Source organism: Streptacidiphilus sp. MAP5-3 (assembly GCF_041262505.1).
Lineage (GTDB): Bacteria > Actinomycetota > Actinomycetes > Streptomycetales > Streptomycetaceae > Streptacidiphilus.
On record NZ_JBGCCL010000009.1, the window covers coordinates 168052 to 256887 of the forward strand.

The following is an 88836-nucleotide window of genomic DNA, read 5'->3' on the forward strand; positions in this document are numbered from 1 at the left end:
CGTGGCCGCCGACGAGGTCGCCGCCGCCATCGCCTACCTGGCGAGCCCGCTGGCCGGGTCGACCACCGGCACCTCGATCGCCGTCGACGGCGGCATGGCCGGACTGCGCCTGCGACCTGTGGAAGGCTGATCCAGGTGAACCCCCTGCAACGGCGCACCCTAGGCCGCTCGACGGTACCGGTCACCACCCTCTCCCTCGGCGCGGCTGCGCTCGGCAACCTCTTCACCGAGGTCTCCGACGAGGCGGCAGCGGAGACGGTCGACGCGGCGTGGGAGTCGGGCGTCCGCTACTTCGACACCGCACCCCACTACGGCCTCGGCCTGTCCGAACGCCGGCTGGGTGCGGCCCTGCGCAGTCGGCCACGCGACGAGTACACGCTCTCCACCAAGATCGGCCGCCTGCTCCGCCCGACCGGCGAGAACTCCAGCGAGAACTCCGGCGACGACCTCGCCAACGGCTTCGCCGTTCCGGCCACCCACCGGCGGGTCTGGGACTTCAGCGCCTACGGCGTGCGGTCCTCGATCGAGGACAGCCTGACCCGGCTGGGCCTGGACCGGATCGACATCGCCTACCTGCACGACCCGGACGACCACGCGAAGCAGGCCTTCGGCTCCGCCTACCCGGAGCTGGAGCGGCTGCGCGGCGAGGGGATCATCGGCGCGATCGGCGCCGGCATGAACCAGACGCGGATGCTGGACCGCTTCGTGCGCGAGACCGACGTCGACGTGGTGCTGCTCGCGGGACGCTACTCGCTGCTGGACCAGACCGGCTTGACGTATCTGCTCCCCGAGGCCGCCCGGCGCGGCGTCTCGGTGGTGGTGGGCGGCGTGTTCAACTCCGGCCTGCTGGCCGACCCGAGACCCGGGGCGACCTTCGACTACGCGCCCGCCGCCCAGGACCTGCTGGACCGGGCGCTGCGGATCAAGGCGCAGTGCCAGGAGTTCGGCGTGCCGCTGCGCGCGGCTGCGATCCAGTTCCCCTTCGGGCACCCGGCCGTCGCGTCCGTGCTCGTGGGCGCGCGGAGTGCGTCCGAGGCCGCCGACGCCGCCGCCATGGCGCGCCACGACATCCCGGCGGAGCTGTGGCACCGGCTGCGTGAGGCGGGCCTGCTGCCCTGGGACGCGCCGCTGCCCACCGCAGACCGGACGAAGGGGGGGAGCTGATGCGCATCGCGCTCTTCATCACCTGTTTCAACGACACGATGTTCCCGCAGACCGGCAAGGCCGTCGTCGCGGTGCTGGAGCGGCTCGGCCACACGGTCGAGTTCCCGTTCGCGCAGACCTGTTGCGGCCAGATGCACTTCAACACCGGCTACCGCCCGGAGGCGATGCCGCTGGTGCGCGGGTTCGCGCGGGCCTTCGCCGCGTACGACGCCGTGATCACCCCCTCGGCGTCCTGCGCCGGGATGGTCAGGGAGAACCACCCGGTGCTCGCCGAGCAGTACGGGGATCGCGCCCTGCGTGCGCAGGTGGCCGAAGTCGCGCCGCGGGTGTACGAGTTCGCCGAGTTCCTGGTCGACCGGCTCGGGGTGACCGACGTCGGCGCGTACTTCCCGCACCGGGTCACCTACCACCCGACCTGCCACTCGCTGCGCGGTCTGCACCTGGGCGACAAGCCGCTGCGGCTGCTGCGCGCGGTGCGCGGCATCGACCTGGTCGAGCTCCCGGCCGCCGACTCCTGCTGCGGCTTCGGCGGCACCTTCGCGCTGAAGAACGCCGAGACGTCGACCGCGATGCTCGGCGACAAGATGCGCAACGTCGTCAGTACGGGCGCGGACGTGCTCTGCGCGGCCGACAACTCCTGCCTGATGCATATCGGCGGCGGTCTCTCCCGGCTGCGGACCGGCATCGGGACGCTGCACCTCGCCGAGATCCTCGCCTCGACCGAAGGGGACGCACGGTGAGCTCCGATACCGGGACGAACGTGGTCTGGCTGGGCAGTCCCGGCTTTCCCGAAGCGGCCCACACGGCCCTGGCCGACCCGCAGTTGCGCCGCAACCTGCGCAAGGCCACCACGACGATCCGCGACAAGCGGCTCAGCGTCACCGCCGAACTCGACGACTGGGAGCAGCTGCGCGAGGCCGGCGCCGCGCTCAAGCTGCGGACGCTCCGTCATCTCGACTCCTATCTACTGCAGTTGGAGGAGTCCGTCAGCAAGGCGGGCGGCCTGGTCCACTGGGCGGCCGACGCCGCCGAGGCCAACCGGATCGTCACCGAACTCGTCCGCGCCACCGGGCAGTCGGAGGTGGTCAAGGTCAAGTCCATGGCCACGCAGGAGATCGGCCTCAACGAGGCGCTGGAAGCGGCCGGTATCCGTGCCTACGAGACCGACCTGGCCGAGCTGATCGTCCAGCTCGGCGACGACCGTCCCTCGCACATCCTGGTCCCGGCCATCCACCGCAACCGGGCCGAGATCCGGGAGATCTTCCGGCAGCAGATGGCCGAATGGGGCCGTCCCGCACCCGAGGACCTGACCGACGACCCGCGCGCCCTGGCCGAGGCGGCCCGGCTGCACCTGCGCGAGAAGTTCCTGCGCGCCAAGGTCGCCGTCTCCGGCGCGAACTTCGCCATCGCCGAGACCGGGACGGTCGGCGTGGTCGAGTCCGAGGGCAACGGCCGGATGTGCCTGACCCTGCCCGAGACGCTGATCACGGTGATGGGCATCGAGAAGGTGCTGCCCAAGTGGCAGGACCTGGAGGTGTTCCTGCAGTTGCTGCCGCGCTCCTCCACCGGCGAGCGGATGAACCCCTACACGTCCACCTGGCGGGGCGTCACCCTCGGCGACGGGCCGCAGACCTTCCACCTGGTCCTGCTCGACAACGGCCGCACCGCAACCCTGTCCGACACCGTCGGCCGCCAGGCGCTGGGCTGCATCCGCTGCTCCGCCTGCCTCAATGTCTGCCCGGTCTACGAGCGGACCGGCGGCCACGCCTACGGCTCGGTCTATCCGGGCCCGATCGGCGCGATCCTCACCCCGCAACTGGTCGGCGTCGACCACGCGGAGACGCTTCCGTTCGCCTCCACCCTCTGCGGGGCCTGTTACGAGGCGTGCCCCGTGAAGATCAACATCCCGGAAGTGCTCACCCACCTCCGCGCCGAGGTTGTCGAAGCCAAGCGCGCCAAGCGCCGCACCCCCACTGCCGAGGCCCTCGCCATGAAGGCCGCCACCGCCGTCCTGGCCAACCCCGACCGCCTCGCCGCGGCCCAGCGCGCCGCCTCGCTCGGCGGTCGCGTGCTCGGGCGCAAGGGCGTCATCGGCCCCCTGCCGGGCCCGCTGCACGGCTGGACCGACGCGCGCGACACCCCCGCACCACCCGCCGAGTCCTTCCGCGGCTGGTGGAAGCGGACCAAGAACCAGGGAGGCAACCCCGATGAGCGCCCGTGACACCGTGCTGCAGCGCATCCGCACCGCGTTGGCCGATGTCCCTGACAGCGAGGCTCCCGAGGACGTCGAGGTGGAGCGGGCCTACCGCCGCAGCCATGCCGACGGCGACCTGGTCGCCCTCTTCGCCGAGCGGGTCGCCGACTACCGCGCCCACGTCGTCCGGGCCACGGCGGCCGACGCCGCCCGGACGGTCGCGGAGCTGCTGGGTGAGCGCGACGTGACCAGCCTCGTCGTACCGCCCGGCTTCCCCGACGACCTGCTGCCACAGGGCGACTCCTGGCAGCTTCTCCGCGACGACGAGCCCCTGTCCGTCGCCGAGTTGGAGGCCGCGGACGCCGTCCTGACCACGGCGGCGGCAGGTATCGCGGTCACCGGCACGATCGTCCTGGACGCCGGTCTCGGCCAGGGCCGCCGGGTACTCACTCTGCTGCCCGACTACCACCTCTGCGTCGTCCGCGCCGACCAGATCGTCGGCGACGTCCCCGACGCGATCACCGTGCTGGACCCCGCCCGGCCGCTGACCTTCGTCTCCGGCCCATCCGCCACCAGCGACATCGAGCTCGACCGCGTCGAAGGCGTGCACGGACAGCGCACCCTGCACGTGTTGGTCATCACCGAGGAGCAAGCGTGAGAGTCGCCCTGCACACCCGCGTCCGCGCCGACCGGATCGCCGAATACGAACAGGCCCACCGGGAAGTGCCGGAGGAGCTCACCGCCGCCATCCGCGCGGCCGGGGCGACCCAGTGGACCATCTGGCGCAGCGGCACGGACCTCTTCCACCTGCTGGAGGTCGACGACTATCCGGCACTCATCGCCGAGCTGGGGAAACTGCCCGTCAACACCGCCTGGCAGGCCCGGATGGGCGAGCTGCTGGAGGTCGCCCACGACTACTCCGCAGGCGGGGCGGACGCCCCCCTCCCCGTGGTCTGGCAGCTGTGACCACGCCCGCGTCGCGGGTCATCGACGCCCACCACCACGTCTGGGACCTCACCGTCCGCGACCAGGACTGGATCACCGGACCCGAACTCGCCCCGCTGCGACGCAACTTCGACCTCGACGAGTTGCGGCCCCAGGCGCAGGCGGCCGGGGTGGACGCCACGATCGTGGTCCAGACCGTCTGCGTTCCCGAGGAGACCCCCGAGCTCCTCGCCCTGGCCGCGGGCGACCCGCTGGTCGCGGGCGTCGTCGGGTGGGTCGATCTGACCGCGCCGGACGTCGCGGACGCGCTTGCCGTGCTACGCGAAGGCCCCGGTGGCACGCACCTGGTCGGCATCCGCCACCAGGTGCAGGGGGAGCCCGATCCGGAGTGGCTGCTCCGCGCCGACGTCCGCCGCGGTCTGCTCGCGGTCTCGGCGGCGGGACTGGCCTACGACCTGGTGATCAGACCCGAGCAGCTGCCTGCCGCGACTGCGGCGGCAGCCGGGCTTCCCACGGTCACCTTCGTGCTCGACCACCTCGGCAAGCCGCCGATCGCACAGTCGGAACCGGAGCCGTGGGCCCGCCGACTGCGTGCGTTCGCCGCGCTCCCGAACACCGTCGCCAAGGTCTCCGGCCTGCCCACCGAGGCGGACTGGAACACCTGGACGACTGCCCAGCTGCGTCCTTGGACGGACACCGCACTGGATGCCTTCGGGCCGCAGCGGCTCCTGTTCGGCTCCGACTGGCCCGTGTGCGTCCTCGCCGCCGACTACGCCCGCGTGGTGCGCGCCGCCAGGGAGCTGACGGCGGCACTCTCGCCCGCAGAGTCCGCAGCCGTGTTCGGAGGCAACGCCGCACGCGTCTACCGGCTCGGCGGCTGAGGCCTGGGACGAACGGCCGATCGACCGAGGGAAACCGGCCGATCGGCCGATCGGCCGGCCGTGGCGGCCCTCCTAGGCTCTCTTGGAGAGACGCGCAACGTCGATGACGTAAGGACAGGAGGTGCTTCCATGCTCGCCCTGCAGCATCTGCGCATCCTGCAGGCCGTGGCTCACGAGGGTTCGCTCTCGGGCGCGGCGCGCCGGCTGCACTACAGCCAGCCCACCATCACCTACCATCTGGCAGGCCTGGAGCGGTACTTCCAAGTCCGACTCGTCGAACGCGGCTCCCGCGGAGCCGCCCTGACCGAGGCCGGTGTCGTGCTGCTGCCGCACGCCGAAGCCGTGCTCGAGACGCTGCGGAAGGCCGAGCGGGACGTCGCGGCCGTGGGGTCCGGCCGTCACGAGCCATAGAAGAGTTCTGTAGCACCCATTGACTGGCGTGTGCCGGGATCCGGGCTCCGACGCGCCGACGTCGCCGGGCGGGGCCCGTACGCGCAGGTGGGAGTGGGTGGCGGTCGAGTGATTCTGCTGCGTGGAAGCACTGATGTGGGATCAGCTGTGGGTCGGCCATGCAGATCAGGGGGTTGACACCCGGTATTGGTCCAGACCAAATTATGCGCACCCCACACGACCCGCTCGCCCCCAGGAGTGTGCATGTCCGTGCGCGTCACCCCCACCGGTTCCGCCCCCGCACCCAGGCCGGTCCGCAGCCGCCGAGCCACCGCGCTCACCGCGGCCGCAACCCTCGTCGCGGCCGGAGCCCTCTCGCTTGTCACCACCACCGGCGGGGCCTCGGCGGCCACCACCAACCTGCTCAGCAACCCCGGCTTCGAGACCGGCAGTCTCAGCGGCTGGACCTGCGGCAGCCTGGACGGCGTCGTCAGCTCGCCCGTGCACAGCGGCAGCTACGCGCTCAAGGTGGCGGCTTCCTCCTCCGACGACGCCCAGTGTTCGCAGACCGTGGCGGTGCAACCCGGCACCACCTACAGCCTCACCGGCTGGGTCGAGGGCGCGTACGCCTACCTCGGCGTCACCGGCTCGGGGACCACGGACACCAGCTCCTGGACGGCGTCCGCCCCCTCCTGGACCCAGCTGACCGACACCTTCACCACCGGCGCCTCGACCACCTCGGTCCAGATCTACGTGCACGGTTGGTACGGCGAGGGCACCGTCGACGCGGATGACCTCGCGCTGACGGCAGGCGTCAACTCCACCAGCAGCGCCTCAGCTTCGGCCTCACCCTCGGCGTCCGCCTCGGCCAGCGCCTCCGCGTCGGCCAGCGCCTCACCGACTGCAACCGGTACCGGATCGCCCTCCGGGAGTCTCGGTGCCTTCGCGCCGTACACCGACCTGTCGGCATGGCCGACCTTCGATCTGGCCTCCGGGGCGACCACCGAAGGCACCAAGTACTTCAACCTCGCCTTCATCACCGACGGCGGCTCCTGTACCCCCGAGTGGGGAGGCACCACCGCGATCACCGACTCGGCCACCACCGCGAACATCGCCGGTCTGCGCGCGCTGGGCGGGGACGTGCGCGTCTCCTTCGGCGGTCAGAGCGGCACGGAGCTGGCCCTCGACTGCGGCAGCGCCAGCGCGCTCGCCGCGGCCTACCAGCAGGTGATCAACCAGTACTCGCTCAAATACGTCGACTTCGACGTCGAGGGCGCGGCCATCAGCGACACGGCGTCCATCGACCGACGCAACCAGGCCATCGCCATCCTGGAGCAGAACAACCCCGGCTTGAAGGTCTCCTACACCCTGCCGGTACTCCCGACCGGTCTGACCGCCGAAGGCGTCAACGTACTGACCAGCGCGAAGAACAACGGCGCGAGCATCGCCGCGGTCAACATCATGGCTATGGACTACGGCCCCTCGTTCTCCAGCGACATGGGCCAGGACGCCGTGGACGCCGCCACCGCCACCCAGGCGCAGATCAAGTCCGTGTGGACCACGTTGACGGACGCCCAGGCCTGGTCGGAGGTCGCCGTCACGCCCATGATCGGCCTCAACGACGACACCAGCGAGACCTTCACCGTCGCCGATGCCACGACGCTGGTCGACTTCGCCGCGTCCAAGCACCTGGCCTGGCTCTCCTTCTGGTCTGCGGGGCGTGACCGGCAGTGTTCGGCGGGCGCGGTGACCTACACGGACCCGGGCTGCTCCTCGATCCTGCAGAGCCCCGGCGCGTTCGGGCAGGCCATGTCCGCCTACACGGGCTGACCGAGCTCGCGCGCACGAGGCGGTCCGGCCACGGAGGCCGGGCCGCCCGTCGCGCGTCCCGGGTCCTGGGGTCAAGGACGGGGATCAGGCAGAGGTGGATCGCCGGCGGGCGTGATATCGACCGTGCGGCCTCGATCCGTCGTGAGCCGGACGAGCGCCGCGGCGTCTTCCGGAGGCCTTGTCGAGCCCCGGCGGAAGTGCCGCGACAGAACTCCCTGCCGCCCCTCCTGGGGCGGAAGGGATCGGCTTTTCGGCCGATCCCTTCCGCCATTTCGGCCGATCCCCTCGCCCCCGGGCCCGGCCTAGGCTCGGAAGGCGGTCACACGTTCCCCGTTGTCGACGGCAAGGAGCCCCTCGTGCTCATGCTTCACCATCTGCGGATCCTTCCGGCCGTGGCGGCTGAAGGGTCCCTCTCCGCCGCTGCGCGCCGACTGCACTACTCCCAGCCGACGATCAGCTACCACCTGGCCCGGATGGAACGGTACTTCGGGGCCAGGCTGGTGGACCGTGGCGTACGTGGGGCGGAGCTCACCGAAGCCGGCTCGGTGCTGCTGCCCCACGCCGAAGCCATGCTCAGGCAACTGGCCCGGGCAGAAAGGGACGTCGCGTCGGTCACGTAGCGGGTCGGCGATCGAGCCCGGAGTCCCGTGCCGCCGGTTCCGTTCGGCGGGGCCGCCCGCGGCGGGACTGGGCTCGGAGAGCCGGTAGGCCTCCGGCACGGAACCGGTCCAGCCAGGCGCAGACCACGCGGGGGGAGATGCCCAGGGCCGCAGACACCGCATGCGGACTGCGCGTCTCGCCCAGGAGGACGATCCGAGCTCGCAGCGCCAGCCCTCGCTCGGCGGGGCGGGACAGCGTCCAGGCTTCGAGCCAGGACCGGTCCTGTGGGCTCAGTGAGTAGCTGAACGGAGGGGACTGCCGATTCTCCGATGTCGGGTGCGCACCGTGGGCGAGTGTGGACGGGTCCGCGTTCCCGGTGGCCACGGTCATGGAGGACCGGGCGAGTGAGTGCCCGTCGTCGTCGACGATGTGGCGCAGCACCGTGATCGTCCCGGGATGCGATGACGAGCGGGGGGCCTGGTCGAGGAAGCGGACGACCCGGCCTTGCCCCCGCAGCCAGCGGTAGAGATCGACGAGATCGACGCCGATCCCCAGCTCACCCGTTGTGCTGGGTTCACCCAGTCCACTGGGCCAGTGCTGCGTCCACATCATGCGGAGCGCGGACCGCAGGGTGGAGAGCTGTGGCAGCACTTCCGGCAGGTCGGGCGCGAGGTACGTCCGCGTGTTCTGCAGTATCTCTCCATGAGGGCCGTGGACGCGGTGGTCGTGTACCAGCGTCGTGACGCCTGGGGCGGCACCGAGGTCCTGGGCGGGTTCCTCAGGCAGGAGCGCTTCGCGCAGCGTCCCGCTGACGGCCGTGTCGACGACGGCCTCGGCGCGCAGCAGCCTGCCGGGGAAGTCCCTTTCGTCGGCAACCCTGTGGACTGTGCCAGGTGCGCGCTTGAGGACGAACGTGCCCAGCCGGTCACGCTGTACCCAGCCCTCGTTCTGGAGGAGTGAGACTGCGGCGCGGACGGTCTGGCGTGTGACCTGGTAGGCGCCGGCCAGGTCGCGTTCGGAGGGTAGGTCGAGTCCGGGCGCCGGATGACCAGCACGGATCTTCTCCTTGAGGTCGCGAGAGATGGTGCGGGCGGTGACCGCTGTATCGGTCGGGTACGTGAGCATGCCGAGGAGACCCCCCACAGGTCGTAGTCGAGACGCTACTTGTCGTGTCCCCTCAGTCTAGTCATTGGTCTGTACCAATCCAGTGCCACTGCTGCGGATTCACAGATTCCGGGGGCGGTCCGGACGCCCGTACCGGTGCGGGGCGTGAGTCCCCGTCGGGAGACGGCGATGCCCGGTCGACGCGGCTGCCGGATGGACGAGCTCGCGAGGGCGCCGCGGTGGACTTCACCATCCGGGTGGCCATGGAAGTTCTCTATGGGGCCGGGCATCCCTGCCTCCCTGTGTGGGGGCGGCTCCAGAGGCTCTATCAGGCCTCGGGACGAGGTTCGCCGTCCGTTCTCCGTGAGGTCAGTTCTCAGGAAACTTCCAGTGAAGTCCCAGGGAAGGGTTTGACCGGCGGGATCGGGCGAGGCCAATTTACCTGCACGGGTCAGGGGTTCGGTGCGACCCTCGCGTCCGGACGGCGCGGCTCAGGACCCTTGCGCAGCCGAACTCTCAGCCGCATGGCAGGACGGTTCCTGGCATTCGACTGATGACAGAAAGACATCTTGTGGGACAGATCAATCAGCTCGCCTACGGCTGGGTGACTCCCGTCATCGCCTACATCAGCGCCTGCTCCGGCTCCGCCATCGCGCTGCGCAGCGTGCGGTGGGCCCTGGCAAGTGACCACCGGCGCAGGCCCTACTGGTTGGCCGTCGGGTCTGTCGCCCTGGGGTCGGGCATCTGGACCATGCACTTCGTGGCCATGCTGGGATTCGCCGTGTCGGGCATGGACATCCGGTACGAGGTGTCACAGACCGTACTGAGTCTGCTGGTTGCCATCGTGATGGTCGCCGTCGGCATCTTCGTCGTCGGCTACGGTCGACGACGCGGCCTGCGCATCGTGCTCGGTGGCCTGACGACCGGGCTTGGCGTCGCCGGTATGCACTACCTCGGCATGGACGCGATCCGGATGCAGGCCCAGATGGTCTACAACAGCCAGACCGTGGGCATCTCGGTCCTCATTGCCGTCGCCGCGGCCACGGCCGCACTCTGGGCCACCGTCAATGTGCAGGGCACGGCATCGGTGGTGGGCGCAGCCCTGATCATGGGCGTGGCCGTGTGTGCCATGCATTACACAGGCATGGCCGCGGTCAGCGTGAAGATGACGGACGGCGGCGCCGCCATAGCTCCGCAGGGAGCTGCTCTCCCGGAGTTCGTCGTTCCCCTGCTCCTTGGCTTCGGGCTCCTGGTCTTCTTCACCTTCATCTCCTTCGACTACGCGCCGAGTTTCACCGCAGGGACCACTGCGCCGACTCGGCCCTCGGCCGACGGGGACCCAGCCGTCCAGGGCGACACGCTCGGCAGATCGTCGGCGGAGCCGGAGATCTGGGGAACGCCGGGTGTTCGGCCTGACCGGGACTCGGTCGCCGATGGACCCTTCACCACCCCGCCGCCCGGAGGCCGGGTCGAGGACTGGTGACAGCGGAGGCTCGGCCGCGAGCCGCCCTGCGTACGCACAGGATTGGGCTCAGACGACGGACACCCGGTCGAGGCTGTGCCTCGCATCTGGGCCCGGGCAGCGCGCCTCCTCGACCCTGACCGCGCGTCAGTGGCCCGCAGTAGGCAGTGGGGCGAGTGTCAGAGTCTGGCCTCGTCCCTGGTGGGCTCGAAGAGTTCGATCGGGTTTCCCGAGGGGTCTTCGGCGCTCGCCTGGTTGCCCCCCACGCCGTGGATGATCCCGCCGCGGAACCGCACCCCAGCACCGCGCAGCCGGGCGACGAGGTCTTCAAGGTGGTCGACTTCGAGGGCGAACCGATTCCAGCCGCCCGGCGTCGGCATGGTGCCGTCGGGCATGGCCTGCCCGCCGCCGGGGCCGGCACCCGGGGAGGAGAGCACGAGCCGCAGATCCCCAAGGGCGAGCATCGCGAAGGCCGGTGCCGGATGCATCACCTCGGTGAAGCCGAGCTCTCCGGTGTAGAAGGCGATGGCTTCGTCCACGTCGTGAACGATGTAACGGACGCTCACGGTGGCCATAAGCCCTCCGGACGCTCGAATAAGATGCGCATTTCCCGTCAAATAGGAACGTATCACCCCGGTAGCCGGTCGGCTTCCCCCGGCGCTCCGGTGACCGGTGCCGACGATGTGCGGGTCGCCCGCAGGAACATCGAGCGCTTCTCGGGCGACGCGAACCAGGCGATCGCCCACGCGGTCATGGATGTGGCGCGACGCGGGCCCTACCGGGCGGTCAGGCGATGGGTTCCCGGCGCGAGCGAGCTCACGAAGGCCTGGGCCGACTCCGCAGCCCGCCCCGATCGCGCGCCACCGGGGCTGGCGTGGCCGATGCGGTTCCAGGGGCTGATCGGTCCTGGTGCCGAGGGCGGGCAAGGCTCTGGGACGGCTCAGAATGCGGCCCGCTTCAGGCTCGGACTTCGCGCGGGATCTTGTCGTGCCGGTAGTCGAGCATCTAGCATCCTCGACCAGTGAATCGATTCGACGAATCGATTCGACGTGGAAGAGGACACCGTGGTCACCATCAAGGACGTCGCCGTCCGCGCAGGCGTCGCGCCGAGCACTGTCTCGTACGTGCTGAGCGGCTCCCGGAAGATCTCCGACGACACACGCCGGGCCGTCCAGGCAGCGATCGACGAGCTCGGCTACCACCCGCGCGCCAGCGCTCGCTCGCTGCGCAGCAGCCGCACCAATGTCCTGGCGCTCGCGCTGCCGCGCGCGCCCGGTGGCTACCACCGGGCGGTGGACGGCCGGTTCGCGATCGAGATCAGCGACGCCGCACGTGCCCTTGGCTACGGTGTCCTGCTGATGACCGACCAGGACGGCGTATCGGCCCTGCGCAGAGTCGCCGGCAGCGGGCTCGCCGACGGCGCGATCCTCATGGCGGTGGAGATGGATGATCCGCGCATCGACGTGGTGCGCGAGATCGGGTTTCCGACGGCGTTGCTGGGCAGCACGTCGGAGGGGGCCGGGCTGCCGTGGACCGACCTGGACTGGGAGGCCGCCGCAGCGCTCGCGGTCCAGGAGGCGGCCACGGCCGGCCACCGCAACATCGCCTACCTCGCCACCACTGAGGACGAGATCACGGCCCGCCGCGGCTACGCAGTGAGGGGTGTGGCAGGGGCCCGCCGGGGCTCGCGCGAAACCGGCGCCCACGTCACCGTCCATCACTCCACCGCCGACATGGCGCAACTCAACCTGCGGGTCCGCGCCCTGCTGACCGCCGCCGACGCCCCCACCGCGCTCGTGGTCCAGCACGTGTCGGTGTTGCCGCACATCCTCGCCGCCTGTGCGGCGGTCGGCCGCCGTGTCCCAGAGGACCTGTGGGTCGTCGCAGTCGGGAACCTCCCGGACGACGTCGGTGGGCACGAACTGCCCCGGATCGAACTGCCCGTCTCCGAGGTGGCCGGAGAGGTGACCCGACTGGCCGTGCAGGCGATCACCGAAGGCGCCTCCGGGGACCAGGTGCCCTACCGGTTGATTCCCCCCGTGCTGCTCCCCGGTCGCGCCACCTGACCCGGCTACCTCCGATCTCTCTTCGTCCGCCTGTTCCAGAGCCGCAACCGAACGGAGAGCTCCACCATGCATGTCCTTCATGGGCGCATACGTCTGCCCGCGCTCGCGCTCGCTCTCGCCGCCCTTCCGGCGTCACTCGGACTCAGCGGGTGCGCGAGCAGCGCCGATCCGAACACCCTGATCATCCTCAACTCCGCGACCGAGCCCCACGAAGCCGCAGACCAGCAACGGCTGTTCGACCAGTGCGCCGGGCCGCTCGGCCTGAAGGTCGTCCAGGAGAGCGTGCCGGCCGACCAGGTGCCGTCCAAGGCGCTGCGGATGGCGTCGTCGCATTCCCTCCCCGACATCCTCGACCTCGACGGCTCGGATCTGCCGACATTCGCAGCCATCGGCGGGCTGCAACCGCTCAAGCCACTGGGAGTCACCTTCTCCGACCAGTCCGCGAGCGCGCTGGCGATGGGCAGCTACCAGGGCACCCAGTACGGGATCGCCCGTGCCGTCGACTCGCTCGGCCTGATGTACAACACCGACCTGTTGGAGAAGGCGGGCATCGCTCCGCCCACGACCTGGGACGAACTGAAGCGGGACGCGAAGCTGCTCACCCACGGCCACACCTATGGCATGGCGTTCAGTGCGACGCCGAACGCGGACGGCGTCTTCCAGTTCCTCCCCTTCTTCTGGTCCGCAGGGGGCAACGAGGCCCACCTGGGCGACGGCGCAGGTGCCCCCGCACTCCAGTTGTGGAAGGACCTGGTCGACGACGGCTCGGCGTCAGGCGCTGTGGTCACCTGGAACCAACAGGACATCAACGACCAGTTCGTCGCGGGGAATGCGGCGATGATGATCAACGGGCCGTGGCAGGTGCCGGTACTCGGATCGGTCAGGACCCTCCACTGGGCCGTCGCACCGATTCCCGTGCCGAAGGCCGGTGATCCGGTCGTACCCCCGCTCGGCGGCACCGTGATGACCATCCCGCGTACGGGGGACCTCGCGAAGGAGAAGGCCGCAGCAAAGGTGCTCGACTGTCTCAACACCGCGAGGAACCAGCTGGCGTGGGGTGAGTCCGAGTACTACATCCCGACCCGCGCCGACGCCGCGGCTCAGTACGAGAAGGACAACCCGCAGCTCGCCGGATTCGTCTCGGAGATCCCGACAGCCCGCACCCGTGTCGAGCGCGTCGGAGAGAACTGGCCGACCGTCGAGACCGCCCTGGGGTCGGCTTTCCAGGACGTCATCACCGGCAAGTCCACGCCGCAGCAGGCGCTGCAACAGGCACAGGCACAAGTGAAGGCAGGGAGTTGAGGAGCCGGTCATGAGCATTGCACCGACAGTCGCCGTATCCGCACCAGCGGATGGCGCCACACGCTCACGGCCGCGCACCGGGCCGGACCGGCGCAGCGTCGTGCTGCGCTGGTGTTTCATCGCCCCAGCTGTCGCCTACATGCTGGCGTTCTTCGGATATCCGTTGGTCCGCAACGTGGTGATGAGCTTTCAGCGGTACACGCCGGCCACGTTCTTCGACGGTCACGCGCCCTTCGTCGGGTTCGCCAACTGGCGTGCGGTCTTCGACGATCCGCTGTTCACCGATTCGCTGTGGCACACGCTGGTGTTCACGGCGGGATCGCTGCTGGGCCAGTTCGCCATCGGCCTCGCGCTGGCGGTGTTCTTCTCACGGCGGTTCCCGCTGTCGGGCACCGTTCGCGCGGTGCTGCTCCTGCCGTGGTTGGTGCCGATGGTCGTCTCGGCCGTGGTCTGGCGCAAACTGCTGGACCCGGCAAGTGGGATCCTCAACTCCCTCCTGATGGACCTGCATCTGATCGGTGCTCCGCTGCCCTGGCTCAGCAGCCCGAACGCGGCGCTGGCCTCGGCGATCCTGGTCAACATCTGGATCGGTATCCCGTTCAACATGGTGATCCTCTACGGAGGGCTGCAGGAGATCCCACGTGATCTGTACGAGGCGGCGTCGCTGGACGGTGCGAGCGCCTGGCGTACGTTCCGCAGCATCACCTTGCCGATGCTGCGTCCTGTGGTCACCGTCGTCCTGGTCCTCGGATTCATGTCGACGGTCAAGATCCTCGACCTGATCCTGGCCCTGACCGACGGCGGCCCCGCCGACGCCACACAGACTCTCGGCACCGTGACCTACCAGCTCTCCTTCCTGCAGCTGAACTTCGGACAAGGGGCTGTTGTCGGCAACGTCCTCATTCTCATCAGCGCGGTGTTCGCCGTGTTCTACCTGCGGGCCGGCCGCTCCGACCTCGGAAAGGAGGGGTGAACCGACATGTCCCGTGCGCATCTCACCGGAATAGGTCGTTGGGGCAACACGCTCGTCGCACTCGTCATCCTGATCGTGCTGCTCTTCCCCTTGTACTGGATGGTCAACATCGCGCTCCAACCGGGCCCGTCGCTTGCGACCACGTCATGGCTGCCCACGTCGCTGAGCCTGGGCAACTTCCGTACGGCGCTGAGCAGTGAGGGCGGCTCGCTGCTGACCTCCCTCGTCGTCGCTCTCGGGGCGGTCGTGGTCTGCCTCTGCCTTGCGGCGCCGGCCGCCTACGGACTGGCGAAGTTCTCGCTGCGCGGTACCCGCACGATCGTCTTCGGAACGCTCATCACGCAGATGGTGCCGGGGATTGTCATCGCCAACGCCGTGTACGGCGCCTACGTCGACGTACATCTGATCAACTCCTACCTCGGGCTGATCCTCGCGGACGCCTCCCTCGGACTGCCGTTCTCGATCGTGCTGCTTCGCGCGTTCATGGTGGCGCTTCCCTCGGAGGTGGTGGAGGCGGCGCTGGTCGACGGCGCCAACCGCTTCGTCGCCTTCGTCCGCATCGTGCTCCCGATGAGCCGCAACGCGCTGATCACCGCGGGGCTGTTCACATTCCTCTTCTCCTGGTCGGACTTCATGTTCGCGCTGACGCTGAACACCACCGACGGCGTCAAGCCGATCACTGTGGGCATCTACGAGTTCGTCGGCGCACACGTCAGCGACTGGGGCGCGGTGATGGCCACAGCGGTGATGGCCGCGGTACCCGCCGCCGTGCTGCTCGTCGTCGCCCAGAAGTACGTGGCCGCCGGCGTCACCGGCGGATCTGTCAAGTAGGCAAGCACCTAAGGAACCTGATGAAGTTCACTGACGGTTACTGGCACATGCGCGAGGGCGTCACCGCCCGTTTCGCGAAGTCGGTCACCGACGTCGCCGTCGACGAGGACAGGATCACCCTGTTCGCGCCGGTTCGCGATGTCGCGCATCGAGGTGACACGCTCAACAGCCCGCTGATCGCCGTGGAATGCTGGTCCCCGGCGGAGGGCGTGATCGGCGTGCGATGCACCCATCTCGCCGGGGCGGCGCAGCGCGGCCCACGGTTCTCGGTGCGGGAAGGCGACCAGCCGTCGGGCAAGACCTCCCGCGACGGCTCCGTCCTCGAGCTCGTCAGCGGCGAACTCGCGCTTCGGGTGGACACTGCGGCGCCGTGGCGACTCGACTTCTCCGCGGCGGGACGCGCGCTCACCTCCTTCGGCGCCCGCGGCACAGGATTCGCCACCGAAGGGTCCGGGCGCCACTACATGATCGCCCAGCACAGCCTCGACATCGGAGAACTGGTCTACGGACTCGGCGAGAGGTTCACTCCGTTCGTCAAGAACGGCCAGACGGTGGAGATCTGGCAGAACGACGGAGGAACCAGCAGCGAACAGGCCTACAAGAACATCCCGTTCCACCTCACCAACCGCGGCTACGGCGTCTTCGTCAACCACCCGGGCAAAGTGAGCTACGAGGTCGGCTCCGAGACCGTGGGACAGGTGCAGTTCAGCGTCGAGGACCAGTCGCTGGAGTTCTACGTCGTCCACGGGCCGTCACCGAAGGAGACCCTCACCCGCTACACGGCACTCACCGGACGGCCCGCGCTGCCGCCCGCCTGGTCCTTCGGCCTGTGGCTCACCACGTCCTTCACCACCTCCTACGACGAGGCGACCGTGCGCGGCTTCGTCGACGGCATGGCGGAGCGCGACATCCCGCTGAGCGTCTTCCACTTCGACTGCTTCTGGATGCGCGAGTACCAGTGGTGTGACTTCGCCTGGGACGAGCGGGTCTTCCCCGACCCTGAAGGCATGCTCAGCCGCCTCAAGGAGGAGCGGGGACTGCGCGTCTGCGTCTGGATCAACCCCTACATCGCGCAGAAGTCGCCGCTGTTCGCCGAAGGCATGCGGGAGGGCTACCTGGTCAAGCGGCCGAACGGCGATGTGTGGCAGTGGGACCGGTGGCAGCCGGGCATGGGCCTGGTGGACTTCACCAACCCTGCGGCGCGCCGCTGGTACGCCGGCAAGCTGCGGACGCTGCTGCGCCAGGGCGTCGACTGCTTCAAGACCGACTTCGGTGAGCGCATCCCCACCGACGTGGCGTGGCACGACGGCTCCGACCCGGAACGGATGCACAACTACTACACGCAGCTGTACAACGAGACCGTCTTCGAGGCACTGAAGCAGGAGCGGGGCGAGGGCGAAGCCGTGCTCTTCGCGCGCTCCGCCACCGCAGGCGGCCAGCAGTTCCCCGTCCACTGGGGTGGCGACTGCGAGTCGTCCTTCGGCGCCATGGCCGAGTCGCTGCGCGGCGGACTGTCGTTGGGCTTGTCCGGCTTCGGCTTCTGGAGCCATGACATCGGCGGCTTCGAGGGGACGCCGACCCCCGCGGTGTTCAAGCGGTGGGCACAGTTCGGGCTGCTGTCCTCACACAGCAGGCTGCACGGGAGCAAGTCGTACCGAGTGCCGTGGGCGTTCGACGAAGATGGTGACGACGAGGCGGTCGCCGTCGTGCGCTCCTTCACCCGTCTCAAGCACCGTCTGATGCCGTACATGTTCCGCGCTGCACTGCAGGCGCGTGATGCGGGCACCCCGGTGCTACGGGCGATGGTGCTCGAGTTCCCCGACGACCCTGCCTGCCGGCAGCTGGACCGGCAGTACATGCTGGGCGACGATCTCCTGGTGGCGCCGGTCTTCACCGAGAACGGCGAGGTCGAGTACTACCTGCCCGAAGGCGCGTGGACGCACCTGCTCAGCGGTGAGCGGATCACCGGCCCGGGCTGGCGACGCGAGCGGCACGGCTTCGACAGCCTGCCGCTCCTGGCCAGGCCGGGCTCCGTGATCCCGTTCGGCGCCGACCAGGAACAGCCCGAGTACGACTGGGCCGACGGCGTGACGCTGCATGTGCACGCCCCGGCCGACGGCGACGTGACGGTGACGACGGTTCCAGCGCCGGACGGCTCGACGGCCGCCACGTTCCGCACCCGCTGCGAGGGCGACACGTTGACCGTCGAGACCGAGGACGCGACGAGTCCCTGGCGGGTGCTGCTCGTCGGCGCCTCGGACACCCAAGGGGCGACGGGCGCCGACGCGGTGCAGCTCACGCCTCTGGGTGTCCTGCTGCACTGCGACACGCCCAAGGCCTCCGGCGCCGGAAACTCCGTACGCGCGGTGACGGGAAGGTGGTCGTAGACGCTGGACTGCCCGGCCCGCAGCTGGTCGCAGATGTGGTGGGGTTTCTGGCGGGTCCGCAGGGTCGATGGGTGTGAGGCCAGATCTTCGACGTCACCGGCGGCACCTGTCTCGGCCCGACCGCGGGCGAGGCTGCCGGGGCCGGACACATCGCGTCAGGAACCTGCCCCTCGTCGTGGTTTCGCGTCAGGTCGCCGCTGCGGTGGATCGCAGCGCGTCCAGAACCTGGCGGTGGATGTGGCCGTTGCTGTAGACGGCCGCGCCCGACGAGATGTCGCGCTCACCGTCCAGGTCGGTGACCACCCCTCCCGCCTCCTCGACGATCGGGACGGCGGCTGCGATGTCCCAGGGGCTCGCGCTCATGTGGAAGAAGGCGTCGACTGTTCCGGCGGCCACCAGCATGGCTCCGTGGCAAGTGTCGGCCCAGTTCGACAGCGGGCCGCCGTCCGCGCTGAGTTCGATCAGGCGCCGGCCTGCCGCAGCCCGCTGTGGTGGTACCCACGCGCTGAGCGGCCAGACGGCGATCATCGCTTTGTCGAGCGTTGCGGTGGGGCTGACCATCAGTGGTTGGCGGCGCCCGTGGTCCGTGTTGGCGGATGAACTGGTCCAGGCACCGTTCGAACGGGTGGCCCACCAACGTCGCTGGAGCGCCGGTGCGGAGATCATGCCGGTGACCACCTCGCCGTTCTCTTCGACCGCGACCAGAGTGCTCCACTGGGGTCGGCCGACCGAGAAGTTGGCGGTGCCGTCGATCGGATCGACGATCCATCGCCGTGATGCGTTCCCGTGGCCGCCGAGCTCCTCGCCGATGACCAGGTCGGGGACTGTCCTGAACTTTGTGGTTGGTCTGGTGTGACCCGAGATGGCATGAGATGACCTCTCTGCCGGGAAGGATCACCCATGGGCACCACGAACGAGCAGAGCCCCCACGAGAACGAGCACCATGTGCAGACGGGGGCGGAGTTGGCACGCATCGCGACCGAGCAGAACCGGGAACTGGCCGAAGACCTGATCGAGCGGGCCCGCCGCGACGGCCTGCAGCTCGTCGGCGAGAACGGGCTGCTGACCGGGCTGGTGAAGCTGGTCCTGGAAGGCGCCCTGGAGGCCGAGATGGCCGAACACCTCGGCTACGACAAGGGCGACCCTGCCGCCGCTGGGTCGGGCAACCACCGCAACGGCACCAGCCGCAAGACCGTCCTCTCCCAGGTCGGCCCGGTCCAGATCAACATCCCCCGCGACCGGGCCGGCAACTTCAACCCGCAGATCGTCCCCAAGCACGCCCGCCGCGTCGACGGCTTCTCCGAGTCCATCATCTCCCTCTACGCCAAGGGCCTGACGACCGGTGAGATCCAGGCCCACCTCGCCGAGGTCTACGACATCGACGTCTCCCGCGACCTGGTCTCCCGCGCCACCGCGCAGGTCGCCCAGGATCTGGCCGCCTGGCGGACCCGCCCGCTCGACCGCGTGTACGCGGTCGTGCTGATCGACTGCATCTACATCAAGATCCGCGACGGCGCCGTAGCGAACAAGCCCGTCTACATCGCGGTCGGCATCAACCTCGACGGCGACCGCGACGTGCTGGGCATGTGGGTCGGCACGGGCGGCGAGGGCGCCAAGCAGTGGATGACCTGGCTGACGGAACTGCGCAATCGCGGTGTCCAGGACGTCCTGATCGCCTGCTGCGACGGGTTGAAGGGCCTACCGGACTCGATCAACGACGTCTGGCCCCAGGCCGACGTTCAACTGTGCGTCGTTCACATGGTCCGCACCAGCCTGCGCTACGCGGCCAAGCAGCACTGGGGTGCCATCGCCCGCCAGCTCAAGGAGGTCTACACGGCCAAGACTGCCGACGAGGCCGAGCAGCGGTTCGCCCGCTTCGAGGAGGAGTGGGGTGAGCGCTACCCGGCGGTGATCGACACCTGGCGCCGCAGTTGGGAGCACGTGATCGTCTTCATGCGGTTCCCTGCCCCGATCCGCCGCGTCGTCTACACCACGAACATGATCGAGTCCCTCAACGCGCGGTTCCGGCAGGCCTCACGCCGTCGCGGGCACTTCCCCGACGACGAGGCGGCCCTCAAGGTCCTCTACCTCGTGATCCAGAACCTGATCAAGAACCACGCCAACGTCACCGGCAGGACCCAGTCCTGGAAGCAGGCCATCAACTGCCTCGCCGGCTACTACGGCGAACGTGTCACCGATCGCTAGACCAGACCGAACACCAGACCACCCACAAAGGATCAGACACTCCCTCCGACAGGCACTTCTCCACGCGCAGATCCTCGATCGAGGAGACACGACGACGCCAACTCCTGTCGCAAGCCTTGGCCCTGACCAGCGAAGGACGCATCAGCCTCGGCTGCCGAGGCCTACTCGGCGGGATATGGGGGAGCGCCTCTGTGCGGCTGCCGGGCAGAGGGCGCAGGTCCCCTGCGACGGCGCTGACTGCCAGGAGCGGGAGTTGTTTCGACCAAGCGTGCCACCTCGCTGGCGCAGCCCCACGAGAGGGTGAAGCCGGCGGAGCCGTGGCCGTAGTTGTGAATCACCGCAGGCAGCAGCGGGTCACGTTCCACCCGGGGACAGGGCCGCTCGGGCAGGAGCGCGAAAGTGGCGTCCAGGACGCGCGCGCCTTGGATTTCAGGCACCAGGGCGGAGCAGCGCCGCACGGTGTCGGTGATGTGGGACGGCGGGACGACCGTGGAGACCAGCCCCGGAATTCCTGGCCCGTAGAGCAGGAGGTCCCGATCACGCTCGACGATGTGGACGGAGGGTCGTCCATCTGTCTCCTCGACCCAGCATCCGATCGCCTGTCGCGGTTTGGCGCAGCGCACCACCACAAAACGCGTCAGGCTCAGGTAGGGGTCGGTGACGAGTCGGGAGCTTCCAAAGCCGGTGCAGTTGACGACAGAGCGTGCAACGCGGGTCTCGGCCGCCAGGCTCGTCGCCAGCCCGCGCTTGAGTTTCCCGCCCATCTCGAGGAAGCGTTGTTCCAGCCGGTTCAGATAGTGCGCGGAGTCTGCGACAGGAACCTTGACCATATGGGCGCGGGCGCCACCTGCCAGTGCTGTCGAGCTGGGTGCGAACGGTCTGTCGAGCGTTGCGCTGATCCACCAGGGCACGTCCGAGGGCTCAGCGCACACCTCGTTCAGGTTCTGCAACCGCACTCCTGATGCGACTTCGGACTCCAGTCGCATCAGTCGATCGTGTGTGGCGAGGGCACGCCGCAGGTAGTTCCAGTCGGGACATCTGCGGGCAGGGCGCCACAGTGCAGCGGCATTCCATGAGGAGCTCTCATGCGAGGCTTCGGCACTCTTCAGGACCACCGGGTGCCCCCGCTCCGCCAGAGTCACGGCCACGGTCAATCCGGTCATCCCGGCGCCGAGTACGGTGACCCGGTCACTACCGCTCACACGTGCGCCCTTCTGCCGACACAGGTCAGGCCTTGCTTGAGGGGAAGCCCAGTCCGTCATAGGGGAGTTGACGTTCCGGGCGGCCGAGAGAGACGAGGAAGTGGTCTGTACCAATGTTAGGGCACGAAGAGCTGCAGGGAAAGCGCCTTCCAGGGTGCGGAGCGGTCTGGAGCAGCGGCTGGGCAGTCGTGGAGGTGGCCCCGGGCCGGCGTGGTGCCGCGTGGTCGACGTGATCCACGCCACGACAGGGCAGCACGGCAGCACCGCCGCGGCCCCGACCGGTAGGCCGGAGACGCCGCTGCGCTCGCGTGGGGGAGCTCGCTGCGCCGCACGCCGGACCTTCGACGTGTCAGCATCCTCGCCGCCGCGTGCGGCCGTCGACCGGCACGCGCTGACACGGTGCCATGGAGGTATTCGCCGAGGGATGAGGGGGCGGCTACTCAAGGGGTTGCCGCCCCTCAGCCCTCGGGTGACTGCGGCTTCTCCGGTCTGGTTCCCCGGTTCGCAGCCCGACGTGGCCGGTGCCACCTGTTACCGGTGAGCTCCGGTGCTGGAGCGCTTCCGGCGGGAGAGCGTGACCAGGCCTGCTCCGAGTGCGACGACGCCGGTGCCCACGCCGAGCAGTGCCACGGTGTCGTCACCGCCACCGGTGTGGGCGAGTGAGCCACCGGGCGAACTCGGCGTTGCGCTGCTGGTGGTGGCCGGTCGCGTGGGGGTCGGCGCGCCGGACGGCACCCCCGCCGGGCTGGATGCCGATGGGCTGGCCGAGGGGGAGGCGCTGGATGAGGAGGGCGTGGGCGACGGTGTGGTGGCGACGCATCCGGTGAACGGGAAGTCGTGGGTCTCCGCGCCGGAGGAGCTGGTCAGTGAGGCGGCTATGACCTGGCCGTTCTGGTTGCCGCTGCCGAGGTGGACGGCGGCCTCGGGAGCGAGCAGTGTCCCGGGCCAGGCGGTCCCGTCCCGCTTGACGACGGCCACCGCCTGGCTGAAGTTCCACAGCAGGCCGCCTCGGATGCCGGAGAGGGCCGTGTCCGGCTCCGTGTAGTCCTCTTCGTGCCAGGCGCCGGTCTGGGGGTCCTTCAGGAAGACGGAGCTCGTCGCGCCCGCGTTCATGTCGTAGCGGGCCCCGGAGACGTTGACCACGGTTCGGGAACCGGCCGGTACGTCGATCCTGATCTCCTGCGCTGCCTGCAGGGTGTCGGCAGTCAGCGAGAAGACGTTCGTCGCCGCGTCCTTGCCGGTGAAGGTGAGGACGCTCTCGCCACCGTCATGGGTCACGGCGGTGGAGCCGTTCGCGGGGAGCGCGGCCAGTTGGGCAGAGGCCGCGCGCAATGCCGCGAACGTCTGGTCGAAGTCGATCGGCGTCGCGGCCTGCCGTGCTGCTCCGGCCGCCTCCGAGAGACGGCCGCTGCCGTGCAACGAGCCGTACACGGCGTTGCCGCGCTCGACCTCGACATCGGCAGAGCCCAGTTCGAGGGTGCCGCCGATCACGAGCGCGGCCCCGGACGGCAGGGCTGCGATCTGACTGGACGTCAACTTTGCTCCGACGCTGAAGCTGTGGCTGAAGTCGGCGTCGCCGCCCACCGCGACAGCGCCTTCCGCGTCGGCGGTGCGCTGGGAGTCGCCGTGGACGAACTCGGTGTAACTCGCGGCCGCTCCAAGTGGGTTACCGCATTGGCCGGTACTGGGCGCGGCCTGTGCATCGGTTGACGTGGTGGCAAGGGCGAAGACGGCCAGGGCGAGCGATCCGCTTGCGATCAGCGCAGCGGACGACGAGACAGCATGGCGCATGTAAGCGATCCTTGGGGAAGGTCATAGGAGATCACTTATCCTTCCGGTCGGGCCGTGGCGGAGCAACGCCCATGTCGGACTTGCCCAGCTTCGCCGCGGAGTTCTTCTCTGGAAGGCTGCGTGAAACTTTCGGGAACATGAGCGTCGGCCGCACCGCCGAGGGGGCCGGCGCGCCGACGAGCTGCTCCCGGACCGGAGGAAGACGCCGCTCGCCGCAGGGACTACCGGGCCTCTCCTGCATGTCCTGGAGCAGCCGACGGATGGTGAACTCGGCTGCTCTGAGCACTATGTGACGTATCGTGGGCAACCCTGCGACCGCCGTAGCATCGGGGTCGCCACCTTGGCCTTCTGCCGGTCGATCACCTTGCCGCCGGACGAGCACGCCGAGTTGGTGGGGCGGTCCAGCTGATGGGACTGGAGACTCCCGATAGGTCTCGGACCATTCCAGAGCCCCTGCTGACGGTGCGTCGAGTGCTGCTGTGTGAGGGCATGCACGGAAGCATCAGCGAAACTTTCGGCGGAGCTCTTCCTTTCTCGGTGGTGACACCGGAGAGCGTCATGAAGCTTATGACTGGGGGAACACCGCGTCGATGAAGTCGTTGCGGAAGGCGGAGCGTGGATCCAGGCCCCGCATCAGGCGGTGGAAGTCATCGCGCCGCTCGTACAGGGCTCCGGCGGCCTCGGGGTGCAGCGCGAAGAGCTTGCCCCAGTGTGGACGGCCACCCAGTGGCAGCAGCTCCGCCTCGACCAGGGCGATCGCCTGATCCACCGCTTCCTCGGCGGGGCGCCAGGTGAAGTGGACCGCCATGGAGTCCCGACCGTTTGCGGGACTGAGCCACAGGTCGTCCGCCGCCACGGTGCGGATCTCGGAGGTCAGCAGCAGAGGCGCGATGCGCGGACCCAGGGCGCGCATCGCCGCGACGGCGGCGGGTGCCGCTTCGCGCGGCAGCAGGATCTCCGACTGGAGTTCCTCGCCGGCGCTTGGGGTGAAGTCCGGCCGGAAGTGCGGCAGTCGTTCGTGCCACGGGCCGGGAACGCCGAGCTGCTCGGTGCAGTGCCGTGGGGAGACGCCCGGAACCGGATGCCGGGGGCCGTCGGCGAGGCGGCCGTCCAGCCATCGGTCTCCCAGGTGAGCGGGGCCCTCGTGATCGGTTCGTCGCTTGACCCACACGTTGGCGGTGTCTCCGCTCCAGTCCGTGAAGGCGCTGACGCTGTAGGCGGCGCCGAACGCATCGTCGAACCGGTCGGCGATGCGGTCCAGCGGCACGGCGTCGTAGACCCACTGGGCCACCTCGAAGGTGGGCTCGACTGCGAGGGTGAGGCCGACGACGACGCCGAGGGCGCCCAGGCTGACAACCGTTCCTGCGAAGCGGTCGCGGTCGTCGGCGCGTCCGATGTCGAGCAGTTCCCCGTCCGAGGTGATCAGCCGCAGCGCGGTCACCGCTGAGGCGAGACCGGGCAGGCCGTTTCCCGAGCCGTGGGTACCGGTGGCGCACGATCCGGCGACCGAGATGTGGGGGAGTGACGCCAGATTGGCCAGAGCCAGTCCCTGTGCCTGCAACTCCCTGGCGAGCTCGGTGTAGCGCATGGTGCCGGTGAGGGTGACGGTGGTCAGGTCGGCGGCGACCTCCAGCCCACGCGGCAATCCGTCCAGCAGCACCAGTTCGCCCGCGGTGTCCGCGATGTGGTTGAAGGAGTGGCCGCTGCCCAGCACCTTGACCCGGTCGGAGGCGGCGACGAGATGACGGGTCTCGTCGACGGTCCGGGGTCGGTGGACCCGTGTCGCCCGGAAGGCGATGTTGCCTGCCCAGTTGTGCACGTGTGCGCCTCTCGTTCAGTGCCCGCCGTCGCAGACGGCAGGCGGGTCAGGTCAGTGCCGAGCGTCCCGGTGCCCCGGATCGATCGTCGGCCTTGCCACAGGGCGTAGGAAAGTTCGGCCGCCGCCGGTCCGGCTGGGTGCGAGTGGCCCTCGCGCGCGGAGGGCTCTGCACCTCGGCGTCAGACCGGGGCGCGGAGTCGGGTGCAGCCTCAGACGCGCGTCCGAGTTGGAGGCGGCGCGGTGCTGCTGCGCTCGACCAGGCTGGTGGCCAGGTCCACGCGCAGCGTGGACGGCTTGTTGCCGCGGGCGAGATCGATCACCATGCGCGCCGCGACCTCGGCCATCTCGGTGAGCGGCTGGCGCACGGTGGTCAGCGGCGGGCCGACCCACCGGGCGATGGGCAGGTCGTCGAAGCCGACGATGCTCAGATCCTCCGGGATGCGCAGACCCAGTTCCCGTGCCGCCTCGTAGAGTCCGAGCGCCTGGAGGTCGTTGCCGGTGAAGACGGCGGTGGGCCGGTCCCGGCGGCGCAGCAGCTCCAGACCCACCCGGTAGCCGGTCTCGTGATGGAAGTCGCCCTCATGAACGAGCGCGGGGTCGAAGGCGACGCCGGCCGTCTCCAGTGCGGCCCGGTAGCCGTCGATGCGGGCGCGGCTGCACATCATCCGACGCGGTCCGGCCACCATCCCGATACGCCGGTGGCCGAGGTCGAGGAGGTGGCGGGTGGCGGCGAGGCCGCCGTTCCAGTTGGTCGTGCCGACCGCCGGCACATCCTGGCCGGGGTCCCCGGCCGGATCCATGACCACGAACGGGATGTCACGGCTGGTCAGCTGTGCCTGCTGCGCTTTGTCGAGCCCGGACAGCACCAGGACCACGCCGGTGGGGCGGCGGGCGAGGACTCCGTCCATCCACGACTGCCCGAGGCTGAGTCGGCCGGAGGACTCCGACAGGACGACGCTGAGGCCCTCCTCGCGGACGACGTTCTCCACCCCGCGGATCACCTCCATCGCCCACGCGCTCTCCAGCTCGTGGAAGACCAGTTCCAGCAGTGGACTGGAAGGAGCGCTGTTGCTGCGTCGGCGTTGGTAGCCGTGCTGGTGCAGGAGCTCCTCCACCCGCTCCCGGGTCGCTGGTGCCACGTCCGCGCGGCCGTTCAGGACCTTCGAAACAGTCGGTGTGGACACCCCTGCCTCGCGCGCGATCTCGGCGAGTGTCGCCGCTCTGGTCACGAGCCCCTCCTGTGCTGCCCTGGTGCCTGAAGTACGCAGTCGTTGTGACGGTATGGGTCGGATGCTAGCTGGTCGGAAGCCCTGTTGGCACGCCCGAACCGAGACCTTCCAGGACCTTGACGGTAGCTGGTGTTGCGCCTAAGTTTCCCGAAGCGTTCGGCAATCTCTTCGAAACAATCGACGGAGTGGCAGGCCATGGATTCTCTTCGTGTGCGCATACGCAGCGGTGCGTCCCGGAACAGATTCGCCGCGATCGCGGCTACGACCACGCTGGTGCTCGGTCTGACTGCGGCCTGCGGGTCCAGCGGCGGGTCCACGTCGGGCTCGGCCGACTCCGGGACGATCCACGTCCTGGTCTACGGCGACTCGGGCAACACGGTCGAGCAGCAGATCGTCGACACGTTCAACAAGACCTCGAAGGTCAAGGCGGTGCTGTACACCATCCCCGGCGCCGACTACCAGTCCAAGCTCAACACGATCATCAACACCCCGCAGGCCCCCGACATCTTCTTCAACTGGGGCGGCGGCAGCATCGCTCCGTACGTCAAGGACAACCTGCTGCTTCCGCTGGACAGCATGATCGCCAAGGACCCCGGGCTGAAGGACAACTTCCTCCCCTCCGTGTTCAACACCGCGGTGGTCGACGGCAAGTCCTACGGCATCCCGATGCGCGGTACGCAGCCGGTCCTGCTCTTCGACAACAAGCAGGTCCTCGCGAGCGCAGGCCTCAGCGTCCCGCAGACCTGGAACGACCTGCTGGGCGACGTCGCGGTGCTGAAGGCCAAGGGGATCACCCCGATCGCACTGGGCGGCGGGGACCAGTGGCCCACCCAGATGTGGTTCGAGTACATCTACGACCGGGTCGCCGGTCCGGGGTTGTTCGAGCAGGCGCTCGCCGGTGACAAGGCTGCCTGGTCCAGCCCGGACAGTGTGAAGGCCCTCGGGATGGTCAAGCAGCTGGTCGACGCCGGCGCCTTCGGCAGCAACTTCGACTCGGTGAAGTTCACCGACGGCGGCTCCCCGGCGCTGCTGGCCAAGGGCAGGGCCGCTTTCGAGCTGATGGGCTCGTGGGAGTACTCCACCGAGCAGTCCAGCGACCCCGACTTCGCCAAGAACGGCCTCGGTTGGAGTGCGTTCCCGGCCATCCCCGGCGGCAAGGGCGACCCGGCCGACATCGTCGGCAACACCAACAACTTCTACTCGGTGCTGAAGAAGACTCAGCACCCCGACGCGGTCGCGGCGTTCCTGAAGCTCATGTACTCGGACGAGTTCGTCCAGGCCCAGCTGGCCATAGGCAACCTGCCGACCACCACCAACACGCCCACCTTCCTGTCCACTTCGGCCAGCCCGGGCTACTCCCAGTTCCAGTTCAACCTGGTCAAGGCGGCGCCCTCGTTCCAGCTCTCCTGGGACCAGGCCTACCCGCCGGCGGCGACCACGACGATCCACACGGCCGTCCAGGAGTTCTTCGACGGCAAGACCGACACCAACGGCTTCATCCAGGCGATGCAGTCCCTGGCCACCTCCTGAGTACCGGACCCATGAGCGCACTCTCCTCCGCAGTCGAGCTCGGCCGCCGTCGCCTCAAGGCGCGCAGGGTCGGCGTCGGGGTGACCCGCCCAGGCTTTGTCTGGGCGGCACCCGCGACCGTCTTCTTCCTGCTCTTCGCCATCCTCCCGCTGGTCCTGGTCGCCGTGCTGTCCTTCACCAGCTGGGACGGCATCACCTCGCCGCACTTCAACGGCCTGGCGAACTGGACCACCCTGTTCCACGACCCGGTGATGACCCAGAGCATCTGGCTCACCTTGCTGCTCACCGTCCTGGGAGTCGTCACCCAGACGCCCATCAGCATCCTGTTGGGTGTGTGGGCCGCCGGACCGCAGCGCAACCGGGCCGTGCTGTCCGCCATCTTCTTCGTCCCGCTGCTCCTGTCGGCCACCGCGGTCTCCGTGCTGTGGCGCGCCCTGCTCGACCCCAACTTCGGCATCCCCGGTCAGCTCCCGTGGCTCTTCGGCAACGGCAACCTGCTGGGCAGCCAGTCAGGTTCGATCGCGGTGCTGACCTTCGTCGGAATGTGGCAGTTCACGCCCCTGCACGCGCTGCTCTACCAGGGCGGCGCGCGCGCCGTACCGCAGGTCCTCTACCAGGCAGCCGCGATCGACGGTGCCGGCACGGTGCGGCAGTTCTTCCACATCACCCTGCCGCAGCTGCGCAACACCATGATCACCTCGGTGATCCTCATGGTCGTCGGCGGGTTGACCACCTTCGACACGGTGCTGATCCTCACCCAGGGCGGACCGGGCACCGACACCACGGTCAGCGCCTACTACATGTACGAACAGGGCTTCAAGAACTTCGACTTCGGCGCGGGTTCGGCCATCGCGCTGGTCCTGGTCGTCGTCGCCACCCTCATCTCCCTGGCCGTGGTCCGACTCTCCGGCTACGACAAGATGCGCAGCACGACGGAGGGGATCTCATGAGACGGAGGCCCAACTACCTCGCCGGACTGGGCTCCCTGATCTGGCTGTTCCTGGTCGGTCTGCCGCTCTACGTCCTGCTGCTCTCGACGCTGCGCACCACTTCCGACTACTCCACCCAAGGGCCGCTGAGCTTCCCCTCACAGCTGACCCTGAGCAACTACGCCAACGCCTTCTCGAACGGTTTCGGACAGGACTTCCTCAACACGGTGATCGTCACCGCCAGCGTCGTGGCGATCGTCCTGCTCGTGGTCCCGCCACTGGCCTACGCCATCGTGCGAGCCCGGGGGCGGACCATCGGCCTGGTGTTCCGGGTCTTCCTGCTCGGGCTCGCGGTGCCCGCCCAGGCGGTGATCGTGCCGATGTTCTACGTGATCAGCCAGGCCGGGCTGTACGACCACCTGATCGGTGTCATCCTGCCGACCGCCGCGTTCTCGCTCCCGGTGTGCACCCTGGTGCTGACCGGCGCCATGCGCGACATCACCCCCGACCTCTACGAGGCGATGGCGATCGACGGTGCCTCACCCGGGCGGGTCTTCCTCCAGCTGGTCCTGCCGCTCTCGAAGGCCGGACTCTCCTCCATCGTCGTCTTCTCCGCCCTGCAGGCCTGGAACGGCTTCCTCTTCCCCCTCATCCTCACCCAGTCGGACTCGACCAAAGTCATCACCCTCGGTCTGTACAACTTCCAGACCGAGCACGGCGTCGACGTCCCCGGTCTGCTCAGTGCCGTGGTGCTGTCCATGCTCCCCATCTTCGTCGTCTACCTGTTCGCCCGCCGTGCCCTGGTCCAGGGGCTGATGGGGGTCGGAGGAAAGTGACCGGCAACATGAATCCCGCACTCGGGGCCGAACTCACCACCCCCCAGTGGCGGGACGTCGCCCTCGACCCCGGAGCCAGGGCGGACGCCCTCATCGCGGCCATGACGCTGCGTGAGAAGACGGCCCAACTCGTCGGCGTCTGGGTGGGCGCCTCCGACGAGGGAGGCGAGGTCGCACCGCACCAGCACGAGTTGGAGGAGCCTCCCGACCTGGACGAGCTGCTGCCACACGGTCTGGGCCAGCTCACCCGGCCCTTCGGCACCGTCCCGGTGGACGCGGCCGTCGGCGCCCTCTCACTCGCCCGATCCCAGCAACGCATCACGGCCGCGAACCGCTTCGGCATCCCCGCGCTCGCCCACGAGGAATGCCTCGCCGGCTTCGCCGCCTGGGGCGCGACCGCCTACCCCGTTCCCCTGTCGTGGGGAGCGACCTTCAACCCCGAACTGGTGCGCACCATGGCCGCCGCGATCGGCACCGACATGCGCTCCGTCGGCATCCACCAGGGTCTCGCCCCGGTGCTCGACGTGGTACGCGACACCCGCTGGGGACGCGTGGAGGAGACCATCGGCGAGGACCCCTACCTCGTCGGCACCATCGCCACCGCCTATGTGCAGGGCCTGGAGTCCGCCGGGATCGTCGCGACACTCAAGCACTTCGCCGGCTACTCCGCCTCACGGGCCGGACGCAACCTCGCCCCGGTCACGATGGGCGCGCGCGAACGGGCCGACGTGATCCTGCCGCCCTTCGAGATGGCGATCCGCGACGGTGGCCCCCGCTCCGTCATGCACGCCTACACCGACACCGACGGCATCCCCTCCGCCGCCGACGAGGCGCTGCTGACCGGCCTGCTCCGCGACACCTGGGGCTTCGACGGAACCGTCGTCGCGGACTACTTCGGCATCGCCTTCCTCAAGATGCTGCACGGCGTTGCCGGAAGCTGGGGCGAGGCCGCGGGGCTCGCGCTCGCCAGCGGTGTGGACATCGAGCTCCCCACCATCAAGACCTTCGGGCAACCGCTGCTCGACGCCGTCCAGACCGGCGCCGTCCCCGAGGAACTGATCGACCGTGCCCTGCGCCGGATACTGATCCAGAAGGCACAGCTCGGAATGCTCGACCCCGACTGGGACCCGCTGCCCCCCGCCCTCCGCGGCACCGACCTGGACACCGCCCAGGAACTGCGCGGCACCGTCGACCTGGACCGCCCCGCCAACCGCCTGCTGGCGAAACAGCTGGCCGAGCAGGCCGTCGTGCTGCTGCGCAACGACGGCAGACTGCCGCTGGACCGCCCCCGCCGGATCGCGCTCGTCGGCCCCAACGCCGACACCCCGACCGCCGTGCTGGGCTGCTACTCCTTCCCCGTGCACGTCGGCGCGCAGCACCCCGAGGTCCCGACCGGCATCGAACTGCCCACGCTGCGGGAATCCCTGGCGGCCGAATTCCCCGACGCCGAGATCCTCTGTGCCGCGGGGGCGACGGTTGACGGCGACAGCACCGCGGGTTTCGCCGAGGCGATCGCTGCCGCCCGCCTCGCCGATGTCGTCGTGCTCGCTCTGGGAGACCGGGCCGGCCTCTTCGGACGCGGGACAAGCGGCGAGGGCTGTGACGCGGAGTCGCTCCAACTGCCGGGCGTCCAGGAGCAACTGCTGGACGCGCTGCTGGACGCGGGGACGCCCCTGGTGCTGGTCATGCTGGCGGGCCGCCCGTACGGGCTGGGGCGCGCCCAGGAGGAGGCGGCCGCGATCGTCCAGTCGTTCTTCCCCGGGGAGGCGGGCACCGAGGCGATCGCCGGCGTGCTCTCCGGACGGGTCAACCCCTCCGGACGACTGCCCGTCAGCGTGCCGCGCCACAAGGGTGTCCAGCCCTCCACCTACCTGGCCGCCCGGCTGGCGCACGACAGCGACGTCTCCAGCACCAGCACCAGCCCCGCCTACGGGTTCGGACACGGACTCAGCTACACCCGGTTCGAGTGGTCCGCCCTGGACGCCACCGTCGCGGAGGCCGGCACCGACAGCAGCTTCCGTGTCGGCTTGGAGGTCCGCAACACCGGCGAGCGCTCCGGCGCCGAAGTCGTGCAGTTCTACCTGCACGACCCCGTCGCCTCCGTGGTCCAGCCGGTGCAGCGCCTGGTCGGCTACCGACGCCTCCCGCTGGAAGCCGGAGAACGCTGCCGGGTGCTGCTGGAACTCCCCGCGGATCTCGCCTCGTTCACCGGACGCGACGGGCGACGCCTGGTCGAGCCGGGCGAGCTGGAACTGCGGATCTCCGCCAGCAGCACCGACCACCGGTTGACGGTCCCGCTCCGCCTGACCGGCCCCGTCCGGCAGGTCGACCACACCCGCCGCCTTCACCCCGTCGTCACCGTCGAACACCCCTGACGCAGCGGAAGGACCCCGTGCACACCGACCTGCCCGAGGCGGAACTGCGGCGCTACCGCAGCAGCCAGACCGCACCGGACGACTTCGACGCCTTCTGGAGGGAGACACTCGCCGAGACCCGGGCGCTCGGGGGCACGGTCGAGCTGACTCCGGTGAGCACCGGACTGAGCACGGTCGACACCTTCGACGTCACCTTCCCGGGCTTCGGCGGGGAACCGGTCAAGGCGTGGCTGCGCCTGCCCCGTACGACCACCGGCCCGCTCCCCGCCGTCGTCCAGTACGTCGGCTACGGCGGCGGCCGAGGACACGTCCTGGAGAACCTGCTCTGGGCGTCCGCCGGATACGCCCACCTGCAGATGGACACCCGCGGGCAGGGTTCGGGCTGGAGTCGGGGGGCCACCCCCGACTCCGGCCCCTGCGGGCCGCAGGTCCCGGGCGTGATGACCCGGGGCATCGGGTCGCCGCACACCTACTACTACCGGCGCCTCATCACCGACGCGGTCCGAGCTGCCGAGGCCGTCCGCGAGCTGGACTGCGTCGACCCCGGCCGGGTTGCCGTGGTCGGACAGAGCCAGGGCGGTGGCGTCGCGCTCGCCGTCGCCGCCCTGGTCCCCGACCTGGCGGCGGCAGTCGCCCACGTGCCCTTCCTGTGCGACTTCCCCCGGGCCGTTCAAGTCACTGACGCCGCACCCTTCCGCGAGATCGCGGACTACCTGTCGATCCACCGCGACCAGGAAGAGACCGTGCACCGCACGCTCTCCTACATCGACGGCGTCAACTTCGCACGCAGAGCCACGGTCCCGGCCCGCTTCTCGGCGGCCCTGATGGACGCGATCGTGCCACCCTCCACCGTCTTCGCCGCCTACCACGCCTACGCGGGCCCGAAGGACATCACCGTCTGGCGCTACAACGGGCACGAGGCGGGAGGGCCGGACGACGACCAGGGCGCCCTCGACTTCCTCGCCGAGCGGCTCGGCCCCATGGACCGCTCACGGTGCACCTGCCCGGAGTCGTGAACACCCGGTCCGACACCCTCACCACAAAGGCACGCGGTCCATAAGCTCCACGAGGCTGAGCACATCGCACAGAGGGCCTTCGTCGTCGACCGGGAGAGGCGGCCGCACATCGGCCAACCGCCTCCCGTCGGGTGGCGCATCCGGCCTGAGGTCGGCGACGTCGTCGTCGAGGGCGTCTGCCTACCAGTTGGTAAGGGTAAGAACCTTGTGAGGGTCCTGCGGAGGGGTCGAAACGGGACGTAGGCAAACCACTCCGTTCCAGGCTGCTGCCCCGGGAGTCGGGCTAGACCTCCATGTCCGGGGAGATGCTGACCAACCTCCGACATTGGTTGTTCGTCAGCCTCGATCAGGGCTAGCGTGCACGCCTGGCCAATGCCGACCGCCTTCCTTCCCAGCCCGGAGGGCAACACGGCTGTAGCCGTCATCTGCCCCCGAAGGATCGGACGTCGCGTGATATATCCCTTGCCGGGAGACAATCGAGGCGGCCGATGAGGTTCGGACGTCGGCAGTCCGCTGCAGCTCCGGCGAGTGACGCGGGGACAGATTCCGCGCCGCTTTCCGCACCGGCTGCCGCGCCGCGTCCGAACCGGGCTGAGTCCGGGTCACCAGCCGCGCCTCCACCGGCTGCGCTCGACGCCGAGGAGATCGCGCTGCTGCGGGCGAGCGTGGCGCTGGTCGGCCCGCTCGCGCCCGACCTGACGGTGTACTTCTACGCGATCCTCTTCCAACGGCATCCCGAGGTGCGCCAACTCTTCCCCGCAAGCCTGGACGTGCAGCGGGACCGGCTGCTCCGCGGGCTGCTGCGGGTCGTCGACCTGGTCGACGACCCGGAGAACCTCGTGCACTTCTGCAGCCGACTCGGGCGCGATCACCGCAAGTTCGGGGCCCTGAACGGACACTACCCCGCCGTCGGCGCCGCCCTGCTCGACTCGCTCGCCCGATTCGCCGGGGACGCCTGGACACCGCGGCTCGCCGACGTGTGGACGCGCGCCTACGGCGTCGTGTCCGACGTGATGATCCGCGCCGCCGAGGAGGACGCGGCGCTGCGGCCCGCCGTCTGGAAGGCCGACATCGTCCACCACCGCCTGCGCGGACCGGGCATCGCCGAGATCACCCTTCGGCCACACAGCCCCTACCCGTTCCGGGCGGGCCAGTACGCGAGCGTGGAGACGCCCTGGCAGCCCCGCTCCTGGCGCTACTACTCCCTCGCGAACGCCCCGCGCGAGGACGGCACGCTGACCTTCCACGTGCGCGCGGTCGAGGGCGGTCTGGTCAGCCCCCACCTCGTGTTCCGGGCACGCCCCGGCGACCAGTTGACGCTCGGTTCGGCCCAGGGCGACATGGTCCTCGACCCCCGCCACGAGGGCGACCTGCTCTGCGTGGGTGGAGGCACCGGTCTGGCCCCCATTCAGGCACTGGTCGAGCAGACCGTCCAGGACGGCGGCCGGCGGTTCGTCGACGTCTTCGTCGGAGCCCGGACCGCCGACGAACTCTACGGACTGGACGACATGCTGCGACTGGCACAGCGGAACCACTGGCTCAAGGTACGTGGCGTGCTCTCGGACCAGCAGGTGCCCGGCTGGCGCGGCTCCCTGCCCGAAGCGCTGCAGGAGTTCGGCCCCTTCTACCGCCGCGAGGTCTACCTGTCCGGTCCGGTCGACATGGTCACCAGCTCAACCCGGGTACTGCTGCGCCAGGGAGTGTCTCAGCAGAACATCCACTACGACCCGTTCGACGTCCCGGTGCTCGAAGCCGCGCTGCTGTCCGATCGGCTGCGTCCGGAGGCCGGCCGATGACGACCCGAGAAGCAGAGACCACCAGGCTGCTGACGGCCGCCGACTCCTTCATCCGGGACTTCGCCCGCGAACACCCCGGGGCCGTCGACCCCGAGGCCCGACTGCGCGAGATAGCCGCCGCGGTGGCCACCGAAGGAACCTACACGCACACCCCCGCAGAGCTCGGCTACGGCGCCCGCGTGGCCTGGCGCAACGCCGCACGCTGCATCGGTCGGCTCTACTGGAACAACCTGACGGTCCGGGACCTGCGGCACCTCACCCACCCCGACGACATAGCCCGCGAATGCTTCGAGCATCTGCGCATCGCCACCAACGACGGCCGGATCCGACCCGTCATCAGCGTCTTCGCCCCCGACGCCCCCGGCCGCCCGGCGGCCCGGATCCTCGGCGAGCAGCTGGTGCGCTATGCGGACGACCCGCGCAGCGCGGAACGCCGCGCGCTCGCGAAGGAAGCAGGCTGGAAGGGCGGTGAGGAGCCGTTCGAGATTCTGCCGCTGCTGATCCAGGCGGCGCCCGACCGTGCCCCGGAGTTCTACGAACTCCCCGAGGACGCCGTTCTCGAAGTCCCACTGACACACCCTCACCACCCCGGCTTCGCGGCGTTGGGCCTGCGCTGGTACGCCGTGCCCGCCGTCGCGGACATGACCTTGGAGATCGGCGGCGTCCACTACCCGGCCGCGCCCTTCAACGGCTGGTACATGGGCACAGAGATAGGCTCACGCAACCTCGCCGACGCCGACCGCTACGACCGACTACCGGCCGTGGCCAGGCTGTTCGGTCTCGACACCTCGAGTGAGCGCACACTGTGGCGCGACCGCGCGCTGGTGGAACTGAACCTCGCGGTGCTGCACTCGTTCGCCCAGGCAGGTGTGACGATGGCCGACCACCATACCGAATCGACGCGGTTCCTCACACACATCGACCGGGAACGCCGCCACGGTCGCGCCGTCCCCGCGGACTGGAGCTGGATCGTGCCCCCGCTCTCCGGCGGGGCCACCGCGGTCTTCCACCGCTACTACGACCCGCCCGACCCGCTGACGCGCCCGGCCTTCCTGCACCGGCCGACACCGTGGGGCCTTCTCCAGCCGGACCACTGTCCGGTTCACGGCAGCTGAGCGCCGCCGGCGCCGCTCGGGGCACCGTCGCTCGTTCGAGTGGACCCGCCCGGCGTCGGGCCTGTGTGCGGCGTGCGAGCAGTGCCGTATACCTGGTGTTGAGCCGGGTGGCAGGGGTTCTGGAGAGTCAGGAGGAGTCGGCCTGGGCGGAGGTAGGCTTCCCTGACGCGGCGTCGCCCCTCGCTCGGCGGCAGGTCCGCGACGAACGCGCCAAGCGCGCGGGGGAGGAGCAGCCGTGACCGCCTTCCAGCGCCCGGGGCAGTCCCCGGCGGTGTGGGTGCTGCAGGCGATGCCGGGCCCGCTGACCGAGGTCCTGGGCAAGCGCGGCGGGGTGCCGCACAACGTGTTCCGGCTGGTCGACCAGCAGCTCCAGTACCGGACCGCCGCCGAGCTCCGGGACCGGATCGAGCGCCGCTGGTTCAAGCTCTTCTCCAACCTCACGCAGCCCGAGCTCAAGGCGCGGGCGGACCAGATCGCATGGGACCTGGTGGCCCCGGGCGACTGCCCGGCCCCGGAATGCGAGGACGGGTGGCTGCGGGACGACTCCGGGTCCTGCCCGCACTGTCGCAAGCCGTCCAGCGTGTTCCACATGACCGGTGAGGACCACCGCGACGCCCCCTCGGCGTCCCCGAGGTACGCGGCCCAGCTGGCCGAAGCGATGCGTGACGAGCGGCGGCGCAAGTACGGGATGCCACGCGGCGAGCGCAGCCGACACAGGGTCGAGCACTTCACCGACTACACCCCGCCCCCGTACACGCTGCGGGAACCTGAGCCAGGCCTTCCGACGGAGGAGGAGGTCGAGCTGGCCGTGCGGGCGGAGCGGGCCCGCGAGGTCCAGCGCGTGGCCGAAGAGCGCGCGAAAGCCGACAAGGCCGCCCGAGCCAAGCAGGCCCGACGCAACGGAGGATCATGATGCGCGTTCAGTGCGACCAGGTGCGGGCTGTGCAGCTCGCCGACGGCTGGCACGCCGTCGAACGCGGCACCTTCCGCTTCGACTCCGTGCAGTTCGCCTCCGACGCGCCGGCGGAGAAGGACGACGCGGTCGTCGAGTGGCCGGCGGCTTTCGTGTTCGGGACACCGGACGGCGAGGCCTTCGCCGGGCCGCTGTCATCACTGCTCGCCGTCAGCTACCAGGTGCCCGACAAGCCGCGCCCGCCCGCGCACGAGGACCTCGCCCGTCGCCTGAACGGCCAGGTGCTCACCGTGGCCGGCACCTCGACCGTCCGCTTCACCCACGCCGACCACGAGTTCGACGTCTGGCTCGACGCGGGCACCTGGCGGTACGTCGAATCAGCGCAGCGCACGACCACCACCGCGGTGGACACCTACCTCCCCGAGCCGGACGTCCCCGCCCTGGTGAGCCAGATGATGGCCGACCTGAAGAGCACGTGGGGACTTGGCCGCCCGCCGGGTTCCCGTGACGGACGCGACCACGACACCTCCCCAACCACCGGACCGGTTCGACCAGTTCCATGAGCAGACCACCACCCGGCCCACCCAGATCCTGTACTCGCTCAGCGCCGAAGCCTGAGCTCACTGGCCGCGGTCCGTCAATGGCTCTTGACCGTGGGTGCGGCGGCTGGCGGCCTCGGTGACGACGTCGGCGGCGCGCAACCAGCCATCTCTGCTTCAACGGCCATCGGCGCGGGCACGAGACCGGCCTTGGACCCCGGATCCCCCGAGCGAGGGCTGGTCCGGTCCGCGTACAGGTCCGCTTCCAGCGCCGCCCGCAACTGCATCAGGTCATCGAAGTCGGCGAGCGTGCTGAACCGGCACAGCAGTTCCTGGACCATCCGCGCATCGCCGCACCGGACAGCCTGCACCAGGTACGCGATCACCTGGGACGCATTCAGCCGTGTCGAAGGGCACGGGGACAGGTCCTCCCGAAGCCGGAACCCCTCGGGCCAGGGTCGGCCCATGCCGTTTCGATCTACCACCGAAGCCGACGCTCTCCCACCGTCAAGGTGCAGTCAACTGCCGTGTCACGAGCCGGCAGGGAGCGAAGAGAGGGGCGGCTCTCTCCCACGCCGTTCCGGGGCAGCAGGCCGGTGTCGGTGCCGGCCAGCGCAATCAGTTTGGCCATGGTGGGTCTGGGGTGATGCAGCCGTAGGGATGCTCCGAGTATCGCGGCGCGGTGGCGGGCCTGCAGGAGCGCGCTCAGGCCGCTGCAGTCGCAGAAGGTGACCCGGGCGAGATCCACCTCGATGGTCCGCACGCCGCCGGCCAGGCACTGCGTCAGCGCCCGGCGCAGGAGCGGCGCGGAGTCCAGGTCGACCTCGCCGGTCAATGTGATCTCTGCCCGGCCGTGCCAGTCGTGCCGCTCAACGGTGAGCGTAGCTGTCGGTTTCCCGGCCCCGCGCTGGGGTGGCGGGCGATGGCGGACCGCCATCGATCGGGCGGTGATGCCGTTGGTGGACATCCAGGTCTCCTCGGCCGTCTCCTGTGGGACGCCGCCGGGGTCTGGGGCAGCCGGAACCATCGCCGCCGAAGCGGCCCTCTCGGTCGGTCGGGCCAGCCGATGAGAACGGCTACCGACGCTCGCGCCAAGGTATTCCACTGCGGACTGTACGGCCTTTCGCCGCGGCCCGATACCACCCCGGCCGCGCGCGCTTTGTCGATTGATCAGGCCGCTGAGCCCCCTCGGCTCCGGGTACAAGACCCTTCGGGGCGGGCGCTCCGGCGCTGCCCCGAAGCGCCCAACTCCCGTCCTTCGCAGGAGGAGCAAGTGAGCGACACCGTCCGCCGCCGAGTGCCCTGGTACGTGAGCATCCTGATAACTGTCGCGCTGATCACGGCGCTGTTCGTGGTCGCGGGCCACTTCGACTGGTTTCCCGGACTGCCCAACCCCTTCGGTGAGCGAAGCGTTGACCGCAGTGGCCCGGCGGTGCTGCAGTCCGTGCAGGACATGAGCCGTTACGACGCGGCGGCGGGCAACTTCCAAGTGGTGGTCGATCTCGACAAGGAGGCGACCTTCCTGCCCTCCGCCCTGCTCGGGAACCGCACCCTCTACGTCGCCGCCGGCACCGTCGACTCGTACGTCGACCTCGCCAAGGCGAAGGTCACGGTCTCGCCGGACCGTCTGAGCGCGACCATCACCCTGCCGCATGCGCAGCTCGCGTCGGCGGCGCTGGACGCGAAGCGCTCCTACGTCGTCGCCCAGGAACGTGGCCTGTTCGACCGCATCGGTCAGTTCTTCTCCGGCAATCCGGGCGACCAGCAGGAACTCAACCTGCTGGCGGTCGGTCACATCCAGACCGCCGCCGCGGCAAGCGGTCTGACGACCCGTGCGCAACAGAACACCACAACGATGCTCCAGGGCCTGCTGCGCTCGCTGGGCTTCACGACGGTCTCGGTCAGCTACGACTGACGGGCAAAGACCGCGTTCGTCCGCTTCGACGTCGGCACCTCCTCGAACCTGGGCGCAGAGGGCAACTGGGACCTGGCCTGGCAGCCCGGACTTCGCCCGTACGAGGAAGAGAAACGATGGGGGACGACGAGATCCACACCCCCGCGGCAGGAGGCGGGGCTGCAGCGATCACTTCGACGGCGTCAGTGCGCGTCGCCTCAAGGGTGGCCCCTGAGTTTGTCCAGCAGGCCGGGGATGCGCCGGCACAGTGCCCGCTCCTCGTCGTCGAGGGTGGCCTGCATGGCCGCCGCGATGCCGGCGGCCCGGTGCCGACGCTCGTCGCCCAGCCGGGCGAGACCCTCCCCGGTGATCTGCACCAGGACTCGGCGGCGGTCGAGGGGGTCCGTCTCGACCTGGACGAGCCCTTGATCTGTCAGCAGCCCCACCGTGCGCGCCATGGACTGGTGGCGCACACTCTCGCGGGCGGCCAGGTCGGTGATCGACAGAGCGCCGACCCGTGCCAGATGGCCCAGGACCGCCGCCTGGCCGCCCGGCATGACGTCACCGGCGCGGGCCCAGCGGACGAACTCCCCGACCGAGACTCGCAACAGCTCGGCCTCGGCTTCTGCCTGTCCGTCTTCTTCTTCCACTTGCTCAATGTACAGCACCGCTGTACGTTTTTTATACAGCGCTGCTGTACATTTCTCGCGAAGGAGACCCCTGTGCCCTACAACCCGTACGACCTCGCCGTGCCCGCACGGGCGTTCACGCTCACCAGCAGTGACTTCCCCGCAAGAGGGGAACTGCCGAGCTCGGCCTACAACACCGAGGGCGGCGCGAACGAATCACCCGCACTGGCCTGGACGGACCTCCCCGAGGGCACCCGTAGCCTCGCGGTGGCCGCCTTCGACGCGGACGCGCCCATCCCAGGGGGCCTGTGGCACTGGGCCGTCAAGGACATCCCCGCATCCCTGCCCGGCCTGCCCCGGGGCGCGGGCCGACCCGGCGGCGCCCACCCAGGAGCGCCGCTGCCCAACGACCTCGGCCAGGCCGGCTACTCGGGAGTCAACCCGCCACCCGGCACCGGCACCCACCGCCTGTACATCTGCGCCACCGCCCTCGACGTCCCGACGCTGGACGTCCCCGAGGGTGCCAGCCTCGCCATGTTCAACATCCTGATGATTCCGCACACCCTCGGCCGCGCGATCCTCACCGGAACCAGCCAGGCGCCGGACGCCTGACAACTCCTCCGGGGAGCCCTCTGTGGCCCCCTGGATGCGGCAGGAAGGCAGTCCTCCGCCCGCCGTCGGGTCGACAGTTGCGCACCGGCCGGTCTCCCGCCGAGCACGACGGACCGCCTCGCGTCCCGGAGCCCGGCAGCTCAGGTGATGGGCGCCGGGGGGCTGGTCGCACGGGGGCCACTGCGCCTGGTGCAGCGGGGCGATGGCGTGGAGCAGGTCGGCGGTGCAGGGGAGTTGCGCGTCCCGGGCGGTGCGGATCTCCCAGTCCTCGGGCGCGCGCCGGTGCGCGGTTCCGAGCAGGGTGGGGTCGGTGAGGTCGCGGAGCTTGTCGTGGCGGCGACAATTGCGTCGTTCGGGGGAAGTCGTGCGGTATCAGACCGTGTTGGACGGACTGCAGCAGGCAGTACGGGCGACTGCGGCACGGGGGAAGGTCGCCACATCCATCCCGGCCCTGGCCGGCGCGGACCCGGCATCCTTCGGCTCACCGCGCGTCGGACGGCTGCTCCTGACCCGCGAGCGAGCGGCAGGCGGCGGAGGAGGCCGGGATCTCCCGGCAGACCCTGCGCCAGGCCCATGAGCTCGTGCTGAAGCCAGGCGGTTGGCTGCGTCGGCTGCGGGTCGGCTACGGCACCGAGGGTTCGACCTGGTACCTCGCGGACGGCCCTGCAGACCTGCGGCGGGATGGTGTGTCTCGTGATCAGCCCAGTCAGTGCCCCCCGACGGGGAGTTTGGGGAGTGGACCACCCCTGGTCTCTACCGCACGCTGTCGCGCCTGGATTCCCACCGCCTGGTCCAGCGGTTCGGCTCTGGGTGGTCGCTCACGGCCCAGGCGCTGAGGGGGATCGGTAACAGCGTCCCGGAGGCTGTTACCGCCCCAGCGGTAGACCCTGAGCTCGCCGTCGTCGGGTGGGACGCCCTCGCGACCGCCTACGGCACCGCGGGTGTGGCTGCTGCCCGGCGACGCGGCGCTGAGAGGCGGACGAGCGCACGGACCGGATTCAAGTGTGACCCAGATAACTTATGTCACGGCATATATGTCGTGTAATGTATTCGATATGAACACTGCAGAGAAGAACCCGACCCTCGTCTTCATCCCCTGCTTCTCCGGCGCCCCGTGGAGCGCCGAACAGCTCGACCCCTACGGCGAGGCGCCCAAGCGCACGCTGCGCCTGCCCGAGGGCGTCGACGACATGGAGCGCTACGCCGACTACGTCGAGAACGCGATCGCGGACCTGGACGACTACGTGCTGGTCGGCGACTCGTTCGGCGCGAACATCGCGCTCGCCCTCGCCGTCCGCCGCCCGCAGGGCCTGCGCGCCCTGGTCCTGTCCGGCGGATTCGCGGCCAACCCGGTCGACTCGAAGCCGCTGAAGGCACTGGCGCAGGTGATGGGCAAGACCCGCGGCCCGTTCTACCGGCAGCTGACACTGCGCGCCCACGCCAACCGCCTCGCCTCCCCGTTCGACGGCGAGGGCCAGGTGCCCTGGACCGAGGCACGCAGCCGCGAACTGTTCGTCACCAACACCCCGGCCGCCTCCTACGGGGCCCGCGTGTCAGCGGCCTTCACGGCCGACTACGTCGACGCGCTCGGCAAGATCCAGGTCCCGACCCTGATCCTGACCCCCTCGCACGACGTGCTGATCGGAGAGAACGCCTCCAAGACCATGCTCGCGGGCATCCCCGACGCCCGGGAGGTCGTCCTGCCGCGCACCGGCCACATGTTCCGCTTCTCCCACCCGGTCACCTACGCCACCGCGGTCAAGGACTTCCTCGCCGCCGCCCTGCCGACCACCCGACAGGACGCCGATGCGTAAGGCCGAACACCTGCGGTTCGCGATCCTGGCAGCCCAACGCGAAGGCAACCGGCTGCTGACCCAGGCCCTCAAACCCCACGGCATCACCCCGTCACAGGCCGAGGTGCTGCGCCTGCTCCAGCAGCACGGCACCCTGAGCCTCAACGGCCTCGGACAGCTCCTGGTCTGCGAGAGCGGCACCAACCCCAGCCGACTGGTCGAACGCACCGTCGCGGCAGGGCTGGTCGAGCGCCGCACCGACGCCGAAGACCGCCGCTACCTCCAACTCAGCCTCACCCCCCAGGGAGAACGCCTGGCCACCACCGTCGCCGGGATCGAGCAGGACATGTACACCCTGCTCGACGCCGTCTCCGAGGGCCTGGAGACCGACGCGGTCCTCGAATTCCTGCACAAGCTCATCGACACCCTGCCCGCAGGCGAGGCCCTCAACAAACGCCTCAACCTCGACTGACTCCACCACCCGCACGGGACGTGCCGACCGCGCGCCCAGGCAAGGAACGATCATGCGATTCGACAACACCGTGACCATCGACGCGCCCGTCGGCGAGGTCTTCGCCTACCTTGCGCGGCCCGAGAACCTCCCACGCTGGAACTATGCGCTCGGCCACACCGAGCAGACCTCCCCAGGACCGATCGGGGTCGGCTCGACCTACCGCCAGACCCGCACGATTCCGCGCCCGGCCGAGGAGCACTTCCGCGTCAGCGAGTACGACCCCCCGAACCTGCTGGCAATGGACGGCAACTTCGGCCCGTTCACCGGAACCGCCTCCTACCAGCTGACCCGGCTCGACCAGCACACCACCCGACTGGTCAACACCTTCCACGTCACCGCACCCGGAGCTCTCAAGGCCATCGCCGCGATCGCCGGCCCCCGGGTCAAACACGCGGTCGCCAAGAACCTCAACGTTCTGAAGGACATCCTCGAAATCCGGTGAACGCCCTCCCTCTCCCCGACGACCCGCGCTCACGGCCAACCGGCGAAGAGGGGGATTGGTGTCGACAGACGACCGTCTGTCGACACTCGGCACTGCGATCACGAACCGGCGGGTGGGCGGTGTCGGCAACTCGTGTCGAGTGTCAATGTTCGGAGAACGGTCCGTCAGATAGATTCCGGCACATGCTCATCGGCTACGCGCGAGTGTCCACCGCAGACCAGAACCCCGATCATCAGATCGACGCATTGCTGCAGCACGGAGTGGACTGTAGCGACATCCACGTTGGCACCGCGAGCGGCGCGAAGGCGTCCCGTCCGAAGCTGGAGGCACCTGGAGCCGATACGCCCCCGCCGCCCACACGGTCACCAGGAAGCTGGACTCCCCAACGAGTCACTGACAGTTGAAGCTCTGATCGCGTCCCGACCCGGCTGCGGGTAGCCGATCTCGGCGATGTCCTCGGCCAGGTCGGCGAAGGTGACCTCCGAGTTGAGCGACGACACGAGTTTCTGGCTCAGCGGTCGCAGGGCATAGACCTCACGCACCGCTTCCAGGTCAACGGGAACCTCGTAGTAGTCCTCGGCGAAGCGCTGGAACGTTTCCGGCGACTGGTCGACCAGGAGCTCGAACAGGCCCGTTGCCCCATCGGGGTTGGAACAACCGGCGGGAAAGTCGATCACGCCGTGCTGCCACCGTCCGTCCGTCGCCCCTCGCCACAGGCAGGCCGTCACGGCAGGCACGTTGTCCTCGTCGGTGAACGCCGGCTCCTCGACCGGCTCAGGATCGCATTGAGCATCGCCAGTGAGCGGCACGTGTTCTCCAGGTCGGCGATGGAGGGGAGCTGACGAGCTCTGTCATAGACAGTCACGTGTTCATCCAAGCGGATGCCCCTGGCAACCAGAATCTCCCGATGGCCGACACGCTCGGTAGCGATTCCGGGGCCGGTCGAGCCACCTGGTGACAGTTGAATACGCGGGCCCACCAGTACGTAGGCCGGATCGCGTCCTCGTGCTGCGCGCCGGTGCCAGCCGGGTGATGACGCTGTCCGCGCCGTCCTGCGGCCCGGTCGGCGGGGTGTTGCTTGGCTTGGCCTACCGGGAACCGTCGGGTGCGACTACTCGGGCCGGCCCAGTGCTTTCCCTGACGGTCAGCGTCGGACGTAGCAGCTGGATGAAATTGGTCGGGGTCTTGCCGTTGGCGATGGTCCGCAGCAGCAGTTCGACCGCCTGGCGCGCCATCGCGCGCCTCGGGAACGACACCGTCGTGAATGACGGGTGCGCTCGCGAGACCACCGCGACGTCGCCGTGCCCGACCACCGACACGTCCTGCGGGATCGAGCGGTCCTGCGCCTGTAGTGCGTCCATCGCCCCGTGGACGAGGACATCGTGGGTGGCGAAGATCGCCGTAAGGTCAGGGTCGGCGGCGAGTGCCGCGCTCGCCGCCGCGAAGGCCGCGTCGAGCGTCGGCTCCGAGATGGAGTGGACCGCGGTGTCCGGCACCGTCATCCCGTCCCTCGCGAAGGCGCGCCGAAAGCCTTCCAGCCGACGGAAATGGGTGGGGCTCGTCAGTACGGCGACATGCTCGTGGCCCAGTTCGCGCAGGTGGCGGCCGGCGAGGAAGCCCGCGTGTTCGTAGTCGATCGTGATGACCGGGAGGGTGTCCGGCGCGTCGGTTTCCCAGGCGCACAAGGCCACCGGGAAGCGGGCGTCGGCCAGGAGGGGCAGATGGTCGATCAGGTCTCGGTCGCCGGCGATGAGGAGTCCGTCGACGGAGCGGCTGGTGAGGCCGGCCAGGTGGCGGCGGGCGCGCTCGCCGTCGAGGCGGGTAGTGCACAGAAGGAGGTGGTAGCCGGCTTCTTCGAGGACGTCTTCCACCTCTTCGATGATGTCGGAGTAGAACCAGTTGGAGGTGGTCGGGACGAACAGGCCGACCGTCATCGTGCTGCCGGTCGCCAGGGAGCGGGCCACCAGGTTCGGCATGTAGCCGAGTTCGGCTATCGCCGCGCGGACGCGGGCCTCGGTCTCCGGGCGGACGCGGACCCGGCCGGACACGACGTTGGAGACGGTCATCTTCGTGACCCCGGCACGTTCGGCCACGTCCTGCATCGTCACCACGGGCGTGTTCCTTAGCGGAATTGTATCGGTAAAATACGTTGTCCAAAACATAGCCCCCGACCTCCGGCCCGTCAAGCAGGGAAGTCGTGTTCTCGCTGGGTCTACTTGGTCGATCGACCCCACCCTGTCCGCCCGGTGAAAAGGATCCAGGCGGAGACTCTTGTTTTACCGCTACACAAGGACCTACTGTTCCGACCCAGCACCACACCGCTCCGCCCGATCTCCGCGCCCACCCCCACGGTGCGGAACTCGTCGACCACCCCGTACACCACGGCCAAGAAGGATCCTCACGATGGTCAGCACTTCGAAGACGAGCAGGCGCGTCCTGGGCATAGCCACCGCGGCGGCGCTCGCGCTCGGCATGGCCGCCTGCAGCAGCACGAGCACCACAGCGGGCTCGGGCGGCGCCAAGTCCGGCGACAGCTTCACCTACTGGTCGATGTGGAACAAGACCGAGCCGCAGGCAAAGGTTCTGCAATCCGCGATCACCGCCTTCACCGCGCAGACCGGCATCAAGGTGGACGTCACGTGGGCCGGCCGCACCGTGACCAAGCAGATCGGTCCGGCGGTCGCCGCCGGCGACCCACCGGACCTGTGGGACCAGAACGCCGGCACCGTCCTCAGCACACTCGGGTCAGAGGGCCAGGCCCTGGACCTCACCCCGGTGCTCGGCATGACGGTCCCCGGCGAGAACGTGAAGGTCGGCAGCGTCATCCCTGCCAAGTACCTGACCTCGCAGCCCAAGGACTCCGACGGCACCAGCAACTACGTCATCCCCTACGAGGTCACCGCGGAAGGGATCTTCTACAACGCCGCCGATCCGAACATCAAGGCCGCGATGCCGACGCCGCCGACCTCGTGGGCCCAGTTCATCAGCGTCTGCGCGGCGCTGAAGTCCAAGAGCGAGCCCTGCATCGCCTCCGAGGGCGAGGACTCCTGGACCAACGGCCTCTACCTCGACTACGAACTGCTGGCCAACGGCGTCAACTGGTCGGCCCTGGCCGCTGACAGGACCGGCGCCGCCTGGGATGCGCCCGGTGTCGCCACTGCGGTGAACGATATGGACCAACTGGTTTCCGGCGGCTACATCGTCCCGACCTACACCGCCACCAAGTACCCGGCGCAGGAGACCAACTGGGCCAACGGCAGGGCCGGGTTCTACATGGACGGCAGCTACGTCACCGCCGAGGTCTCGAAGGAGATCCCGGCCACCTGGAGGACGGGGATGATCCTGCCGCCGGGCGTCACCCAGGCGGACGCCGGCACGTTCGGGTTCTCGATCCCGAAGAAGGCCAAGAACATCTCGGCGGCCGAGCAGTTCATCGCCTTCTTCATGCAGAAGAGCCAGTTGGCCGGGATCTCCACTGTCGCCGACAACATCACCTCGCGACCGGACATCGCGGCCCCGCCGGAGCTGGCCGCCGTCCAGCAGGCGCTGAGCGCCCCGACACTGCGCGTGGACTTCAGCAACACCATCCCGTCCGACTACTACAACAAGGTCTACAACCAGAACTTCCTGGACTTCTGGCACGGCAAGCTGACCGCCGCTCAGTTCATCGCGAAGATGAAGTCCGACCAGATCGCCTACTGGCAGACCCAGGGCTGACCGGTCCATGAACGCGCTCATCACCGAATCCACCCGCCTCCGCAAAGTCGTGGGGGATTCCCCCCGCCGCGGCAAGCGGAGCCAGTCGCCGCTGGAGCGGCAGCACCGCCGGACGTTCTGGCCGTTCGCCGCCCCGGCCCTGATCCTCTACACCGTCCTGTTCCTCGTGCCGATCGGTTTCGCCGCCTACACCAGCTTCTACAAGTGGGACGGGTTGAGTCCGATGAAGGACAGGGGCCTGAACAACTACCGGATCCTGTGGCGGGATCCCGTGTTCCACACCGCGCTGACCAACACCTTGGAGATCCTGATCGTCGGCGGCGTGGTCACGTTCGCGCTCGCCCTCGCGCTGACCATGGTTCTCAGGGAGATGCGCCACCGGCTGTTCGCCCGGTCCGTGCTGTTCTTCCCCACGCTGGTCAACGCGATGGTTTTCGGCATCCTGGCGGGGTTCCTGTTCTCCCCCTCCGGCCCGGTCAACGAGGTGCTGCACTGGCTGGGCGTGAGGACCCCGCCGCAGTGGCTGTCGACCGACAACCTCCTGCCGATGGTCATGGGGACGCTGATCTGGACGGCGACCGGCTTCTACACGGCCATCATCATGGCCGGCGTCGACCAGATCCCGCAGTACCTGTACGAGGCCGCCGAGTTGGACGGCTGCAACGCCTGGCAGCGATTCCGGAACGTGACGCTGCCGATGGCGTGGGATGTCATCTCGGTCTGCGCGGTGCTGTGGACCGTCAGCACGGTCAACATCTTCCAGCTGATCCTGGTCTTCGGCGGCACCAGTGCCGGAGGCCTCCCGCCGAGCAACTCCTGGAACACCGCGGTGTACGTCTACGGCGAAGCGTTCCCGCAGCAGGGCGCCCCAGAGCTGGGACTGGCCACGGCGGCCGCCTTGGTGACCCTCCTGTTGGTCGCCATCGTCACGGTCCTGCTGCGCCGCGTGCTGCGCCGCGAACGCATCGAGTACTGAGGAGCACGTCGTGACCATCGCACTGCCCACGCGCGGCAGGAGCAGCCGGCGCAAGAAAACCGGACCGGCGGTCCGGATCGGCACCTGGCTGGTCTGGCTGGTCGTCGCCGCCGACATCGGCCTGCTCCTGTGGACCTTCGCCTCCTCGCTGCGCGGCAGCAACGCCGTCCTGAATCACCCCTTCGGGCTCCCCACCAGCCCGAAGATCGGCAACTACGCCAAGGCCCTGAGTGACGGCGGCTTCGGCCGGGCCGCGCTGAACAGCATCTTCGTCGCCCTCGCCTCCGCGGCCCTGGTCGTCGTCGTCGCTGCGCCCTGCGCATACGTCCTGGCCCGCAGACGCACTCGCACCACCAGCGCCCTGACGATGATGTTCGTCCTCGGTCTGGGCGTCCCCGGCCAGGTGTTGGTGATCCCGCTGTTCGTCGGTCTCTCCAAGGTCAACCTCACCGACAGCCTCTACGGCCTGATCCTGGTGTACGTCGGTCTGGCCCTGCCGTTCACCGTCTACCTGCTGACCGGCTTCTTCGCCGGCGTCCCGGCCGTGCTGGAGGAGGCCGCCGTCCTCGACGGGGCCGGTCCCGTCCAGACCTTCGTGAAGGTGATCGTCCCGGTCGCCCGCGGCGGCTTGATCACCGCCTTCGTGTTCCAGGTCATCAACGGCTGGAACGAGACGCTGTTCGCGATCGTCCTGCTGCACAGCCAGGACAAGATCACGCTCCCGGTCGCGATGGTCAACTTCCTGGCCACCGAGCAGTACAGCGGCCAGGACTGGGGCGTCATGTTCGCCGGCGTCTGCATTCTCCTCGCCCCGATGCTCGCCCTGTTCAGCTGGATCGGATCACGCATCATCCAAGGCATGACGGTGGGAATAGGAAAATGAGCTCATCGCTACGCACCGGCGTCCTTCGGATCGAAGGGGCGGCCGATCCAGTGGGCGGCGTGCTGCCGATCCTCCAGGGCATCCGCCTGGAAACCGCTGAAGGCGTCGGAATTGACGCCGAGATGTCACGCAACCTCGCCTACGGCCGGCCACACTCGCTGGTGCCCTATACCCGGCAGGGCGGCTACGACCGCCTGCGCAGCGAGCGCGAACTGCCGACCGTGGTCCTGGAGAACGAGACCCTGACAGCGACGTTCCTGCCCGGCCACGGCGGACGTCTGTGGTCCCTGATCCACCGGCCGACCGGCCGGGAGCTGTTGCACCGCAACGAGATCCTGCAGCCGGCGAACCTGGCCCTGCGGGACGCGTGGCTGGCCGGAGGCGTCGAATGGAACTTCGGGACGACGGGCCACTGGCCGCTGACTTGCGAACCGTTGCACGCTGTCCGGGCGACCGCACCGGACGGCACGCCGGTGCTTCGGATGTACGAGTTCGAACGCCTGCGGCGCGTGATCGTACAGGTCGACGCGTGGCTCCCTGCCGATTCGCACGTCCTGTACGTCCACGTCTCCGTCCGCAATCCGTCGCCGGACGAGACGCCGGTTTACTGGTGGACGAACATCGCCGTGCCGGAGGCCCCGGACGTCCGCGTCGTCGGCCCGGCCGACCATGCCTTCCGGTTCGACTACATCAGCGACTTGGAGTACGTGGAGTTCCCGAACCTCGACGGCATGGACCGGAGCTATCCGGGCCGGATGTCGCGCGCGGCGGACTACTTCCTGGAAGTCCCGGACGGAGAGCGCGGCTGGATCGCATCGCTGGACGCGACCGGATCAGGGCTCATCCAGACCTCGACCGACCGGCTGCGCGGCCGCAAGCTCTTCTGCTGGGGGACCGCGGCCGGCGGCCGAAACTGGCAGGAATGGCTGTCGGGCCCGGATTCGGCCTATCTGGAGATCCAGGCCGGTCTGGCGCGCACGCAGTTGGAGCACGTGCCGATGCCCGGCGGTGTGACGTGGTCGTGGGTCGAGGCGTACGGGATGGCACAGGCCGATCCCGAGGCGGTGCACGGGAGTTGGGATGAGGCGCGATCGGCCGTCGCCGCCTCCTTGCATGAGCTGGTCCCGCCGCCGGTATTGGACGCGGCGCTGGCGTCGACCTCGGAGTTCGTCGGCTCCGGCGAGATGTTGTCGCACGGCTCGGGGTGGGGTGCCCTGGAGATCGAGGCCGGGTCGCTGCCGCTGGTGCCGGAGTTGCCGTTCGGGTCCTGCGACACCGCCCAGCGTCCCTGGCTGGAACTGCTCGTGTCCGGTTGTCTCCCGGTCTGCGACCCGCCTGCCGCACCCGTCGTCGGGCCGCGTTGGCGGGAGCTCCTGGAGGAACGCGCCGACGACTGGCACGCGCTCTACCACCTCGGCCTGATGCGTCTGGCCGATGGGGATGACGACGCCGCGCGCGATGCTTTCGAACGCTCGGTCGGTGAGCGGCCCACGGCGTGGGCTCTGCGTGCGCTGGCCTTCCTGGCCTGCTCGGCCGAGGAGGCAGCCGACCTCGCGGCCGAGGCGCACCGGCTGCTCCCGGATCTCAGAGAGTTGACGATCGAGGTCCTCGACGCTCTGCTCCTTGCCGGCCGTTCCGGCGAGGTGTTGGCCCTGATCGAGGCGCTGCCGCAGGCCGACCGAGACCACGGCCGGATCCGTCTGGCCGAGGCGAGGGCCGTGCACGCCTCGGGCGACGACGACCGAGTCAGGGTTCTCCTGGCCGAAGGGATCCGCGTGGACAACATGCGCGAGGGCGAGCTCTCCCTCGACGCGCTCTGGACAGCGGTCTACCCCGGGCAACCGGTTCCGGCGGCATACGACTTCCGCATGTCGGAAGGCTGAGACGAGGTCCGCCTCCCGCGCGCTGAGCACGGGTGGCGCACCTTTCCACGGGGAGTCCTGAACCGCTCATCAACGCAGTTCTGACACGAAGGAGTACCTGTGTCACGTCCACTCACCTCACTGGTCGCGGTCGCGGTCGCTGCCGCAGCCGCACTGGTGCCGGTCACCAGCGCCCTGGCGACATCGCCTGCCTCGGCGACTCCGGCGAGCGCCACCTACACGGTGACCGTCGGCTCCACCGGTTCCTTCGCCAACCCCGACGACACGCCGGCCAGTCCCTTCATCGACAAGGACGGGACCTTCTACTACCAGGAGTCCTACTCGAACTACGGCGTCACCGACCCGCACCAGTGGTCCTTCTACACCGGAACGAACTTCGACACCGCCACCGCGGACAACACCCTCGACAACGCGGTGAATCCGGCCAACTCCTCGGACAGCAACGCCAACACGACCTGGCGCTGCGAGAACGGCCCGACCGGCGTCAACGCCACCGCCAGCTCGGGCTACCCGCTCACCGACTACTGCGATCTCGTCGGCACCTGGGTCGACCCGGACACGGGGAACTGGTACGGCCTGGTCCACAACGAGTTCACCGGCCAGCCCTTCGGCGACGGCCTGCACTACGACGCCATCGACTACGCCGAGTCGACTGACCAGGGCAAGGTGTGGACCATCCTCGGCCACGCCGTCACGTCGCCCTACAGCACCACCCGTGGCGACACCACGGCGTTCCCCAACTCCGTGTACGACTACGGCGACGGCGACCCGCGTCTGTACGTCGACACCGCGTCAGGGTACTTCTACCTCTACTACGGCTCGCGCATCGTCCCCAAAGGCGGCGTCACGGGGAGCATGGACGGACTGGCGCACGTCGCCCGCGCACCGATCTCCGGCAAGATGGCGACCGGTACCTGGCAGAAGTGGTACGACGGCAGCTGGACGCAGCCGGGCGTCGGCGGCCTGGAGAGCAACATGGTCCCGACCTCGGTCGACGCCACCGGCTACACGCCGGTCGCCGACGACTACAGCCCATCGACCACTGGCGACGTCGACCAGCAGGTCGCGGCAGGCGCCCTGCCGTCCAAGTCGCCGCTGTTCCTCATGAACATCACCTACGACGCGTACCTCGGCCTGTACATCGGCGAGCCGGAACAGGTCAGCACGACCGGTCCGCAGCAGTACTACGCGACCAGGGACCTCTCGACGCAGCAGTGGACGCTGATCGGCGACTCCGGCAGCTACACGGACCAGTCCTGGTACCGCTGGTTCGTCGACGGCGCCAACGCGACCAGCTCCACCATCGTCGGCAAGACGTTCCGCTCGTATTGCTCGGTCTCCTGCTACAACGGCTCCGGCGGACTGTATGAGAACACGACCATCGCCACGTCCGCGCCGGCCGCACCGATCGACACGACCAAGAGGTACACGATCGGCAGCGGGAGCGGCCGCTTCCTGTCGCAGGTCGCCAGAAGCTCCGCGACCACCTCGCTGACCGCCGCCGGTGGGTCGCCCCTGGCGCAGTGGCAGTTCACCAGCAACGGTGACGGCTCGTACAACGTCGCCAACGCCTCCACCGGCCGGCTGCTCGGCGTCGACTCGACCTCCACCGCCAGCCGCCGCTGGGGGACTGCACCGACTGTCACCCCGCAGGGGTCCGGTGGACCGACCGTCGGCCAGCAGTGGTTCGTCCTCCCGACCACGCCGTCGAACGGCACCTACCGCCTCGTCAACCGCTACAGCGGCCTGGTGATCGGCATGTCCTCGACGGCGGGCCGGCACTCTGAGACCACGCCGCCTCGCAACTGGACCAACACCACCGGCAACCGCGTCGGTGGAACGCGCACCGCGGCCGAGCAGACCCTGACACTCACCCAGGTCGGATCAGCTCCCGAGACCGTCATCGTCGCCAGTCCCGGCTCGCAGTCCACGACGGCCAACCGGTCCGCGTCGCTCCAAGTCGCCGGCACCGACTCGTTCGGCAACGCCCTGACGTATGCGGCCACCGGCCTGCCGGCCGGACTGTCCATCAGCTCCACGGGTCTGATCTCGGGGACCCCGACCACCGCCGGATCCTCGAACGTCACCGTCACCGCCACCTCGGGCACGGCGAGCGGCTCGACCACCTTCAGCTGGGCTGTCAACGCCAACCTCAACGGCACCACCCACACTCTGACCGCGAGTGGCATGGCGCTCGACGACCCGGGCAGCAGCACGTCGCCCGGAGTCCAGCTCGACACCTGGACGCCGGCGAGCAGCTCGAACGAGAAGTGGACGTTTGCGCAGCAGCCCGACGGCTCCTACGAGATCGTCAACGTCCTGTCCGGACTCTGTGTCGACGTCAACGGCGGCGGATCGAACGCGGGCGCCGTGATCGATCAGTGGACCTGCGTCGGCAGCACCAACCAGCTGTGGAACGTGACGCAGCTGGCAGGCGGCGCGTACTCGATCACGAACGAGCGCAGCGGGCTGGTTCTCACGACCGCCTCAACGTCCGCCGGAGCGCTGGTGACGCAGCAAGCGAACACCGGCTCCGCGCTTCAGCAGTGGACGATCAACTGAGCTGATCCGCGTGAGGGCGCGGGTCTGATCGGGACGCGTCCCGACCGGCTACGAGGATCCGGCCGAGACGTGTCCGACCGTGTGCCCCCGAGGGTTAACGGCATTGCGCCCCCAAGAAAATTCGTTCGGCTTATGCAGGAACCAGGTGTGTCCCGCCCTGGTGGTGCGCTGAGCCGCTCGACCAGCGCCGAAAGCGAGCACCACCATGCAGGTCCCCGCGGCCGATCCGGCCGACAATCTCCGCCTCGCCGCTCCCGTCGGCCGGTGGGATGACGCCGTTCCGCTCGGCAGCGGGATGATCGGCGGCTTGCTGTGGGGCGAAGGCAGCTCCCTGCGTCTGTCGTTGGACCGCGGGGATCTTTGGGACGAGCGCACTACCGGCCAGGCGGAATGGTGGAAGGAGCATCCCTGGAACAGTCTCGAAGACGATGGAGACCCCTGGAGTCAGTACTACGAAGGCGTCACCCCGACCAAGCTGCCGGCCGGCCGCCTGGAAGTGAAGGTCGATCCCGCGCGGACGATCGAGACGTTCGAATTGGACTTCGCCACCGCCGAGGGCGTGGTGGCGTTCGATGACGGAGCCGCGGCGCGGGTACTCGTCAGTGCGACCGAACCTGTTGCGCTGCTTCGGGTTGTCGGCGTGTCCGTGCTGGAAGCCAGGTTGTTGCCGGCCGGTGCAGTCGAGGAATCCGGAGATGCCGGTCCTAGAAGCGGTGGTGCCGTGGCCGGGCTCGGCTACCCGCCGGCCAAACGCGGGCAGACGGACGATGCGCACTGGTACGTGCAGGATGCGGCGGACGGTTTCAGGTACTGCGCCTGTGTCGTCACGCGACACCGCGGTGCGGAGACCCTGCTGGCTGTGGCCGTGACCACCACCAATGACTGCGCGCCAGGTGAGGATCTCCTGATGCTGGCCCGGAAGCGGTGCGACGAAGCGCTGGCAAAGGGCTATGCGGAAGTCCTGTCCTCGCATGCTGCGTGGTGGCACGAGTTCTGGGCACAGTCGTCCATTGAGATACCGTCACCGCACATCCGGCGTTCTTACCAGTTCGCCCGTTACCTCTATGGTGCAGGTTCGCGCCAGGGCGCGCCGCCGATGCCGCTGCAAGGCGTCTGGACCGCTGATGACGGGGGCCTGCCGCCGTGGAAGGGCGACTACCACAACGATCTCAACACCCAGCTGACCTACATGGCTTACCAGGGGGCCGGTCACTTCGAGTCCGGCGACAGCTACCTGGACTTCCTGGTGAAGTTGACACCTTCCTTCCGAAGGTTCGCCATGGACTTCTACGGCACCGGCGGCCTGGCGTCGCCCGGTGTGATGTCGTTGTCCGGCCAGCCCCTCGGCGGGTGGGGCCAGTACTCGATGTCCCCGACGATGAGTGCGTGGAACGCCCACCTGTTCTATCTGCACTGGCGCTACACCGGAGACGACGACTTCCTGCGGGATCGTGCCTATCCGTGGTGCGCCGAGGTGGGCCGATGCCTGGCGGAACTGCTCTCGCGCGACGCAAACGGGATCCTGGTGCTACCCAGGTCCTCCTCACCGGAGATCTTCGACAACGGCCCGCGTGCCTGGCTCAAGCCCAACAGCAACTACGACCTCATGTGCCTGAAGATGCTGTTCCTCTCGCTTACGGAGATGGCCGAAGCACAGGGCCAGTCGACGGCGGCGCGGAAGTGGGCACGACTGGCCGACGAACTGGGCGACTTCCACGCCGCCGCCGACGGTGAGTTGTTGTTGGACGCCGAGACGCCGTTGCGTGAGAGCCACCGTCACCTGTCCAACCTGATCGCGATCCACCCGTTCAACCTGATCTCCGTGGACGGCGGTGCGCGGGACAATGAGCGCATTCGAGCATCGCTCGCGGCCTGGGACGAGTTGGGCACCGGCGAATGGTGCGGCTATACGTGGGCCTGGATGAGCTGCCTGCGCGCGCGGGTCGGCGACGGGGAAGCGGCTGCCCGCCACCTGGACGTCTTCACGCGCGCGTTCGTCTCGCGCAACGGCTTCCACGTCAACGGCGACCAGTCGGGCGAGGGCTTCTCGAACCTCACCTACCGGCCCTTCACGCTGGAGGGCAACTTCGCTGCCATGCAGGCCGTCCAGGAGATGCTGCTGCAGAGTTGGAGTCCGACCCCGGGAAAGCGCGACACCGAGACGATCCGCCTGTTCCCCGCCATCCCGTGGAGCTGGCACGACGCGGCCTTTACCGACCTGCGTGCCGAAGGCGGCCACCGGGTCTCCGCGAGGCGCGAGAACAACATCACGACGTGGTTCAGGATCACGGCGGGTAAGGACGGTCCCGTCCGCGTTCGAGACGGCTTCGGCGGGCGCGAGCCCGAGTGGGCGAGCCCGGGCGTCACAAGGGCCGGTGCCGACTTCGTGGCCTGGCTGAGGAAGGGCGAGGTTCTGGAAGGCCGGTTGGCAAGGTCGGCTCACGGCCCTGAGGCCCCGGCCGGAGCGACCGCGCGAGTCGGACAGTCGCCGGCCACGCTGCCACGCACGGCCGACCAGGGCTGTGTTCTGCTCGACGATCCGTCCGACGCCGGTGGCCGCGAGGCCCAGGGCCGGGAACTGCGATGAGCAACGTTCTCAATCCACGTATTGCTGTGACTGTGTATCACCCGTCAAGGAATTGAGGAGTCGTCACCAGATGAGCGGACCGGAGCATGCCATCATCGGGCGGTTCACAGGCAGGGTGGCCGTGGTGACCGGTGCAGCGTCGGGTATCGGCGCGGCGACGGCCAGACGCCTCGCGCAGGAGGGCGCGGCGGTGATCGTCGCGGACATCTCCGACCGAGGCGCGGAAGTGAGCAGGTCGATCACGGACGGCGGCGGCCGCGCGAGCTTCGTGCACGCCGATGCCGCCGACGAGGGGGACTGGTACCGCATCGCCGAGGCCGCCTACGCCTTCGGCCCGGTGGACCTGCTCGTCAGCAACGCGTTCAACGTCGACGTCGCGGCCGTGCACGAGACCTCCCGAGCCTCCTGGGACCGCCAGTTGGCGGTCAACCTCACCGCATCCTTCCTGGGCACCCGCGCGCTGCTGGCCGACCTGCGCGAGCGCGAGGGCAGCGTCGTGCTGGTCTCCTCGGTCCACGCTCGCATCGGGATACCCGGCCACCCCGCCTACGCCGCCGCCAAGGGCGCACTGGTATCGCTGTGCGGGCAGCTCGCGGTCGAGTACGCACCGCAGGTACGCGTGAACGCGGTGCTGCCAGGACCGGTGCTGACCGCGGCCTGGGACCGGGTCGGCGACGAGGGCCGGTACCAGAGCGTCCAGGCCACCCCGGCGGGCCGCTTCGGCGCCCCATCGGAGGTTGCGGCGGCCATCGCGTTCCTCGCCAGCGGCGAGGCATCGTTCATCACCGGCGCGAGCCTTGTCGTGGACGGCGGCTGGAGCGTCGCCAAGGCATCGGCCTGAGCTTCCGACTAGAGGTCAAGAAGGGCACACAGCACATGCCGATTTATGGGAGCCGCGGCGTCCAGGGCCAGACCGTGGAGATCATCGCCCGGCGGGTCCTGAGCGGAGAGCTGCCGGAAGTCGGAACACTCGACCTCACGGCGCTACAGCAGGAACTCGGCGCGGACACCGCCCGGCCCTCGATGTCCACGGCCGGCGACCCGCGCGGCGCCGTCGAGGCGGACCTGGCCTTCCACCGCAGCCTGCTCGGTGCGACCCAGAACGAACTCCAGGAGCGCATGGAAGCGGTGCTCGGATCCGCCCTCGTGGCGCGTGACCAAGTCGTACACGGCAGCGACGACCACCCCGATGCCACTGTGCCCAGCCGCCGGGCGGTACTCGACGCCGCGCGGGAACAGGACCCGGACGCGGCGGAGGCGGCCATGTCCGCCCTGCTGGACAAGGCGATCAGCGGCGAGGAACGCGTACGGCCCGGGACGGGCCTCACGTGAAGATCACACGGGTTGAGACCTTCCTGGTGCCGCCGCGGTGGCTGTTCTGCCGGATCGAGACCGACGAAGGCGCCGTCGGCTGGGGCGAGCCGGTGGTCGAAGGGCGCGCCGAAGTGGTGCGCGCGGCCGTCGAGGTCTTCGCCGAGTACCTGATCGGCCAGGATCCGCTGCGCATCCAGGACCACTGGCAGGTCCTGACCAAGGGCGGCTTCTACCGGGACGGCCCCGTGCTCTCCAGCGCGGTGGCCGGCATCGACCAGGCCCTGTGGGACATCGCCGGCAAGACGTACGACGCGCCGGTGTACGGGCTGCTCGGCGGCGCCGTGCGCGAGCGGGTCCGCGTCTACGCCTGGGTCGGGGGCGACGAGCCGGAGGAACTCGCTGACGGGATAGCAGCCCAGGTCGAGGCCGGGTTCACGGCGGTGAAAATGAACGCCTGCGGACGCATGTCACCGATCGCGACCTCGGCCGAGGTCGACGGGGTCCTGGCCCGCGCGGCGGCAGCGCGCGAAGCGCTGGGCCCCGAGCGGGACATGGCCATCGACTGCCACGGACGGTTCACCCCCGCCACCGCCCGGCGTATCCTGCCCGAACTCGCGCAGCACCGGCCCCTGTTCGTCGAGGAGCCGGTGCTACCCGAACACCACCACGCCCTGGCCTCACTGGTCCGGGCCAGCCCCGTGCCACTGGCGACCGGAGAGCGCATCTACAGCCGCGTGGGCTTCCTGCCCGTGCTGCAGGCCGGGGTGGCGGTCGTGCAGCCGGACCCGTCCCACGCGGGCGGGATCAGCGAGGTGTCACGCATCGCGTCGCTCGCCGACACCTACGGCGCGCTGCTCGCCCCGCACTGCCCGCTCGGCCCGATCGCGCTGGCCGCGAACCTGCAACTCGGCTTCGCCACACCGAATCTCCTGATCCAGGAGCAGAGCCTCGGCATCCACTACAACAACGACGCGGACCTGCTGTCCTACGTCTTGGACCCCGAGCCGTTCCGCTTCGTCGACGGACACGCGCTGCGCACGTCGCTGCCCGGCCTCGGAGTCACCGTCGACGAGGCAGCCGTGCGAGCCGCGGACCGCGCCGGGCATCGCTGGCGCAATCCGGTCTGGCGCCAGCCCGACGGCACCCTGGCTGAGTGGTGAGCCGCGCTCACAACGCGTCCGTCACCATCCACGGCGAACCACTGACCGTGAAAGCCGAGCAGCGGCTGGCCCCGGTCGCGCGGTGGCGCAGCCTGGGCGGCTTTCCCCAGCACCACCCCTACCGCAGCATCGGCGCGGAACCGATTCTCGGCAGAGTACTCAACCTCGCGGATGCCCGCGCCGCACCGGAAGGAACTGAAGAAATGGATCTTGTTTCATTGCTTCGTGCACGGCGGCTGCTGGCCATCGTGCGCGGACGGCGGGCCGAGGCGGCCCTCGACACCGTGTGCACCCTCGCAGACGAGGGCGTCACCCTGATCGAGGTCTCCCTCACCAGCCACCGGGCGCTCGACGTCATAACCCGGGCTCGCGAGGAACTCGGAGTGCAGGTACTGCTCGGCGTGGGGACGGTGGTGACCGCGCAGGACGCCCGCGACGCACACGCCGCCGGGGCCCAGTTCGCGGTGACACCAGGCCTCGGCGACGGCGTCGAGCAGGCCCGCAGTCTGGGGATGTCGACCCTGGTCGGAGCCCTGACGCCGTCCGAGGTGATCGCGGCACAGGCGGCCGGAGCGGACGCGGTCAAGCTGTTCCCCGCCTCAGCCACGGGCGGGCCCGGCTACCTGAGAACGCTGCGAGCCCCCTTCCCGCAGGTCCCGTTCGTCCCCGTGGGCGGCGTGGACACGCGGACCGGCCGCAGCTACCTGAACGGCGGCGCAACAGCCATCGGGGTGGGCAGCCCACTGATCGGCGACGCCGCTGACGGCGGCGACCTGTCACTGCTCCGTGAACGCGCGCGGGCATACCTTCGGCTGGCCGAGGAGCCCGGCCGGTGACCGGGACAGAACTGGGCAACGCCACGGCACGCTGGCGTGATCGACTCGAACTCGGTGAAGGCGCACGGTGGGTGGACGGCCGCCTGGTCCTGGTGGACATCCTCGCCGGGCGACTGCTGGCCGACAGCGGGGGAGAGCGGCTGAACATCCTGGCTGCGCTCGACGTCCCGCTCGGGGCGGTCGCCGCGATCCACGGCAGCAGGGACACATGGATCGCGGCGGCCGGAACAGGCGTGTGCATAATCCCCGGAACCGGGGCGGTCACCTGGCTGAGCTGCCCGGAGGAGCACGCTCACCAGCGCATGCGCATGAACGACGCCATCGCGGACCCGTCCGGTCGGCTGTGGGTCGGCAGCATGGCCTATGACACGACCGATGGCGCCGGATCGCTCTACCGGGTCGACCGCGACGGGACCGTCAGCAAGGCGCTCAACGGCGTCACGATCCCGAACGGCCCCGCCTTCACCGACGACGGAACCACCATGTACCTCGCCGACAGCGCCCGCCGCTCGGTCCACCGCTTCCGGGTGGACCCCGCCACCGGCGCGCTCAGCGAACGCGAACTCCTCGTCGACCTCACCGGCAGCAGCGGGCAGCCCGACGGTATGACGGTGGACCGTGAAGGCGGCGTGTGGATAGCGCTGTGGGGCGCGGGCGCCGTCCACCGCTACCTGCCCGACGGAACGCTCGACCGCGTGGTCGAGCTCCCCGCGACACAGCCCACCAGCGTCTGCCTTGGTGGTGCCGACGGACGCTTGCTCCACATCACGACTGCCAGCTACGGCCTGCGGGCACCAGGACCGCACGACGGCGCGGTCCTCACCGTTACCGTCGAGATTCCCGGTTCCGCCTCCGCATCGTTCCGTGCCGAGGCCCCCGTGGCGGCGATACTCGACGCACCCGCCGGGCCGGGCGCACGCATGGGAAGCATGGACGGACAGGAACGTCACAACAATTGGGAACGCACATGACCGATCTGCTCTGGCGGCCCGCAGCGCGGGCCGAAGGCCACGTGGTGGCCTGTATCGGCGAGACCATGGTCGCTCTGGCCCCGACGGACGGAATCGCCCTGGAACAGACCACCTGCCTGGCCCTCGACGTGGCCGGAGCGGAGTCCAACGTGGCGATGTACCTGGCCGATCACGCGGTGAGGTCCCGGTGGGTGTCGAGACTCGGTGACGACGTCTTCGGCCGCCGGGTGCTGCACCGGGTGCGCGCCGCCGGAGTCGACGTCACTGCGGTGCAGACCGACCCGGATCGGCCGACCGGCCTGCTGGTCAAAGACCCGGACGCGGCAGGCACACGCGTGAGCTACTACCGGCGAGGGTCGGCAGCCTCGGCCATGGGGCCCGACATGCTCGCCAGCCCCGCGCTGCGCGCGGCCACCCTCTGGCACCTCACCGGAATCACCCCGGCGCTCTCCGACAGCTGCCGGGAACTGGCGATGGCCGCGTTTTGCGACAAGCCGGCCGACCGGCCCGCGACGAGCTTCGACGTGAACTATCGCCCGTCCTTGTGGCGTGAGCCGCCGCGCGAGCTGCTGCGCACACTGGCACAGGCAGCCGACGTCGTCTTCGTTGGTCTGGACGAGGCGCAGTCGCTGTGGGGAGAGGAGCTGCGCGAGGCGACTGACGTGCGCGCGTACCTGCCCGATCCCCGGATTCTCATCGTCAAGGACGGTGCGACGGCGGCAACCGCCTTCTGCGCAGACACGAGCGTGACTGTGCCCTCGCTCAAGGTCGATATCGTCGAACCAGTCGGCGCCGGTGACGCGTTCGCCGCCGGCTTCCTCGCCGGCCTGCTCAAGGGGCAGTCTGCAGAGCGCTGCCTGCATACCGGACACGTCACCGCGGCCGCGGCGCTGAGGGTGACATCGGACCACGGACCGCTGCCGGATCCGGGCGAGTACAGGAGACTGCTCGAGCGCAGCCCCGCACCACAGGTGAACGCGCTGGCCCAGGGCGAGGTCACCTGCGATCCGCAGTCAGTGGCGGCGGGCGCGCTTGGTCAGTAGTGCGAGCTGGTGATAGAGGCGGAAGCGCATGGTGTCGGGCTCGGCGTCGGCCAGGTCGTCGTGGTCGTGCAGGGCCAGTAGTCGCAGCCAGGCGTTCAGATCGGCGGCGAGATTCACGCTCAGCATCCAGCCGCGATTGACCTGCCAGGACTTCGAGGGCAGGTTGTGCAGGCCCAGCGCGCCGGATGGCAGCTGCTCATCGTCCCATCATGGCTCCCTGCGTCCGTGACGCGTGCCGGTGCTGCCTGTGAGACGGCCCCGTGGGCAACGGCAAGATCGTTATACGGCTTGTCGACGGCTCTGTTCCCTGCGTGCTCAGGTAGCTGCCTGACCTGCGGCGTTGTATGGCGGCGGACGAGTCGGCCTGTACGCCGGGTACGGGCCGCTTCGGCCGCAAACAGATCGGGCAGGGTCTCGGAGCGGGCGCCCCGTCAGGTCAGTGTGGCTGCGGTCGGGTTCCAGTCGCTGGGGAGCGGCGGGATGGTGGTGTTCCTCGGCTGTAGGTGTGCGGTTGCGTGGGTTGCGGCGGACTCGGCGACGGCGGTCATTGTCTCCAGGACGTGTTGGGCCAGGTCGCCGGAGGCGCGGTGCTGCTGGTTGGTGCGCAGTGCGCGGGCCAGGTCGAGGACGCCGAGGCCGCGGCCGGCCACGGGGCCCTCGACCGGGAGTTCGCGCCAGGTGTCGTCCTCGAAGCGCCGGATGCGCAGCGGGCCGGTGAAGCTGTTCGGGTCGGGGAGTTGGAGGGTTCCCTGGGTGCCGGTGATCTCCAGGAGTGACCGTGAGTGGGGGGAGTCGAAGCTGAAGGTGGCGGCCGCGCTCGGGCCGCTGGCGAAGTCGAGTAGCGCGTGGACATGGGTGGGTACGTCGACGGGGAAGTTGGTGCCGGCCCTGGGGCCGGACCCGATCACCCGGTGGTCGCGGGCGCGGCGAGCGGTGGCGGCCACGCGCGTGGCGGGGCCGAGGAGGGCGACGAGGGCGGTCAGGTAGTAGGGGCCCATGTCGAACAGCGGTCCGCCGCCGTGGCCGTAGAGGAACTCGGGGCTGGGATGCCAGCGGTCCGGGCCCGGGCTCTGCATCACGGCGGTCGCGCTGACGGGTTCGCCTATCGTGCCCGCGAGCAGGGCCCGTTGGGCGGACTGCAGGCCCGCGCCGAGGAAGGTGTCCGGGGCGCTGCCCACCCGCAGGCCGCGACTTCGCGCGTCGGCGAGGATCGCGGCGCCGTCCTGTGGGTCGAGCGCGAGCGGCTTCTCGCCGTAGACGTGCTTGCCCGCGGTCAGGGCCGCCTTCGCGATCTCGGCGTGGGCGGCCGGGACGGTCAGGTTGACGACGATCTCGACCTCGGGGATCGCCAGGACCGAGGCCACGTCGCCTGCCTCGGGGACGTCGTACTTGCGGGCGACGGACCGGGCGCGTTCGACGTCCAGGTCGGCGACCGCGATCAGGGCGATGTCGGGGAACTCGCCGAGGGTCTTCAGGTATTGGGCGCTGATGACGCCCGCGCCGACCAGGGCGACGCCGACTGGGCCGGTGTTCATGCGGTGCGCTCCAGACGGGCGAGGTAGGCATGGCTTTGGGCGAGGGCGTCGAAGACGTCGCCCGTGCAGGAGTCGAGTTCGACGATTCGCTGGGCGGTGGGAGCGGCGGCGAGGAAGTCTGCGATCGGCATGGTGCCTTGGCCGACGGCGGTGTTCGGCTCGTTCCGGACGCCGGGGCCGTCCTTGACGTGGAGGGCCAGCACCCGTTCCCCGAGGCCGCGCAGCAGCGCGGGTACGTCTGCGCCGCCGACAGCGGCCCAGTAGGTGTCGATCTCCAGGAAGACCTCGGGCGCGAGCAGGTCGGCGAGCGCTTCGAGGGCGTGACGCCCGTCGATCCGCGATTCGAGCTCCCACCAGTGGTTGTGGTAGCCGATGCGCATGCCGTGCCGGGCGGCGTCGACCGCGAAGCCGTTGAGCAGGTCTGCGGTCCGGCGTATGCCGTCGTGGCTGGTGAATTCCTCGGGTGCGATGCCGCCGGGGATGACCACCAGATCGGTGCCGAGTGTGGCGACGGCGTCGAAGACCGCGTCCTGGTCGGCGTCCGGCTGGAGCAGGGCGTAGGCGTGGGTACTGGTGACGGTCAGTCCGAGGTCGTCGGCGGTGCGGCGGAAGCCCTTGGGGTCGTTCATCGGGTCGAACGGTTCGACGGCGGTGTAGCCGATGGCGGCGAGCCGGGTCAGGGCCGTGTCGTGGTCTTGAGCGATCTGGTCGCGCAGCGTGTAGAGCTGGACGCTGATGGGGCTGGTCATCGGTGGTGTCCTCTCGTTGCGGCGATGCGGTTCAGCCGGCGCGCGTTTCAGACGACGATGAGGGGGCGCAGGGTGCGGTGGGCGATCTGCAGGCCCTGGGTGACGCGTTCGGTGCTGCCGCTCCAGACCGCGTCCTCGTGCTCGACCGACAGGACGCCGGTGAAGCCGCCTTCGTAGAAGGCGTCGACGAGCCGGCGCCAGTCGACGTCGCCCAGGCCGGGGACCCGGTAGCGCCACCAGCCGCTGTCCCAGCCGTCGTTGCGCTCGACCGTGCGCCCGAAGACGCCGTAGCGGTTGCGGGCGCGGGGGTTGAGCTGGGCGTCCTTGGCCTGCGCGTGCGGGATGCGGCCCAGGTAGGGGGTGAGCGCCTCGACCGGGTCGATACCCAGCCAGAGCAGGTGGGAGGGGTCGAAGTTGAGGTAGAGGCCGAGGCTGAACATCCACTCCCATAGTTCCGGGGAGTAGGCGAGGTTGCCCGGGTAGCCGTCCGGGTGCCAGCCCTCCATCACACAGTTCTCGATCATGATCTTGACGCCGCGTTCGCCGGCGTACTCCACCAGTGGCGGCAGCAGCCGCTCGGCCAGCGCGAGGTTCTCCTTGACGGTGCGGCCCGGGTCGCGGCCGATGAAGGTGCCGACGCACTCCACACCCAGCAGCGCGGCGGCGTCGACGGTGGACCGCAGGTGCGCGGCGATCTCGGCGCGTCGGGACTCGTCGGGGTGGAGGTTGTTCTCGTAGTAGGCCAGGGCGGACAGCGTCAGCCCGTGGCGGTCGAACAGGGCGCGGATGTCGTCGGCCCGGGCCTTGCCGAAGTCGGCCACGTCGATGTGGCTGGCCTCGAACTCCCGTGAGCCGGTGGACGGCCAGGCGGCGACTTCCAGGGCCTGATAGCCGAGGGCCGAGGCGCGGGCCGCGATGTCGGGCAGGGAGAGTTCGGGAAGGCAGGCGGTCAGAAAGCCGAGCTTCACTTACGGCACCTCGATCCAGGAGCGGGACGCGGCCGAACGCAGGACCGCCTCGGTCAGGCGGACCATGCGGGCGGCGTCGTCAAAGGAGGGGAACGCGTCCGGTATGCCGTCGCCGCGGGCCGCGGCGTAGACGTCGCGCACGAACGCGGCGAAGCAGTCGAGGTAGCCCATGGGATGTCCGCCGGGGACGGTGGACAGCCGTGCGGCCGAGGGGGACAGCAGCGCGGGATCACGTGCAGGCACGCTGTTCTCGGCGCGACTGCCGACGAAGAGCGACTCGGGGTTCTCCTGGTCGAAGGCGAGCGAGGTCCGCTCGCCGTCCACCTCGAACCAGAGGCGGTTCTTGCGGCCCGGTGAGATCTGGGAGACCGTCAGCGCGCCGATGGCGCCGAGGTCCGTGCACAGCAGGAGTTGGACGGCGTCCTCGGTCCGGCAGTTCGTGCCGTCGCGCGCCACAGTCCGGGTCAGCGCGGTGACCTCGGTGATGCGGTGGCCGGTGACCCATTCGACCAGGTCGCACCAGTGCGAGCCGATGTCCGCGAAAGCGCGGGAGGGACCGCCGATGTCAGGGTCCACACGCCAGTTGGTGTCAGCGGGCAGGGAGAGCCAGTCTTGCAGGTAGTGGCCGTGGAGCAGCCTGACGCTGCCGGCGCGGCCGTCCTTCACCCGAGCCCGGGCCTCCGCCGCCATGGGGTGGTAGCGGTAGACGAAGGGAACGGCGGCGACCTGCCCGCTGCGCGAGTCGGCGGCGGCGACCAGGGCGTCCGCCTCTGCCCGGGTGCGGCCGAGGGGTTTTTCGCAGATCACGTGCTTGCCGGCCTTGAGCGCGAGCTCGGCGAGCGGGCGGTGGGTGTCGTTGGGTGTGCAGACGTGCACGACGTCGACGGCGTCGCTGGTGGCCAACTCCTCGGCGGAGTCGAAGGACTGGGCTACCCCTAGCCGTTCGGCCGCCGCCGTGGCCCTGGCGGGCGTGGATGCGCTGATGCCGACGACCGTGGCCCCGGCCCGGCGTGCGGCGTCCAGGTGGACGCGTCCGATCATGCCTGCGCCGAGGATGGCCGCGCGCAGTGGAAGCTGGGGCACGGCGGCCCTCCTTTTCTGCTGAAGTCGACGCTAGCCAGGCTTATTTACGTTGACAATGACAATAATTCGGCTAAGTTCTGCCATAAATCGGAGAGGTGACGGCGCATGGGCACAGGGACGCCGAGCGGACGGCAACTGGACTCGCTCAGCGAGCTGGCACGACTGGTTGCCTCCGGCGTGACGCGACGCAGCCGGCTCGTGGACGCAACCGGGCTCTCGCGCGCCGCCGTCGCCCAGCGCGTCGACCTGCTGATCGCCCGTGGCGTCCTGCTCGAGACGGGCACCGCCGCGAGCGAGCGCGGCCGCCCGCCGCTCACCTTGGAACTCGCCTCCGAGCACACGCTGATCTGTGCCATCGACTTGGGCGCTACGCACCGCAGAGTCTCCGTCTCCGAACTCGGCGGCCGCGTCCTCGCCGAGGAGACCCAGACCACGGACGTCAACGACGGCCCGGACACCGTGCTGACCGCCCTCGACGAGCAGGCTTCACGGCTGCTCACCGCCTGCGGGCGCGCCCGCGAGGACGTCAGGGCCATAAGCATCGGCGTCCCCGGCCCCGTCGAGGCGGTCACCGGCACAGTCGTGCGCCCGCCCATCATGCGCGGCTGGGACGGCTACACGATCCCTCGCTTCTTCGCGGACCGGTACCGCGCCGACGTCCTGGTCGACAACGACGTCAACATGATGGCCGTCGGCGAGTTCAGCCACCGCCCCAAAGCCCGCCACTTGCTCTACGTCAAGGTCGGCACCGGCATCGGCTGCGGCATCGTCTCCGACGGCCTGGTGCACAGGGGGGCGAGCGGCGCGGCCGGGGACATCGGCCACATACCCCTGCCCGGACACGAGGACGTGCTCTGCCACTGCGGCAACACCGGCTGCGTCGAGGCGGTCGCCTCCGGCGCGGCCATCGCCGCCACCCTGGCCAAGGCCGGTCTGGCAGCGCGGGGCGCGGCCGACGTCGTCCGCCTCGTCGCGGCGGGAGACCCGCTGGCGCGGCATCAGGTCCGTCTGGCCGGACAGCGGCTGGGCGAACTGCTGGCCACGCTGGTCAGCTTCCACAACCCCGACGCCATCGTGCTGGGCGGCAGCATGGCCGGCCTGGGCGACGACCTGCTCGCCGACATCCGCGGCGCCGTCTACCGCCGGGCCCTGCCATTGGCCACCCGCACGATGTCCATCGAGACCTCCCTGCTGGGTCCCCGCGCGGGCGTCGAGGGCGCCCGCCGCCTTGCGGTCGACCACCTCCTCTCGCCCCAGGGCCTGGCCGCGATGCTCGACCCGGCAGCCCGGACCTGACAGCACCCGACACCCTGAAGCGAGCTCCTCGCCACTCGCCGAAGACCTGTGCTCGGCCCGGCCTGGGCGCCGATTGCGTGTGCTGCTTGACACCACGCTTGGCTGCCGTGGCTGTGCCGGCGAGTAGCGGAGTACGAACCACTGGGGCCGCCAGGATGACCCGGGGTGCGACCGCATGGGTATGGACGTAGCGTCCCAGTATGGGCGGTGTGGCGCCTCGATCCGGCGTGCCAGGTGCAGGCGTGATCGAGGATACGGAAGCGGTTGCGTACCTGGACGCCCCCTTCCAAGAGTGCATGCGCCAGGTGGGGGCGATCGCGGGCGCCCTCTACCTGAGGGATACCGACCCGGGAATGCTGAGGCTCACGCTGCTGGCAGGGCTGCCGCTCGATCTTCTCAGCCCGTGGCTCAGCGCCAGCATCTCCACGCCGTTGCCCGGGACGGATGCCTATCGGGACCAGCGTTTCGTGTGGGTCGGCACCCATGAGGGGATGGCACGAACCTATCCGCGGGTCGCCGCCGTGCTGCCGTATCCGTTCGCGCTCGCCGCTCTGCCGGTCACGGGGACGCACAGGTGGGGCGTTCTGATGCTGATGTGGCCTGCCACCCATCCGCCGGTAGCCAATTCCCGCGAACGCCGGAACATTGCAGCCGGCGCCCACTCCCTTGCCCGGCTCATCGACACCCAGGCGCGGAGGCGCCTGCCGCTGCCTCCCCGCCGTCCTCGGGTACTGTCCACTCCCACCCGAAGCGCCGATCTGGCGCAGCGTGGGCTCGCTGCTAACGATGCCATCGAGCGGCTGCCCGTGGGCGTCTGCGGGCTGGACCTCCAGGGCCGCTTCACCTTCGTCACTCCAAAGGCATCCGCCCTGCTGGGGGGCACGGAGTCCGACTTGCTCGGGACGCTCCCATGGCATGCAATCCCGTGGTTGGACGACCCCGTGTGCGAGGACGGCTATCGCGCGGCAGTGGTGAGCCGTGAGCCGGTCTCCTTCACGGTCGTGCGACCGCCACACGAAAGCCTGCTCTTCCGCCTCTATCCGGACGGCAGCGGAATCACCGTGCTGGTGAACAAGACCGCCACCGATCCCGGTACGCCGCGAAATGCCGGTGAGAGCTCTCCGACAACACCGAAGAGCGCGGGGCATCTTTACCAGGTGGTGCATGTCGCTGCGGCGCTTACTGAGGCAGCCACGGTGCGGGACGTGGCCGGGGTGGTCGTCGAGCAGATCATGCCCGTCGTGGACGCGCAGGCCGCGATCATGTTCACGGTGAGGGACAGCCGCCTGCACGTGATCGGCCATCAGGGCTACCCGCCTGACATCGCCGACCTGCTGGACGGAGCCCCGCTCGACACGGCATTCAGCGCAGCGGCACAGGCGGCCACCACAGGCAGAGCCCTCTTCTTGAGCTCGGCCGACGAGATCAACCAGCGCTTTCCACGGCTCTCGGAGATTACGGGCAAGCAGGCCTGGGCTCTTCTCCCGCTAGCCGTCTACCACCATCCGGTCGGCTGCTGCGCTTTCGCCTACGACAAGGAACGGCGATTCGGCGCCAATGAACGCGCCGTGCTCACGTCCCTGGCCGGCCTGATCGCCCAGGCGTTGGACCGCGCGCGCCTGTACGACGAACAGCACCTACTTGCCCGCGGCCTGCAGGAAGCACTCCTCCCGCAAACCCTGCCCGAGGACCCCCGGCTCGAAGCAGCCGCCCGCTACCTGCCCGCCACACGCGGCATGGACATCGGCGGTGACTTCTACGACCTCGTCCGTATCAACGACACGACCGTCGTTGCGGTGATCGGCGACGTGGAAGGGCACAACGTGGCAGCAGCCGCCACGATGGGCACGATCCGCACGGCCATCCGCGCCTACATCAGCGCCGGCACCCCACCCGATCAAGTCCTCGCGCGCACCAGCCGACTCCTCGACGACCTCCAGACCGAACTGCTCGCCAGCTGCCTGTTCGCCCGGATCGACCTCGCCCACAACCGGGTACAGCTCGCCAACGCCGGCCACTTGCCCCCGCTGCTACGCCTACCCGGCCAGCCCTGCTCCGCCGTCGAGATCGCTCCGGGTCCCCTCCTCGGCGCCACACCCGATCCTGAATACCCGCTGACCGAGCTTGCCCTCCCAGCTGGCTCCCTGCTCGGCATGTACACCGACGGGCTGGTCGAGGCCCCAGGCATTGATCTGGATCAACAACTTGCCAAGTGCGCCGGCATTCTCAACCGTGGCGACATGTCGGAGGCCGGACAGCTCGACACCCTCATCGATGCGCTCTTGGCGGAGTCATCACACGACTTCCCACGCCGCGATGACATTGCTGTTCTGCTCCTGCACACCCGGCCTTGAGCCCGCGCTGACCGACGCCTCCACCTCCACCTGGCGCGGCGCTCGACCAGCGGGGAGCTGACCCTCGGGGCGCTGCTGGTGCGACTCGCGCGAGAACGGGAGATCGCCGCGCGGGCCGAGACGGCCCGGGAGAAGGTCGCGGAGCTGACAGCGCTGCTGAACGGGTTCGACACCGGCGCCGAGGAGATCCGGACCACCCGCAAGGCGCTGCTGGAGCTGCCCGACCCCGAACCGCCGCCCCCGTCGCCGGCCGTGAAGCTGCCGGACCATTCGACCTGCCAGGAGAGCATGGTGGTATTTGCCGCGGTTCGCGCGACATCCCCGCGAACACCTCACCGTCCCGCTGGCTGTACAGACCCTAGATCGTGATCTCGCTGGCGGGGTCGTTCGCGCCGCTATGATCGCCAGCGTCGGCGCGGAACGGGACGCACCTCGGCGAATGTGTATGGGGGATGGTGTGCATGTTGATGCGTGCGGTCATGCAGAAGTCGTTCGGAGGTCCGGAGGTTCTGGAGGTCGTGGACACCGACCGGCCGAGCTGTCTGCCGGGCGAGGTACTGGTCCGGGTGCGTGCCTGTGGGGTAAACCCTGTGGACGCGGTGGTCCGGTCGGGGGAGTACCCACTGCTGGGCGAACCACCTTTCGGCGTGGGCTGGGACATCTCCGGGGTGGTGGAAGAGGCCGGGTCGGGCGCCCGCTTCGGCGTCGGCGACGAGGTGTTCGGCATGCCGTTCTTCCCGCGAGCGGCCAACGCCTACGCGGAGTATGTCGCCGCGCCCTCCCGGCAGCTGGCGCGGAAGCCAGCGTCACTCAGCCACGTAGAAGCCGCTGCTCTTCCGTTGGCCGCGTTGACGGCGTGGCAGGGGTTGGTCGACCGGGCCCGAATCGCACCCGGAGACCGGGTGTTGATCCTGCGCTCGGCTGGCGGGGTGGGGCACTTGGCGGTGCAGATAGCCAAGGCGCACGGTGCCCACGTCACCGCAGTGGCGAGCGCGGCACGCCATGACTTCCTGCGCGGACTCGGGGCCGATGATCTGGTCGACTACCGGACCGCCGACTTCACCGACACCGTTCGGAACATGGACGTCGTCTTCGACTCGACCGCCCAAGGCCAGCGCTCATTGGGCGTATTGCGGGCAGGAGGCGTGCTCGTCAGCATCCTCGAGGACGGAGACGAGCTTGCCACCGCGGCCGCAGCGCGCGGCGTGCGACTCGTCGTGACCTCCGTCGAGCCCGACTATGCCTCCCTGGAACGGATCGCAGAACTCGCGGACGCCGGGAAGATCCGCCCTCACATCGAGGCCACCTTCGACCTCGTCGATGCCGCGACCGCCCACCTTGCCCTGGACGCAGGCCAGGTCCAGGGCAAGCTTGTTCTGACGGTTGGCCAGTAGTCCAGCTGTAGGCCGTGCTACTCCAGCCGTAGATTGTGATCTCCATGTATGGGCGGCTTGCCACCCATAGTGGCTGGTCTGGAATCGGGAGTGGTGCCGGCGTCGCCAGTCGGATCAGCCGAGCCGGTGGGCAGCGTCGCGGACGGGTTGGACTACGAGGGTGACGAACAGGCGCTGGATCTCATTGCAGGTGAGGGGTATGAGGGCGTCGGAAGCGGGCTGACGGGCGTGTTCGTCGGGGCGGATGACGGCGAGGAAGGCGTGCGCCAGCATGGCCATGGTGACCCAGCGGACCAGGACCCGTCGCGGCGGACCTGGTGCTCGTCCAGTCCGGCCAGGCCCTTTCCGGACTGGAAGAACTCCTCTACCCGCTACCTTGATCCAGCGACGCGCACCAGCGTAGTCAACGGCGCCAGGGTGGGCGAGTAGCAGTGGCAGTAGGCGAGTTCACCGGTTTCGCGGTTGTGGCGGCTCAGTAGTTGACGGCTGCCGGGAGCGGGGTCGGCGAGGTCGACGACGGCCCAGTCGTAGTAGCGTCGGCCCTTCGCGCCCGCGCCTGCGGAGAGCTTCTGCCACGCCCGCCGGGACACCTTCTTGATCAGGGCGTCCGCGCGGAACTTCCCTGCGGCGGTGGTGACTTCGTGCGAGCAAGCCACCGCGAGAACGTGGCCGGTGCCGCGCTCCTCCAGGGCGCTCCGCAGCTTGGGGTTGTCGCCGTAGACTTCGCCGCCCGCACCCCAGGCGGACCAGTGGCCGGTGTCCAGGAACCGGGCCACCATGCGCGCGGCCAGCTCGGGCTTTGTGGCGAACGACGTCTCCTCGCCGAGTCCGGCGGCGCGACACCCGTCGGGGTCGGAGGTCCAGGAGCGCGGGATATACAGTTCCCGATCCACCGCGGCGTGCCCACGCTGACCTGCGTAGACCAGGTAGACGGCGACCTGGGCGTTTTCGATCCGGGCCGCGGTGCCGGTGTACTGGCGCTGGACGCCAACTGTGCCGAGGTCGTTGCGCAGCGCGCACCGCCCCCAAGTCCTTCCCGTGCTCAGCCGTAGATCTCGTGGCACTGCGCGGCCAGGTTCCCAGGCACCCCGCCTTCCTGAGCGAGCGTGTTGCACATCGACGGCCCGCGCACGATCACCGGCGAACCCGCGCAGGGCCGCGCTTTCCCAACCGTCTCCACCAAGGTGGCGCCGCACGTGCCGCTGCACGACGCCCAGTTGCGCCTGCGAGCCGCAACGTCGAGCGACCATCCGCCCCAGAGGCATCGGGACTTCACGGGCGAACCGCTGAAATGTTCGTCGTGCACCGGCGGCCGACGAATCGCGGTCAGAGATCGGTGGTGGGCCCGTGAAGAAGGATTCGCTCTGGGGCGAAGTATGGGTGTGACCAGTTTTCCGTTCCAACCGCCGAGGGATATCTGTGACGCCACAAGCTGATCTGCTGGACCCCTCCGGGACGGCCGCTGACGCTTCCGTGCGGGCGGCAGTCGAGGCGTCGTTGGGGGTGCCGGAGCGCTTCGCGCTTGTGTATGACGCGCACTATCGGGCTGTCCACCGCTATGTGGCAGCCCGGCTCGGGGCGGACGTGGCCGAGGACGTGGCCGCGGAGGTGTTCCTGACCGCCTTTCGAAAACGCGGAACCTTCGACCCTGCCCGGGGGCAGGTCCGGGCCTGGCTGTTCGGCATCGCCACCAACCTTGTCGGCCGCCACCGCCGTGCTGAGCGCCGGCACTACACGAACCTGCGCGCGGGGGAAACCGATGCTGAGACCGGTTTCGAGGACACCGTCGCCGACCAGGTCGCCGCACTGCGGCTACGGCCCCAGCTCGGCGAGGCGTTGGCCACGCTCGCCCGGGCTGACCGCGACGTCCTGCTGCTGATCGCGGTGGCCGGCCTCAGCTATGCCGAGGTTGCCCAGGCCCTGAGCATCCCCTCGGGCACGGTCGGCTCCCGGATGAATCGGGCTCGCACGAAAATGCGGCGGCTTCTGGAACCTGCCCTCACCCAGCACACAACCAGCAACTAGCGAAGCGGAGAACGACCATGGATGACCTCACCCTGATCGGGAACGCGCTGGCCGGGCCCGAGGCCGAACCGAGCCAGGCAGCCGTTGAGCACGGCCGGGCCGCTCTGCTGAGCGCGGCGTACGCCTCGGTCGGCGCTCGTGACACCTCCTTCGAGCAGCCCCGGCGCCCTCGCCGTTGGACGCTTCGTCTGGCGCTGACCGGCATCACCGCAATCACGGCCGCAGCTGCGGTGGCCTCAACCGTCGTCCAGCCCACCACCGCCCCTGGCCCCCAGCCCCCGTCCGCCGCCGAGAACGCCTCCACGTTCCTGAGTCAGGTCTCCTACGTCCAGTCGGCGCAGAGCGCCGACTGGGGCAACGCACCCTACTGGGAGATCAGCACCATCCGCGTGGAAGCGGACGGCTCGCGCGTCGACATGCAAGAGCTCCTGGCCCACCACGCCGGCCGCACCTCGCACCTGCGCGTCACCTCGCCTCTGCGCGAGGACAAGGCGTCAGCGGGTCCCGGCCAATTCAGCATCGGCATCCGCAACCTGACCTGGGACCAGCTTGATGCGCTGCCCACTGACACGGCCGCGCTGCGCACCCTGCTGGAGAAGTTCGCCAACCCCGGGCAGGACCATTCCGAGGAGGTGTTCACCGTCATCGGCGACCTCCTGGATTCCCCTGCCTCACCGAAACTGCGAAGTGCGCTGTACCAGGTGGCTGCGGATCTGCCCGGCGTCCGCCTGGTGGGCAAGGCCACCGACGCCACCGGTCGGGCCGGCATGGCGGTGGAGCGGGCCGACGGCAAGCTCATCGTCCGCTACATCATCGACCCGGCCAACGGCCAACTGCTCGAGACCCTCTTCACGGCCGCCCAGGCCCTACCCGCACTGTCACCCTCCCTCACGCGTCCGACGGCCCAGATGGACGAAGTCGCGCAGGGACGCAACCTGTCCGGTGGCAGGCCCGCCCTGAGGGCCGGAGCGGTCGTGGAACGGCTGACATTCCTCACGGTCGGCCCTGCCGACAGCGCCACCGGCTGACCACCACCCACCACAGCCCCCGGGCGCCCCGCTACGGGACCGCCCAACCGCCCACACCCAATGTCTGAATCCCAAGGAGCAGATCACCGTGTCTCGCACCAAGACGTTGACCGCCGCCACCGCAGTGCTGATCGCTTCCGGGGCCGTGAGCCCGGCCGTCCCAGCCTCGGCTGCTTCGGCCCCGGAAGGCAAGCCGGGTTGGACGGCCTCTGCCGTGCCGACGAAGGACACCGTTCTCACCAGCGTCGCCCAGCCGGACGCGCACACCACCTGGGCGGCAGGATTTCAGATCATCCCAGTCGGCCCGAAGGTCACGCAGCACCTGCCGGTACTGCTGACGCGAAAAGACGGGGACCGGCGCGGCTGGACGGACACGGCAACCGCGCCCCTGCCCGCCGGCACCGACACACGCTTCAACGCGGTCACCTCGGACTCAAGCCGCGACGGCTGGATAGTCGGCGACGACGCCCCCACGGTGGGCGGCATCGTCACCGAGCACTGGAACGGAGCGGCCTGGAAGCTGGCGAAGGCACCCGTTCCGGCTGCGACCATCCAGGACACTGCCGGCTTCCTTGGAGAGTCCGGACTCAGCAGCCGTGACGCGTGGGCAGTGGGCTGGGCCCAGGTCCCCAGCGCGCCCGACGGCCCCAACGGACATCTGGTGGGACTGGTCGAGCACTGGAACGGCACCAGCTGGAAGATTGTCCCGCTCCCGAAGCTCGCCGGGGCTTGGGCCCTCGATGCCGTGACCGAGATCAACACCCACGACATCTGGGCGGTGGGGAGTAACCTCGACCAGGACCAGCCGGTGCTGCTGCACTCCGACGGACGCACCTGGACACACGTCGCCACCCCGCAGTATCACGGGGTGGCGGGCGAGTTCAACGCGGTCGCGGCCGGCGGACCGAACGACGTGTGGGCAGTGGGCCGGGACATGCTCGACCCGGCCGACGGAGGAGTGGGGCACGCCCTGGTCGAGCACTGGAACGGCCATACCTGGCAGCAGGTCCCCACACCGAACACGGCAGGCCGCATCGCATCCCTCGCCCTGACACCGCAGGGCGTCGTCGTGGCCGGCCGGACCACCCTGGCCCCGTACCCCGGTCCCGGCTCGGACGGCTACGCGATGCGGTTCGCCGACGGAAAGTGGCATTCCCTGGGCCTGCCTGCCGGCACGCTCTTCGACCCCAGCAGCGTCGCGGTGTCACCTCAGCGCCAGATCACGATTGTGGGTCCGATCGCCGATCCCACCCAATCCTTGCCGCAGTCGATGACCCTCACCAGCCGCAGCTGAACCACCAGACGAAGTCCAACGGCTGTTCTTGAGCTGCGGCTCATCCGGGACCGATCCCGGATGAGCCGCAGCCGCAAAACCGAGCCCTCGCGGTCTCGGATCAGACGCTCGGCATCAGTCCCGAGCCCGGCCGACTGCTCCTGGCGAGACGTCACATGCTCCTGCTCATCGCGCAGCCGCTCCAGCCAGGCATCCAGATCCTCCCGGGCCCGGGCCTCGCGACGTTCCAGCAACGCGATCACCGACGGCATGAATCACACCCCCGCGGACAACTCGACTGCCTGCTGGCTCCCCGATTACGCCGCGCACACACAACCGCGTCGAGAAAACCGCAGCTCATCGAGCTTCAGAGCGGTTGACCACCACCACGCTCTGATCTCCTGATACTGGCCCGCCGCCTGCGCGCTCGCCCGTCCTCCGCAGAGGGTCTCGATCCCGTACCGACGAGGCGTCACGTAGATGTGGCTTCGGGCGGTTCTGGTCGGGTGAGCCCCGTCTCGGCGAGCTCGGTGGTCCACCAGCCGGTGGTCGCCGTGGGAATACTGGGGCCACTGTTGAACAACCGCGCCCGAGGCGCCGACGTCGGTGCGCGGTCAGACGCTTGATCACCGGCTTCGGCTCGGTCGTGCGGCCCATCCGCACCGCACGCTCACGCGACTCCAGCGAGTGCCTTCTCGGAGCACTCATCGTCATGGTTCCTGTCGCCGGACCCATCTGAGCCACTGTCACCATCAGCCGCATCTCGGGGGAATCTCACCAGCACCACGAGGCCAGCTGCCCCGCGTCGCATCCCGGCCGACACCGACGAAGAGATCAACAGCCACTTATATTGTTCTTAGACCGGCTGGTGATGCTGGCCGCTATGCAGACAGCAGCACGACACACACGGCTCTCCGTGGTCATGCGGGCGGGTGGGACCGGCGGGCATATCTATCCTGGCCTGGCTCTGGCCGAGGCGCTGCGCAGAGCTGAGCCCCGGGCGCGGATCACCTTCGTCGGCACCGAGCGCGGCCTGGGAAGACAGCTGATCTCCGCAGCCGGCTTCCCGCTGCATACCGTCGACGTGATCCCCTTCGACCGGTCGCTCAGCCTGCGCCGCTACCTTCTCCCCGCTCACCTGCTGCGCTCCGGGTTGCGGGTCCGCCAGCTGCTGCACCGTCAGGGAGCCCAGGTCGTGGTCGGCCAGGGCAGCTACCCCGGCGCCCTGGTGACTCTGGGCGTGAGGCTGGCCCGGTTGCCCGCCCTGGTGCACGAGTCCAATGCCGTACGGGGGAGGGCCAACGCTTCGCTGCACGGCTCACTCCCCACATCTGTCTCGCCTTCGACCGAGCCCGCGGCGACCTCCCGCCGCCCGGGACACGAGCGGAAGCAGTGGGGATGCCACTGGTGGGAGCGCTGGCCCGGATGGATCGCACGGCGCTGCGCGACCAGGCCGGCCGCCGGGCCGTGATGGGGGCGGCTGCTGATCCAGGCACTCACGACCGCGCAGCTTGCTTGCTTGCTTGCGCGGCGCGTGCTGCGCCTGGCCGGACGACCCACCCACGAACAGTTGCAGATAGAAGAGCCAGCAGCTTGAGTACCCCTCACGCACACAGCACGCAGGATTGGACGGGCTGGCGGGTGCTGGGCACCGGCACCGAGGTGTCCATGGCCGACCTCGCCCGCGCACTGATCACCTCGACCGGTACGGACGCCGAAGCAGTCGTGGACCCGACCCGGTCCCGTCCGCGCGGCAGCGAGATCGAGCGCCTGCTCTGCGACAAGCGCCGCGCCCGCGAGCTGACCCGCCGGCAGCCCCCGACCGACCCGGCCGAGGGCCTGCAGCACGCCTCCGAGTGGGTCCACCAGAACCTGCACCTGCTCGCACCCGATCGGTGCCAGGTATGAGTACCGGTCCACGCCATCGCTCCCAGACCACCGGTGCCTCCTCGCCCTCTGGGGAGGTTCCCGCCCACCGCGTCGACGGCCGCAAGCGCAGGGGACGGGGCGGGAGACCCGGCCTTGGGTATCTGCGGTGGCGCGGGCAGGATAGACGCGGTCACACGACCTGGCAGCGCGGCCCGATCCTCGCTGCCCTGGCGCTGCTGACCGCCGGCGTGCTCGCGTTCCACCGCCAGATCCCCGATACCGCAGGCAACATCGGCAGCTTCATCGAGAGCTTCCTCCCCTGGGTAGGGCTGGCTCTTCCCCCGCTGCTCGTCATCGCATTGCTGCGGCGCTCGGCCACAGCCGTCGCGGCGCTGCTCGTGCCGACCCTTTTGTGGTCCTCACTCTTCGGCTCACTACTGACGGACAAGACGGGCGGCGCGTATGACTTTACCGTCGTCCAGCACAACGTCTGGGCCTACAACAAGGACATCCCCGGCACGGTCAGGAACATGGAGGCTGCCGACCCCGACGTCATCTCCTTGGTCGAGGTGAGCGGCGTCGAACTGCCACAGTTCGAGAGCAGTCTGGCCAAGGAGTACCCCTACCGGGCGATCGAAGGCACAGTCGGACTGTGGTCCAGGTACCCAGTGAGCGACACCGAACCCGTCGACCTGAAGATCGGCTGGGTCCGGGCGCTGCGTGCCGTCGTCAGCACCCCCGCGGGCCAGGTCGCGGTCTTCGTTGCCCATCTGCCCTCGGTACGGGTGACTTTCGACGGCGGCTTCACCGCCAACGAGCGGGACGCCGGCGCGGAGGCACTGGGGCAGGCGCTGGCAGCGGAGGAGCTGCCCCGGGTGATCCTGCTGGGGGACCTGAACGGCACCCTGAACGACCGCAGCCTCGCTCCTGTCACCTCGCAGTTGCGCTCCGCACAAGCCGCAGCTGGCGCGGGCTTCGGCTTCACCTACCCCGCGCAGTTCCCGATGACCCGCATCGACCAGATCATGACCAGGGGCGTGATCCCCACCAATGCCTGGACCCTTCCCGAAGACGGCAGCGACCACCTTGCCATCGCCGCCCACATCGAACTATGACGGGCAAGCCCGGGTGGGCGGCCGCCCACCCGGGCCTCTATTCGGCGAGCACCCGGCCGCTCTGTTCGATCAAACTCCGGACCGTGGGGTCTTGGAGAGACTTGATGCTTGCCATGCGGTCCAGCGTGCCGCACCACGGAGACCGAACTGATGCCTGGCTCGAACCAGCGTGCTGCTTTCTGCCAGGACGTCGCCCCATGACTCAACGGGAACACTGGTCGCGAGCTGTTCGTGGCGACCTCTCAACTGCGTGCGGCGGCCACCTGCCCCCGAGGCGCACTGTTCGGCGCGCCCTGGCGTTTGCTGTGCGGGTCCACTCAATGGATCAGGCGGATCGTCGGGCGCAGGCGCGGCGCGATCTCGGTGACGAGGTGTTCGATCGGCGGCATCAGGCGCGGGCCGAGCGCGGCCACGGCGATGGACGCGGCGACGCCTGTCCAGGCGACCGGGCCGAGCGGGGTGCAGCCGAAGAAGTGGCTGAGCACCGGCGTCTGCACGAGTGCGGCGAGTACAGCGGCGGAGCCGATCACGGTCGCCAGCACCAGCGGACTGCGGCTGCGTCCGGCGACGGTCTGGGTCAGCTGCGCACCGACCACGCCGCACAGGGCCATAGTGCTGGTACGGCGTCTGGTCCCCGGCGTCAGCGTGCCGATCAGCCAGGCCGTGCCGGCTCCGAGCCCGGTGACCATGCCGCGTTGGCGGATCTGGCGTGCCAGCGGTTCTCCCAGCGCCGAGGTGCTCAGCGGGCCGGAGTCGTCGAGCGCGGCGGACTCCTCGTTGCCTGCGCTGTCGCGCGGGGTCACCGCGACGGCCATCGCGGGGAACATGTCGGTGAGCAGGTTGACCAGAAGGAGCTGGCGGGTCGACAGGGGCGAGGTCCCGGAGACCAGGGTGCCCAGCACGCTGAAGCCGATCTCGCCGGCGTTCCCGCCGATCAGGATGCTGACGGCGTCGGCGACGCTGCGCCACAGCGCCCGGCCCTCGATGACGGCGTCGCGCAGGACGGTCAGGTCGTCGGTGGTGAGGACCATGTCGGCGGCGTTGCGGGCCGCGGCCGAACCACGGGCGGCGATGCCGATGCCGATGTCGGCGGCGCGGATCGCGGCGGCGTCGTTGGAGCCGTCCCCGACCATGGCGACGACCCGTCCCGCTTGTTGCAGCGCCTCGATGACCTGGAGTTTCTGCTCGGGGGCGACGCGGGCCACGACGGAGGCGTCGCCCAGCAGGCGGACGCGGCCGGCCCGGTCCTCGGCGGCGAGTCGGTCGCCGGTGACCACAACGGCGTCCTCGGGCCAGCCCAGAGTGGTGGCGACGGTGCGGGCGGTCTGCGGGTGGTCGCCGGTGAGCATGACGGGCCGGATGCCGAGCTGGAGCAGCTCAGCGACCAGCGGGGCGGAGCTGGTGCGCGGGGTGTCGGACAGGGCCACGAAGCCGGCCAGTTCGAGAGCCTCAAGCGGCTTGTCGAGGGCCTCTGAGGCGTGGTCAGCGGGCAGTCGGCGCACGGCGACGGCCAGGACGCGCAGGCCCTGTTCGGCGAGCGCGTGCGCGGCGGCCATCGCGTTCGCGCCGGCCTTGGGGCAGTTGGGCAGCACGACCTCCGGCGCGCCCTTGACCACCAGCAGGTGCCTGCCGTCGGCGCCGGCACCGGTGGCACTCGCGTAGCCGCGGCTGGCCGCGAAGGGAAGCATGTCGCCGGGCGTCCACTGCGGGTCGCCCGGCGCCGCTGCGAGGATCGCCTCGTCGGTGGCGTGGGCGTGGACGCCGTTCTCGTCGGCGTCGTGGGGGCAGGCGCGGGCTGCGGTGCGCAGGACCGGTGCGGCCTTCGGGGAACCGGCGGGGTGCGTGGCGCCGTTCGGGGCGACGACGTGGACGACCCGCAGGTGGTTCTCGGTCAGGGTGCCGGTCTTGTCGAAGCAGATGGTGTCCATCCGGCCCAGCGCCTCCAGGGTGCGCGGGGTGCGGACCAGAATGCCGTGCCGGCTGAGCCGCCGTGCGGCGGCCAGCTGCGCGACCGTGGCGACCAGGGGCAGGCCCTCGGGTACGGCGGCCACTGCGACCGCGAGTCCGCCCTGGACTGCCTCGCGTACCGGTCGGCCGCGCAGCAACGACAGGCCGGTGACGGCGGCGCCGCCGGCGAGGGTGAGCGGCAGCACCCGGTTGGTCAGTTCCCGAAGCCGGGCCTGGACCCCGGAGGCGGGGGCCGTGCGGGAGGCCAGGTGTGCGGCTCGTCCGGCTTCGGTGTCCTCGCCGGTGCCCACGACGACGCCGCGGGCTCGGCCGGCGACGATCGTGGTGCCCTCGAAGACCATGCAGTGGCGGTCGGTGACGGACGCCCGTGGTGTGGCGTCGACCTGCTTGGCGGTGGGAAGTGATTCGCCGGTGAGGGAGGACTCGTCCACCTCCAGGCCGTCGACCTCCAGCAGCCGGGCGTCGGCCGGGACGACGTCCCCGGTGAGCAGCTCGATGACCTCGCCGGGCCGAAGCCCTGCGGCATCGACCGTGTCGGTGGCGTCCGCGACGCCCTGTTCGGCGACCCGGCGGGCGATCTGCCCCTGGCTCACCACCAGTTGGCTGAGCGCGTGTTCGGCGCGCAGCCGCTGGACGGCGCCCACCGTCGCGTTCACCCCGAGCGCACCGGTGACCAGCAGCGCGTCCACGGTGGAGCCCAGCAGTGCGGAGGCCGTCGCACCGACGACCAGCACCGGCGTCAGCGGGTCGTCGAGTTCCGCGCGGATGGCGGCCAGGAGGCGGACCGTGTGCCGGGTGGGGGCGAAGACCGGCAGTCCGACCACGCTGCCCAGCGCGCGTGCCGCGCTCTGCCGCGCGGCCTCCACCGCCGTGGGCGTGGTACGTCGCGCGGCGGAGAGCCGGGACAGAACCTCCCTGGGCTGCAGCGCGTGCCAGGCCACCCGAGGTCCGGGGTGCGGTGTCTCGCGCGAGACCACCGCATAGGCGGCGTACCAGCCAAGCAGCAGGGACACGGCCGCGGCGGCGTTGACCGGGCTGAGCCGCAGGCCGGCCGGGAGGGAGGCGCGTCCGGGCCGGGAGCCGCGGGTGGCCACCAGCAGACCCGACAACGCCGCGCCGGCCTCGGCCAAGGTCTTGGAGTGGCGGCCGACCATGCGCGCGGACGGAACGGTCGTCAGCAGGCGCCACACCCCGTCCAACCCGCCCAGCGCGAGCAGGTCCGCGCCCCACACGACCGCGTTCTGATCGTGTGTCAGCGAGACCGCGACATCGCTGCGGAGCAGGCCCGCGAGTACCTCGCGCCGGTGGGCGCGCGCTGACGGGGTGCCGGCCGCCGCGCCTCCCGGGATGCGCGCCACCGTGAGCACCACCCGGCCGCGCTCCTGCAGACTGCGCACGACCTGGGCCAACGGCATTGCGGCATCGACGCGTTCGTCTGCGAGAGCGGCGAACTCGCCCAGGGAGCCGTCGTCTTGGACCACCACGTACAGGCCGGCCCGGCGGGCCGCGTCCAGTGCGGAGTCGGCGAGCGGGTCGACCTCCCAGCCGACCAGCACGGTGCCGATCTCGGCGCCGCGCCAGGAGGCGATCATCAGTCCGGTGGGGGAGCTCGCCGTGTCCGGCACCGGACGCAGGTCGAGTGACGGCGTTCCGGCAGGTTCCGGTCGCTCGGCGGTCGGGTGCAACGCCACGGTGGCCGCGTGCCACAGCTTGTCGTGGTCCCAGTCGGTCGCGCTGGGGTGCACCTTGAGCACGGTCCGCCGGGTGCCGCGCAGGGCGTCCGGGTGCAGCACGACCGTGTCGACCACCTCCAACTGCCGCAGCCGTTCGGTGTCGCGGACGAGCACTCCCTGGCGGGCCAGCGCGGTGCCGAGGAAGGCGGCGAAGGCCTCCGGGCCGTAGCGGGCGGCCTTGGGGGAGCCGACCAGCACCGCTTCGGCCGCCTCGTTCACGTCGCGGGTGAACAGCAGAGTCGCCGCGGCCCCGAACAGGCTGGTGGTGACCGCCTGATCGCCGTACTGATCACCCGGTCGCGAGTGGATCGGCGGGCGGGCGACGCGCGTCCCGGCCAGGCTCAGCCGGTCCGGTGTGCAGACGGCGTCGTGTGCGTGGTCGAACGCGGTGGCGCGGGCGACTGCCTCCGCCAACTGGGTCGCGCGAAGCGCCGCGTCCAGTGCGAGCGAGCTGGGCGACTGCCCGACGCCGTGTGCGACCGCCCCGGCCGCGGCCGTCACCACCTCGGCCCACGCCGACCCGACGCGCTCGCGCAGGAGAGCCTGCACCCGGGAGTCCTCGCGCGCCAACGCGACCACGGCCAAGGCCAGGCGTGAGGAGCTTCGCAGGCGGACGGTGCGCGCGCTGACCGCCGCGGCGAGTCCCACCGCGTCCAAGGTGAGCGCGATCGTCTGCGACCGCACGCCGCCCGGGTGGCCCGGGTGCACTCGCTCCAGGACCTGCTCCGGCGGACGCGCCAGACCCCGGCTCTCGGCCAGGCAGGTGGCGTGCTTGACCACCTCGTCTCCGGCCGCGTCCTCGGCGAGTACGACGACCAGCCGTCCCAGGCCGCCGTCCCAGTAAGCGGTCAGTACATCGGGGTGCTCGGCCAGATCGACCGCGACGTGCTTGGCCGCCGCCTCCAGGCGGCGGGCGTCGAGCCCGCCCAGGTCGGGATCCGGTGTCAGGGGGAGGTGAAGTCGCGGGCCCGAGCGCCAGTAGCCGACGTGCGGCGTGAGCGCGTTGTGGGCGACGGTGCTCAGGCGGGTCGCCGAGGCGGTCAGGGCGGCTGCCGCACCGGCGGCGGCGTGGACACCGGCGTCGGCGAGCTCGGCTGCAAGGCGCGCGACGCTTTCGGTCGCCGGAACGACGCGGCGCGCAACCTCGACGGGCGTGGCGAGGGCCAGACCCACACCGGCCGCCGGCAGCCGGGTCAGCAGGCGCAGCAACAGGGCCTGCCGTGCCGGGCGGGCAGGGCGCGATCGGTGACTGGCGCGGGCTGGGTTTCTGTTGAGGCAGCGAGGGCGATCGGGCAGGCGTCCACTCAGGCCTCACGCCTGCCCTTGGACGTGGCACGCGTTGCACCGGCGGACTGCGGCCGGGTCGTCGGTCCGCGACGGGCGGTCGAGGCCGCGGCCCGTGAGCTCTTGGCTGCGGACGGCTTCGCCGCGGTCGCTGTGGACGCCGATGTCTTGGGCGTGGCTCTCTTGTGCGTACCCGCCTTGCCAGTTGTCGCCTTCGCCGTGCTCGCCGGCTTCATTGCGGCCGGGGATGAGCCCGGTCGCACACCGCCGGAGGCGGCTGTGGGCGCGTTCGACTCGCGTTCGCCCTTGCGCAGGGGCTGTGTCAGCCACACGACCGCCGCTCCGGCGGCAGCCACCGGCCACTCCACCACTCCCGCCGCACCGAGCAGACCCGCGCCTGCGTACGCCGCGACGCGTCGCGTGTGGGGCGACACCACGCCGATGGTGTCCAGAACGCCGTCGAAGGCCCCCTTGACTGTCGAGGCCCCCGGTACGTGCCGTACCGCCGAGGCCACAGCCTCGACTGGATGCAACAGGACGGAAGAACCCGAGGGCTGTGAGGCCGCGGGTGACGCGCTGGTACTGCCGCTCATGCCTTCTCCGATCGCTACTCAAGGCCGGGGACGGCGCTCAGGGAATCCAAGGGACACCATTTGTTCACCTTGTGTCACCTACACCATGTTGACAAAGTAGCCGAATCCGGACGAATCTCGACATATATCCGCGTCTCAGCGGGTGACCGGCGTGCGCGAGCACATCCGCCCACCCCGGCCCGCTGCCATGCGTGCCTCACGAGAACTCGACGACACCCGCGCGTGTCCATGCCGGAAGGAGGTGGGGGAGATGAGTCCCTGGCGAAGTCCACGCCCGTTCCCAGGGCACCCGTCGCCCATCACCGCCTGATCGCGGCGCTCGCGACCGCCGTGCGCATCGCACCCGGCCCCCTGCCTGCCACCGGCACGCTCAACGGCGGAGGTGCGCCGCGGTGCAGCGCGTAGTCGCCCGTGATCAGCCCGACCGGAAGCGAGACCCGGCCGTGCACATCGAACTCACCTGGCCGCGTCGCGACGCGGCCCACCGCACCCTGACCATCCCCCTGCCGCGCCTCCCCGCGGCAGGCCTCCTGCGGCCCGGAGCCGCCGCCTGCGCAGATGCCGTCATGGCCAGCGCTGCCACCGCGTCCGGCGCCGGTGCGTTCGTCCAGTTGGCTCTGCCCGTCGCCACCCGGCTGGTTCGGCAGAGTCTTGACCGAGCTGACTGAGCGTGCGATCTTCCCGCACCCGCTCGGGCCGGTGGTGCGTCCATCGAGTGGCCGGTCCAGGTGACGCGCGGGCAGCCAGCCGTTCGGCAGCGAAGCGCTTGCGCCAGGCGCGGACGGTGTCGAGGTGTCGGTACACAGCCCGGGCGACGGCCGCGTTGGATGCAGCCTCGGCCAACGCGAGGATCGCCGATGCCCGCTGCACCTGCCCGGACGGTGCGGTCCGCGACGAGGCCAACCGCTCCAGCACCCCCCGCTCGGCCTCGGTCAACTCGATCACGAACGGACTGCTCGCCGCCATCGCCCCACCCTGAGATCAGCTCACTGATCTGCCGATGATCTCGCGGTCGGCACCGGTCCGGTGCACTGGTGCCGACCGCTGCCGCCGGGTCGGGCAAGATAGGCCTCATGGCCAGACCGAGCGCCGCCAAGGCAGCGGCCCTGCACCAGCGCCTGACCACTTATGCTCGACGCTTGCCGCAGATCACTGAGATCGAGGTCCGCTACCGGGCCGGATACGCCTACATCGACGCCACCGTCGAGGACGAGGACCGCGACGTGTGGCCGAGGACGGAACGGTCGGCGTGGTGCTCGGGCAGCGAGTACGCGACGTGATCGCCGCAGGACTGTCCGCGTCGAACAGACGAGGAGTAGGTAACGATGCACAACCCGGAACAGCCCATCGCGACCCAAACGCGCTCCGAAGCCGCGTTGGCGGGGCTGAATGCCGGATCAGGTCGTCGAAATGAGTCGGCCTCGTTCCACGGGCGGGTCACCCGACTGAAACCGGCCCTGTGGTTCCTGCTCGCGCTCGCCGGCCTCTACGGCCTCGCGGCCTGGAGTGTGATCGGGCAGTCAACGGAGAACGCGCTGGTCGCCGGGCAGACCGGCCGGGCGTCGATCCTTCACTGGAGCCTGGCAGCCGGCCTGCCGCCGCTGAAGCGGGGGTCGGCGGCGATGGCCGCGGGCGTCGTCCTGATCGCGGCGGTAGCGCTGCTGCGCCGACGTTGGCGCGAGGGCGTCGCCGGTATCGGGATCGCGGTGGCCACCGTAGCGACCGCGATGACGTTGCACGCCGTCCTGCCCCGTCCCGGGCTCGTCTCAGCGTCGCAGGGACTCACCGGCGCGAGTTTCCCCAGCGGTACCACCGCCATCACGGCCGGACTCGCTCTCGGGGCCGCAGTCGTCGTTTCCCCAAGTGCCCGACCGTACGTCGCGGCCCTCGGCGCACTCTGGCTCGCCGTCACCGCCGGCGCCGTGCAAGCACTCTCCTGGCACCGGCCCAGCGACGTCCTCGGCGCCACCCTGCTGGCCTGCGCCTGCCACGCCACGGCCACCGCCCTGCTCCCACGCGGCGAGCAGGGTGAGCGGGGCGAACGTGGCGAGCGGGGCCGCACACGCCGCTCCCGCGCGTTGCCGCCGCTGGCCCTCGCCGCGGCAGCAGCGCTGGCGGCGAGCGGGCGCGAGGATTCCATCGCGCACCCGCTGGTGTTCGCCGGTGCGGCCTTCACGTGCGCGGCGCTCGTCTGGATCACCGCGACGGGACACTCCATCCGACCCGGCCGTAGGACAGAATCCACGAAGCCTGATACCGCGGCCGGTTCGAGCCTGTGACATCCTCCCGCCCGGGGTTGCGGGCGAGCACCGTCGCACGTGGAGCGGGTCGGCAAGGGCTGTCCGGTACCGGTCGGAGTCCGGAGCCTGAACGGGGCAACACTTCCGGTCTCGGCCCGGGCGCTGGCAACATCTGGATGGGTTAGATCAAGGTCCCCTACCGGGTCGGATACGCCTACATCGACTACATCGACGCCACCGTCGAGGACGAGGACCGCGACGTGCAGTTGTGCCGGCTCAAGAACACCGGGCACCCGGAAATGTGGGGATTCGCCTCGTTCACGTCCAGCAACGAACGCTACGAGGAGAACATCCTGCCCACCGGCCCGCCTTTCGGCACCCCCGAAACCGCCCTCGACGGCACCGCCGGACTCTACCTCGGGGACCCACCCGCTTAACCGATCAGACCCCTGAATGATCAATCTGGCGCTGCACTAGCCAACAAGACGCGGCACCCTGCCCGTTGGGTCATATTGCTGGCGCTCGACCTGCGGTAGGGGCGAGGTCCTCGGTCTCGAGTGGACGGACGTCGACTTCGAGCTGCGGGTTCTGACGGTCCACCAGAACGGCCTGCGGCCCCGCTACAAGCACGGCTGCGGCGACCTCTGCGGGCACATGCCCTGCTACTGCCCGCAGAGGTCAACATCCGTCGCGAGACCAAAGGCACCAAGTCCCGCGCGGGCCCCCGCCCCCTCGGAATCCCCGACCCGCTGCTCCAACTCCTCTCCCAGCACCGGCGCGAGCAGGAGCGCGGGCGACTGATCGCCGCCGACCTCTGGGTGGGGAAGGCGTACATCCTCACCGCCTCGCAGCTGGCCTGCGCCCGCATCTGCCCACCCACCCAACGCGGTCCCGTGCTCGGCACGATCGCCTGCGTCTACGCCCTTGCGGCGTGGCGCTGTTCACGAGTTCCGGCAGCAGTTGCTCACGAGTTTGGGCAGCAGCCAGCGGACCGTGGAAATCGAACAGTGCCTTCTTCGTATAGCGCAGGCGCGTTGCCTCCCAGCTGTGCGCCTGCTGTGCCGCTGACCGCCGCTCACTGGGTGGAGAACCGTGGAGGCGTGTCGCTGCCGCCGGTTTCAGCTCGGTTGGGCGTTCCTTCGGCGGCGGGTGGAGCGGTGGCGGGTGTGCTGGTGGTGGTCCAGCTGGCGAGTATGGCGAGGGCTTCGGCGGAGGGGGAGGCGGGTTCGGGGGTGAGGATGGTGAGGGTCTGATCGGGGTCGCCTTGGATGGCCAACACCACGTAGTCCAGGGTGAGGTCGCCGACGAGCGGGTGGCGGAGGCGTTTGGTGCCGGTGCTGTGGGTGAGCACGTCGTGGTCGGCCCACATGCGACGGAAGACATCGCTCTGGACGGACAATTCCCCAATCAACTCGGTGAGTTGAGGGTCGTCGGAGTGGCTTCCGGCGTACAGGTGCAGCATCGCGACACATTCGCCGGCGGCCCTCTCCCAGTAGTCGCCGTACAAGCTGCGGGCGGCCTGGTCGAGGAAGACGTAACGGGCGAAGTTGCGCTCGCGGCGGGGCCGGGCCTCGAAGTCGGCGAAGAGGGCGTAGCCGAGTCGGTTGGCCGCCAGCACATCCATGCGCCGGCCCTGGACGATGGCGGGGACGCTGAGGGATTCCAGGGTCCGGTAGACGACGGGGCGGACCCGCTGCGGGCTGAGGGGCTGCTTGCGGTGGCTGCGGGCCGCGGTGGGCTGGGCGAGGTCGAAAAGGTGGGCGCGCTCGGTGTCGTCCAGATTTAGGGCGGCAGCGACGGCGTTCAGGACGGCTTCGGAGACGCCCTGGGTGCGGCCCCGTTCCAGGCGGACGTAGTAGTCGACGCTGACCCCGGCGAGCTGGGCGACTTCCTCACGGCGCAGCCCCGGTACCCGGCGGACCCGCGGATCGGGGGCGAGGCCGGCCTGGTCGGGGGTGATCCGGGCTCGGCGGGTGCGCAGGAACTCACGGATCTCGGTGCTGCGGTCCATGGATCCACCGTACGGCGGGCACTCACGCCCCGGGCGCGTGAAAGGGGTACTGCCAGACCCCCGGTGGAGCGGTGCCCGCTACGGGGCCCCAGGCGGGGTTGGCGGGTGGTTGCCTGGATAGCAACCCTGCTGCACCGCACAGGGCATGGCACTGGCAGGCCGAGCCCCCTTCAGTTGGTGTGACGCCTCCGCCAGCCACCGCAGTCCAAGGAGCCCTCGAAGAAGACGGAGAACCCTCCCCATGGCATCGAAACTGACCGGCACCGTCGCGCTCGTCACCGGGGCGAGCAGCGGCATCGGCGCCGCCACCACCCGCCGGCTCGCCGAGGACGGCGCCGCCCTGGTGCTCGTGGCCCGCCGCAAGGACCGCCTGGAGGACCTCGCCGCCGAGATCGAGAACGCGGGCGGCACAGCGCTGGCGGTGGAGGCGGACATCACCGACCGCCTCCAGGCCCAGGCGGCCGTCCAGCAGGCGGTCGAGCGCTTCGGACGGCTGGACACCCTGGTCAACAACGCCGGCCTGATGCTGCTGGGCCCAGTCCTCGGCGCGGACGCCGAGGACTGGGACCGCATGATCGCCGTCAACGTCCAGGGCCTGCTCCACACCACCCATGCCGCCCTGCCGCACCTGCTGCAGGCCGCCGAACAGGGCCCGCGCCAGGTCGCCGACATCGTCAACATAAGCTCCATCGCCGGCCGGGTCGCGTGGAACGGCTACGGCGTCTACAACCTCACCAAGTTCGGCGTCAACGGCTTCACCGAGTCCCTGCGCCAGGAGGTCACCAAGCGGCACGTGCGCGTCGGCGTCCTGGAGCCGGGCGGCGTGGCGACCGAACTGGGCTCGCACAACAAGGCCGAGGTGCGCGACGCCATGATCGACCCCTTCTACGAGTCGACCGAGGTCCTGGCCCCCGAGGACATCGCCGACGGCGTCGCCTACATGGTCACCCGCCCCCGCCACGCCTCCGTCGGGGGGGGGTTGGGTATTGGGCGCCCCCCCCGCCGGTGAACACAGCGGGCCCGCCGGGGGGGGGGGGGAACCCCCCGGGGGGCACGCCCCCAAACAACACACACCCCG

General features: G+C 69.8%; 81 protein-coding genes and 2 pseudogenes (1 of these 83 only partly in view). 60 read left to right on the forward strand and 23 right to left on the reverse strand.

The annotated features are described in order from the left end of the window. From ABH928_RS16670 to ABH928_RS16715, 10 genes are all read left to right on the forward strand, one after another. On the forward strand, positions 1-130 hold the 3' end of the coding sequence (locus tag ABH928_RS16670; protein ID WP_370066966.1) for an SDR family NAD(P)-dependent oxidoreductase. It extends 626 nt beyond the left edge of the window; 130 of the gene's 756 nt are visible here — the last part of the coding sequence; the start codon falls outside the window, past its left edge; it ends in the stop codon at positions 128-130. Positions 131-144: 14 nt separating this feature from the next. After that, positions 145-1164 carry an aldo/keto reductase gene (locus ABH928_RS16675; protein ID WP_370067121.1) on the forward strand — a complete coding sequence of 340 codons (1020 nt, stop codon included), beginning with the start codon at positions 145-147 and terminating at the stop codon, positions 1162-1164. Beyond that, positions 1164-1904: a (Fe-S)-binding protein gene (locus tag ABH928_RS16680; RefSeq protein ID WP_370066968.1), complete on the forward strand. Its 741-nt coding sequence runs from the start codon at positions 1164-1166 to the stop codon at positions 1902-1904. The genes ABH928_RS16675 and ABH928_RS16680 overlap by 1 nt, the downstream gene beginning before the upstream one ends. Continuing rightward, the gene (locus ABH928_RS16685; protein WP_370066970.1) at positions 1901-3385 is read left to right on the forward strand and encodes a LutB/LldF family L-lactate oxidation iron-sulfur protein; all 1485 of its coding nucleotides are present in this window, start codon (positions 1901-1903) and stop codon (positions 3383-3385) included. Before ABH928_RS16680 ends, ABH928_RS16685 begins: the two co-directional genes overlap by 4 nt. Beyond that, positions 3372-4016: a lactate utilization protein C gene (locus ABH928_RS16690; RefSeq protein WP_370066972.1), complete on the forward strand. Its 645-nt coding sequence runs from the start codon at positions 3372-3374 to the stop codon at positions 4014-4016. Before ABH928_RS16685 ends, ABH928_RS16690 begins: the two co-directional genes overlap by 14 nt. Continuing rightward, the gene (locus tag ABH928_RS16695; protein ID WP_370066974.1) at positions 4013-4324 is read left to right on the forward strand and encodes an L-rhamnose mutarotase; all 312 of its coding nucleotides are present in this window, start codon (positions 4013-4015) and stop codon (positions 4322-4324) included. The genes ABH928_RS16690 and ABH928_RS16695 overlap by 4 nt, the downstream gene beginning before the upstream one ends. Next, positions 4321-5184 (forward strand): amidohydrolase, encoded by an 864-nt coding sequence (locus ABH928_RS16700; protein ID WP_370066976.1) that lies wholly within the window; start codon positions 4321-4323, stop codon positions 5182-5184. Before ABH928_RS16695 ends, ABH928_RS16700 begins: the two co-directional genes overlap by 4 nt. Before the next feature lie 129 nt (positions 5185-5313). After that, on the forward strand, positions 5314-5595 hold the full coding sequence (locus ABH928_RS16705) for a LysR family transcriptional regulator (RefSeq protein ID WP_370066978.1): 282 nt from the start codon (positions 5314-5316) through the stop codon (positions 5593-5595). A gap of 243 nt (positions 5596-5838) precedes the next feature. Next, complete coding sequence (locus ABH928_RS16710; RefSeq protein ID WP_370066980.1) at positions 5839-7404, forward strand: carbohydrate binding domain-containing protein; 1566 nt, start codon at positions 5839-5841, stop codon at positions 7402-7404. Between the two features lie 362 nt (positions 7405-7766). Beyond that, positions 7767-8024, forward strand: a complete 258-nt coding sequence (locus ABH928_RS16715) for a LysR family transcriptional regulator (protein WP_370067123.1) — start codon at positions 7767-7769, stop codon at positions 8022-8024. Here the strand turns inward: ABH928_RS16715 and ABH928_RS16720 are convergent. Next, positions 8017-9129 (reverse strand): GntR family transcriptional regulator, encoded by a 1113-nt coding sequence (locus tag ABH928_RS16720; protein WP_370066982.1) that lies wholly within the window; start codon positions 9127-9129, stop codon positions 8017-8019. The two genes, ABH928_RS16715 and ABH928_RS16720, sit on opposite strands and share 8 nt — an antisense overlap. A 550-nt stretch (positions 9130-9679) precedes the next feature. On the opposite strand from ABH928_RS16720, the gene ABH928_RS16725 reads away from it, so the two are divergent. Beyond that, positions 9680-10591: an MHYT domain-containing protein gene (locus ABH928_RS16725; protein WP_370066984.1), complete on the forward strand. Its 912-nt coding sequence runs from the start codon at positions 9680-9682 to the stop codon at positions 10589-10591. 158 nt (positions 10592-10749) lie between these two features. Here the strand turns inward: ABH928_RS16725 and ABH928_RS16730 are convergent, their stop codons facing one another. Beyond that, positions 10750-11145 (reverse strand): VOC family protein, encoded by a 396-nt coding sequence (locus ABH928_RS16730; RefSeq protein ID WP_370066986.1) that lies wholly within the window; start codon positions 11143-11145, stop codon positions 10750-10752. A 474-nt stretch (positions 11146-11619) separates the two neighbouring features. Here ABH928_RS16730 and ABH928_RS16735 point away from each other — a divergent pair, with 474 nt between their 5' ends. From ABH928_RS16735 to yicI, 5 genes are all read left to right on the forward strand, one after another. Beyond that, positions 11620-12636 (forward strand): LacI family DNA-binding transcriptional regulator, encoded by a 1017-nt coding sequence (locus ABH928_RS16735; protein WP_370066988.1) that lies wholly within the window; start codon positions 11620-11622, stop codon positions 12634-12636. A gap of 66 nt (positions 12637-12702) precedes the next feature. Continuing rightward, on the forward strand, positions 12703-13938 hold the full coding sequence (locus ABH928_RS16740; RefSeq protein WP_370066990.1) for a sugar ABC transporter substrate-binding protein: 1236 nt from the start codon (positions 12703-12705) through the stop codon (positions 13936-13938). A 10-nt stretch (positions 13939-13948) separates the two neighbouring features. Continuing rightward, positions 13949-14911, forward strand: coding sequence for a carbohydrate ABC transporter permease (locus ABH928_RS16745; RefSeq protein ID WP_370066992.1), 963 nt, complete (start codon positions 13949-13951; stop codon positions 14909-14911). Between the two features lie 6 nt (positions 14912-14917). After that, positions 14918-15742: a carbohydrate ABC transporter permease gene (locus ABH928_RS16750; protein WP_370066994.1), complete on the forward strand. Its 825-nt coding sequence runs from the start codon at positions 14918-14920 to the stop codon at positions 15740-15742. A 20-nt stretch (positions 15743-15762) separates the two neighbouring features. Continuing rightward, entirely contained in the window at positions 15763-18129 is a 2367-nt protein-coding gene (yicI, locus tag ABH928_RS16755) for an alpha-xylosidase (RefSeq protein WP_370066996.1), read from the forward strand. Between the two features lie 186 nt (positions 18130-18315). On the opposite strand, the gene ABH928_RS16760 is transcribed toward yicI, so the two are convergent. Continuing rightward, positions 18316-18993, reverse strand: a complete 678-nt coding sequence (locus ABH928_RS16760; RefSeq protein ID WP_370067125.1) for an inositol monophosphatase — start codon at positions 18991-18993, stop codon at positions 18316-18318. A gap of 36 nt (positions 18994-19029) precedes the next feature. On the opposite strand from ABH928_RS16760, the gene ABH928_RS16765 reads away from it, so the two are divergent. Continuing rightward, positions 19030-20334: an IS256 family transposase gene (locus ABH928_RS16765; RefSeq protein WP_370066998.1), complete on the forward strand. Its 1305-nt coding sequence runs from the start codon at positions 19030-19032 to the stop codon at positions 20332-20334. 161 nt (positions 20335-20495) lie between these two features. Here the strand turns inward: ABH928_RS16765 and ABH928_RS16770 are convergent, their stop codons facing one another. The 4 genes from ABH928_RS16770 to ABH928_RS16785 all read right to left on the reverse strand — a co-directional run bounded on the left by ABH928_RS16770 (position 20496) and on the right by ABH928_RS16785 (position 26375). After that, the gene (locus tag ABH928_RS16770) at positions 20496-21596 is read right to left on the reverse strand and encodes an FAD-dependent oxidoreductase (protein WP_370067000.1); all 1101 of its coding nucleotides are present in this window, start codon (positions 21594-21596) and stop codon (positions 20496-20498) included. A gap of 471 nt (positions 21597-22067) precedes the next feature. Beyond that, the gene (locus ABH928_RS16775; RefSeq protein ID WP_370067002.1) at positions 22068-23327 is read right to left on the reverse strand and encodes a choice-of-anchor A family protein; all 1260 of its coding nucleotides are present in this window, start codon (positions 23325-23327) and stop codon (positions 22068-22070) included. Between the two features lie 565 nt (positions 23328-23892). Further along, positions 23893-25146: a D-arabinono-1,4-lactone oxidase gene (locus ABH928_RS16780; RefSeq protein WP_370067004.1), complete on the reverse strand. Its 1254-nt coding sequence runs from the start codon at positions 25144-25146 to the stop codon at positions 23893-23895. A gap of 209 nt (positions 25147-25355) precedes the next feature. After that, positions 25356-26375, reverse strand: coding sequence for a LacI family DNA-binding transcriptional regulator (locus ABH928_RS16785; protein WP_370067006.1), 1020 nt, complete (start codon positions 26373-26375; stop codon positions 25356-25358). A gap of 195 nt (positions 26376-26570) precedes the next feature. Here ABH928_RS16785 and ABH928_RS16790 point away from each other — a divergent pair, with 195 nt between their 5' ends. The 9 genes from ABH928_RS16790 to ABH928_RS16830 all read left to right on the forward strand — a co-directional run bounded on the left by ABH928_RS16790 (position 26571) and on the right by ABH928_RS16830 (position 37448). Further along, on the forward strand, positions 26571-27905 hold the full coding sequence (locus ABH928_RS16790) for an ABC transporter substrate-binding protein (RefSeq protein WP_370067009.1): 1335 nt from the start codon (positions 26571-26573) through the stop codon (positions 27903-27905). 11 nt (positions 27906-27916) lie between these two features. After that, positions 27917-28855 (forward strand): carbohydrate ABC transporter permease, encoded by a 939-nt coding sequence (locus tag ABH928_RS16795; RefSeq protein WP_370067011.1) that lies wholly within the window; start codon positions 27917-27919, stop codon positions 28853-28855. Continuing rightward, on the forward strand, positions 28852-29670 hold the full coding sequence (locus tag ABH928_RS16800) for a carbohydrate ABC transporter permease (protein WP_370067013.1): 819 nt from the start codon (positions 28852-28854) through the stop codon (positions 29668-29670). Before ABH928_RS16795 ends, ABH928_RS16800 begins: the two co-directional genes overlap by 4 nt. 8 nt (positions 29671-29678) lie before the next feature. After that, on the forward strand, positions 29679-32045 hold the full coding sequence (locus tag ABH928_RS16805) for a beta-glucosidase (protein ID WP_370067015.1): 2367 nt from the start codon (positions 29679-29681) through the stop codon (positions 32043-32045). 17 nt (positions 32046-32062) lie between these two features. Then, positions 32063-33061: an acetylxylan esterase gene (locus ABH928_RS16810; protein WP_370067017.1), complete on the forward strand. Its 999-nt coding sequence runs from the start codon at positions 32063-32065 to the stop codon at positions 33059-33061. A gap of 488 nt (positions 33062-33549) precedes the next feature. Then, complete coding sequence (locus ABH928_RS16815; RefSeq protein WP_370067019.1) at positions 33550-34857, forward strand: globin domain-containing protein; 1308 nt, start codon at positions 33550-33552, stop codon at positions 34855-34857. Next, the gene (locus ABH928_RS16820) at positions 34854-35972 is read left to right on the forward strand and encodes a nitric oxide synthase oxygenase (RefSeq protein WP_370067021.1); all 1119 of its coding nucleotides are present in this window, start codon (positions 34854-34856) and stop codon (positions 35970-35972) included. The genes ABH928_RS16815 and ABH928_RS16820 overlap by 4 nt, the downstream gene beginning before the upstream one ends. Positions 35973-36207: 235 nt before the next feature. Further along, the gene (locus ABH928_RS16825) at positions 36208-36885 is read left to right on the forward strand and encodes a hypothetical protein (protein ID WP_370067023.1); all 678 of its coding nucleotides are present in this window, start codon (positions 36208-36210) and stop codon (positions 36883-36885) included. Continuing rightward, positions 36882-37448, forward strand: coding sequence for a hypothetical protein (locus tag ABH928_RS16830; protein WP_370067025.1), 567 nt, complete (start codon positions 36882-36884; stop codon positions 37446-37448). Before ABH928_RS16825 ends, ABH928_RS16830 begins: the two co-directional genes overlap by 4 nt. Positions 37449-37522: 74 nt before the next feature. Here ABH928_RS16830 and ABH928_RS16835 read toward each other — a convergent pair whose 3' ends face one another. Both ABH928_RS16835 and ABH928_RS16840 read right to left on the reverse strand, forming a co-directional pair. Beyond that, complete coding sequence (locus ABH928_RS16835) at positions 37523-37810, reverse strand: hypothetical protein (RefSeq protein ID WP_370067027.1); 288 nt, start codon at positions 37808-37810, stop codon at positions 37523-37525. Between the two features lie 92 nt (positions 37811-37902). Next, positions 37903-38391, reverse strand: coding sequence for an STAS domain-containing protein (locus ABH928_RS16840; protein ID WP_370067029.1), 489 nt, complete (start codon positions 38389-38391; stop codon positions 37903-37905). Positions 38392-38697: 306 nt separating this feature from the next. Between ABH928_RS16840 and ABH928_RS16845 the strand changes: the two genes are divergently transcribed. Continuing rightward, positions 38698-39339 carry a DUF4230 domain-containing protein gene (locus ABH928_RS16845; protein WP_370067031.1) on the forward strand — a complete coding sequence of 214 codons (642 nt, stop codon included), beginning with the start codon at positions 38698-38700 and terminating at the stop codon, positions 39337-39339. Between the two features lie 197 nt (positions 39340-39536). Here ABH928_RS16845 and ABH928_RS16850 read toward each other — a convergent pair whose 3' ends face one another. After that, positions 39537-39968 (reverse strand): MarR family winged helix-turn-helix transcriptional regulator, encoded by a 432-nt coding sequence (locus ABH928_RS16850; protein WP_370067033.1) that lies wholly within the window; start codon positions 39966-39968, stop codon positions 39537-39539. Between the two features lie 72 nt (positions 39969-40040). On the opposite strand from ABH928_RS16850, the gene ABH928_RS16855 reads away from it, so the two are divergent. The 5 genes from ABH928_RS16855 to ABH928_RS16875 all read left to right on the forward strand — a co-directional run bounded on the left by ABH928_RS16855 (position 40041) and on the right by ABH928_RS16875 (position 43712). Next, positions 40041-40559, forward strand: a complete 519-nt coding sequence (locus ABH928_RS16855; RefSeq protein ID WP_370067035.1) for a YbhB/YbcL family Raf kinase inhibitor-like protein — start codon at positions 40041-40043, stop codon at positions 40557-40559. 1055 nt (positions 40560-41614) lie between these two features. Continuing rightward, positions 41615-42373: an alpha/beta fold hydrolase gene (locus ABH928_RS16860; protein ID WP_370067037.1), complete on the forward strand. Its 759-nt coding sequence runs from the start codon at positions 41615-41617 to the stop codon at positions 42371-42373. After that, entirely contained in the window at positions 42366-42824 is a 459-nt protein-coding gene (locus tag ABH928_RS16865; protein WP_370062241.1) for a MarR family winged helix-turn-helix transcriptional regulator, read from the forward strand. Before ABH928_RS16860 ends, ABH928_RS16865 begins: the two co-directional genes overlap by 8 nt. Before the next feature lie 52 nt (positions 42825-42876). Next, the gene (locus tag ABH928_RS16870; RefSeq protein ID WP_370067039.1) at positions 42877-43308 is read left to right on the forward strand and encodes an SRPBCC family protein; all 432 of its coding nucleotides are present in this window, start codon (positions 42877-42879) and stop codon (positions 43306-43308) included. A gap of 182 nt (positions 43309-43490) precedes the next feature. Further along, positions 43491-43712 (forward strand): recombinase family protein, encoded by a 222-nt coding sequence (locus ABH928_RS16875; protein WP_370067041.1) that lies wholly within the window; start codon positions 43491-43493, stop codon positions 43710-43712. Here the strand turns inward: ABH928_RS16875 and ABH928_RS16880 are convergent. Both ABH928_RS16880 and ABH928_RS16885 read right to left on the reverse strand, forming a co-directional pair. Continuing rightward, complete coding sequence (locus ABH928_RS16880; RefSeq protein ID WP_370067043.1) at positions 43671-44117, reverse strand: hypothetical protein; 447 nt, start codon at positions 44115-44117, stop codon at positions 43671-43673. The two genes, ABH928_RS16875 and ABH928_RS16880, sit on opposite strands and share 42 nt — an antisense overlap. A gap of 279 nt (positions 44118-44396) precedes the next feature. Beyond that, positions 44397-45410 carry a LacI family DNA-binding transcriptional regulator gene (locus ABH928_RS16885; protein WP_370067127.1) on the reverse strand — a complete coding sequence of 338 codons (1014 nt, stop codon included), beginning with the start codon at positions 45408-45410 and terminating at the stop codon, positions 44397-44399. A 301-nt stretch (positions 45411-45711) separates the two neighbouring features. Here ABH928_RS16885 and ABH928_RS16890 point away from each other — a divergent pair, with 301 nt between their 5' ends. From ABH928_RS16890 to ABH928_RS16945, 12 genes are all read left to right on the forward strand, one after another. Further along, positions 45712-47025 carry an ABC transporter substrate-binding protein gene (locus tag ABH928_RS16890; protein WP_370067045.1) on the forward strand — a complete coding sequence of 438 codons (1314 nt, stop codon included), beginning with the start codon at positions 45712-45714 and terminating at the stop codon, positions 47023-47025. Positions 47026-47032: 7 nt separating this feature from the next. Further along, positions 47033-48001, forward strand: a complete 969-nt coding sequence (locus ABH928_RS16895) for a carbohydrate ABC transporter permease (RefSeq protein ID WP_370067047.1) — start codon at positions 47033-47035, stop codon at positions 47999-48001. Positions 48002-48011: 10 nt separating this feature from the next. Further along, positions 48012-48884, forward strand: coding sequence for a carbohydrate ABC transporter permease (locus ABH928_RS16900; RefSeq protein ID WP_370067049.1), 873 nt, complete (start codon positions 48012-48014; stop codon positions 48882-48884). After that, the gene (locus tag ABH928_RS16905; RefSeq protein ID WP_370067051.1) at positions 48881-50767 is read left to right on the forward strand and encodes a DUF5107 domain-containing protein; all 1887 of its coding nucleotides are present in this window, start codon (positions 48881-48883) and stop codon (positions 50765-50767) included. The genes ABH928_RS16900 and ABH928_RS16905 overlap by 4 nt, the downstream gene beginning before the upstream one ends. Before the next feature lie 99 nt (positions 50768-50866). Beyond that, positions 50867-53329 carry an RICIN domain-containing protein gene (locus tag ABH928_RS16910; RefSeq protein WP_370067053.1) on the forward strand — a complete coding sequence of 821 codons (2463 nt, stop codon included), beginning with the start codon at positions 50867-50869 and terminating at the stop codon, positions 53327-53329. Positions 53330-53534: 205 nt separating this feature from the next. Beyond that, entirely contained in the window at positions 53535-55916 is a 2382-nt protein-coding gene (locus ABH928_RS16915) for a hypothetical protein (RefSeq protein ID WP_370067055.1), read from the forward strand. Between the two features lie 70 nt (positions 55917-55986). Then, on the forward strand, positions 55987-56757 hold the full coding sequence (locus tag ABH928_RS16920; RefSeq protein ID WP_370067057.1) for an SDR family NAD(P)-dependent oxidoreductase: 771 nt from the start codon (positions 55987-55989) through the stop codon (positions 56755-56757). Positions 56758-56792: 35 nt separating this feature from the next. Then, positions 56793-57248, forward strand: a complete 456-nt coding sequence (locus ABH928_RS16925) for a FadR/GntR family transcriptional regulator (protein WP_370067059.1) — start codon at positions 56793-56795, stop codon at positions 57246-57248. Further along, positions 57245-58390, forward strand: coding sequence for a galactonate dehydratase (dgoD, locus tag ABH928_RS16930; RefSeq protein ID WP_370067061.1), 1146 nt, complete (start codon positions 57245-57247; stop codon positions 58388-58390). Before ABH928_RS16925 ends, dgoD begins: the two co-directional genes overlap by 4 nt. Positions 58391-58593: 203 nt before the next feature. Continuing rightward, positions 58594-59226 carry a bifunctional 4-hydroxy-2-oxoglutarate aldolase/2-dehydro-3-deoxy-phosphogluconate aldolase gene (locus ABH928_RS16935; RefSeq protein ID WP_370067129.1) on the forward strand — a complete coding sequence of 211 codons (633 nt, stop codon included), beginning with the start codon at positions 58594-58596 and terminating at the stop codon, positions 59224-59226. Next, on the forward strand, positions 59223-60197 hold the full coding sequence (locus tag ABH928_RS16940; protein WP_370067063.1) for an SMP-30/gluconolactonase/LRE family protein: 975 nt from the start codon (positions 59223-59225) through the stop codon (positions 60195-60197). Before ABH928_RS16935 ends, ABH928_RS16940 begins: the two co-directional genes overlap by 4 nt. Further along, a complete protein-coding gene (locus tag ABH928_RS16945) occupies positions 60194-61240 on the forward strand; it encodes a sugar kinase (protein WP_370067065.1) in 1047 nt (348 codons plus the stop codon). The genes ABH928_RS16940 and ABH928_RS16945 overlap by 4 nt, the downstream gene beginning before the upstream one ends. Here ABH928_RS16945 and ABH928_RS16950 read toward each other — a convergent pair. From ABH928_RS16950 to ABH928_RS16970, 5 genes are all read right to left on the reverse strand, one after another. Then, a complete protein-coding gene (locus ABH928_RS16950; protein ID WP_370067067.1) occupies positions 61211-61366 on the reverse strand; it encodes a hypothetical protein in 156 nt (51 codons plus the stop codon). The genes ABH928_RS16945 and ABH928_RS16950 overlap by 30 nt on opposite strands. A gap of 305 nt (positions 61367-61671) precedes the next feature. Further along, on the reverse strand, positions 61672-62775 hold the full coding sequence (locus ABH928_RS16955; protein ID WP_370067069.1) for a Gfo/Idh/MocA family protein: 1104 nt from the start codon (positions 62773-62775) through the stop codon (positions 61672-61674). Beyond that, positions 62772-63524 carry a sugar phosphate isomerase/epimerase family protein gene (locus tag ABH928_RS16960; RefSeq protein ID WP_370067071.1) on the reverse strand — a complete coding sequence of 251 codons (753 nt, stop codon included), beginning with the start codon at positions 63522-63524 and terminating at the stop codon, positions 62772-62774. The genes ABH928_RS16955 and ABH928_RS16960 overlap by 4 nt, the downstream gene beginning before the upstream one ends. A gap of 47 nt (positions 63525-63571) precedes the next feature. Then, the gene (locus tag ABH928_RS16965; RefSeq protein WP_370067073.1) at positions 63572-64492 is read right to left on the reverse strand and encodes a sugar phosphate isomerase/epimerase family protein; all 921 of its coding nucleotides are present in this window, start codon (positions 64490-64492) and stop codon (positions 63572-63574) included. Then, entirely contained in the window at positions 64493-65575 is a 1083-nt protein-coding gene (locus ABH928_RS16970) for a Gfo/Idh/MocA family protein (protein ID WP_370067075.1), read from the reverse strand. It lies immediately after the preceding gene. A 105-nt stretch (positions 65576-65680) separates the two neighbouring features. On the opposite strand from ABH928_RS16970, the gene ABH928_RS16975 reads away from it, so the two are divergent. The 4 genes from ABH928_RS16975 (at position 65681) to ABH928_RS16990 (ending at position 70619) form a co-directional block, all read left to right on the forward strand. After that, entirely contained in the window at positions 65681-66871 is a 1191-nt protein-coding gene (locus ABH928_RS16975; protein ID WP_370067077.1) for an ROK family protein, read from the forward strand. 242 nt (positions 66872-67113) lie between these two features. Beyond that, positions 67114-69225 (forward strand): SpoIIE family protein phosphatase, encoded by a 2112-nt coding sequence (locus tag ABH928_RS16980; RefSeq protein ID WP_370067079.1) that lies wholly within the window; start codon positions 67114-67116, stop codon positions 69223-69225. Positions 69226-69303: 78 nt separating this feature from the next. Next, positions 69304-69594 (forward strand): hypothetical protein, encoded by a 291-nt coding sequence (locus ABH928_RS16985; protein ID WP_370067081.1) that lies wholly within the window; start codon positions 69304-69306, stop codon positions 69592-69594. 98 nt (positions 69595-69692) lie between these two features. Next, positions 69693-70619, forward strand: coding sequence for an NADP-dependent oxidoreductase (locus ABH928_RS16990; RefSeq protein WP_370067131.1), 927 nt, complete (start codon positions 69693-69695; stop codon positions 70617-70619). Between the two features lie 51 nt (positions 70620-70670). On the opposite strand, the pseudogene ABH928_RS16995 reads toward ABH928_RS16990, so the two are convergent. Beyond that, positions 70671-71614, reverse strand: a pseudogene (locus tag ABH928_RS16995) (IS701 family transposase); the annotation flags it as partial. Between the two features lie 424 nt (positions 71615-72038). Between ABH928_RS16995 and ABH928_RS17000 the strand changes: the two are divergent. The 3 genes from ABH928_RS17000 to ABH928_RS17010 all read left to right on the forward strand — a co-directional run bounded on the left by ABH928_RS17000 (position 72039) and on the right by ABH928_RS17010 (position 74966). Further along, positions 72039-72644: an RNA polymerase sigma factor gene (locus tag ABH928_RS17000; protein WP_370067083.1), complete on the forward strand. Its 606-nt coding sequence runs from the start codon at positions 72039-72041 to the stop codon at positions 72642-72644. Positions 72645-72661: 17 nt separating this feature from the next. Beyond that, the gene (locus ABH928_RS17005; protein ID WP_370067085.1) at positions 72662-73672 is read left to right on the forward strand and encodes a CU044_5270 family protein; all 1011 of its coding nucleotides are present in this window, start codon (positions 72662-72664) and stop codon (positions 73670-73672) included. Between the two features lie 88 nt (positions 73673-73760). Beyond that, positions 73761-74966: a hypothetical protein gene (locus ABH928_RS17010; RefSeq protein ID WP_370067087.1), complete on the forward strand. Its 1206-nt coding sequence runs from the start codon at positions 73761-73763 to the stop codon at positions 74964-74966. Here ABH928_RS17010 and ABH928_RS17015 read toward each other — a convergent pair. Beyond that, the gene (locus tag ABH928_RS17015; protein WP_370067089.1) at positions 74882-75217 is read right to left on the reverse strand and encodes a hypothetical protein; all 336 of its coding nucleotides are present in this window, start codon (positions 75215-75217) and stop codon (positions 74882-74884) included. The two genes, ABH928_RS17010 and ABH928_RS17015, sit on opposite strands and share 85 nt — an antisense overlap. A gap of 611 nt (positions 75218-75828) precedes the next feature. Between ABH928_RS17015 and ABH928_RS17020 the strand changes: the two are divergent. The 3 genes and pseudogenes from ABH928_RS17020 to ABH928_RS17030 all read left to right on the forward strand — a co-directional run. Continuing rightward, positions 75829-76406: pseudogene (locus tag ABH928_RS17020) on the forward strand (glycosyltransferase); the annotation flags it as partial. A 132-nt stretch (positions 76407-76538) separates the two neighbouring features. Next, the gene (locus ABH928_RS17025; RefSeq protein ID WP_370067137.1) at positions 76539-76853 is read left to right on the forward strand and encodes a hypothetical protein; all 315 of its coding nucleotides are present in this window, start codon (positions 76539-76541) and stop codon (positions 76851-76853) included. Then, positions 76850-77929, forward strand: coding sequence for an endonuclease/exonuclease/phosphatase family protein (locus ABH928_RS17030; RefSeq protein ID WP_370067091.1), 1080 nt, complete (start codon positions 76850-76852; stop codon positions 77927-77929). Before ABH928_RS17025 ends, ABH928_RS17030 begins: the two co-directional genes overlap by 4 nt. A 317-nt stretch (positions 77930-78246) precedes the next feature. Here the strand turns inward: ABH928_RS17030 and ABH928_RS17035 are convergent, their stop codons facing one another. After that, positions 78247-82842, reverse strand: coding sequence for an HAD-IC family P-type ATPase (locus tag ABH928_RS17035; RefSeq protein WP_370067133.1), 4596 nt, complete (start codon positions 82840-82842; stop codon positions 78247-78249). A 92-nt stretch (positions 82843-82934) separates the two neighbouring features. Then, positions 82935-83348 (reverse strand): hypothetical protein, encoded by a 414-nt coding sequence (locus ABH928_RS17040; protein ID WP_370067093.1) that lies wholly within the window; start codon positions 83346-83348, stop codon positions 82935-82937. A gap of 551 nt (positions 83349-83899) precedes the next feature. Here ABH928_RS17040 and ABH928_RS17045 point away from each other — a divergent pair. Further along, positions 83900-84175, forward strand: coding sequence for a hypothetical protein (locus ABH928_RS17045; protein ID WP_370067139.1), 276 nt, complete (start codon positions 83900-83902; stop codon positions 84173-84175). On the opposite strand, the gene ABH928_RS17050 is transcribed toward ABH928_RS17045, so the two are convergent. Further along, on the reverse strand, positions 84072-84377 hold the full coding sequence (locus ABH928_RS17050) for a helix-turn-helix domain-containing protein (RefSeq protein ID WP_370067135.1): 306 nt from the start codon (positions 84375-84377) through the stop codon (positions 84072-84074). The genes ABH928_RS17045 and ABH928_RS17050 overlap by 104 nt on opposite strands. Here ABH928_RS17050 and ABH928_RS17055 point away from each other — a divergent pair. From ABH928_RS17055 to ABH928_RS17070, 4 genes are all read left to right on the forward strand, one after another. Beyond that, positions 84331-84486 carry a hypothetical protein gene (locus ABH928_RS17055; RefSeq protein ID WP_370067141.1) on the forward strand — a complete coding sequence of 52 codons (156 nt, stop codon included), beginning with the start codon at positions 84331-84333 and terminating at the stop codon, positions 84484-84486. The genes ABH928_RS17050 and ABH928_RS17055 overlap by 47 nt on opposite strands. Before the next feature lie 160 nt (positions 84487-84646). Further along, on the forward strand, positions 84647-84787 hold the full coding sequence (locus ABH928_RS17060) for a hypothetical protein (RefSeq protein ID WP_370067095.1): 141 nt from the start codon (positions 84647-84649) through the stop codon (positions 84785-84787). 45 nt (positions 84788-84832) lie between these two features. Then, positions 84833-85786: a prepilin peptidase gene (locus ABH928_RS17065; protein WP_370067097.1), complete on the forward strand. Its 954-nt coding sequence runs from the start codon at positions 84833-84835 to the stop codon at positions 85784-85786. Positions 85787-86007: 221 nt separating this feature from the next. Beyond that, complete coding sequence (locus ABH928_RS17070) at positions 86008-86184, forward strand: hypothetical protein (protein ID WP_370067099.1); 177 nt, start codon at positions 86008-86010, stop codon at positions 86182-86184. Positions 86185-86822: 638 nt separating this feature from the next. Here the strand turns inward: ABH928_RS17070 and ABH928_RS17075 are convergent. Continuing rightward, on the reverse strand, positions 86823-87758 hold the full coding sequence (locus ABH928_RS17075) for a helix-turn-helix domain-containing protein (protein ID WP_370067101.1): 936 nt from the start codon (positions 87756-87758) through the stop codon (positions 86823-86825). Between the two features lie 241 nt (positions 87759-87999). Between ABH928_RS17075 and ABH928_RS17080 the strand changes: the two genes are divergently transcribed. Then, positions 88000-88767, forward strand: coding sequence for an SDR family NAD(P)-dependent oxidoreductase (locus ABH928_RS17080; RefSeq protein ID WP_370067103.1), 768 nt, complete (start codon positions 88000-88002; stop codon positions 88765-88767). Positions 88768-88836: the final 69 nt, after the last annotated feature.

What these genes read in the sequence shown, in the direction of transcription:
- ABH928_RS16680 (WP_370066968.1), top strand. Translation starts at nt 1,164, where the DNA reads ATGCGCATCGCGCTCTTCATCACCTGTTTCAACGACACGATGTTCCCG.
- ABH928_RS16690 (WP_370066972.1), top strand. Translation starts at nt 3,372, where the DNA reads ATGAGCGCCCGTGACACCGTGCTGCAGCGCATCCGCACCGCGTTGGCC.
- ABH928_RS16705 (WP_370066978.1), top strand. Translation starts at nt 5,314, where the DNA reads ATGCTCGCCCTGCAGCATCTGCGCATCCTGCAGGCCGTGGCTCACGAG.
- ABH928_RS16710 (WP_370066980.1), top strand. Translation starts at nt 5,839, where the DNA reads ATGTCCGTGCGCGTCACCCCCACCGGTTCCGCCCCCGCACCCAGGCCG.
- ABH928_RS16715 (WP_370067123.1), top strand. Translation starts at nt 7,767, where the DNA reads ATGCTTCACCATCTGCGGATCCTTCCGGCCGTGGCGGCTGAAGGGTCC.
- ABH928_RS16720 (WP_370066982.1), bottom strand. Translation starts at nt 9,129, where the DNA reads ATGCTCACGTACCCGACCGATACAGCGGTCACCGCCCGCACCATCTCT.
- ABH928_RS16730 (WP_370066986.1), bottom strand. Translation starts at nt 11,145, where the DNA reads ATGGCCACCGTGAGCGTCCGTTACATCGTTCACGACGTGGACGAAGCC.
- ABH928_RS16740 (WP_370066990.1), top strand. Translation starts at nt 12,703, where the DNA reads ATGCATGTCCTTCATGGGCGCATACGTCTGCCCGCGCTCGCGCTCGCT.
- ABH928_RS16745 (WP_370066992.1), top strand. Translation starts at nt 13,949, where the DNA reads ATGAGCATTGCACCGACAGTCGCCGTATCCGCACCAGCGGATGGCGCC.
- ABH928_RS16750 (WP_370066994.1), top strand. Translation starts at nt 14,918, where the DNA reads ATGTCCCGTGCGCATCTCACCGGAATAGGTCGTTGGGGCAACACGCTC.
- yicI (WP_370066996.1), top strand. Translation starts at nt 15,763, where the DNA reads ATGAAGTTCACTGACGGTTACTGGCACATGCGCGAGGGCGTCACCGCC.
- ABH928_RS16765 (WP_370066998.1), top strand. Translation starts at nt 19,030, where the DNA reads ATGGGCACCACGAACGAGCAGAGCCCCCACGAGAACGAGCACCATGTG.
- ABH928_RS16770 (WP_370067000.1), bottom strand. Translation starts at nt 21,596, where the DNA reads ATGACGGACTGGGCTTCCCCTCAAGCAAGGCCTGACCTGTGTCGGCAG.
- ABH928_RS16775 (WP_370067002.1), bottom strand. Translation starts at nt 23,327, where the DNA reads ATGCGCCATGCTGTCTCGTCGTCCGCTGCGCTGATCGCAAGCGGATCG.
- ABH928_RS16790 (WP_370067009.1), top strand. Translation starts at nt 26,571, where the DNA reads ATGGATTCTCTTCGTGTGCGCATACGCAGCGGTGCGTCCCGGAACAGA.
- ABH928_RS16795 (WP_370067011.1), top strand. Translation starts at nt 27,917, where the DNA reads ATGAGCGCACTCTCCTCCGCAGTCGAGCTCGGCCGCCGTCGCCTCAAG.
- ABH928_RS16800 (WP_370067013.1), top strand. Translation starts at nt 28,852, where the DNA reads ATGAGACGGAGGCCCAACTACCTCGCCGGACTGGGCTCCCTGATCTGG.
- ABH928_RS16805 (WP_370067015.1), top strand. Translation starts at nt 29,679, where the DNA reads ATGAATCCCGCACTCGGGGCCGAACTCACCACCCCCCAGTGGCGGGAC.
- ABH928_RS16815 (WP_370067019.1), top strand. Translation starts at nt 33,550, where the DNA reads ATGAGGTTCGGACGTCGGCAGTCCGCTGCAGCTCCGGCGAGTGACGCG.
- ABH928_RS16820 (WP_370067021.1), top strand. Translation starts at nt 34,854, where the DNA reads ATGACGACCCGAGAAGCAGAGACCACCAGGCTGCTGACGGCCGCCGAC.
- ABH928_RS16830 (WP_370067025.1), top strand. Translation starts at nt 36,882, where the DNA reads ATGATGCGCGTTCAGTGCGACCAGGTGCGGGCTGTGCAGCTCGCCGAC.
- ABH928_RS16840 (WP_370067029.1), bottom strand. Translation starts at nt 38,391, where the DNA reads ATGTCCACCAACGGCATCACCGCCCGATCGATGGCGGTCCGCCATCGC.
- ABH928_RS16860 (WP_370067037.1), top strand. Translation starts at nt 41,615, where the DNA reads ATGAACACTGCAGAGAAGAACCCGACCCTCGTCTTCATCCCCTGCTTC.
- ABH928_RS16865 (WP_370062241.1), top strand. Translation starts at nt 42,366, where the DNA reads ATGCGTAAGGCCGAACACCTGCGGTTCGCGATCCTGGCAGCCCAACGC.
- ABH928_RS16870 (WP_370067039.1), top strand. Translation starts at nt 42,877, where the DNA reads ATGCGATTCGACAACACCGTGACCATCGACGCGCCCGTCGGCGAGGTC.
- ABH928_RS16875 (WP_370067041.1), top strand. Translation starts at nt 43,491, where the DNA reads ATGCTCATCGGCTACGCGCGAGTGTCCACCGCAGACCAGAACCCCGAT.
- ABH928_RS16885 (WP_370067127.1), bottom strand. Translation starts at nt 45,410, where the DNA reads ATGCAGGACGTGGCCGAACGTGCCGGGGTCACGAAGATGACCGTCTCC.
- ABH928_RS16890 (WP_370067045.1), top strand. Translation starts at nt 45,712, where the DNA reads ATGGTCAGCACTTCGAAGACGAGCAGGCGCGTCCTGGGCATAGCCACC.
- ABH928_RS16895 (WP_370067047.1), top strand. Translation starts at nt 47,033, where the DNA reads ATGAACGCGCTCATCACCGAATCCACCCGCCTCCGCAAAGTCGTGGGG.
- ABH928_RS16905 (WP_370067051.1), top strand. Translation starts at nt 48,881, where the DNA reads ATGAGCTCATCGCTACGCACCGGCGTCCTTCGGATCGAAGGGGCGGCC.
- ABH928_RS16915 (WP_370067055.1), top strand. Translation starts at nt 53,535, where the DNA reads ATGCAGGTCCCCGCGGCCGATCCGGCCGACAATCTCCGCCTCGCCGCT.
- ABH928_RS16920 (WP_370067057.1), top strand. Translation starts at nt 55,987, where the DNA reads ATGAGCGGACCGGAGCATGCCATCATCGGGCGGTTCACAGGCAGGGTG.
- ABH928_RS16925 (WP_370067059.1), top strand. Translation starts at nt 56,793, where the DNA reads ATGCCGATTTATGGGAGCCGCGGCGTCCAGGGCCAGACCGTGGAGATC.
- ABH928_RS16935 (WP_370067129.1), top strand. Translation starts at nt 58,594, where the DNA reads ATGGATCTTGTTTCATTGCTTCGTGCACGGCGGCTGCTGGCCATCGTG.
- ABH928_RS16945 (WP_370067065.1), top strand. Translation starts at nt 60,194, where the DNA reads ATGACCGATCTGCTCTGGCGGCCCGCAGCGCGGGCCGAAGGCCACGTG.
- ABH928_RS16950 (WP_370067067.1), bottom strand. Translation starts at nt 61,366, where the DNA reads ATGCTGAGCGTGAATCTCGCCGCCGATCTGAACGCCTGGCTGCGACTA.
- ABH928_RS16955 (WP_370067069.1), bottom strand. Translation starts at nt 62,775, where the DNA reads ATGAACACCGGCCCAGTCGGCGTCGCCCTGGTCGGCGCGGGCGTCATC.
- ABH928_RS16960 (WP_370067071.1), bottom strand. Translation starts at nt 63,524, where the DNA reads ATGACCAGCCCCATCAGCGTCCAGCTCTACACGCTGCGCGACCAGATC.
- ABH928_RS16975 (WP_370067077.1), top strand. Translation starts at nt 65,681, where the DNA reads ATGGGCACAGGGACGCCGAGCGGACGGCAACTGGACTCGCTCAGCGAG.
- ABH928_RS16990 (WP_370067131.1), top strand. Translation starts at nt 69,693, where the DNA reads ATGCGTGCGGTCATGCAGAAGTCGTTCGGAGGTCCGGAGGTTCTGGAG.
- ABH928_RS17005 (WP_370067085.1), top strand. Translation starts at nt 72,662, where the DNA reads ATGGATGACCTCACCCTGATCGGGAACGCGCTGGCCGGGCCCGAGGCC.
- ABH928_RS17015 (WP_370067089.1), bottom strand. Translation starts at nt 75,217, where the DNA reads ATGCCGTCGGTGATCGCGTTGCTGGAACGTCGCGAGGCCCGGGCCCGG.
- ABH928_RS17030 (WP_370067091.1), top strand. Translation starts at nt 76,850, where the DNA reads ATGAGTACCGGTCCACGCCATCGCTCCCAGACCACCGGTGCCTCCTCG.
- ABH928_RS17065 (WP_370067097.1), top strand. Translation starts at nt 84,833, where the DNA reads ATGCACAACCCGGAACAGCCCATCGCGACCCAAACGCGCTCCGAAGCC.
- ABH928_RS17075 (WP_370067101.1), bottom strand. Translation starts at nt 87,758, where the DNA reads ATGGACCGCAGCACCGAGATCCGTGAGTTCCTGCGCACCCGCCGAGCC.
- ABH928_RS17080 (WP_370067103.1), top strand. Translation starts at nt 88,000, where the DNA reads ATGGCATCGAAACTGACCGGCACCGTCGCGCTCGTCACCGGGGCGAGC.